We start from the raw sequence: 112,102 nt of genomic DNA, 5'->3' as shown, positions 1-112,102 counted from the left end.
AACACGGCCCGGGTCTACCGTGTGACGTGTGCGGGCGGTGGCGGACTGGTGGGACGCGGTCGAGCTGTGGGTGACCCAGCTGGCCTTCCCGCTGCAGGTCGTGCTGGCCGCGGTCGTCGTGCTGCCGGTGTGCGCGGGCCTGGCGATCCTCGTCGACCGGGTGTCCGGCGTCGTCGAGACGATCTACGACGCGCTGCCGCGCGCGAACCGGCCCGGCCGGGCGCCGGAGCCGCTGCTGGACCCGGTGGCAGGTGCCCCGGCCGACCTGCTGCCGGCGCGGACGGACGAGCCCTGAGGTGACCTCGCCGCGTCGCGGCGGATCGGTGCGCGTCGCGCTGGTCGCCCTCGCCGTGCTCGCCGGGCTGGTCGCCGTCGGACTGGTCACCGGGCGCAGCGGGACGCCCGCGGCGGACCCGGGCTCCGCGTCGACGGGCTGCGTGGTCGTCTCATCGCAGGTCCCGGGCGCGTCGGCGTCGAAACTGCCGGTCCAGCCACTGTGCGCGCTGCCACCCGAGGCCGCCACCGTGTACTCGCAGATCAGGTCGGGCGGTCCCTACCGCTACGACCGCGACGGCGTCGTCTTCGCCAACGCCGAGAGGTTGCTGCCCGCCGAACCGCGCGGCTACTACCACGAGTTCACCGTCCCGACGCCCGGCGAGACCGACCGCGGGGCGCGCCGGCTCGTCACGGGTGCGGGCCAGGAGCTGTACTACACCGGCGACCACTACGGGAGCTTCGTCGTCGTCGACGGGGCGGCGACGGGCGGCTGAGGGACCGGCGCCGAGCAGGACCCGGACCGTCACCGGACGGACACGGCAGGTCCACCCGGGCGATGCTCTGGCGAACCGGGCCCGGCTCAGTGATGATGACCACATGACGGTGCAGTCGTGAGCGTTCTCCAGTGCAGCCCGCGCGAGGCGGGGCAGGTCGCCGACACGGCCCGGCGTTGCGGCGCACGGGTGGTCGAAGTCGACGGGCCCGCCGACCGGAGCGGCTTCTACGCGGCGGTCGCGGCGCAGCTCGACGTGCCCGACTGGTTCGGGCACAACCTCGACGCGCTGCGCGACGTCCTCACCGACCTGTCCTGGCTGCCGCCGGGCGAGGTCGTGCTCGTGTGGGACGACCCGGCGACGCTCGCGGCCACCGACGCCGACGGGCACGAGCGGCTGCTGGACGTGCTGGCCGACGCGGCGGTCGCGACCTCGCACGGCGAGCGCCCGCTGCGGATCGTGCTGACCGGCCGGACCTGACCCGCCCCGGCGGCGGGCTCAGGCCGCGGCCAGCGCGACGAGGGTCTCGGAGCACCCGGCGTCGACCCGCAGCGTCGCGAGCGGGTCGCCGCGCGTCGCGCCGCGGTTGACGATCACGACCGGGACGTCGAGCGCGCGGGCGCGTTTGACGAACCGCAGTCCGGACATCACGGTCAACGACGACCCGGCGACGAGCAGCGCACCCCCGCAGGCGGCAAGTCCTTCGACCAGCCCGTAGGAGCGCTCGACCCGCTCGCGCGGGACGTTCTCGCCGAAGAACACCACGTGCGGCTTGAGCACACCACCGCACGCCGCGCAGTCGGCGACGACGAAGCCGTCGGTGTCGTCGAGCACCGCGTCGCCGTCCGGGGCGGCCTCCGCGGCGACCGCGGCCTCGGCGAAGCCCGGGTTGAGCGCGGCCAGCCTGGCCTGCAGCACGTCGCGGGCGGTGACGGCGCGGCAGTCGAGGCAGACCACCTCGTCGATCCGTCCGTGCAGGTCGACGACGTCGCGGCTGCCGGCGGCACCGTGCAGCCCGTCGACGTTCTGGGTGATCACCGACCGCAGCACCCCGGCGTCCTCCAGGGCGGCCAGCGCGTGGTGTCCGGCGTTGGGCACGGCATGGCGCATCCGCGACCAGCCGACGTGGCTGCGGGCCCAGTAGCGGCGGCGGGCGGCGGGCCCCGAGCGGAACTCGCCGAAGGTCATCGGGGCGCGTGCGGGCGAGTTCGGCCCGCGGTAGTCGGGGATGCCGGAGTCGGTCGACAGACCCGCGCCGGTGAGGGCGACGAGCGGGCGCCCCAGCAGCAGTTCCAGGGCCGCGGTGGGATCGTGCGACACCGCGGGCGCGGCGGGAACGGCGGTCACGACGTCCAGGGTAGGCGCCGCGGCGAGGTGTCGCGTTCCTACAAGACCGCGGGCCGGTGCCCGAGCAGCATGGTCGTCATGGACCACACAGACCACATGCGCCAGAGCATCGACCTCGCGGTCTCGGTCATCGGTGGGACACCCGTCGAGCGATACGGCGACCCGTCGCCGTGCGCCGAGTTCACCGTGCGCGAGGTCGTCAACCACATCGCCTTCGGGCTCGTCCTCGCCCAGCGCTCGGCGACCCGCGAACCGTGGGACGAGAGCTGGAAGATCGAGGACGGCGCGCCGTTCCTCATCGGCGTGCCGGAGTCCGAGTGGGCTGCCCGCTGCGCCGAGGAGGGCGAGGCCACGGCCAGGGCGTGGGCCGAGCCCGGGGTGTGGGACGGCGACTCGCACATGGGTGGATCGCCGATGCCCGCGGCCGTGATCGGCCAGATGATGACCTCCGAGTTCGCCGTCCATGCCTGGGACGTCGCCGCCGCGACCGGGCGCGACCTCGACGTCCCCGCGGCGCTGGGCGAGGCGGTACTGGAGGGGATCCTCGCGGTCGCGCCGATGGGCCGCGAGGGCGGCTGGTTCGGCGCCGAGGTGCCGGTCCGTCCCGACGCGCCCGCGTTCGAGCGGGCGGTCGGTGCCAGCGGCCGCGACCCTGGCTGGACCCGCGGCTAGGTGCTAGGTCAGTCCGGCACGACCCAGGAGGGGCTGCGCTTCTCGGCGAAGGCCCGCATCCCCTCCTGGCCGTCGGGACCGGCGAAGTACGACGCCGACAGCTCCTGCATCTGCGCGAAGTCCTCGCGCATCGACGACGGCCGCTCGGCGCGCAGCATCTCCTTGGTTCCGGCCAGCGCCGCCGGCGCGCCCAGCTTCAGCGCGGCCACGTAACGGTCGACGGCCGCGTCGAGCTCGTCGGCCGGGACGGACGCGTTGATCAACCCGATCGCCGCGGCGCGCGGTGCGTCGAACACCTCCGCGGTGAGGAACAGCTCGTGCGCCGCGCGGGGGAGCAGCCGCGGCAGGACCGTCACCGAGATGACGGCCGGCACCAGCCCGAGCCGGACCTCGGTGAACGCGAACGTCGCCCGGTCGACGGCGACCGCGATGTCGGCGGCGGCGACGAGGCCGACGCCGCCCGCCCGCGCGGCCCCGCCGACCCGGGCGACGACCGGCTTCGGCGAGCTCCACACCGTCTCGAGGATCGCCGGGACCTCGTTGATCCCCTGCTGGTCGGCGCCCGCGCCGCGGGTCTCCTTGAGATCCATGCCCGAGCAGAAGACGGACCCGGTGTGCGACAGCACGATCACCCGCGCGGTCTCGTCGGCGATCGCGCGCTCCAGCCGATCGAGCAGCTCGCGGCGCAGCTGGGCGGACAGCGCGTTGCGGTTGCCGGGGGAGTCGAGCGTGATCGTCGCGACGCCCGCGGTGACGTCGAGGTGGACGAGCTCCGAGGGGGCGGCGTCGGCGTCGGGAGGGGTCATGGCCGGACCGTAGCCGACGCCGTGCGCGCCGGTCCCACGCCCGGACACACGTCACGATCACCCGTGGCAGGCTGCGGGGATGGCCGACGTCACCGAGGACCCTGCCGACGACCCGAACGCGTTCCTCCACTCCGCCATGCCCTTCGCGGCACTGATCGGCGCCACCGCCGTCGCGGCGGGACCGGACGAGGTGCGGCTGCGCCTGGACTGGCATCCCACCCGCACGACCACGGCCGGGGTGCTCCACGGCGGCGCGCTGATGGCGTTGGCCGACACCGCGGGCGGCTGGGTGGCGTTCCTCAACCTGCCGGACGGCGCGACGGGCACGGCGACGATCTCCTCGGCGACGAACTTCCTGCGCCCGGTGGTCGAGGGCTACGTCGAGGCCGTCGCGCGGCCGCTGCACCGCGGACGCACGACGATCGTCGTCGACACCGAGCTGCGCGACCCGCGGGATCGGCTGGTCGCCCGGGTCACCCAGACGCAGGCGGTCCTGCCCTGACCGTGAGGCATCCCGATCGGGCCGACGACCCGATCGGGCCGACGACGACGCGACACAGCCGAGGAGGCGACCGGTGACCAGCACCCCCCGGGACGACACCCGGCACCTCGCAGCGGCCTCCCGTCGGGCCGCTACGCCGTCACGACGTACTACACCTGCGTGTACCCGGGCGTGACGATCGACGGGCAGGGCCCCGGGCCGGCCGCCGGTCCGGGTCTGGCCCTGCGCCCCGAGGACCGAGGACCGAGGACCGAGGAGCGGGCGAGCTGCGGCCGCACCGCGACGACGGCGTGACCCGCGAGGGCCCGACCGTCGACACCGAGTGCTCGACGATCTGGAACCCCATCCACACCGACATCCGGCTCGCCCACGCGTCGGGGCTCCCGGACATCGTGGTGCACGGCACCGAGACCATGGCCCGGGCGGTCACCGCGGTCCTCGACGACCAGGACCTCGGGCGGTGGACCGTCGGCCGTCTCGCGACGCGGTTCACGGGCATGGTCGTGCCCGGCGAGACCGTCACCGTGCACCGCACCGACCCACGGCCGGACCCGGCCGGGCACGTGATCGGCTTCCGCTCGACCCGCTCGGACGGCGCGACCGTCCTGCAGGGCAGCGTCGAGCTGGTCCCGCGCGGCTGACCACGAGGTGCGACGGTCAGCGGGTGAAGAACGCGTCGGCCCGCCGGTTCCACAGCAGGACCAGGATCAGCACCGCGATGGCGATGGTGCCGATCGCGCCGGAACCGGGGCCGGTGCGCCCGTAGGTGAACAGGGTCGCGAGCGCGCCCGCCACCTGCAGCACCTCCAGCACCGACACCAGGATCCGGGCGCCGTTGCCGCCCTTGCCCAGCCGCGAGGCGACCGCCGCGGTGACGATGCCGACGAGCAGCACGAGGATCCCGATCGCGACCACGGTTCCGCGCCCGACGGTGAGGTCGACGTCCGGGGCGACGGCGGCCGCGACGACCAGCAGCATGACGCCGATGAGGATCTGCAGGACCGCCGAGATCCATGTCAGGACGACGACCACGGTGACGCTGCCGGGACGAGTGACGTTGGCGGTGCTCATGACGAGACGCTCCTCCGATCGCGTGCGGAGTCCCGCGGCGGCGGAGCGTGCGTTCTCCCGGCGCCGGGAGTGCTGGCAGCAGTGCACTCGCCGGGAACGACCACACCGTTACGGTTGGTCCGCCCGAGGTCCGGGCCGGTCGCCCGGCCCGGACCCGGCGACGGGCGACGCCCCAGCGACCGCCCGTCGGCTCGTGGAATCGCCCGCGCCCGCCCGGCCGTTACGGCCGCCGCGCGAGCGGCGCCGGGTCAGGCCGCGGCGGCGTCGCGCCGGGCGACCTCGGCGCGGACGAGCGGGATCACCTCGCGGCCGAACTCGCGGGCGTCCTCGAGCAGGTCGTACCCGCGCGCGGAGAGGATCCGGACGCCGAGGTCGTAGTAGTCGAGCAGGGCGGCGGCGACCGTCTCTGGCGTGCCGACGAGCGCCGTCGAGTTGCCCGCGCCGCCCGTGGCCGCGGCGGTGACCGTCCACAGTGCCCGGTCGTGACGTTCGCCCGACCCGGCCGCGGCGAGCAGCCGCTGCGAGCCCGCGTTCTCCGGGGCGGTGAGCGAGTGCCGGCGCGTGAGCGGTGTCGTCCCGCCCGCGGTGCGCTCCCGGATCCGCGCGACCGTGGCGTACGCCTTCTCCCAGGCCTCCTCCTCGGTGCGGCCCAGGATCGGCCGGAACGCCACCTGGAACGTCGGCGCAGGCCGGCCGGCGGCCCGCGCGAGCGCGGTGATCGTCGCGATCTGCTCGGCGGTGCCCGCGAGCGGCTCGCCCCACAGCGCGTAGATGTCGGCCTCCTCCGCGCCCACCCGGTACGCCGCCTGCGACGACCCCCCGAAGCTGATCCGCGGCCGGGGCTTCTGCGCGGGCTCGACGTCGAGGACGAAGTCGGCGATGTCGTAGTGCTCGCCGTGGTAGTCGAACGGCTCTCGCGACGTCCATGCGAGCTTGAGGATCTGGATCGCCTCGCGGGTGCGGTCGTAGCGGCGGTCCTTGGGCAGGGTGTCGCCCTCCCGCTGCTGCTCGTGGTCGTTGCCACCGGTGATCACGTGCAGGGTGAGCCGGCCGTCACTGATCTGGTCGAGGGTCGCGACGGTCTTCGCGGCGAACGTGGGCGCCGAGACGTTGGGCCGGTGGGCGAGCAGCAGCTGCAGCCGCTCGGTGTGGTCGGCGATGTAGGCGGCGGCCTGCGCGGGGTCGGGGCTGCCCGACGAGTACGCCGTGAGGACGCGGTCCCAGCCGCTCTCCTCGTGGGCGCGGGCGAGCGCGAGGGTGAAGTCCTTGTCGAAGGCGGGGCCGGACCGGGCGTGGGTCTCGGTCCCGTCGTTGGTGGCGCCGATGCCGAGGAACTCGACGGGCATGGGTGTGCTCCTGGATGGTCGGGGACGGGCAGGGGGGCTGTCAGCGGGACCGTCGACAGGCCGCCGACCACACGCGACCGAAGTCGACGTGCCGGCGCGTCACCAGTGCCGTCCCCGGGCCGGGAGTCACCCCTCCACTGCAGCATCGCGGCCGCGCCCGGTCAACCGCGTGCCCGGTGTGACGATCTCGCGGTACCGACGACGGTGCGCACCCCGGTCGCGACGCCTACCCTCGAAGACGATGTCCGGTGACCGGAACGACGCGCGCCGGGGCCCCCGCATGCCCGTGACGCTGCTGGCCCGCCGCCGCCACGTCGACTTCTGCCGGACCAGCGCGGCGTTGACGGGCTGACGCGCCCCCCGCCCACCCGTCCCCGGCCGCAAGGACCGTCATGCCCCGTCGTCCCTCCTCGATCGCGATCGTCGGCGCCGGGCCACGCGGCGCCGGCATCCTGGAGCGCCTCGCCGCGAGCCTGCCCGAGCTGTTCGGCGACGGCGAGCTCGACGTCCACCTCGTCGACCCCTTCCCGCCGGGTGCGGGCCGCATCTGGCGGCACGCGCAGTCGCCGCTGCTGGCGATGAACTCGATGGCCGCCGACGTCACGATGTACACCGACGACTCTGTCGTGTGCGCCGGGCCGATCGTGCCCGGGCCGTCGCTGTGGGAGTGGGTGCAGCGGGTCCGCGCCGGTGAGCTGCCGACGGAGACCGCCGACGCCTACGGCCCGGCGCTGTGGGCCGAGCTGGAGTCCGTCGACGCCGCCACGTTCCCGAGCCGTCGGCTGCAGAGCCGCTACCTCGGCTGGGTGCTGCGCGACGTCGTCGCCTCGTTGCCGTCGCGGGTGCGCGTCCACGTCCACACCGGCCGCGCGACGAGGCTGACCGAGACCGGCGACGACCAGTGGCTGACCGTCGAGGGCGAGGACGTCCCGATCCGCGCCGACTCGGTCGTGCTCGCCTCCGGGCACCTCGACGCCGTCCCCACCGACGACGAGCGCGCCCTCCTCGCCCGCGCCGTCGACGCCGGGCTGCGGTACCTGCCGCCGGAACAGACGACCGACACCGACCTGTCGGTCGTCCAACCGGGGGAGACGGTGCTGGTCCGCGGCCTGGGACTGGCGTTCGTCGACCTCGTCGTGCTGCTCTTCGAGGGCCGCGGCGGCCGGTTCGTGGCCGACGACGACGCCGTCGGTGGGCTGCGCTACATCGCGTCGGGGCAAGAGCCCGTGCTCGTGGCGGGAAGCCCCCGCGGCGCGCCCTACCACTCGAAGACGCACTACGCGCTGCGTGCGGGTCGGCCGCCACTGCCGCGCTACTTCGGCCCCGACCAGATCGGCGTGCACACCGCGACCGGGCCCGTCGACCTGCGGGCGACGTTGTGGCCGCTGATCGCCAAGGAGATCGCGTGGGGGTGGTACCACGAGCTCGTCGCCGGGCACCCCGACCGCGTCACCCTCGACCTCGACGCGTTCACCGCCCGGTTCGACGCGCTCGACTGGGCCACCCCGCAGATGGACACCTTCCTCGCCGAGCTCGCCCCCGACCCGCTCGACCGTCTCGACCTCGACGCGCTCGACCGCCCGCTCGACGGCGTCACCGCGCCCGACCTCGACAGCCTGCAGCCGCTGGTCGTCGCACGGATCGCTGAGGACCTGCGCCAGCACGTCGATCCCCGGCACACGCCGCACCTCGGCGCCTTCGTCGCCATGCTGTCGATCTACGGGGAGCTCACCCGGCTGCAGGGCGAGAGCGCCTTGACGCCGGAGTCGCAGGCCCGCGACGTCTCCTGGTGGCAGGGGTTCTTCAACGGCGTCGCCAGCGGCCCGCCCGGCTTCCGGGTGCGCCAGATCCTCGCGCTCGCCGACGCCGGGCTCGTCCGGTTCCTCGGGCCCGGGATGTGGGTCGAGCAGGTCGGCCCCGAGGAGGGTGACGCAGGGCCGGGGAGCGCGGTCTTCCGGGCCGGCAGCGCCGCCACACCCGATACCGTCACCTCGACGATCCTCGTCGACGCCCGGCTCCCCGACCCGAGCGCCTCCCGCAGCACCGACCCGCTGCTGGCGTCGCTGCTGCGGTCCGGCGACGTCGTCGAACACGTCCTGCGCGCCGCCGACGGCACGGTCCTGCGCAACACCGGGCTCATCGAGGTCCGGGCCGCCGACGGTGCGGTCGTCGACGCGACCGGCGCCGCCCACCCGCGCCGGTTCGCCGTCGGGCCGCACACCCAGGTGAAGGTCGCGGGTGCGTTCACCCGGCCAGGGATGAACGCACAGAGCCTGCGCTACAACGACGCCGTCGCCCGCGCGATCCTGCGCAGCCTGCCGGTCGAGGAGGCCGCGGCGGCCTGACGCCACTCGCGATGTCGAGATGCCCGTCGGCCCGGTGCCCGACGACGGGCCGGCCGTCCCGCAGGCACGCCCGAGGTCAGCGGCGGCGGCGCGGCGCCGGCGGGACCTTGGGGAGCTCGCCGGTGAGCAGCGACCGTCGCCGGGGGCGAGGGATCGCGCGGAAGGTCGTCGTCTCCGGGTCGAGATCGGCGTCGTCCTCGGGGACCCGCGGGTCGGGCACGGTGAGCTTCTCGAACGCCTGGGTCAGGTGCACGAGGGGCAGCGCGCGTGTCGGCTCGTCGAGGTCGGGCACCACGTGCCGGCCGGGATCGGGACGACGCGGGCGGTCGGCACCCTCGCCGCGACCCCGGGATCGTCCGCGCCGCGGCCCGTCGTCGGAGTGCCGGGCACGGCGCCCCTCGGACGTGCCGGGGTGGTTCGACGACGGTCGGCGCGCGCCCGTGGCGGGGAACGCCGTCGTCTCCGGGTCCTGCTCGTCGGCCCGCTCGTCGCGGGGGCGCGGGCGGGGCCGCCCGGTCCGCGACGGGGCGTCCGCAGCCCGGCGGCGTCGCGCGGGCGTGCCTGCCCGCTCCGGGTCCGGCCGGGTGTGGCGTGGCGGACGGGCGTGATCGCCGCTCTCCTCGGCATGCCGGCTGCGGGTGAGGTGGTCCGCGGGGTCCGCCGTCGTCCTGGCGCGGTGCCGCGTCGGGCGCGCGTCCCGACCCGTCCCGGCGCCGACCTCGTGGTCGTCCGGGTGCCGGCTGTCGACCGGGCGGTCGGCGGTCCCGCGTCCTCGTGCCTGCAGGCCACCGACCGGACGGCCGTTGACCCGGTCGCCGTGTGCTCGGTCGCCGTGTGCTCGGTCGCCGTGTGCTTGGTCGTCGTGTGCTCGGCCGCCGTCGGCTCGGTCGGCGTCGAGCCGGGTGCCGTTGGTCCGGGTGCCGTTGACGGGGTTGGCGGCGACGGGGTTGGCGGCGACGGGGCCGGCTCCCCGGCCGTCGCCGGCCGGGCGGCCGTCGACGCGGATGGGGTCGATCGGGCGGTCGTCGACGCGACCGGGGTCGATCGGGCGGTCGTGGCTCCGGCCGCCGTCGCGGAGGGCGGCGAACCCGGTGCCGTCGCCCGGGCGGTCGTCGACGCGGGCGGCGTCGTGTCGGCCCCGGTCGGCGTGGGCGACGCCCGGGCGGTCCTGGCCCCCGTCGCGGTCGACGCGTCGGGCAGCGACCGCGGTGCCGCCGCCCGGGCGGTCGTCGGTGCGGCCGGCGTCGAACCGGCCCCGGTCGGGACGGGCGGTGCCAACCGGGCAGTCGCCGGCGCGGTCGTCGCCGGTGGCCGCGGGGCGGTCGGTGCGTGCGGGCGCGTCGTCGGCGGGGCGGCCTGCACGGTCGGCGCGAAGACCGGTGGGTCGCGCCTGGTCCGCGGGGCCACGCCGCGGCTCGCCGAACCCGACGCCGGTGGGGCGCGGCCCCGGCCGGTCGACGTCGTCGGCCCGGTGACCGTCGTGGGCGCGCCGGCTGCGACCGGACCGCTGGTCGCCGGCTCGCCGGTCGGCGCCGGTGCGGTCGTACCGCCGAGCTTCGCCCGGAGTGCGGTCGTCGACGTGCGCGGCGCGGTCGGGTCGGCCGTCGCGACGCGGCGAGGGGCGGTCGGGGCCGGTGCCGTTGTCGCTGCGGAACCCACGGGGGTGGCCGTTGATGCGGCGTGCGGCGCTGTCGTCGTGGGCGGGGTCGCGTCCGTCGCGGCGGTCCGGAGCGGTGCCGTTGTCGCTGCGAACGCCGTGGTCGTGGCCGTTGACGCGGCGTGCGCTGCGGTCGGGCGCCGGGGCGCCGGGGCGGCTCGCGGGACGCCCGTCGGGGACGGGACCGTCGTGGGCGGCGCCGTCGTGCCGGGTGTCGCCCGGACGGCGTGACCCGCCGCGGTGGCCCACCTGCCCACCGGCTCCGAGCGGTCCCCGCGGAGGTGGCGCGGGGCGCCCGTCCGGGGCGAACCCGTTGTGCCCGTTGTTCTCGGCCGACCGGCCGCGGTGGCCGGGCCCGTCGCTGCGGACCGAACGCGGGGCGCCGGGGCGCGTCTCGTTCGGCACGGCGCCGGCGGCGGGCGCGCGGCGGCCGTCGCCCACCGGGAACCCGGGCTCCTCGCCCCGGCGATCGCCGGCGTCGACCCCGGCGGAGCGTGGACCGGGCGTGCGCGACCGTGACGTGACGGCCCGGGTCGCCTCGGCCGGGTTCTCGCCGTTCCCGGCGCCACCGCTGCGGGGCCGGCCGTCGGGCGAGAGCAGCGAGGTGTCCTCGACGTGGGAGGGCCGGGGGCGCGGCGCGCCGGACGCCGCGGCGGCGAACACCGCCGAACGCTCGGCCGGGAGGAGCCGGGGGGCCGACTGTCCGCGGTCGTGGTCGAGCGGCTGCGGCGCGCCCGGCCCTGTCGTACGGGCCGCGAGCGGGAGGGCGACGAACCGCCGCCCCGCGGCCGGTGCCGGCTCGGCCACCGGGCGGGGCCGGACGAAGGGGACCGGCACGGGATCGGTGGGGGTGCCGGGCCGCGCGGCGGGCCGGATCGGGACCAGCACCGTCTCCTCGGCCGCCGCGATCGCCGATACGGACGCGGCGGCCGCGGGGACGGGCGCCCCGATCGCCGGCACGGGCGCCGCGATCGCCGGCAAGGGCGACTCGGGCGCGACCGTCGCGCCCCGCCCCGCGGTGCCCGGTCCTGCAGTGCCCGGTCCTGCAGTGGCCGGTCGCGCGGTGCCCGGTCGCGCGGTGCCCGGTCGCGCGGTGCCCGGTCGCGCAGTGCCCGGTCGCGCAGTGCCCGGTCGCGCAGTGCCCGGTCCCGCGGCGCCCCGCCCCGCGCCCTGTCCCGCTCCGCCCTGTCCCGCTCCGCCCTGTCCCAGTCCGCTCTGCGCCGCCTCGGGATGGTGCAGCTCGTACAGATGGGCGTAGCCCTCGCTGCGGTCCAGCAGTTCCTCGTGCGTACCGCGTGCGGTGATCTCGCCGTGCTCGACGAAGAGGATCTCGTCGGCATCGGTCACGGTGACCAGGTTGTGGGAGATGATCACCGTTGTGCGGCCGGTCATCAACCGGCGCAACGGCTCCAGCACACGGCGGCTGGACTCGGCGTCCAGGCCGGTGGTCGGCTCGTCGAGCAGCAGGACGGGCGCGTCGCGGATCATCGCCCGCGCGATCGCGATGCGCTGGCGCTGCCCGCCCGACAGCATCCGGCCGCGCTGGCCGATGCGGGTGTCGTAGCCGTCGGGCAGCCGGGTGATGAAGTCGTGGGCGTCGGCGGCGGCCGCGGCGGTGGCGACGTCCTCGTCGGTCGCGTCCGGGCGGCCCCACCGGATGTTGTCGGCGATCGAGCCGTCGAAGACGAGCGTCTCCTGCAGCACTACGGTGATGTTGCGGCGCAGGTCGGCCAGCCGTAGCCGGCGGATGTCGACGCCGTCGAGGCTGACCGTGCCCTGGTCCGGGTCGTAGGTGCGCATGAGCAGCTTGGTCAGCGTCGACTTGCCCGCGCCGCTCGCGCCGACGACCGCGACCTTGCGCCCCGGCGCGATGGTCAGGTCGAGGTGGCTGAGCACCTGCCGGTCGGTGCCCGGGTAGGCGAAGCTCACGCCCTGGAGAGCGATCCTGCCGGTCGCCCGGCCGATCCGGACCGGCTCGGCCGGGTCCTCGACGAGCGGCTTCTCGTCGAGGACCTCGATGATGCGCTCGGCGCTGGCGCTCGCGGCGAAGATCGAGTTGGTGAGCCCTGCGAAGCCCTGGACCGGGCCGTAGAGCTGGGTGATGTAGGCGAGGAAGACGAGCAGGCCGCCGAGGGTGATCCGGTTCTGCGAGAGCTCCCAGACGCCGATGCCGATGACGACGAGCGTCCCGATCGACTCGACCAGCGCGCTGATCGGGGAGAACATCCCCTCGATCTTGATGGCGCGCATCTGGGCGCGGAAGTTGCCGAGGTTCTGGTCGCGGAAGCGGCGGCCCTCGTCGGCGGCGCGGTCGTAGGCCTGGACGAGCGCGACGTTGCCGAAGCTCTCCTCGGCCACCGCGCTGATGGAGCCGGCCCGGCGGCGGCTCTCACGCGCGGCCGACTGGATCCGTTTCGCGAACACCCGCGCGACGAGCAGGAAGAAGGGCGCGGCGACGAGTGCCGCGAGCGCGAGCTGCCAGTTCAGGACGAACATGGCGCCCGCGTAGAAGACGATCTGGAAGCTGTAGGTCAGCGCCATGTTGACGCCGGTCAGCATGAGCTGCTCGATCGAGGAGACGTCGCCGGTCAGCCGGGAGAGCAGGTCGCCGAGCTGGCGGGTCTCGAAGTAGCCGGACGAGAGCCGGTGCAGGTGGTCGAACACCCGTTGCCGCACGGCCATCACGAACTTCTCGCCGACCCACGCCGTCATGTACTCGTCGGCGAAGTTGATCAGCCCACCGATGACGGTGATCGCGAGGAAGGCGCCCGCGATGAGCGGGAAGAGCCGGAAGTCGTGGGGGGTGAGGACGTCGTCGACGAGGATCTTGAACAGGTAGATGTTGACGGTGCCCAGCGCGGGCCCGACGCCGACCAGTGCCAGGCTGAGCAGCATCCGCCCGCGGAACGGCTTGGTGTCGGGCCAGAACCGGCGGAAGATGTGCCGGATCGGGACCTTGGCGGCCTCGCGGACGTCCGCGATCGTGCTGCGCTCGTACGGACCGTCGTCCTCGCCGTCGTCGTCCTCGCCGTCGTACGGCTCGCGGTGCGGGTCGTCGTCGCGGTCGCGGTCGCGGGTGTCGGGCCGGTCGCGGGCGCCGTGCGTGTGGTCCCGGTGCTCGTGGTCGTGCTCGTGCTCGTGCTCGTGGTCCGGGATCTCCGAAGCCCGGCGCGGCGGGGACGGGCGTCCCCCGGCGGCGGTGGTGGACATCGACGAACTCCGTTCATGCCGACGGCCCCGCGCCGCTGGGGCTTCGCGCGGGGCCGCCGGAACCGCTACTCAGCCAGGCTGAGTCAGGCGTGCTGGTCTCTGCTGGGGCGAGAGATCAGCGGCCGCAGTGGTCGCGGTGGTGCTGGCGCTTCGACTTGCGGGCGCACGGGTCGTCGTGGTGGTGGTGACGACGGCCGTGGTGGTGTCCGTGGTGGTGGTCGTCGTCGTGGTGCGACGGCGGCTTCGGCAGCCCACAGGTCGGCTTCGGGGGCGCCGGCTTGTGCGAACGACGAACAGACATTGGCACTTCCTTTCGAACTCGTGCAGCGCGCGATTGGCGCCGCTGCACACTCTTTCGTATTCCGCACAGCCACGTTTCAGTCGACACACACATTCACCTGCCCGTCGCAACCCCCCGAACAGGTCACCCGGTCGGTGGCCAACGTCTCCCCGACCCATGGTGTGGTGGCACCGACGGCCCCCGTGGCGCCCTCCGCCGGTGCCGTCCGCGGCGGCGTTCACGCTGCTCCACACCGTCTTCGGCATGCAGTGATCATGGTTCGCCACGGACCGCCGCCTGTTGCGCCGAACGAGTGGACGCCGCACGGGTTGGCGTCCGTTCGGGGACGTGCGGGCGGCGTCGGAATGACGTGGCACCACGAAACTTTTCCGCGCGGGCGCCCTCTCCACCACCGATCCGAGTCGGCCGAATGCGCTCCGTGAGACCGTCCGTTTCGTCCCGCGACTGTTCGTCGGAATCGCGCGCGCAAACGGATCCGTGGAAATGCGCCGAACGGCGCAACGTGATTTGTCAGCCCGCGTCGACGAATGCGGAGGGTGTAACACTTGCGTGGATCGTGACGCCGTGGCGGGCGAGCAGGGTTGCGGCCACGAGAGGGTGGTCGCCCAGCGGCTCGGCGACGACGGCCGTCGGGTCGGCGGCGAGAGCCTGGTCCCGGACGCGGTCGAGCAACCGGCCCGGGGCGAGGAACCACGGCAGGACGGCGATCCGCCGCGCCCCGCCGTCGCGGAGCCGGGAGATCGCCTCGGGGACGGTCGGTCCCGCCGAGGTGGCGAACGCGGCCGACGCCCGCGGCAGCCCGGCGGCGAGGGCGCTGACGGCGTCGTTCGCGGCGGCGTGGCTCGATCCGGCGGCGGCGAGGACGACACCGGTCCGCGGGGCGTCGGCGGCGGTGACGGCGGCGGCCAGGCGCGCCCGCGCGGCGGCGAGCAGTGCGGCGGGCTCGGCGCCCAGCACCGGGGAGACGGCGACGTCGAGGCGTGGCAGCCGCGTCGAGGCGGCCTCCACGGCGGCGGGGACGTCGACCCGGGCGTGGAACGCGGTGCCCAGCAGCAGCGGCACGACCACGGCGCGCCGGTGCCCGTCGGCGGCGACGGCGTGCAGCACGTCGGGCAGCCGGGGGGCGTTGAAATCGAGGAACGACAGCCGGACGTCCAGTCCCGGCGCCTGGGCGGCGGCCTCGCGCACGAGGCGGTGCATCGTCGCCGCCGAGCGGCCGTCGCGGCTGCCGTGTGCGACGGCGACGAGCGCGGGCTCAGACACCGGCCGCGAGCCCGCGCACGCGCAGCACGCGACGCTCGATCGGCCGGAAGATCAGCAGCTCGATCCCGATGCCCACGACGAGGATCAGGAAGATCGCGGCGATGACCTTCGGCATGTCGTTGAAGTCGCTGCCTTCCTTGAGGAAGGCGCCCAGGCCGATGCCCAGCAGCGGTCCGGCCGCGATGATCTCGGCGGCCATCAGCGACCGCCAGGAGAACGCCCAGCCCTGCTTGCAGCCGGCCAGGAAGCCGGGCAGGGCCGCGGGCAGCAGGATGTGCCGCGCGGTGGCCAGCCCGCTCGCGCCGATGACCTTGCCGACACGCGGGAAGATCGGCGGGATCTGGTCGATGCCGGACACCAGGCCGTTGGCGATCGAGGGGATCGACCCGGCGAGCACGACGAAGTAGATCGTGGAGTCGGTCAGCCCGAACCAGAGCACCGCGGCGGGGACCCAGGCGACCGACGGCAGGCTCTGCAGGCCCGACAGCAGCGGGCCGATCGCCGCGCGCACGACGCGGACGCGGGCCACGAGCAGGCCGAGCGGCACGGCGATGACCAGCGCCATGGCGAAGCCCACGAACGCCCGGCTGATCGAGGTCCAGAGGATCGACAGGACCTGCCCGTCGCCGACGACGGTGGCGAACGAGTCCCACACCGCCAGCGGCGCGGGGATCTTGAACTCGGGCACGATCGCCGACGCCCAGATCACCTGCCACACGCCGATGAACAGCGCGAACGCGACGATGGGCGGCACCCCGGTCCTCAGGAACCGGCGCCACCACGGCACCCGGCGGACGGTGGGCGTGTCGAGGGCGTCGAGCCCGGCGAGCTCGGCGGCGGACTCGTCGTCGGCGAGCGGTGCGCCGGCCGGGCGCGGTGCGGTCTCAGGCTGCATGGCTCGCGATGACCTGGCGCAGCCGCCCGGTGATCTCGTCGTGGAGCCGGTCGCGGTCGTCGCCGACCGCCCACTCGCCGACGACGGTGCCGGGCCGCGACGACAGCAGCACGACGCGCTGGGCCAGCCGGACCGCCTCGCGGACGTCGTGGGTGACGAAGACGATCGTGGTGCCGGTGGCCCGCCACACCCGCAGCAGTTCACCCTGCAGGGCGTCGCGGGTGATGGCGTCGAGCGCGGCGAAGGGCTCGTCCATCAGCAGGACCCCGCCCCCGGTGCCGTCGGGCCCCGTCGCGGCGGCGAGCGCACGGGCCAGCGAGACGCGCTGGCGCATGCCGCCGGAGAGCTCGTGCGGACGCTTGTCGGCCAGGCCGTCCAGCCGGACCAGCGTGAGCAGCTCGGCGGCGCGCGCCCGCCGCGCCGACCGGGACAGCCCCGAGAGCTGCAGCGGCAGCTCCACGTTGCGGCCCGCGGTCAGCCACGGCAGGAGCGCGGCCTCCTGGAACATGAACGAGGGGGAGCCGGCCGGCCTGGTCAGCGTGCCCGCTGTGGGCTCGTCGAGCCCGGCGACCAGGTTGAGCAGCGTCGACTTGCCACAGCCCGACGCGCCGAGCAGGCACACGAACTCGCCCGGCGCGACGGCCAGGTCGACGTTCTGCAGCGCGGTCACCGCGTCGGAGCCGCTGCCGAACGTCTTGCCGACACCCTCGAGCCGCACCGCCTCCGGCTGCCCGGGGGCGGCCGGCGTACGGGTCGCGGTGGTCTCGGTCCCGGTCGTGGTGGTGGTCATCGGGCCGTCACCCTTCTCGTCTGGGGTGGGGGCGGCTCCCGGTGGGGAGCCGCCCCCGAGGGTCAGGAGCTCTTCGGCCTGTCGAGGCCCGCGGCGTCGACCGGGGGCTTGCCCGCGGCCTTCAGCACCGCGTTCACCGCCGTGACGTCGAGGAAGCCGTGCAGGTCGGTCTCCTTCTGCGTCGCGCCCGCGGTCACGCTGTCCTTGGACAGCTGTGGGAACGTCGCGGCGAGGGGATCGAGGCCGAAGGACAGCTCCGTGAAGGCCCGGTCGACGATGTTCGGTGCCAGCGCCGAGCCGGAGAGCTGCTTGATCGCGTTGTTCGCCGCGGTCTTCGCGCCGGCCGGATCGCTCGCGATGAAGTCGATGGCCTTCTGCTCACCGCGCAGCAGCGCCTCGACGGCGTCGGGGTGCTGCTGCAGGAAGGCGGTGCGGACGATCACGACGGTCGTCGGGAACTGGCCGTTCGGCCACAGCGTGCGCTCGTCGACGAGCACCGAGGCGCCCGCGTCGACGAGCCGGGAGCTCCAGGGCTCGGGCAGCCAGCCGCCCGCGATCTGGCCGGACTTGAACAGGTCGAGCGTGCGCGGGTTGTCCAGGTTCTGGACGACGACCTTGTTCGGGTCGGGCGCCGTGGCGATCTCGAGGTTGTTGGCCTTGAGCCACTTCTTCAGCGACACGTCCTGGGTGTTGCCCAGCTGCGGCGTCGCGATCGTCTTGCCCTTGAGCTGCTCGGGGCTGGTGATGTCCTTGGAGACGACGAGCTGCGCGCCCCCCGACGCGGCGCCCGCGATCAGCCGGACGGCCTCGCCGTTGGACTTGGCGAACGCGTTGATCGCCGGGCTGGACCCGATGAACGCCACGTCGAGCGAGCCGCCGAGCAGGGCGTTGACCTCGTCGGGACCCGCGTTGAACGTCTGCGTCGTCAGCTTCGTGGAGCCGAGCTCCTGCGCGAAGTAGCCCTTGTCGACGCCGATCAGCGCCGGCGCGTGGGTGATGTTCGGGAAGTATCCGAGGCGCAGCTCCGCGGCCGGCGACGTGGCGGCCGCCGACCCGGAGCCGCTGGACTCGGAGTCCGAGGCCCGCGAACAGGACGCCAGCACCCCCACCGCGGCGAGGGCGGCGAGGACGGCGATGGGAACTCTGGAACGCAGGCGCATCGGACGGGACTTCCTTTCGGGGGATGGGAAGAGCGGGGACTACGGTCCGGGGGTCGACGGCGCCCGGCTGGGCAGGTCGACCAGGACGAGTGGGTCGCCGACGAGCCCGGCGGCGAGGGTGTTGCCCGTGGGTGGGTCGATGAGCAGGAACCCGCCGGTGGCGCGGATGTCGGCGTAGTCGTCGACCGGCAGCGGGTCGGCGGTGCGCAACGCGACCCGGCCGATGTCGTTGATGGCCAGCTCGGCGGGCTGCTCGAGGGCGAACGTGTCGGTGTCGAGCCGGTCACGCAGGTCGCCGACGATCACCTGCGTCGTGCGGGTGCCGTGCTTGAGCAGTAGCCGGGCGCCGGGACGCAGTGGCTTCTCGGCGAGCCAGCACAGCGTCGCGTCCAGTTCGTCGGTGACCCGCGGCGGCGCGTCGGCGGCGGCGATGACGTCGCCGCGCGACAGGTCGATGTCGTCGGTGAGCAGGATGGTGACGCTGCGCCCGGCGGCCGCGGCCGCCAGCGGTCCGTCGGCCGTCTCGACCGATGCGACGGTGGTCCGGTGCCCACCCGGCAGCACGACGACCTCGTCGCCGGGCCGGACCGTGCCGGAGGCGACCTGGCCGGCGTAGCCGCGGTAGTCGTGCAGGTCCCCCCAGCGCGAAGCGTCAGCGGAGCGCGCATCACCAGCGGTACGGGGACGGATCACGTACTGCACGGGGAGCCGGAACGGTGCGTCGGCCTCCGGGCCGGTGACGGGCACCGACTCCAGGTGGCCGAGCAGCGTCGGGCCCTCGTACCAGGGGGTGTGCGGGCTGCGCTCGACGACGTTGTCGCCGACCAGCGCCGACACCGGGATCGTGACGACGGCGTCGTCGGCGAAGCCCAGCGACCGGGCGAGCCCGGCGAAGTCCTTGGCGATGGCCTCCAGGACCGCCTGGTCGTAGTCGACGAGGTCGATCTTGTTGATGGCCAGGACGAGCCGCGGGACCCGCAGCAGGGCGAGCACGGCGGCGTGCCGGCGGGTCTGCTCGACGACGCCGTTGCGCGCGTCGACCAGCAGCACCGCGAGCTCGGCCGTCGACGCGCCGGTCACCGTGTTGCGGGTGTACTGCACGTGGCCCGGGGTGTCGGCGAGGACGAACTCGCGGGTCGGGGTGCCGAAGTAGCGGTAGGCGACGTCGATCGTGATGCCCTGCTCGCGCTCGGCGCGCAGGCCGTCGACCAGCAGGGACAGGTCGGGCGTCGTCAGGCCCTTGTCGACCGAGGCGCGCTGCACGGCCTCGATCTGGTCGGCCAGCACCGACTTGGTGTCGTAGAGCAGCCGGCCCACCAGGGTGGACTTGCCGTCGTCGACGGATCCGGCGGTCGCGAACCGCAGCAGGTCGCGGGTGTTCTCACCCATCAGAAGTACCCCTCACGCTTGCGGTCCTCCATCGCTGCCTCGGACAGCCGGTCGTCGGCACGGGTGGCGCCGCGCTCGGTCAGCCGCGACGCGGTGACCTCGGCGATCACCTCGTCGAGCGTCGTCGCCGTGGACTCGACGGCGCCGGTGCAGGAACCGTCGCCGACCGTCCGGTAGCGGACGGTCCGCCGCTCGAGCGTCTCGTCGCCCCGCGGCCCGCCCCACGGGCCCTCGGCCAGCCACATCCCGTCGCGGCGGAACACCTCGCGCTGGTGCGCGTAGTAGATGGACGGCAGCTCGATCCCCTCGCGCTGGATGTAGCGCCAGACGTCGAGCTCGGTCCAGTTGGAGATCGGGAAGACGCGGACGTGCTCGCCCGGCGCGTGCCGGCCGTTGTAGAGGTTCCACAGCTCCGGACGCTGCTTGCGCGGGTCCCAGCGGCCGAACGCGTCGCGCAGGCTCATGACGCGCTCCTTGGCGCGCGCCCGCTCCTCGTCGCGGCGGCCGCCGCCGAACACGGCGTCGAACTTCTTCTCGACGATCGAGTCCAGCAACGGAACCGTCTGCAGCGGGTTGCGGGTGCCGTCGGCGCGCTCGACGAGGCGCCCGTCGTCGATCCAGTCCTGGACGTGCGCGACCTCGAGCCGCAGCCCGAGCTTCGCGACGAGCGCGTCGCGGAACTCGATGACCTCCGGATAGTTGTGCCCGGTGTCGACGTGCAGCAGCGGGAACGGCACCGGTGCCGGCGCGAACGCCTTCACCGCGAGGTGCACCAGCAGCGTCGAGTCCTTGCCGCCGGAGAAGAGGATCACGGGCCGGTCGAACTCGCCCGCGACCTCGCGGAAGACGTGGATCGACTCGGACTCCAGCGCGTCGAGCGCGTCGACCGTCGGGATGCTCACGGAGGCGCTCACTGGACGTGCAGCCCGCACTCGATCTTGCCGGTGCCCGCCCAGCGCCCCGAGCGCGGGTCGGCACCCGGCAGCGGCCTGGCCGTGCACGGCGCGCAGCCGATGGACGGGTACCCCTCACCGACCAGCGGGTTCACCAGGACTCCGTGCTCGGCGATGTAGGCCTCCATGTCGTCGTCGCTCCAGGCCGCGATCGGGTTGACCTTGACCAGGCCGAACTTCTCGTCGTAGGTGACGAGGGGGGTGGCGGCCCTGGTCGGCGCCTCGACGCGGCGGACACCGGTGACCCAGGCGTCGTAACGGGCGAGGGTGGACTGCAGGGGCGCGACCTTGCGCAGCGCGCAGCACTGGTTGGGGTCGCGCGCGAACAGGTCCTTACCCCACTCGGCGTCCTGCTCGGCGACCGTCTGCGCCGCCGTCGCGTTGACGATCCGCACGTCGTAGACGTGTTCGACGGCGTCGCGGGTGCCGATCGTCTCGGCGAAGTGGTAGCCGGTCTCCAGGAACAGGATCTCCACGCCCGGCCTGGCCCTGGCGGCCAGGTCGACCAGTACCGCGTCCTGCATGTTGGACGCGACGACCAGCCGGTCGCCGAACGTCTCCGCCGCCCAGGCGAGCACCTGCTCGGCGGTGGCGTCGGGACCGAGCTCGTCGGCCCCGCGCTCGGCCAGCGCGCGCAGGTCGGTCTCCGTCGCGACGCTCATCGCTTGGTCACCTCGGGCACTCCGATCCCGATCATCTTCACGGTGAAGGTGCGCAGGCAGTCGGCGCAGTACCACGCGCCGTGCGGCACCTTCTCGGTCTGTTCGGCGGGGCGGAGGTCCTCCTCGCCGCAGTACGGGCAGTAGAACGGCACTGCCCTCGTCGGCGCGCTCACGCGACCTCCTCGCCTGCGTTCGTCCGCCGCGTCCGCGGACCCGCCGTGCCGAGCGCGAGCTCGGTCACGTGAGGGCGTCCTCGTCGGCGCGCAGCACCCACTGTGCGAACCGCTCGCCCTCGGTGCGCTGCGCGACGTAGTTGCGCACGATCCGGTCGACGTAGTCGCCCAGCTCGGCGCTGGTGACCTTGAGGCCGCGCAGCTTGCGGCCGAACCCGGCGTCGAGACCCAGCCCGCCGCCCAGGTGCACCTGGAAGCCCTCGACCTGGTTGCCGTCGGCGTCGGTGACGATCTGGCCCTTGAGCCCGATGTCGGCGACCTGGGTGCGCGCGCAGGAGTTGGGGCAGCCGTTGAGGTGGATCGAGATCGGGACGTCCGGGTGGACGTCGGCGAGGCGCTGCTCCAGCTCGTCGACCAGCCGGATCGCCCGCTCCTTGGTCTCGACGATCGCGAGCTTGCAGAACTCGATGCCCGTGCAGGCCATGGTCGCTCGCCGCCACGGCGACGGATCGGCCTGCAGACCGAGGCCCGCGAGCTCCTCGGTGAGGGCCGCGACGCTCTCGTCGGGCACGTCGAGCACGACGATCTTCTGCTGCGGGGTGAGCCGGACCCGGCGCGAGCCGACCGACTCCGCCGCCTTGGCGAGCGCGACCAGCGTCGTCCCCGAGACCCGGCCGGACGCCGGCGCCACGCCGATGTAGTTGCGGCCGTCGGTCTGCTTGTGGACGCCGATGTGGTCGATCGGGCGCTCCGGGGTCGCGGGTGCCGGGCCGTCGACGAGCGGGCGGCCCAGGTACTCCTCCTCCAGGACCCGGCGGAACTCCGCGGCGCCCCAGTCGGCGATCAGGAACTTGATGCGGGCGCGGTGGCGCAGCCGGCGGTAGCCGTAGTCGCGGAAGACGGAGATGATCCCGGCCCACACGTCGGGGACCTCGTCGAGCGGGACCCAGGCGCCCAGCCGCTGCGCGATCTTCGGGTTCGTCGACAGCCCGCCGCCGACCCAGACGTCGAAGCCCGGCCCGTGCTCGGGGTGCACCGAGCCGATGAACGAGACGTCGTTGACCTCGTGCGCGACGTCCTGCTGCCAGGAGATGGCGGTCTTGAACTTGCGCGGCAGGTTGGAGAACTCGGGGCTGCCGATGTAGCGGTCGAGGATCGTGCGGATCGCGGGCTCGGGGTCGAGCACCTCGTCGGCGGAGATCCCGGCGACGGGGGACCCGAGGATGACGCGCGGGGTGTCGCCGCAGGCCTCGGTGGTGAGCAGGCCGACGCCCTCCAGCCGCTTCCAGATCGCCGGCATGTCCTCGATGGCGATCCAGTGGTACTGGACGTTCTGCCGGTCGGTGACGTCCGCGGTGTCGCGGGCGTACTGCTCGGAGATCTCGCCGACGACGCGCAGCTGCTCGGTGGTCAGGGCGCCGCCGTCGATGCGGACCCGGAGCATGAAGTAGCGGTCGTCGAGCTCCTCGGGCTCGAGCGCCGCGGTCCGGCCGCCGTCGATCCCGGGCTTGCGCTGGGTGTACAGACCCCACCAGCGCATCCGGCCGCGCAGGTCGGACGGGTCGATCGCGTCGAACCCCTGCTTGGAGTAGATGTTCTCGATCCGCGCACGAACGTTGAGCCCGTCGTCGTCGCGCTTGACGCGCTCGTTCGGGTTCAGCGGCTCACGGTGGCCGAGCTTCCACTGGCCCTCACCGCGCTTCGGGCGCGCAGGGGACTTCGCGGGCGGGGTGGTGGGCGGCAATTCGGGGCCTCCGGAGGAGGGCAGGGCTCACCGACCCCCGGGAATCGTGCGGCAGCGAACGACAACCGGAGCGCGGCTCACCCTGCGCCGGTGATCGATCCGTGGTGGGACGGCGGCGCGCGGGCTCAGCTCGCGCGACAGATCGCGCTGGTGACACGCTGCAGATCGACGTGGCGACGGGCCACGAGCCGCAGGGTCAGCGCATTCACGCGTTCAGGGTGCCATGTCCGGACGGCTGAGGCCAAAGACCGTCTGGCCCCTGGGAGTGTCCGGTTAATTGTCCGGACATTTCAGGGTGGGTACTCCGACGTGCTGATCCACGCGAGCGGGGGACCGCGCCGCCCGACCCGGCCGCCGCGGATGTGACGTGATCGGTCGCACCGGCGCCTCGCCGACGCGGTCTCGGCCCGTTCGTACCCCGATGTCCGGCACCGTCCTTTTCGGACGCGCCGGCTCTCAGCGCACTCCCAGACTCGCCTGGTGCCGCTCTCAGGGACCGCGGTTAGCGTCGGCCCGCCGGCCGCGGGGCACCGGCCTGGATTCGGTGTGCGAGCGGTGGGAGTTCGAGTTGGCCGAGTCATCCGTCGAGGAGACGGCGCCCGGTGTCGCCGGTGCGGCGGACACGGCGCCGATCGGGGCCGGGCCGGCAGCGGGCGGGTCGCCACCGGGGGCCGGTGCGGCCCGGCGGCGGGCGCTCGCGCCGCGGTCCTGGTCGCGCCGGGTGCGCTGGATCGTCGTCGCGGCGGTCGTGGTCGTCGTCGTGGGCGTGGTGCTGGCGGTGACGCTGCCGGGCTCGTCGGCGGGCCCGGCACCCACGCTGGTGCGGGCCCAGGTGGGGACGCTGCGCACGACCGTCGGCGCCACGGGCACGATCGCGCCCGCACAGCGCGCCGACCTCGACTTCGGCGTCTCCGGGCAGGTGACGTCGGTGTCGGTGACCGTGGGCCAGCAGGTCGCCGCGGGGGCCACCCTCGCGACGGTCGACTCCGCCGGCCTGCCCGGACAGGTCGCCCAGGCGAACGCGAGCGTCGCGAGCGCGCAGGCGAAGGTCGACGCGGACTCCGGGACGAGCGCCGCCCAGCGCAACGCCGACGCCGCCGCCCTGTCCGCGGCCCAGGCCCAGCTCGCCGTGGCCCGGCGCAACCTGTCCCAGGCGACGCTGACCGCACCCTTCGCCGGGACGGTCGCGGCCGTGAACGTCACGGCCGGGCAGCAGGTCTCCGGCGGCGGGTCGGCGGGCGGGTCTGGGGGCGGGTCGTCGGGCGGGTCGTCCGGTACCGGATCGGCGGTGGGGGGCAGTGGCGGCGCCGGGGCGGGCGGCGGATCGTCCGCGGCCGGGTCCTCGTCCGCGACGGCGGACGTCGTCGTGATCAGCACCGGGACGTTCGTCGTGAACGCGACCGTCGACGACACCGAGGTCGCCTCGCTCAAGGCCGGGCAGAGCACGCAGGTCGTCCCGACGGGCACCACCACGCCCGTGGCGGCCACGGTCTCGACGGTCGGGCTCGTCGCGTCGTCCAGCTCCGGGGTGGCGAGCTACCCCGTGACGCTGACGGTGACCGGCGACGCGTCGAGCCTGCGGGCCGGTGAGACCGCGCAGGTCACGATCACCACGTCGCAGACCGACGGCGCGCTGCTCGTGCCGTCCGCCGCGGTGCGCGGGTCCGGCGCGAACGCGTCGGTGCTCGTCGACTCCGCCGGCTCGGAGAAGACCGTCCCGGTGCAGGTCGGTGCGACCGACGGCGCCCGCACCCAGATCCTCTCCGGGATCACGGCCGGGACCGAGGTCGTCGTGCCCACCGGGACGCCGGGCGCGACGGCCGGCCGCGGGGGCGGGGGCTTCGGCGGGTTCGGCGGCGGCGCCGGGTTCGGCGGCCGCGGTGGCGGTGACGGTGGCGGCGGCGGTGGCGGCGGCGGCCGCTTCGGCGGCGGCGGTGCCGGGGGCGGCGGCGGTGCAGGGGGCGGCGGCCCGCGCCCGGTCGTGGGCGGTGGCTCGTGACCACCGCCGCAGGCTCCCCGCCCGGCCGCGCCGAGGCCCTCATCGAGCTCGTCGGCGTCGGCAAGACCTATCGCAGCGGCCCACTCGAGGTCGACGCCCTGCGCGGGGTGGACCTGCGCATCGACGAGGGCGAGTACGTCGCGATCATGGGACCGTCGGGCTCCGGGAAGTCGACGTTGATGCACGTACTGGGCTGCCTCGACGTCGCCTCGACCGGCAGCTACCGGCTGGCGGGCGCCGACGTCGGGCAGATGGACGAGGAGGAGCTCGCCGCCGTCCGCAACCGGCGCATCGGGTTCGTCTTCCAGCAGTTCAACCTGCTGTCGTCGATGCCGGCGTGGCGCAACGTCGAGCTGCCGCTCAGCTACGCCGGCGTCGCGCGCGCCGAGCGCAGGGACCGGGCCCTCGCGGCACTGGCCCGGGTCGGCCTCGCCGCGCGCGCCGAACACCGTCCCGGTGAGCTCTCCGGCGGCCAGCAGCAACGCGTCGCGATCGCGCGGGCCCTGGTCACCGAACCCGCCCTGCTGCTGGCCGACGAGCCGACGGGCAACCTCGACTCCGCCGCGACCACCGACGTGCTCGCGCTGCTCGCCGAGCTCAACGCGCTCGGCCGCACCGTCGTGCTGATCACGCACGAGGAGGACGTCGCCGCGGCGGCCTCGCGCGTCGTGCGGATCCTGGACGGGGAGATCCACTCCGACACCGGTGCGGGGGTCGCCGCGTGAACTGGCGCGAGACCATCCGGACCGGCTGGGACGCCGTCCGGTCCCACCGGCTCCGGTCGGGACTGACGATGCTGGGCATCCTCATCGGCATCGCGGCCGTGATGCTCACCGTCGGGCTCGGCCAGGGCGCACAGCGGACCGTGACGTCGCAGATCAACGCGCTGGGCAGCAACCTGCTCGTCGTCACCCCCGGGAGCACGACCGGGGCGAACGGGGTGCGCGGCGGTGCCGGGAGCGCCTCCACCTTGACCCTCGCCGACGCCACCGCGCTCGCCTCCCACGACGTCGCGCCCGACGTCGCCGCCGTCGCGCCGACCGTCCAGCGCTCCGAGGCGCTCACCGCCGGCACGGCGAACTGGACGACGACCGTCGTCGGGACGACGCCCGAGTACGCGGGCGTCCGCGCCCGGACCGTCGCCGAGGGCCGCTTCCTCACCACGGACGACGTCACCGCGCACTCGCCCGTCGTCGTGCTCGGGTCGGTGACCGCGTCGGAGCTGTTCGGCGGCGGGCAGGCCGTCGGGCGGACGGTGAACGTCGCCGGGGTGCCGATGACCGTCGTCGGGGTGCTCGCGTCCGCGGGGTCGTCGGCCGCGACGAACCAGGACGACCAGGCGATCCTGCCCTTCACCACGGCCGCCGACCGGATCATCGGCGGCTCGGCGCGCACCGCGGTGCAGGCCATCTACCTGCAGGCGGCGTCGAACGAGGTCCTGCCCGGCGCCTACCAGGAGGCCGACGCCGAGCTGACGGCGCTGCACCGGATCACCGACCCGGCCGACGCCGACTTCACCATCACCAGCCAGCAGTCGATCCTCGACACGGCCAACGCCATCACCGGCGCCCTGACCGCCGTGCTCGGCGGCATCGCCGCGATCTCGCTGCTGGTCGGCGGCATCGGGGTCATGAACATCATGCTGGTGTCGGTCACCGAACGGATCCGCGAGATCGGCCTGCGCAAGGCCCTCGGCGCGACGCCGTCGGTGATCCGCCGGCAGTTCCTCGTCGAGGCCGGGGTGCTGGGGCTCGCGGGCGGCGTCGCCGGCGCGATCCTCGGCGGCCTCGCCGCCTTCCTGCTCTCCCACGCCATCGGACAGCCGATCGTCGTGTCCGTGCCGGTGACGATCGGCGCGATCGTCGTCGCGATCGCGATCGGGCTGGTGTTCGGCGTGTACCCCGCGAGCCGTGCTGCACGGCTCGCCCCCATCGACGCACTGCGGAGCGAGTGATGACCGCTGCCCTGCGCAGGACCGGGGTCCGCCGCCGGGTCTGGATCGCCGCCGCGGCGGTGACCGTCCTGGTCGTCGCGCTCGTGATCACGGGCGTGGCGAACGCGAGCGACTCGGGCGACTACCGGACCGCCGTCGCCCGCACCGGAGACGTCGCCGCCACGCTGGACGCCGCCGGGACCGTCACGCCCACGTCCGAGGCCGATCTCTCCTTCCCGATCTCCGGGCAGGTCACGACGGTCCCGGTGACGGTCGGGCAGCAGGTCGGCGCGGGCGCGGTGCTCGCGACGCTCGACACGACGTCGCTCGACGCGCAGGTCGCGCAGGCCCGCTCGCAGCTCGCGGCGGCGCAGGCGCGGCTCGCCGCGGACCGGTCGGGCCAGGCGTCGGCGGCGGGCGCCGGTGGTGCGGTCCCGGCCTCGTACGTCGTGTCCACCGAGCCGGCCGGCGTCGGGGCCGGAGCCGTGCCGTCGGCGGACCTCGGTCCGGTCGACGGCGTACCTCCCGGTGCCGTCCGGGTGACCGCGGTCGCGGCGGCCGACGTCGTCCCCGCCGCGGCGCCGGGCGGCATCCCCGCCGCGCAGACCGCCGTCCTGGCCGACCAGCGCAAGGCCGATGAGCTGCTCGCGGTCGCCCAGCGGGACCTCACCGTGTCGACCACCGCCTGCGCGCCGGTGCTGGCGCCGGGCCTCACCGCGGTCACCCCGGTGACCGGGACGACCGCCCCGACGACGACCGTCCCGACGACGACCGCCCCGACGACCGCGGCTCCGGCGACGGTGCCGACGACCGCGCCGACGACAGCGCCGACGACTGCGGCCCCGGCGACGACGGCTCGTCCCACCACGGCTCCGAGGACCGCGCCGTCGTCGTCGAGGGGCGCGCACGCGTCGGACGCGGTGTTCACGACGGGCACGTCCGGCGTCGTCGACGCGTCGGCGGCCTCGGGGCCCGCGGCCCTGCTCGTGACCTGCCAGGCCGCGATCAGGACGGTCATGGCCGACCAGCAGGCCGTCGCCGCCGCTCAGAAGACCCTCGCGTCCGACGAGGCCGCGCTCGACGCCGCCCTCGCGGCCGTCGCTCCGGGTTCGGGCTCCGGCACGGGCGGCTCCGGGACGGGCGGCTCCGGGACGGGCGGCCCCGGCACGGGCGGCTCGGGCACGGGCGGCACCGGGACGGGCGGCTCGGGGACGGGCGGCTCGGGGACCGGGGGCTCGGGGCCCGGCGGGCCCGGGACCGGCGGGTCCGGCGGGTCCGCCGGGTCCGGGACCGGTGGCACCGGGACCGGGGGGCCGGGCGCGGGCGGGACCGGCGGACCCGGGGGACCGGGCGCGGGCGGGACGGGCGCGGGTGCCGGGGGTGCAGGTGGAACCGGCGCGGGCTCCGGCGGTGCCCCGGGAGCGGGCGGAGCGGGCGGGGCGGCGGGTGCGGGCGGACCGGGCGGTGCTTCCGGAGCCGGCGCTGCTTCCGGAGCCGGCGCTGCCGGTGCCGGGGGCGGCAACGGTGCGGCCGGTCACGGTGCGGGCGGTGCGGGCGGTGCGGCGGCCGCGAACCGCGGCGTCGCCGGGATCCAGGCCTTCGCCGGTGCGGGTGCCAGGGCCGGGGGCGCGGGCTCGGGCGGTGGCCGGACGACCGTCGTCACCGCGGCCCAGCTCGCCGCCGACCAGGCCCAGGTCGACGCCGACTCGGCCGCGCTGACGACCGCGCAGCAGAACCTCGACCAGGCCCAGCTCGTCGCCCCGATCGCGGGGACGGTCGCGGCGGTGAACCTCACCGTCGGCCAGCAGGTCGGCGGGGGCACGGGCGCGGCGCAGGTCGTCGTGCTCGGCCAGGGCGCCGACGACGTGACCGTCCAGGTCCCGGAGAGCTCGATCGGCAGCGTGCACGTCGGCGACAGGGCGACCGTCGTGTCCGACGGCTCGGCCCAGCCGATCACGGGTTCGGTGGCCTCGGTCGGCCTGCTGCCCCGCGGCACGGGTTCTCCTGTCACCTACCCCGTGACGATCGCGCTCACGGGCACGCCGCCGGCCCTGCCCGCCGGCTCGGGCGCGACGGTGACCCTCACCGTGGCGTCGGCGACCGCGGTGCTCACCGTCCCGACCTCGGCGGTGCACACCGGCCCGGCCGGCAGCACGGTCGAGGTGCTGCGCGGCGGCAAGCCGGTGGCGGTGCCGGTGCGGATCGGCGCGTCCGGCGCGACGTCGACCCAGATCCTCTCGGGCGTCGGTCAGGGCGACCAGGTCGTGCTCGCCGACCTGTCGCAGCCGCTGCCCACCGGCGGCGCCCCCGGTCTGCGGACGCTGGGCGGTGGTGGAGGCGGTGGTGGAGGCGGCGGAGGTGGCGGCCCCCGATCCGGCGGCTAACCTCGACGGAGTGCCCGACCCAGAGGTCCCGACGCCGTTCGGCGTGTACGTCCACGTGCCGTTCTGCGCGTCACGCTGCGGGTACTGCGACTTCAACACCTACACCGCCGACGAGCTCGCCGACTCCGGCGCGTCTCCCGACGGCTGGCTCGAGGCGGTGCGCCGCGAGCTCGCAGGGGCGGCGGCGGTGGTGGGGGACCGGCGGGTCGACACGGTGTTCGTCGGGGGCGGCACCCCGTCGCTGATCGGAGCGCAGCGTCTCGGCGCCGTGCTCGACGCCGTGCGCGCCGAGTTCGGCCTGGCCGAGGGCGCCGAGGTGACGACGGAGTCCAACCCGGAGTCGACGTCACCGGAGTTCTTCGCCGGGCTGGTCGACGCCGGCTACACGCGGGTGTCGCTGGGCATGCAGTCGGCCGCGTCGCACGTGCTGGCGGTCCTCGACCGGCGGCACACCCCGGGCCGCGCCGTCGCCGCCGCCCGGGAGGCCCGCGCCGCGGGGATCGGGCACGTCAACCTCGACCTCATCTACGCCACGCCCGGCGAGACCGACGACGACCTGCGCGCCTCCCTCGACGCCGTGCTCTCCGCCGGGGTCGACCACGTCTCGGCGTATTCGCTGATCGTCGAGGACGGCACGGCGCTGGCGCGACGGGTCCGCCGAGGCGAGCTCCCCGCCCCGGACGACGACGTCGCCGCCGCGCGCTACGAGATCCTCGACGACGCCCTGTCGGAGGCGGGTCTGCGCTGGTACGAGGTGTCCAACTGGGCGCGCGACGACGCCGCCGCGTGCCGGCACAACCTCGGCTACTGGCTCGACGGCGACTGGTGGGGCGCCGGACCCGGAGCCCACTCGCACCTGGCCGGGCGGCGCTGGTGGAACGTCAAGCACCCGGCCCGCTACGCCGCGATGCTGGCCGCCGGTGAGGCACCGGAGGCGGGGCACGAGGTGCTCGGCCCCGAGGAGCGGGCGACCGAGCGGGTCATGCTGCGGCTGCGGCTCGCGACGGGCCTGCCGCTCGACCTGCTCGACGCCCCCGGCCGGGCCGCCGCGGGTCGCGCGGCCGCCGAGGGCCTGCTCGACGGCGCGGCCCTGGAGACCGGACGCGCGGTGCTGACCCGCCGCGGCCGCCTGCTTGCCGACCGCGTCGTCACCGACCTGCTCACCGCGGTCCCGGTATGAACCGGCGGCACGTGCCGGGGACGTCGGGGTGAGCCCGCGGCGCAGGGTGCTGGTCGCGGTGCTGGTGCTCGTGCTGGTCGTGGTGGGCGTCGTCGTCGGCATCAGGGTGGCCGGGGGCCCCGGTGAACCGGCGGCGGGCAGCCGACCCGCGCAGGACCGCCCCGGCACGGTGCTGCTGGTCCCCGGCTACGGCGGCAGCCGCACGTCACTGCTGGCCCTGGCGCGCAGGATCGAGGCGACCGGCCGGCAGGCGCAGGTGCTCACCCTCGTCGGCGACGGCACGGGCGACCTGTCCGCGCAGGTCACCGTGCTGAACGCCGCGGTCGATGCGGCGCTGGCGGCGGGCGCGCCGTCGGTCGACGTCGTGGGCTACTCGGCGGGCGGGGTCGTCACGGGCCTCTGGCTCGCCCGCGACGACGGCGCCAGCAGGGCCCGCCGGGTCGTGACGCTGGGCGCCCCGCTGCACGGCACGACCCTGGCGACGGCCGGCGTCTCGCTCGCCCCCGACGCCTGCCCGACCGCGTGCCGCCAGCTCGTGCCCGGCTCGCCCGAGCTCACCGAGATCGAGAAGGCGGACGTGGGGTCGCAGGTGCCGTGGCTGTCGCTGTGGACGACCGACGACGACACCGTCACCCCGCCGGACTCGGCGCGGCTCGCGGGCGCGCTGGACACCTCGGTCCAGGCGGTCTGCCCGGGCGCGCGGGTCACGCACTCGGGCCTGCCCACCGACCCGGTCGTCACCGGCGCCGTCCTGCGCGCACTGGGCACCGGCCCGTTGACGGTGCCCGGCCCGGCGGACTGCGCGACCCTCCGCGCGGCGGGCTGACCAGCGCCCACGACCTTCTAGCTGGTCACGTCCTTCGTCGTGAAGTTGGCCCACGCCGCCCCGAACGCGACGACGATCCAGCCCAGCTGCACCTCCACACCCGTCCGGACGGCGTCGAGCAGCGGCGGGTCGCGGAAGAGGTCGATCCACGCGAGCCAGTGCTGGGTCGGCAGGAAGGTGCGGACGGCCTCGGCGGCGTCGAGCGGCTGCAACGCCGCGCTCGTCACGACGACCGCGAGCACCCCGAGCGCGGCGGCCAGCGGCGAGTCGGTGAGCGTGGAGAAGAAGATGCCGACGGCGCCCAGGGTCAGCATGCACAGCGCGAGGTAGCCGACCGTGCCCGCCGTGCGGCCGACGAGCTGCAGCGGCGTCAGCGTGGCCCCCGACAGCGACGTGATCGTCCCCGCACCGCCGATCTCCGCGCCCGGTCCGACACCGAACGCCAGCACGCCGACCACGTACGACGTCACCGTCACGAACACGACCGCGAGCAGGGTGAACGCCGCGACCGACACGAGCTTCGCGACGAGGAGCCGCAGCCGCCCGACGGGCCGGACGAGCAGGTAGCGCAGCATCCCCGCGGACGCCTCGCCCGCGACCGCGTCACCCGAGACGATCGCGACGGTGATCGGCAGGAACACCGGCAGCACCAGGGCCAACGCCGCCGCCGGGAAGAGCTGGCCGTCCGAGAGCACGGCCGACAGGAACGCGCCGCCGCTGCCGGGCGGCGGCGCGAGCCGGGTCGTGGCGAGCAGGACGGCGACGACGGTCGGCAGCAGGCACAGCAGCGCCCAGCACAGCCACACCCGGCGGCGGCGCAGCATGAGGGCGAGTTCGGTACCGATCATGCGTGGCGCCCCGTCCCGGGTCCCCGTCCGTCGAACCGGTCGGAGCCGCTGCCGGTGACCTCCAGGACGACCTCCTCGAGCGTGCGCCGTTCCCGGTCGAGCGCGTCGACCGGGACCCCGGCCCCGACGAGCATCGCGTTGAGCTCGGCCGGATCGTCGCCGCGCACGGTGAGCATCCCGCCGTCGTGCGCCTCGACCCGCCCGTCGAGCAGCGCGAGCGCGGCGCCGGGATCGGGGGTGCGGACCCGGATCCGGCCGGTGGGGGCGCGCAGGGCGTCCAGGTCGTCGGCGAGGACGAGACGGCCCGCGTCCATCACCCCGACCCGGGTGCAGAGCACCTCGACCTCGGCGAGCAGGTGGCTCGACAGCACGACGGTGGTGCCCGCCTCGTTGAGGGCGACGAGCAGGTCGCGGATCTCGTGGATCCCGCGCGGGTCGAGGCCGTTGGTCGGCTCGTCGAGCAGGAGCAGCCGCGGCGCGCGCAGCAGGGCCGCGGCGATGCCGAGCCGCTGGCGCATGCCCAGCGAGTACGCGCGGACCGGCCGTCGGTCGATGCCGCCGAGCCCGACCCGCTCCAGCGCGTCGGCCACCCGAGCGCGCCGGGTCCGACGGCGGCCCCCGGGTCCGGCCGCGTCGAGCAGCCGCAGGTTCGCCCGCCCCGAGAGGTGCCCCCACGCCGCCGGGCCCTCGACGAGGGCGCCGACCTGCGGCAGCACCGTCGACGCCCGGCGCGGCATCGGCTCCCCGAGCACGGTCGCGCTGCCGGACGTGGCGTGCACGAGCCCGAGCAGCATCCGCACCAGCGTGGTCTTGCCGGACCCGTTGGGCCCCAGGAGCCCGAACCGCACCCCGGCGGGCACGTCGAGGTCGACGTGGTCGACGGCCACGACGCGGCCGAAACGCTTGGTCAGCCCGGCGGTGCTGATCACGGGACGTCCGCTCACCGGGGCTGTCCTGCCAGCTCGGTGACGGCCCGGGCGAGCACGTCGGGGGAGACGGTGCCGACGAGCAGCGCCCCGCGCCGCCCACCCGCGCGGACCGCGACCGACAGCAGCGGCGTCGACACCCCGACCGCGCGTCCCGTCGGGACCTCGATCGGCACGGCCCCCGCACCCGAGGCACCCTGCACCGCCTGCGCGGCGACGCGCCCGGTCAGCGGGACGAGCACGAACCCGGACAGCCCGGGGCCGTACACGCCGACGCCGGGCAGGTCGGGGTAGCGGGGCCTGCGGTCGCGGTCCGCCAGCCGCGCGGGCGGGGCGGCGGGGCCGAGCACCCGCAGCGCGCCGGTGAGGTCGACGGCCCGCACCTCGGCGGCGGTGCCGCCCGGCGGCAGGACCGGGGTGAGCACGTCGTCGGCGGGCGCGGTGAGGTCGACCGAGGTCAGCTCGCTGATCAGGACCGGCCTGCCGGGGTCGGCACGGCCCGCGACCTCGACGCGCAGCGGCAGCCCGGTGGGCGCGTCGGCCCAGACGTCGACGTGCGCGACGGTCGTGTCCGGATCGACGGGGGTCACGCGGAGGCCCACGGCCGACCGGCCGGCGACGCGGCGCGCCGGCAGCGCGGTGACGGGGTCGGCGGCCGCGGCGGCGAGGATGCGCCGGGCGAGGTCGGGCGGGAGCAGGTCCGCGGCCCGTGGCAGCCGCAGCGACGTGCTGCCGGTGACCCGGGTCAGCCGCCCGGAGCCGAAGTCCCACAACGTCTCGGTGTCGCCGAGGTGGTAGGTGTCGCGCTCGCCCGCGGGCGTGAGCTCGTCGACGCGCCACCGGTCGGGGCCGGCGTGGAACGCGCGGATGCGGGTGGTCCGGGTGAACAGCGCCGTCGCCTGCTCCAGCTGCGGCAGCTCGGGCAGCCCGAGCCGGCCGGACGCCTCGGCGACCCCGGTGTAGGGCCGGCGGGCCGACGCCAGGACCAGGTCCCGCAGGGCCGCGGGGCCGGGGGCGCTCGTCGCACCGGCGGGCCAGGCCACCGACCCGGCCGCGACCAGTGCCGCGGCCCCGGCGCCGACGAGCAGCGCCCGCCGGCTCAGCGCCGGCCGGCCCGGGGTGCGGGAGCTCGCGGGGACCACGACAACCGACGCTGCCACAGCAGGCGTCGGAACGGGGTGAACGTCCGGTGACGTCGGCGGCCCGGCGACGTCAGCGGCCGAGGTAGGCCCGTCCGCGCGGCGAGAGGCGGTAGCCGACGGGCAGGCTCTTGGTCAGCCCCAGCTCCTTGAGCTTGCGGACGTCGCGCTTGAACGGCAGCGTCTCGCGGCCCATCCGCGCGGCCAGGTCGGGCGCCCGGACCTCGGGGTTCTCGGCGATCAACGTCAGGGTCCGGGCGGTCCACGGTCCGTGTGCCGACGCCCGGTCCAGCCGCGCGAGCCGCGCGTCGAGGGCGGCGCGGTCGTCGTCGTCGGTGAGCGTCTCGGAGTCGACGGCCTCGACGCCCGTCACCTCCAGCACCCCGACGGCCGTCCGCAGCCGCGACCCCGGCTTGACCCGGGGTCGGTCCCACCGCCGGTAGGCGCGGGTGACCCGGCCGTCGACGACGGCGTCGAGCACGGGGCGGCGCAGCAGCACGGCGCCCAGTCTGCCGCGGTGCCGTGGGCGGCGTCACTGTCGTGGTGCCGCCCGTCGGGAGAAGCGGCGAACCGCGCGGGAACACCTAGACTGAGAGGAGAGAACGGGCGTGTCGACAGCCGGGGAGGTCGCGGTGAACGCCGAGGAACGGCGGTTCGCGGTGTTGCAGGCCATCGTCGCCGACTACGTCTCCACGCAGGAGCCCGTCGCGTCGCGCACGATCGTCGAGCGGCACAACCTCGGCGTGTCGAGCGCGACCGTCCGCAACGACATGGCCGTCCTCGAGGAGGACGGGCTCATCGCCCAGCCGCACACGAGCGCAGGCCGGATCCCGACCGACAAGGGCTACCGCCTGTTCGTCGACCGCATCGCCGACGTCAAACCGCTGTCCTCGGCCGAGCGCCGCGCGGTGCAGACGTTCCTCGACGGCGCCGTCGACCTCGACGACGTGCTGCGTCGCAGCGTCCGGCTGCTCGCCCAGCTCACCCGGCAGGTCGCCGTCGTGCAGTACCCGACGCTCACCCGCTCGACCGTGCGGCACGTCGAGATCGTCTCGCTGACCCCGGCCCGGGTGATGCTCGTGCTGATCACCGACTCCGGGCGCGTCGACCAGCGTGTCGTCGACCTCGGCGACGTGGTGTCCGACGACGACATCGCCGCCGTGCGCGGCCATCTCAACGCCGCGCTCGTCGGTCATCGGCTGGCCGCGGCGTCGGCCGCCGTCGCCGAGCTGCCCGACAAGGTGCCCGGCGAGCTGCGCGAGGTCGTCATCACGCTGTCGACGGTGCTCATCGAGACACTCGTCGAGCATCCCGAGGAGCGCATCGTCCTGGGCGGCACCGCCAACCTGACGCGCAACGTCGCCGACTTCCCCGGCTCGCTGCGGCAGGTGCTGGAGGCGCTGGAGGAGCAGGTCGTCGTCCTCAAGCTGCTGGCCGCGGCGCAGGACCCCGGGCTGGTCACCGTCCGCATCGGCGAGGAGAACGAGGTCGAGGACCTGCGCGGTGCCTCCGTCGTCTCGATCGGCTACGGAGCGGGGACGGTACTGGGCGGCATGGGTGTGCTGGGTCCGACACGAATGGACTACCCCGGCACGATCGCGGCGGTGCATGCCGTCGCCCGTTACGTGGGTGACATCCTGTCGGGGCGCTGACGTCCCGGGGTTGAGCCCGTCCGGCTCGACTTCCATGACACGTACTCTGTAACCGACTCACATCTGCGACTCGTCGAGCGAAGGACCATGGGGAACGCAAGGGTGGCACGCGACTACTACGGGATCCTCGGCCTCGAGCCGGGCGCCGGTCCCGACGAGATCAAGCGGGCGTACCGCAAGCTCGCTCGGGAGCTGCATCCCGACGTCAACCCCGACGCCGCTGCGCAGGAGCGATTCCGCGAGGTCAGCACCGCCTACGAGGTCCTCACCGACCCGGAGAAGCGACGCATCGTCGATCTCGGGGGCGACCCGCTCGACAACGGCCGCGGCGGTGGCGGCGGCGACCCGTTCGGCGGGGGCTTCGGCTTCGGCGACATCATGGACGCCTTCTTCGGCTCGGCCACGGGCGGGCGGGGCCGCGGCCCGCGCAGCCGCGTCCAGCCGGGTGCCGACGCGCTCATCCGCATGCAGCTGTCGCTGGAGGAGTGCGCGAGCGGCGTCCAGCGCGAGCTGACCGTCGACACGGCCGTGCTCTGCTCCGACTGCAGCGGTTCCGGCTGCGCACCCGGCAGCGAGCCCACCCGGTGCGACATCTGCGGCGGGTCCGGCGAGGTCCAGTCGGTGCAGCGCTCGTTCCTCGGGCAGGTCGTGACGTCGCGGCCCTGCCCCACGTGCCGCGGCTTCGGCGAGGTCATCCCCGAGCCCTGCCGGCAGTGCGCGGGCGACGGTCGGGTCCGCTCCCGGCGCAGCGTGGGCGTCCGGATCCCGGCCGGTGTGGCCGACGGCATGCGCGTGCGGCTGGCCGGGCAGGGCGAGGTCGGCGCGGGCGGTGGCCCGGCGGGCGACCTGTACGTCGAGGTCGAGGAGATCCCGCACGAGGTCTTCACCCGCGACGGGGCCGACCTGCACTGCACGGTCACCCTCCCGATGACCGCGGCGGCGCTGGGCACCACCGTCCCGCTGCCGACGATCGACGGCGTCGAGGAGCTGCACATCGAGCCGGGTACGCAGGCCGGGACCGTCCGCACGCTGCGGGCCAAGGGCATGCCCCGGCTGCGGTCCAACGGCCGCATCGACGGTCAGGGCGACCTGATGGTGCACGTCGACGTCGCCGTCCCCACCAAGCTCGACAAGGAGCAGACCGAGCTGCTGCGCAAGCTGGCCGAGCTGCGCGGCGAGGAGCAGCCGGACCTGGCCGTCGGCGCCCGCAACGGCCACGGCCTGTTCTCCCGGCTGCGCTTCGGCGGCCGCTGACCGCGAAGGAGACGCAGCCGCAGTGGGCACCGCGCCGCTGTTCCTGGTCGACGAGCTGCCCGCCGGACCCGACGCGGTCCTCGACGGCCCCGAGGGCCGGCACGCCGCCACGGTGCGGCGGCTGCGCCCCGGCGAGGAGATCACGCTCGCCGACGGCCGCGGTGGCCTCGCGCGCGCGGTGGTCGACACGGTCGGGCGCGACCGGCTCGACGTGCGTGTCCTCGACCGGGCGGAGCTCGAGCCGCCGACGCCGCGGGTCACGCTCGCGCAGGCGCTGGTCAAGGGCGAGCGCGGGGAGCTGGCCGTCGAGCTCGCGACCGAGGCCGGCGTCGACGCGATCCTGCCGTGGCGGGCGGCGCGCTGCGTCGTCCGTTGGGAGGACGGGGCGCGCGGGGACAGGGCGCTGGCCCGGTGGCGCGCCACCGTCCGGTCCGCGGCCAAGCAGGCCCGCCGGGCGTGGGTGCCGGAGGTCGGCGCGCCGGTGTCGACGCGGGAGCTCGCCGCGCTCTGCCCGACGTTCGACCGGGCGCTGGTGCTCCACGAGTCCGCCACCGAGGGCCTCGCGTCGGGCCTGTCCGGCGCGCCCGCGGAGGTGCTGCTCGTCGTCGGTCCCGAGGGTGGCGTGGCCGACGAGGAGATCGCGATGCTGACCGCCGCGGGGGCCCGCGCGGTGCGGCTGGGCCCCGAGGTGCTGCGCGCGTCCACCGCGGCCGCCGTCGCCCTCGGCGCCATCGGTGCCCTGACCAGCCGCTGGACCCCACACGGCTGACCGTGCGACCTCGGCTGGCATCCGGGTGACGAATGTCCCGCCGTCGCGGACGTGGGGCTATATTTCGCGCATCTTCCGGTCGGTCGCGCGGCCGGGCAGGACGCGGGTGGCGCGCACCCGTCGGGCCCGCCGGAGAGTCCCCTCGTCCGGCGGCGCCACGCCGCGGTGGGTGTCCCCCCACATTCATCGCGGCGTGGCATCCCCGTTCGCCCCACCTCCCGCCGACCGACGATGATCTCCGTGTGAGCACACCCATCCGGTTGGCCTACGGCAGCGACCCGTCCCAGTTCGGCGAGCTCAGCCTGCCGCCCGACGGCGTCGACGTGCGCGGCACGGTCGTCGTCGTCCACGGCGGGTTCTGGCGCGCCCGCTACGACCTCGCGCTCGGCCGTCCGCTCGCGACGACGCTGGCCTCGGCCGGGTTCGCGGCGTGGAACGTCGAGTACCGCAGGGTCGGGCTGGGCGGTGGCTGGCCCGCCACCTTCGAGGACCTCGCCGCGGCCGTGGACCTGCTCGGCGACCTGGCGGGCAGCGACGGCGGCGCCGTGGCGGCGGGGCGGATCGACCTCGACCGCGTCGTCGCGCTCGGCCACTCCGCGGGCGGGCACCTCGCGGCGTGGCTGGCCGCGCGCCCCGGGCTGCCGGCGGGCGCGCCGGGAGCCGGGCCGCGCGTCCGGCTGCGTGGTGCGGTCAGCCAGGCGGGGGTCCTGGACCTCGAGGACGCGGCCCGCCGGGAGGTCGGCGGCGGCGCGGTGGACGACCTGCTCGGCGGCGGCCCCGACGACGTCCCCGACCGTTACGCCCTGGCCTCGCCCGCGGCCCGGCTGCCCGTGGGCGTGCCGGTGGTGTGCGTGCACGGCGACGAGGACGTCAACGTCCCCCTGCGGCAGAGCGAGCGCTACGCCGCCGCGGCGCGGACCGCGGGTGACCCCGTAGAACTCGTGGTGCTGCCCGGCGTCGACCACTTCGCGGTGATCGACCCGTCGACCGCGGCGTGGGGCGCGTGCGCGGCGGCGGTCGAACGGCTCTGTTCCTGACGGTCCGGTGGCGGTCCGGCGAGTTGTCCACAGGCGCCGCGGGCGGGGGTTCCGCGCGACACGATCATCGTCATAGCGTGGGCGGCGCCGCGGCGGCGCCCGACCGCGCGCGGCAGACGGGACAGCTCATGGCCGTGCTGCAGGACCTGCTCGCCGCGCTGCGCGAGAGGCGGATCGAGGTCGTCGACCTCACGGCGCCGCTGCACCCGGGGACGCCGGTGCTGCAGCTGCCGCCCCCGTTCGCGAACACGATCCCGTTCTCGCTGTCGGAGATCAGCCGGTACGACGAGCGCGGCCCGGCCTGGTACTGGAACGACATCCACACCGGTGAGCACACCGGCACGCACTTCGACGCGCCCGTCCACTGGGTCACCGGCCGCGAGGGCGAGGACGTCTCGCAGGTCCCGGCGCACAAGCTGGTCGCGCCGGCGGTCGTGCTCGACTTCTCGGCGCGGGCCGCCGCGGATCCCGACTTCCTGCTCGAGGTCGAGCACGTGCAGGCCTGGACGGCCGAGCACGGCCCGCTGCCCGACGGGGGATGGCTGCTCTACCGCACCGGCTGGGACGCCCGCGCCGAGGACGCCGCCGCGTTCCTCAACGCCGACGAGACGGGTCCGCACACCCCCGGGATGTCGGTGGCCTGCGCGCGCTGGCTGGCCGAGGAGACGGCGCTGCTGGGGGTCGGCGTGGAGACCGTCGGGACCGACGCGGGGGCCGCGCACGGCTTCGAGCCGCCGTTCCCGTGCCACTCGTTCCTGCTCGGCGCGGGCAAGTACGGGCTCACCCAGCTGCAGAACCTGGCCACCCTGCCGCCGACGGGTGCGGTGCTGGTCGCCGGCCCGCTCCCGATCGTCACGGGCTCGGGCAGCCCGGCCAGGGTGCTGGCGCTGGTGGAGAGATGACCGTCACCGTCGCCGAGCTCGTCGGCACGGTGCTGGGCCGGCTCGGGGTCGGGCACGCCTTCGGCGTCATCGGCAGCGGCAACTTCCACGTCACCAACGCGCTGCGCGCCGCGGGCGTGCCGTTCACCGCGACCCGGCACGAGGCGGGCGCGGCCACGGCGGCCGACGCGTACTCGCGCACCACGGGCGTGCCCGCCGCCCTGTCGGTGCACCAGGGCTGCGGTCTCACCAACGCGATGACGGGCATCACCGAGGCCGCGAAGAGCCGCACCCCGATGCTGGTGCTCGCGGCCGACACCGGCGGCGCCGCCGTCCGGTCGAACTTCCGCATCGACCAGGACGCGCTCGTCACGGCCGTCGGGGCCGTCGCGGAGCGGGTGCACAGTCCGGGCAGTGCGCTCGCCGACACCGTCCGGGCGTACCGGTCGGCCGTCGAGCAGCGCCGCACCGTCGTGCTCAACCTGCCGCTCGACGTGCAGGCCGGCACCGTGCCCGACCTGGGCACACTCGCCGACCTGCAGGTTCCCGAGGTCGTCCCGCTCCCGCCGCCGCGCCCGGCCGCGGAGGCGGTGTCCGCGCTCGCGGCGGTCCTCGCCGGCGCCCGGCGCCCGGTCTTCGTCGCCGGCCGCGGGGCGCGGGCGGCCGGCCCGCAGCTCGCCGCGCTCGCCCAGCGCTGCGGGGCGCTGCTCGCCACATCGGCGGTCGCGTCGGGCCTGTTCACCGGCGATCCGTGGGCGCTGGGCATCTCGGGCGGGTTCGCCACCCCGCTCGCGGCCGAGCTGATCTCGGCCGCCGACGTCGTCGTGGGGTGGGGCTGCGCCCTCACCATGTGGACGATGCGGCACGGCGCGCTGATCGGCGCCGACGCCACCGTCGTGCAGGTCGATCTCGACGCCGACGCGCTCGGTGCGCATCGCCCCGTCGACCTGGGGGTCCTGGGCGACGTGGCGGCGACCGCCGCCGACGTCGCCGTCGCGCTCGACGGCGCCGACCGCCCCGGCTACCGCACCACCGAGGTGCGGGCCCGGATCGCGGCCGAGGGCCGCTGGCGCGACGTGCCGCTGGATCCGCCCGACCTCACCGGTCCCGAGGGCATCGACCCGCGCGTGCTCTCCACGCTGCTCGACGACGTGCTGCCCGCCGAGCGCACCGTCACCGTCGACTCGGGCAACTTCATGGGCTACCCCGCCGCCTACCTCGACGTTCCCGACGAGGCGGGGTTCTGCTTCACGCAGGGCTTCCAGTCGATCGGCCTCGGGTTGTTCGCCGGGATCGGCGCGGCGCTCGCGCGACCCGACCGGCTCGTGGTCGCCGCGCTCGGCGACGGCGGCGCGCTGATGGCCGCCGCCGAGCTGGAGACCGTCGCGCGGCTCGGGCTGGCGATGGTGGTCGTGGTCTACGACGACCGCGGTTACGGCGCCGAGGTCCACCACTTCGGCCCGCACGGCGACGACCTGGCCACCGTCGTCTTTCCGGAGACCGACATCGCCGCGATCGGTCGCGGCTACGGCTTCGACGCGGTGACGGTCCGGGCGCCCGGCGACCTCGACGGCGTCCGCGCGTGGGTCGCGGGCCCTCGCGCCAGGCCCCTGCTCGTCGACGCGAAGATCGCCTCGGACGGCGGCTCGTGGTGGCTCGCGGAGGCGTTCCGCGGGCACTGACCCCTCGAGCGCGACCTCACCGCTGTCCCGACGCGGATTCAGGACCGTGAGGGTGCGGCGGGCTCGGGGCCTCGGGCGGCCCCCGCGGCCGGGTCGGCCGTTAGGGTTGCCGGGTGCTGGTCACCGCGTCCCGGTCCATCCTGCTGCTCGTCGACCTGCAGGAGCGGCTGATGCCCGCGATCGACGACGGGCAGGCGGTCGTCGGGCGCGCCGCGCTGCTCGCCGAGGCCGCCGGCCTGCTCGACGTGCCCGTCGCGGCGACCGAGCAGTACCCGCAGGGGCTCGGCCCCACCGTGCCGGAGCTGGCGGCGTTCCCGCAGCTCGTGATGCCCAAGACCGCGTTCTCCGCGGTCGCCGAGCCGGGCTTCGACATGCTGTTGCCCCCCGGCCGCGACGAGGTCGTCGTGGCGGGTGCCGAGGCGCACGTCTGCGTGCTGCAGACGGTGATCGCGCTGCGGGAGCGCGACGTGCGGGTGGTGCTGGTCGCCGACGCGGTCGGGTCGCGGCGGCCGAGCGACCGGGCGGCGGCGCTGGAGCGGGCGCGTGAGCACGGCGCCGAGGTCGTGACCAGCGAGATGGTCCTGTTCGAGTGGATGCGCGACTCCCACCATCCCCGGTTCCGCGAGGTCTCCAAGCTGCTCCGGTAGTGCCCGACCGCTCGCCGCGCGGCCCGTAATCGAACGGCGGACTGTCGGTGCCCGGCGGTAGCATCGCCTCGTCGCCGGGCAGCGGCGGCGTCGCAGGGGCGGCGCCGGGGAGCGTCGTCCGGCGGCCGTGGAGCAGAGGACCCGCCGAGGCGGGGCGAGCAGAGAGCAGGCGGCACGAGACTTGACCGGAACCGAGCCGAACGCAGTCCAGTCCAGGATGGCTCTGCCGGACACCGCGCTGCTGGCCCTGCTGGGCTCGCGCGACGAGAGCCTGCGCGCCGCCGAGGAGCTCCTCGACGCCGACGTCCACGTCCGGGGCAACGAGCTCACGCTGTCCGGCGAGCCGGCCGACGTGGCGTTCGCCGAGCGTGTGTTCACCGAGCTGGTGACGCTGGCCCAGCGCGGCCAGCAGGTCGGCAAGGACACGGTCCGGCGCACCGTCGAGATGTTGTCCGACGAGAACGCGGCCGACCGGGAGCGGATGGGCGAGTCGCCCGCGGAGGTGCTGAGCCTCGACATCCTGTCGCGGCGGGGCAAGACGATCCGGCCGAAGACGCTGAACCAGAAGCGCTACGTCGACGCGATCGACTCGCACACGATCGTCTTCGGCATCGGCCCCGCCGGTACGGGCAAGACGTACCTGGCGATGGCCAAGGCGGTGCAGGCGCTGCAGGCCAAGGTCGTCAACCGGATCATCCTGACCCGGCCGGCCGTCGAGGCGGGGGAGCGGCTCGGGTACCTGCCGGGCACGCTCTACGAGAAGATCGACCCGTACCTGCGCCCGCTGTACGACGCGTTGCACGACATGATCGACCCGGAGTCCATCCCCAAGCTGATGGCCGCCGGGACGATCGAGGTCGCGCCGCTGGCCTACATGCGCGGGCGCACGCTGAACGACGCGTTCATCATCCTCGACGAGGCGCAGAACACCACGCCGGAACAGATGAAGATGTTCCTGACGCGGCTGGGGTTCGGCTCGAAGATCGTCGTGACCGGCGACGTCACGCAGATCGACCTGCCGGGCGGCACCCGCTCCGGGCTGCAGGTCGTGCGCGACATCCTCGACGGCGTCGAGGACGTGCACTTCGCCCAGCTGACCAGCACCGACGTGGTGCGGCACCGGCTGGTGAGCGACATCGTCGACGCCTACGCCCGCTTCGACGCGGCCAACGAGCGGCGTGGCCTCGCCAGCGCCCCTCGCACCGGTCCCGACCAGCGGCGCCGCGGCCGGCGCTGACCGACCGGGGCGCGGTCCCGATCGGCGGATGCGGCGATCGGGACTTCCGCGCACCCGACTACCCTCGGAGTACCGGGACGGTCGGTCCCGGGCACCAGGCGCAGGGGAACCGAGTGAGTATCGAGGTCGCGAACGAGTCCGGCATCGCCGTCGACGAGTCGCTGATCGTGTCCGTGGCCCGCTTCGCGCTCGACGCGATGGGCGTCAGCCCGGCCGTCGAGCTGGCCATCACCGCCGTCACCACGGAGGCGATGAGCGAGCTGCACGAGCGCTGGATGGACGAGCCGGGCCCCACCGACGTCATGGCATTCCCGATGGACGAGCTGGCCGAGGAGACCCGCCGTCCCGACGCGCCCGACATCGGCCCGGCCCTGCTCGGCGACGTCGTGCTCTGCCCGGCGTTCGCCCGCGACCAGGCCCGCAAGGCCGGCCACGGGCTGCCCGACGAGCTGCACCTGCTCACCGTCCACGGCGTGCTGCACCTGCTCGGGTACGACCACGCGGAGCCGGAGCAGGAGCGCGAGATGTTCTCCCTGCAGGACCGGTTGCTGGCGGAGTGGCGGGCGGCGCGCGAGCGGGTCGCCCGCGAGGAGGCCCAGCGCCGCACCGACGCGCGGGTCCTCGGCACCGCCGGGCTCGAGGACGGCTGACGGGGTGAGCAGCACCGTCACGATGATCGTCATCGTCGTGCTGCTGGTGCCGCTGGCCGGTGTCTTCGCCGCCGCCGACGCCGCGCTCGGCTCGGTGTCGCGCGCCCGCGTCGACGCGCTCGTCCGCGCGGGCCGTCCGGGGGCGCGGGCGCTCTCCCGGGTGGTGGCCGACCGCCCCCGCCACGTCAACCTGCTCCTGCTGCTGCGGCTGATCTGCGAGACCGCGGCGACCGTGCTGCTGGCGGTCGCGCTGGCCCGCAGCATCGGCACCCCGTGGCTGGGCCTGCTGCTCGCCGCGGTCATCATGGTCGTCGTCAGCTACGTGCTGATCGGCGTGGGCCCGCGCACGCTGGGCCGTCAGCACCCGTACCGCGTCGGGCTGATCGTCGCGATCCCGATCCGCGCGCTGGCGACCCTGCTGTCGCCGCTCGCGACGCTGCTGATCGTCGTCGGCAACGCGATCACCCCGGGGCCGGGCTTTCGCGAGGGCCCGTTCTCCTCGGAGGTCGAGCTGCGCGAGCTGGTCGACATGGCCAGCACCCGCGGCGTCGTCGACGAGGACGAGCGGCAGATGATCCACTCCGTGTTCGAGCTGGGCGACACGCTGGCCCGCGAGGTCATGGTCCCGCGGCCGGACGTGGTGTGGGCCGACCGCGACACCCCCGTCGACAAGGTGGTGCGGCTCGCGCTCAAGAGCGGCTACTCGCGCATCCCGGTGCTCGGCGACGGGATCGACGACGTCATCGGCGTCGCCTACCTGAAGGACCTGGTCGCCGCACAGCACGGCGTGCGCGGCACCGCCGACGCGCAACTCGTCGACGTCATGCGGCCCGCGACGTTCGTCCCCGACAGCAAGCAGGTCGACGAGCTGCTCAAGGAGATGCAGCGCAGCCGCAACCACATGGCGATCGTCGTCGACGAGTACGGCGGCACCGCGGGCGTCGTCACGATCGAGGACATCCTCGAGGAGATCGTCGGGGAGATCAGCGACGAGTACGACGCCGACGAGATCGCGCCCGTGCAGGAGCTCGACGCCCGCCGCGTCCGGGTGGCGGCGCGGCTGCCGGTGGAGGACTTCGGGGAGCTGTTCGCCGTCGGCGTCGACGACGACGGGAACTCGCCGCTGACGCTGGAGCTGGAGGCGGCCGACGTCGACACCGTCGGCGGCCTGCTCGCGCAGCGGCTGGGCAAGGTCCCGTTGCCCGGGGCGGAGACCGAGATCGCCGGGCTGCACCTGCTCGCCGAGGGCGGCAAGGACGCGCGTGGCCGGGTCCGGATCACGACGGTGCTGGTCAGCCCGGTCGACCCCGACGCCGACCTGCCCCTGCAGCTGCCGCCGTCGCGCGAGGACCGGCGCCGGACCGAGCCGGGCCGGGAGGACCGCGTCGCCGGCGACGGGACGCCACCGGAGCTGCCCGACGGCGTCGCGGACCGCTCCGGCGAGTCCTCGGCGGCCGGCGGCAACGGGCACGACCCGACCCACGACGCACGCACCGGGACGGGCGGAAGTGCCACCCGTCGGGAAGGAACCGATGTCCGACCTCGATCCTGAGGACGCCAAGATCGTCACGTTGGCCCGCTCGTCGCGGGCGCGCACCGGCGCCGCCGAGGGGGCCGCGGTCCGCGACACCGACGGTCGCACCTACGCCGCCGCGACCGTCGGGCTGCCGTCGCTGCAGCTCACCGCGCTGCAGGCCGCCGTGGCCGCAGCGGTGTCCAGCGGCGCGCCGGGCCTCGAGGCCGCGGCCGTCGTCAGCACGTCCGACGCCGTCGACGACGCCTCGGTCGCGGCCGTCCGCGACCTCGCCCCCGCGGCGCCGGTGATCCTGGCCGACGCGTCGGGCGCCGTCGTGCGCGTGCTGGCCCCCGAAGCGGCCGGGACGGCAGAGGCGTCGGAGTGAACGCTCCCGCGGCGCTGCCGCCGACGCCGCGTGCCGACGTGGTCGTCGTCGGCGGCGGCATCGTCGGCCTGGCCACGGCGCACGCGGTCGTCCGCACCGGCCGGTCGGTCGTGGTGCTGGAACGCGAACCGCGGCTGGCCGACCACCAGACCGGCCGCAACTCCAACGTGATCCACTCCGGGCTCTACTACGCCCCGGGCGGGGCGAAGGCCCGGCTGGCGGTCGCGGGCTGCGCGGAGACCGTCGCCTTCTGCCGCGCGCACGACCTGCCGCACCGGGTGAGCGGCAAGCTGGTCGTCGCGACCGAGCCCGACGAACTGCCGCGGATGGCCGAGCTGGCCCGCCGCGGGAAGGCCAACGGCGTCGAGACCCACGAGCTCGACGCGGCGGGCATGCGGACCCACGAGCCGCACGTGCGCGGGCTCGCCGCGCTCCACGTGCCGTCGACGGGCATCTGCGACTTCCGGCTGATCGCGGAGAAGATCGGCGAGCTGGTCGGCAAGGAGGGCGGCGAGGTGCACACCGGCCGCGCCGTCACCGGGATCGCCCGCCGGGCGTCCGACGTCGTGGTGCGCACCGTCGGCGGCGACGTCCTCGGCCGTCAGGTCGTGGTCTGCGCGGGCCTGCGCGGCGACGAGCTGGCCCGGGCCGCGGGTGCCGACCCCGGCGTGCGGATCGTGCCGTTCCGCGGCGAGTACGCAGGCTTTTCCGAGTCGGCCGCCGAGCTGGTCAAGGGCCTGATCTACCCGGTGCCCGACCCGGCGTTCCCGTTCCTGGGCGTGCACGCCACCCGCGGGATCGACGGGCACGTCCACGCCGGCCCCAACGCCGTCCTCGCGATGGCCCGGGAGGGCTACTCGTGGGGTGTGGTGAAGCCCAAGGAGCTGCTGGGCTCGCTGGCCTACTCCGGGACGATCGGTCTCGCCCGCAGGCACTGGCGTTACGGCCTCGGCGAGGTGCGCCGATCCCTCTCGCCGAAGGCGATGGTCCGGCGGCTGCAGCGGATGCTGCCCGAGGTGCGGGCCGAGGACCTGTCCCCGGCCGGTGCCGGCGTCCGCGCGCAGGCCGTCCGGCCCGACGGGTCGCTGGTCGACGACTTCCTGTTCGTCGAGCAGGGCCACGGGGACGGTGCCGTGCTGCACGTGCTCAACGCGCCGTCGCCGGCCGCGACCGCGGCGCTGCCCATCGGTCGCGAGATCCTGCAGCGCCTGACGGGCGAGACCCTCGGGCCGCTGACCGGGCGGGCCGCCGCGTGACCGGCTTCGGCACCTGGCCCGACGACCACCGCTCCGGCTTCGCCTGCTTCGTCGGCCGGCCCAACGCCGGCAAGTCGACGCTGACCAACGCGCTGCTCGGGCAGAAGATCGCGATCACGTCGAGCAAGCCGCAGACGACCCGGCACGCCATCCGCGGCATCGTGCACCGGCCCGACGCGCAGCTCGTCGTGGTCGACACCCCGGGGCTGCACAAGCCACGCACCCTGCTCGGGTCCCGGCTCAACGACCTGGTCCGCGAGACCTGGGCCGAGGTCGACGTCATCGGGTTCTGCGTGCCCGCGGACGTGCCCGTCGGCCGTGGTGACGAGTTCATCGCCGCCGAGATGAAGGCCGTGGCCGGGCGGACCCCGGTGCTCGGCATCGTCACCAAGACCGACCTCGCGAAGCCGGAACAGGTCGCCGAGCGGCTCACCGAGCTGACGGCGCTCGACATCGGGTTCGCCGAGGTCGTGCCGGTCTCGGCGGTCGACGGCTTCCAGGTCGGGCTGCTGGCCGACCTGCTGGTGGCCCGGCTGCCCGAGGGGCCGCCGCTCTACCCCGACGGCGAGCTCACCGACGAGCCCGAGGAGATCCTCGTCGCCGAGCTGGTCCGGGAGGCCGCACTCGAGGGCGTGCGCGACGAGCTGCCGCACTCGATCGCGGTCGTCGTGCAGGAGATGATCGAGCGCGAGGACCGCCCGAAGGACTCCCCGATGCTCGACGTGCACGCCACCATCTACGTCGAGCGGCAGAGCCAGAAGGGCATCGTCATCGGGCGCGGCGGGGAGCGGCTGCGGCACGTGGGCAGCGCCGCCCGTCGGCAGATCGAGGCACTGCTCGGGGTGAAGGTCTACCTGGACCTGCACGTGACCGTCGCGAAGGACTGGCAGCGCGATCCGCGCCAGCTGCGCAAGCTCGGCTTCTGAGGACGCCGCGGGGCCTCGGTCGTCCGGGGCCCCGAGCGCGTCAGTTGTAGGGGACCGACGACGCGGCCGCGCCGATGATCCCGAAGATGAACACGAAGAACAGCACGAACAGCGCGATGAACACGACGCTGATGATGATCCCGGCCATCGCGAGGCCGTCCCCGGACTCGCCGCTGGACCGGATCTGGCTCTTCGCGACGAACCCGAAGACCAGGCCGAGCACCGGGAAGACGAACGCGAAGATCAGCGACAGGATCGCCATGGTGTTCGTCGGCGGCTGGACGGGATACGCCGGCTGCTGGTAGGCGGGGTAGGCGCCGTAGGCGGCCTGCTGGTCGTAGCCGGAGTACTGCTGCGCGTAGCCCGGGGGCGGGTACGCGTTGGGGTCCCAGCCCTGCTGCGGGGCGCCGTAGCCGGGCTGCGCGGACCCGGGGCCGCCGTAGGGGTCCTGGCCGTACGGGTTCTGGCCGTACGGGTTCTGGCCATACGGGTTCTGGTAGGCGTTGGGGTCCCAGCCCGGCGTCGGCCCCGGGCCGGGGATCGAGGTCGTCGCGTCGTCGTGCGACGCCTTCTTCTCGAAGCTCACCGGGTCGCCCGTGGTGCCCCACGGCGTCGCCGTCGGGTCCTGCGCCGGCGAGCCGTGCGCGTCGCGCGACGCCGCCGTCGGGTCGTTTCCGGACTGGTCCTGCGACATCGCGCTCCTCGGGTGGCGTGGACCACCGATCCTATTCCTCGACGGGCCGCGCGTGACGGGCCATCCGGACCAGGGCGTCGCGGACCTCGCCCGGGGTGTCGGCGGTGGCGCCGAACGGGATCCGCGCCGTCGCGCCGGCGCCGCCGGGCCCGGTGACATGCACGTCGAACCCGTAACGGTCGACGCCGGTCATCAGCGCCGACTCCGCGTCCGGCTGCCCACCGAGCACCCGGCTGATGTCGACGAGCGCGTCGGCATGGTCGGAGTTCATGTGGTCGAGGATCCCGTCGCGGTGCGCCAGCAGCGGGTCGGGCCGGGCCGCGGCGTAGGCGGCGGCGTCGACCCAGCTCATCCGGGCGAAGCCCCCGACGAACCGCACCGCCGTGACGTCCAGGCGGTACATCCGGAAGTCGTGGAACCCGGTGAACCCGGCGTGCGGATGCGCGGCGCGGTAGCGCTCCAGCGCGGCGGCCGCCGCGGCCCCGTCGAGCCGGGTGACGACCCCCAGCAGCGTCGCCCGCGCGCGGTCCAGGGGATCGCCGACGCCGACGTCGGTGACCAGCAGCGACGCCCGGCCGTCCGCGGCCAGGTTGCGGCTGTGTTCGGCGAGGTCGGACAGGCACAGCAGGGGGCGGCCGGCGTCGTCGCCCGCGTGCGCGACGACCGACCCGAACGGTGTGCCCGGCGGGTCGAGGGCGATCGTCGACAGCAGCGCCGACGACGTCGCGGCCAGCAGCGTCCGGGCGCGCTCGGCGTCGTCGGGTTCGGTGGGCCGGGACTGCGTGGGTTCGGACACGGGAGGATCGTCGTACACGGGCGCGGCGCGGTGGGCGACGGGCCGCGGCGCGCCACGTACGCTCGCCCGGTGGGGCTGTACCGCGACACCGGGGTGGTGCTGCGCGTGCAGAAGCTGGGCGAGGCCGACCGGATCGTCACGCTGCTGACGCGCCGGCACGGGAAGCTGCGCGCCGTCGCCAAGGGCGTGCGCCGCACCCGGTCGCGCTGGGGGGCCCGGCTCGAGCCGTTCAACCACGTCGACGTGCAGTGCTACACCGGCCGCAGCCTCGACGTCGTCACGCAGGCCGAGACGGTCGACGCGTTCGGTGCCGGCATCGTCGACGACTACGGCCGCTACACGGCGGGCTGCGCGATCCTCGAGACCGCCGACCGGCTCGTCTCCGAGGAGGGCGAGCCGGCGCTGCGGGTCTACCTGCTGCTCGTCGGTGCGATCCGGGCGATGGCGGGCCGCGAGCGCGACCCCTCGCTCGTCCTCGACGCGTTCCTGCTGCGCGCCATGAGCCACGCCGGATGGGCGCCGGCGATCACGGAGTGCGCCAAGTGCGCCGAGCCTGGCCCGCACCGCGCGTTCAGCGTCGCCGGCGGGGGAGCGGTGTGCCCGCGGTGCCGCCCGCCGGGCTCGGTGCTGCCCTCCGCGGAGACGTTCACGCTGCTCGACGCGCTCCTGCACGGCGACTGGGACGCCGCCGACGCCTCGGCGCCCACGACCCGCCGCGACACCTCCGGCCTGGTCGCGGCGCACCTGCAGTGGCACCTGGAACGCCAGCTCCGCTCACTGCCCCTGGTGGAGCGCCGCGCCCCCCTGTGAGCCGCTCACGAGCCGAAGATCGCCGTGACCGGCGTCTCATATCGAGATCGCCGCTGTCCGGTTCCGGGGTTAGCCTGCGGCCTCACGCAGTGCAGTGCACGAACAGCAGGGGGCAATGTGGCCGACACGAACGGGACGACCGGCGCGACCGACACCGAGGAGGCCCCGGCGTCGGTACGGCGCATGGACACCCCGGAGTCGGCGGAGCTGACGAAGATGGCCGCCGTCTTCGAGGACCTGCAGTACGTGCTGCAGTGCTGTGAGCACCTGGTGTCGACGCTCGCGAACAACCCCGAGCCCGTCGTCGTCGAGGCGCTCTGGACGGGCGCGCTCGTCGCCTACGTGCGGTGCTTCTCCGGCCGCACCGAGGTGCTGAAGGACGCGGATCTGGCCGAGCTGAAGATGGACGGCCAGGTCGGCGAGTTCCACGGGCTGATCAAGAAGCTCCGCGACCACTACGCCTCCCGGCACACCAACCCCCGCGAGACGTTCACCGTCGGCGTCGCCCAGAACAACGCGGGCGCCCCGACGGGTGTCGCCGTCGTGTCGGCAACCCAGCCGATCGTCGACGACACCGCCGTCCGCCAGCTCGGCCGGATCGCCTACGGGCTGTCCGGGCTGCTCGACGCGCGGATGCAGGAGGCCCAGCAGAAGGTGCTGGCAGCGGCATCCGCGATGAACCCCGCGCAGCTGAGCTCGCTGCCGCTCGTGCACATCGACGCCTGACCCGCGAACTCGGGTCCGGGGCGGCTCCCTGCGCCGTCCCGGACCCGCACCAACGGCACCGGCGGCGGGCAGGTTCCGCCGCGCGCCGGCACGGGCCACGATGGGCGAGTGGTCGTCGAGGAGCGGGTCGAGGGCAGGCCGACGCTCGTCGTCGCGGCGCTGACCAGCCCGGAGCGCGTCTCCGAGGTGTGGCCGGGGCTGCTCGACGAGGTCTGGGCCCTCCTCCGCTCCGCGGGGGTCGTGAGCGGTTGCCGCAACGTCATGCTCTACCGCGACACCGTCGCCGGGCTGCACATCGAGGTCGGCGTCCTGGCGCCGGGCGGAGTACGACCGTCGGGCCGGGTGGTGGCGTCCGGTCTTCCGGCCGGGCCGGTCGCGACGACGGTCCACCGCGGGCCCTACACCGGGCTCGGCGCCGCCCATCGGGCCCTCGGGACCTGGTGCCGCGCAGCGGGTCGGCAGCCGGCGGGGTCGCGCTGGGAGGTCTACGGCCCGCACCGTGACGACCCCGCCCAGCTGTCCGTCGAGGTGTCCTGGCTGCTCGCGGACGTCCCCGGGTAGGAAGGAGCCGCCGGCGGCTGCTCGTCACGGGTCGCGGCGCTGCCGCGGGCGCGCCCGCTCCGACAGGACCGCGGCTGCGGCTCAGTCCACCAGCTCGGCGCGCAGGGCCGAGGCGTGTCCCGCGACGAGCATCAGCAGCGTCCCCAGCGGCTTCTCCTGCAGGCCCGCGACGGGGAAGGCGTAGCGCAACGTCACGTCCCAGCCGTTGTCCCCGCGCACGACGCGGGGGGTCCCGAACAGGCCCTCGCCCGCGCCCATCGCGACGCGGGTGGGCACGTCGAGCTCCAGCGACAGGTCCCAGGCCACGACGCAGGTGACGTTGAGGACGGGCAGGCCCTCCTCGAGCTCGAGCCCCTGCACGACGCACGGCACGGCCCCGTGCACGAACGTCACCGCCCCGTCGTCGTCGACCTGCACCTCGTGGAAGCGCTCCAGTGCCCGCCGGGCGAGATCGAGCATGTCGGCGATGTCGGTCACGCGCCCGCCCCCTCGGACCTGTCGACCGCCCCGCCGAACCGGCGATCGCGCCGCGCGTAGATCTCGATCGCCTCCCAGATGTGGCGACGGTCGAAGTCCGGGAAGAGCGTGTCGAGGAAGACCATCTCCGCGTAGGCGGACTGCCAGAGCAGGAAGTTCGACGTCCGCTGCTCGCCGGAGCTGCGTACGAACAGGTCGACGTCGGGCATGTCCGGCTCGTCGAGGTACCGGGCGATCGTGCGTTCGTCGATCTTGTCGGGCTTGAGCCTGCCCTCGGCGACGAGCCGGGCGATCTGCCGCACGGCGTCGGCGATCTCGGCCCGCCCGCCGTAGTTGACGCACATCGTCAGGGTGAGGACGTCGTTGTGCCGGGTCTTCTCCTCCGCGACCTCGAGCTCGCGGATCACGCTGCGCCACAGCCGCGGGCGCCGGCCGGCCCAGCGGACGCGCACGCCCATCGCGTGCATCTCGTCGACCCGGCGGCGGATCACGTCGCGGTTGAAGCCCATCAGGAAGCGGACCTCGTCGGGTGAGCGCTTCCAGTTCTCCGTCGAGAACGCGTAGGCGGACAGCCACTTCACGCCGATGTCGATGCACCCGCGGGCGACGTCCATCAGCGACGCCTCGCCCCGGCGGTGGCCCTCGATCCGGGGGAGCCCGCGGGCGTTGGCCCAGCGGCCGTTGCCGTCCATGACCAGCGCGACGTGGTTGGGCACGAGCTCGGGCGGGATGGCAGGCGGCCGGGCGCCCGACGGGTGCGGGGCGGGTGGCTGGAAGGGCACGACGCCACCCTACGGACGTCGCCGCCCGCCGTGGTCAGCGCCGGGCGGCGGTCCCCGCGCAGTCCCGGCAGACGCCGAAGATCTCGACGGTGTGGCTCACCTCGGTGAACCCGTGCTCGGCCGCGAGCTTGTCGGCCCAGCGTTCGACGTCGGGCCCGTCGATCTCCACCGCCGTCCCGCAGTGCCGGCAGACCAGGTGGTGGTGGTGCTCGCCGGTGCCGCACCGACGGTAGACGGCCTCGCCGCCGCCCATCCGCAGCACGTCGACCTCGCCGCTGTCGGCCAGCGCCTGCAGGGTGCGGTAGACCGTCGTCAGGCCGATGCCCTCGCCGGAGCGGCGCAGCGCGTCGTGGATCTCCTGGGCCGAGCGGAAGTCGTCGAGCTCGTCGAGCAGCGCGGACACCGCGGCCCGCTGCCGCGTCGAACGCATCCGCACCACGGGCCGCGGATCGGTCACGCGTCCTCCTCGACGTGGGCGACGGCGTCGACGACGATGTGGGCGAGGTGGTCGTCGGCCAGCGAGTAGACGACCTCGCGGCCGTGCCGGGACCCGCGCACGACCCCTGCCGACTTGAGCACCCGCAGGTGCTGGCTGATCAGCGGCTGGGTGACGGCCAGCGCGTCGACGAGGTCGTGCACGCAGCGCGGGGACTCCAGCAGCTGCAGCACGATCGCGATGCGCACCGGCGCGGCCAGCGCACGCAGGAGGTCACCGGCCGCGGCGAGCGTGTCGGGGGTGCGGACGGGGGCCGGCGCGACGCTCGTCCGCTCGTCGTGGTCGACGTGCTCGTCGGCGCTCGCGGCCGAGCCGGTGGTGATCGACATGTTCCTCGTCCCTGTCAGTACGGGCCGGCCCCCATGGTAGGCGCCCCGACAGGACTAGATTCGCACCTCGTGCTGCTGGTGTGCCGCTTCGACGTCCCTCCGGCCGACGCCGGCGCCTTCCTCGCGCGCGGGCGCACGGCCCTCGAGCTGCTCACGGCCGCGCCCGGCTGCCTCGGGGGCGACCTCGGCCGGGCGATCGAGGAGCCGACGCGCTGGGTGCTGCAGGTGCGGTTCGCCTCCGTCGACGCCTACCGCCGCGCGCTCTCGCCGTTCCCCGTGCGCGAGCACGTCGTCCCGCTGCTCGCCGAGGCCCTCGCCGACGAGCCCGCGACCTTCGAGACCCTGGTGAGCGGCGCCGGCGGCGCGGCCGTCACGCACGAGAGCCTCCTGGCGTGACGGCCCCGTCCCGGGCCGGTCAGCCCTCGGCCGGTGGTTCCGCGCCGGTGTAGAACGCCGTCACGCGCTCGGCGGCCGGGCGGGCCTGAGCCTCCGGCGTGCCGGCGCCGACCGACGCGCGGCACCAGTCGTCGCTCACCGCGGTCAGGAACGCGACGCCCTCCGGCGAGGTCGTCCACGCCTGCGCGGCCTCGGGATCCACGCGCTCGCCCGAGGCGATGTGCAGTCCGAGGCCGTAGAGCCCCAGGTCCCAGCCCAGGCCGACCGCCCCGGGCCCGAACATCGCCCAGCGCTCGTCGTCGACGTGGGCGATGTGGTCGATGGTCAGCCGCGCGTGTCCGTCGCCCTCCGCGGTGACCGCGACCTCGATCCAGCTGACCTCGCCGCCGAACTCCCAGGTCGCGGCGAAGGAGTTCGGCGCGTCGCACCGCTCGACCGTGCCGTTGGCGTTGCCCTCGAGCTGGTAGCTCCCGCCGATCTTCAGCTCGCCGGTGATCGGCAGGAACCAGCGGGGGATGCGCTCGATGTCGGTGCAGGCGTCCCACAGGTCGGCAGGCGTCGTCGGGTAGACGCGGCTGATCGTGAGGACCCGGGCCTCGCCCGCCTCCAACGTCCTGCTGCCGATCGCGCGCCGCACCGCGCTGACCTCGTGTCGGACGTCCGTCGTGTCGTTCACTGCTGTCTCCGTTCGCGTCTGCCGCGGGCGATCTCGGTCGCCAGCGCGTCGAGGTGAGGGGTCCAGAACCGGCGGAAACGTTCGAGCCACACGTCGACCTCCTGCAGCGCTTCGGGCCGCACCGCGTAGAGCCGGCGGGTGCCGACGGGCCGTACGCTCGCGAACCCGTTCTCCCGCAACACCTTCAGGTGCTGCGACACCGCCGGCTGGGAGATGCCGAACTCCTCCCGCACCGTGGCGGTGACCTCCCCGGCGCTGCGCTCGCCGTCGGCGATGAGCTCGAGGATGCGCCGCCGGACCGGGTCGCCGAGGACGTCGAACGCGTGCACGCCCCGACTCTAACAGCCGCACCTTATATAAGCGAATGCCGATACACACGGGTTGTGGGGACGCGGCGCGTCCTGCAGGTGCGGCGGCGAACGAACGAGCCGCGCGGTAGCCGGGAAGGGCGCGCGGGGTTGTCAAGGGGGGCCGGGTGCGGTTGGGGACGGGTGTGGGCTCCGCGCAGTTGTCCACAGGGGACGGTGGTCGGGGTGGCCGGGGAGCTCCGGCGGCGGCACCGTCGAAGGTGTGGACGTTCACGGACTGACCAGCCGGTCCGCCCTGCTGGCCGCAGGCGTGTCGGACGACGAGCTCGCCCGGTGGTGTGCCAAGGGCGAGCTCGTGCGGATCGCGCGGGGCGCCTACCTTCCGGCCGCCGAGGCCGAGGGGATCGACCGGGCGGCGAGACACGCCCTGCAGGTCCGCGCGGCGCTCGCGCGGTTGCGGATTCCCGTCGCCGCGAGCCACGTGTCGGCCGCCGTGCTGCACGGTCTGCCGGTGTGGGACGTGCCCCTCGACAGGGGTGCACCTCACGCGCGCGTCCCCCGGATCGGTTCGCCGGTCCGCCCGCCTGCACCTGCACGGCACCGGCCTCGCCGACGACGAGACGGAGCTGCTCGCCGGCTGCCACGCCACGACCGTCGCCCGGACCGTCGTCGACATCGCCCGGACCGAGCCGTTCGAGCAGGCCGTGGCCGTGGCGGATGCCGCCCTCCGCGCGGGTCTCGTCGCGCCCGCGTCCCTGGCCCACGCGCGTCGACGGGCACGGCATCGGTGCGGTGCGACGGCCGCGGGCCGTGTGGTCGAGTTCGCGGACGGACGGGCCGAGAGCGTGGGCGAGTCGCGCAGCCGGGTGGCGCTGCGCCGCCACGGCCTGCCGAGGCCGGAGTTGCAGTGGGAGGTCCGTGGGGGCGGTCGGCTGATCGGCAGGGTCGACTTCGGGTGGCCCGCCCGTCGTGTCGTCGGCGAGTTCGACGGTCGCGTGAAGTACACGCGCGGCTCGCGGGACGACGCCGCCGCCGTCGTCTGGGTGGAGAAGCGCCGTGAGGACGCCCTGCGTGCGGTCGGGCTGCGGGTCGTGCGGTGGACGTGGGCCGACCTGGCCGACTTCGACGCGGTCGCGGCGCGCCTGCGCGCTGCTCTCGGCATCTCCTGACGCGGGGCTTTGCCGCCCGCCGCGCGAGTTGTGCGGCCGCCGCGCGGGTTGCTGGGCGTGCGCCGACCGCACGATCCGCGCGACGTCGGGACAAGACGCGCGCCGCGCCCGCCGGCGGGGGAAGGGGTGCCGGGAGCGGCGGGCGGCGCCTGGCTAGGCTGTGGACTTCCGTTTCGGGACTCTTCCTGGAGATACCAGCTGTGGCCAGCAAGCCGACCTCCGCCAAGATCGAGACCATCGTCGCGCTCGCGAAGCGCCGCGGATTCGTCTTCGCCTCCGGCGAGATCTACGGCGGTACCCGCTCGGCGTGGGACTACGGGCCGCTGGGTGTCGAGCTCAAGGAGAACATCAAGCGCCAGTGGTGGCGCACGATGGTCACCGGCCGCGAGGACGTCGTCGGCCTCGACAGCTCGGTGATCCTGCCGCGCCAGGTGTGGGTCGCGTCCGGCCACGTCGGGGTGTTCAACGACCCGCTGGTCGAGTGCCTGAGCTGCCACAAGCGCTTCCGGGCCGACCAGCTGGCGGAGGAGTACGTCGAGCGGACGGGCAAGACCGCCTCCGAGGACGACCTGTCCGACGTCCCGTGCCCGAACTGCGGCACCCGCGGCCAGTACACCCCGCCGCAGGACTTCAACATGATGCTCGAGACGCACCTCGGGCCGGTGAAGACCGACGAGGGCCTGCACTACCTGCGCCCGGAGACCGCGCAGGGCATCTTCGTCAACTTCCTCAACGTGCAGACGACCTCGCGCAAGAAGCCGCCCTTCGGCATCGGCCAGATGGGCAAGAGCTTCCGCAACGAGATCACCCCCGGCAACTTCATCTTCCGCACGCGCGAGTTCGAGCAGATGGAGATGGAGTACTTCGTCGAGCCGGGCACCGACGAGGAGCTGCACCAGTACTGGATCGACGAGCGCACCCGCTGGTACACCGACCTGGGCATCGCCCGGGAGAACCTGCGGCACTACGAGCACCCGAAGGAGAAGCTCTCCCACTACTCGAAGCGCACCGTCGACATCGAGTACCGCTTCGAGTTCACCGGCCAGGAGTGGGGCGAGCTCGAGGGCATCGCGAACCGCACGGACTTCGACCTGACGACGCACTCGAACCACTCGGGCGTCGACCTGTCGTTCTACGACCAGGCGTCCGGCACGCGGTACCGCCCGTACGTCATCGAGCCTGCGGCGGGTGTCGGCCGCTCGATGATGGCCTTCCTCATCGAGGCCTACACCGAGGACGAGGCGCCGAACGCGAAGGGCGGCGTCGACAAGCGCGTCGTCCTGCGGCTCGATCGCAGGCTCGCGCCGGTCAAGGCGGCGGTGCTCCCGCTGTCGCGCAATGCCGACCTGTCGCCGAAGGCGCGCGACCTCGCGGCGGCCCTGCGCAGGAACTGGAACGTGGAGTTCGACGACGCGGGCGCCATCGGCCGTCGCTACCGCCGCCAGGACGAGATCGGCACGCCCTTCTGCATCACCGTCGACTTCGACACCCTCACCGACCAGGCGGTGACGATCCGCGAGCGCGACACCATGTCGCAGGAGCGGATCGCGCTCGACCAGGTCGAGTCCTACCTCGCGGCGCGCCTGCTCGGCTGCTGACGCCACCGGCGGCCCGGCACGTGCCGGGCCGCCGGGTCAGCCCGCCGCCTGCTCGGCCGGGAGCAGCCTGTCGACGATGTCGCGCATCGTGACCAGGCCGAACCGGCCGTCGGTGGACACCAGCGCGAGGTGCGCCCGCCGCTCGCGCATCGTGCCCAGGGCGGCGTGCGCCGTGACGTCGCCGGGCAGCGTGAGCACGGGGCGCATCAGGCCGCGCGCGGTCGCGCCGGGGGCGGCGGCCAGCGCGTCGCGGACGTGCACGACGCCGATCGGCACGTCCCCGTCACGGACGACCAGCCGCAGGTGCCCGCTCTCCCGCGACACCGTACGGATGCGGGCGGCGTCGTCGTCCGCGGCGACCCCGGCCGGGTCGAGCCGCACGAGCGCCCGCAGCGGCGTGCGGTGCAGCTCCAGTGCCGTGACGAGCTGGTCGCGACGCTCGGCGTCCAGCGCGCCCGCCCGCGCGGAGTGCGTCACGAGCTCGCGCAGGTCGGCCGGGTCGCGCCCGGCGCCCACCTCGTCGACGGGATCCACGCCGACGGCGCGCAGGCACCGGTTCGCCATGCCGTTGAGCACCACCAGGATCGGCCGGGTCAGCCACATGAACCCGCGCATCGGCAGCGCCAGCAGGGTCGCCGACCGCTCGGGGTGGGCGATGGCCCACGACTTCGGCGCCATCTCCCCGACGACGAGGTGCACGAACGTCACGACGATCAGCGACAGCACGAACGACACCACCCCGGCCGTCGCCCCGGGTAGCCCCCAGCCGGTCAGGACCGGCTCCAGCGCGGCGTCGAGTGCCGGCTTGGTCACCGCGCCGAGGGCCAGCGTGCAGAGCGTGATGCCCAGCTGCGAGCCCGCCAGCAGCAACGACAGGTCGCGTGCGCTGCGCAGCGCGGCCCGCGCGGAGGCCGACGTCTCCGCGGCCTCCTCCAGCCGGTAGCGCCGCGCCGCGACCAGCGCGAACTCGATCGCGACGAAGAACGCCGACAGCGCCACGAGCGCCACCGACACGACGATCACCCACGCGCTCATCGGGCCACCGTCGCGGTCGACGCGTCACGGGGAGCCGCGGCCAGGCGCAGCCGGACCCGCGACGGCACCCGGCGCTCCACCACCAGCACCTCGGCGTGCAGCAGCACCACGGGGTCGTCCTCCTCCGCGCCCGGCCGGTGCGGCAGCACGACGGTGACGGCGTCGCCGACCTCGGGCAGCCGCTGCAGCGCGCTCACGACGAGCCCGCCCACCGTCTGGTGGTCGCCGTCGGGCAGCGGGTGGTCGACCAGCCGCTCGACCTCGTCGACGTGCAGCGACCCGGGGACGGTCCAGCCGTCGTCGGCGGCGACGGAGGCGTCGAGGCCGGCGGGATCGTGCTCGTCGGTGATCTCCCCGACGAGCTCCTCGGCGACGTCCTCGACGGTCACCACACCCGCGAGGCCGCCGTACTCGTCGAGCACGCAGGCGAACTCCTCGTCGGCGTCGCGGAGCTGGGCGAGGACGGCGGGCAGCGGGAGCGACGCGGGGACCAGCAACGGCGGGCGCATGACGTCGGCGACGCGCACCGTCGCGGCGTCGCGGCCGGTGGCCTCCAGCGCGAGGACGTCGCGCAGGCAGACGACGCCGGCGACGTCGTCGGGGTCCCCGCGCAGCACGGGCAGCCGCGAGTGCCCGGACGCCATCGTCGCGACCAGGTCGGCGACGGTCGCGTCCGCCTGGACCGTCGTGACCCGGGGGCGCGGGATCATCGCCGCCCGCGCGGTGCGGTCGCCGAAGTCGAGGACGCGGTCGAGCAGCGCGGACAGCTCGACGGGCAGCGTGCCGCTGTCGCGCGACTCGTCGATGATCGCCTCGAGGTCGCGCGGCGTCGCGGCGTGCTCGACGTCGTGCACCGGCTCGATGCGCAACGCGCGCAGCAGCAGCTCGGCGGCCTTGTCGAACAACGCGATGAGCCGGCCGAAGACGGTCAGGTAGATACGCGTCGACAGCGCGAGGCGGCGGGCGACCGGCTCGGGCCGGGCGATCGCGAGGTTCTTGGGGAACAGCTCGCCGAACACCATCTGCACGACCGTCGCGAACAGCAGCGCGAGGACCGTGCCGACGGCGAAGCCGACAGCCGGCGGGACGCCGGCGCCACCGAGCAGCTCACCGATGCCGTCGCCGATCATCGGCTCGGCGACGTAGCCGACGAGCAGGCCGGTGACGGTGATGCCCAGCTGGGCGCCGGAGAGCACGAACGACGTGCGGCGGGTGATGGCCAGCGCCCGGTCGGCACCGGTGTCGCCGTCGGCGGCCCTGGCGCGCAGCCGGGCCCGGTCGACTGCGGTGTAGGCGAACTCCTGGGCGACGAACCAGCCGGTCGCGGCGGTGATGACGACGACCACGACGACGCCGAGGAGGATCGAGAGGACGGTCATCGAGGACCGCCGGGGGAGCTACGGGGACGACGCCCGACGGCGCCGCCGGTACTTCGGGAGGGGTCCATTGTCCTGTCGGTCGGAGGCAGGCGGGGTGACGTCGACGGCTCGGCCGTCACAGATCGGACGAACGGGGCGCGTGCCGAGTTCCCGGAGCCGATCATGACATCCGTCACCCGGGGTTCGTGACGTCCGCTCCCGGCCCGCGCGGCGGCCACCGGCGAGGGTCGTGTTCATGACGCAGACCACCGACGTCGGCGCCGCCGTCCGGATCACCGACCTCACCAAGAGCTACGGGCAGGTCCGGGCGGTCGACAGCCTCGACCTGACGATCGCGCCCGGGGAGGTCGTCGCGCTGCTGGGGCCGAACGGCGCGGGCAAGTCGACGACGATCGACACCCTGCTCGGGCTCACCCGGCCCGACGCGGGCGAGGTGGCGCTGTTCGGCCGCACGCCGCGCGAGGCGATGAACCGGGGACTGGTCGGGGCGATGCTGCAGTCCGGCGGCTTCCCAGAGGACATCACGCCGGGCGAGCTCGTCCGGCTCTCGACCGCGCTCTTCCCGTCGCCGCTCGACCCGGCCGACGTCATGGCGCGCACCGGGATCACCGACATCGCGGGCAACCGCTTCGGGAAGCTCTCCGGTGGGCAGAAGCAGCGCGTGCGGTTCGCCGTGGCGCTGACCTGCAACCCCGACCTGCTGGTCCTCGATGAGCCGACCGTCGCGATGGACGTCGCCGCCCGCCGCGAGTTCTGGGCGTCGATGCACCGGCTCGCCGCCGACGGGCGCACGGTCCTGTTCGCGACGCACTACCTCGCCGAGGCCGAGGAGTTCGCCGACCGCGTCGTGCTGCTGCGCTCCGGGCGCGTCGTGGCCGACGGGTCGGTCGCGGCGGTGCGGGCACTGGCGGCGGGCCGGGTCGTCAGCGCGGTCGTCCCCGGGGCGGACCCGGCCGGCCTGGCCGCCCTGCCGGGGGTCACCGACGTCGACGCACAGGGCCCGCGCACGCGGCTGGTCTGTGCCGACTCCGACGCCGCGCTGCGGGCGCTGCTCGCCGCGTACCCCGCCGCGCGCGACATCGAGGTCGCCGCCCACGGCCTGGAGGACGCCTTCGTCGCCCTGACCGCCGCCGAGCCCGTCACCCAGGGAGCCTGAACCATGGGAGTCCTGCTCACGTCCGAGGTGCGGCGGGTCCTCCGCTCGCCGCGGTTCCTGATCTTCACGGTCGGCTTCCCAGTCGTGTACTTCCTCCTCTTCTCCGGCCTCTACGCCACCGGGGCCGACGCCGCGGCGGTCACCGTCGTGCTGATGCTGAACATGGCCGCCTTCGGGGCGATCTCGGCGTCGATCAGCACCGGCGGGCGGGTCGCCGTGGAGCGTGCGGTCGGCTGGAACCGCCAGCTGCGGCTCACCCCGTTGCCCGGCTGGGCGTACCTGGCGGTGAAGGCGGCCGTCGCGATGCTCGTGGCGCTGCCCGCGCTGGTGCTGACGTTCCTGGTGGCCGTCGTCGTCAAGCACGTCGACCTGACGGCGGTCGAGTGGGTGCGCGTCGGCGCCGCAGCCTGGCTCGGGGTGCTGCCGTTCGCGGCGATCGGCCTGCTGGTCGGCATGAGCGCGACGCAGGACTCCGCGCAGGGCATGTCGACGGTGACGATGCTGCTGTTCAGCCTGCTCGGCGGCGTCCTCATCCCGGCGAGCATCCTGCCCTCGGCGTTGGCGACCGTCGCCCACGCGCTGCCCAGCTACTGGCTCGCCGAGATCGCGCGGGGCCAGGCGACCGGGGAGGCGGTGCCGCTGCAGGGCATGGCGGTCATGCTCGCGTGGCTGGTCGTCGCGGGCGGGCTGGTGGCCGTCCGGTACCGACGCGACGCACTGCGGGTCTAGCGTGGAGCCCATGACGGCCCGTGCACGGGGACTCGGGCGAGCACGCGACGACGGCGGTCCCGTCGACCCGACGCACCTTTCGCTGCGCAAGTGGCTGCCGATCGCGGCGGGCTGGTCGTTGCTGCTGCTGCCGTGGGTGTACGCAGCGGCGGTCTCGCAGCACCCGACGCTGCTGCGCGTCCTGCTCGTGCTCGATGTCGTCGCCTACATCGCCGGGTACTGCGGCGGCCTCTACTACGCGATGTGGGCCGGGCGCAGGCTCGTGTCGGTGGTGACGGTCGTCGGCATGGCCGCGCTGTGGGTCGGGATGGTCGCGGGGCTGGGTGCGGGCGGAAGCGACGGCGGCGTCCTCTACACGATCAGCTTCCTGGTCGTCGCGGTGATGGCACTGCTGCCGCGGCGGACCTCTGCGGTCGTGGCGCTGGCCGTCGTCGTCGTGGCCATCGGGCTCTACCGCTGGGAGTTCGGCGCGATCGACGTGGGCGCGGTCGTCGGTGTCGTCGCGATGACGCTGGCGATGATCGGCATGTTCGGCCTGATCAGGGCCAACAGCGAGCTGCGCACGGCCCGCGAGGAGCTCGCGCGGCTGGCCGTCGCCGAGGAACGCGACCGGATGGCCCGCGACCTCCACGACGTACTCGGGCACTCGCTCACGACGATCACCGTCAAGGCCGGACTCGCCCGCAGGCTGCTCGAGCGTGGCGACGACGAGCGCGCCGCCGACGAGGTCGCCGACGTCGAACGCCTCGGCCGCCAGGCACTGACCGACGTCCGCGCGACGATCTCGGCGCACCGCGTCGCGTCGCTGGCCGCCGAGCTCGCCGGGGCGCGGGGGGCGTTGCGCGCCGCGGAGATCCGGGCCGACCTGCCGCGCGCGGTCGACGACGTCCCCGCCGAGCGCCAGCAGGTCTTCGCCCACGTACTGCGCGAGGGCGTCACCAACGCGATCCGCCACAGCGGCGCGGAGCGGGTCACGGTGCGGCTGACCCCGGACTCGATCGAGGTCGTCGACGACGGTGTCGGCGCCCCGGACGCCACCCCGGCCGGGAACGGGCTGTCCGGCCTGGCCGAGCGGGTCGCCGCGATCGGCGGCTGGGTCGACGCGGGGCCGGGGGAGCGCGGTGGCTGGCGGCTCGTCGCGACGTGCCCGCCGGTGCGGCACAAGGGCCGTACCGTCCGCACGACGGCCCGGACCCCCGGCGACCCGGCCGGCGCCGTCACCGACACCGCCACCGTCTCCGGGCCCGCCGGGGACCCCGGAGCCGCGCGGTGACCGACCCGATCCGCGTCCTGCTGGCCGACGACCAGGCCCTCGTCCGCGGGGCGCTCGCCGCGATGCTGGGCCTGGAACCCGACATCGAGATCGTCGCCCAGGTCGGCACGGGCGACGAGGTCGGGCCCGCCGCGGCGCGGACGAAGCCCGACGTCGCGCTGCTCGACGTGCAGATGCCCGGCATCGACGGCCTCGCCGCGGCCGCGCTGCTGCACGAGCAGCTCCCGTCCTGCCGGGTGGTGGTGCTCACGACGTTCGGCCGCCCCGGCTACCTCGCGCGGGCGATGCGGGCCGGGGCGGCGGGGTTCGTCGTCAAGGACTCACCGCCCGAGCAGCTCGTCGACGCGGTCCGCCGGGTGCACGCGGGGCTACGCGTCGTCGACCCGGCGCTCGCCGCGGAGTCGCTGAGCCAGGGGACCAGCCCGCTGACCGAGCGCGAGCGCGACGTCCTCGTCGCAGCGGCCGACGGCGCGACCGTCGCCGACATCGCGCGGCGGCTGCACCTGTCGGAGGGCACGGTCCGCAACCACCTCTCGTCGGCGATCGGCAAGACCGACGCGCGCACCCGTGCCGAGGCCGTCCGCATCGCGGACGGCAACGGCTGGCTCTGACGGGTGCCGGCCCCCTTACCGGCCGGTCAGCCCACGCGCGCGGCGCAGGCGTCGCGGTCCCCGGCGTAGCCGGGGTCCTGGGCCGCGGCCAGGCGCAGGTGCGGCAGGGCCTCGGCGTGCCGGCTCTGCCGCTGCAACGTGCGGCCCAGCAGGTAGCGGGCGTAGGCGTCCGCCGGCGCGAGCTCCACGGCCAGGCGCAGCTCCGCCTCGGCCTTGCGCAGCTGCGCGGAGCGGTAGTAGGCGCGCCCGAGCAGCAGCGCGCCGCCGGCGGTCGCCCGCAGCTCCTCGGCCCGCGGCTCCAGCATCTCCAGCGCCTCCAGCGGGAGGCCCTCGTCGACCCACCTCTCGGCCGTCCGGTACGTCAGGGTGTCCATCATGACCGATGCAACCTGATACCCCAGTGGGGTATTCCGGCGGGACGGTGGCCCTCGGGACCGGCCGTCGCGTGCGACCGGGGAGACTGGCGGTCGTGAACCGGCTCCGCGCGATCACCGCTCCGCAGATCCTCCTCGTGCTGCTCGTCGTGTCGGCGGCGGTGCACGCGGTCCACGCGGTCCGGCTCTGGGACGACTCGCGGCTCGCGATCATCGACGCGGTGCTCGTGGTCGTGGACCTGGTGATCGCCGGGATGCTCGCGCGGACGTTGCGAACCCCTGCGGCGCAGCCGGTCCCACTGCTGTCGGCCGCCGTGGCGGGCGCGATCGGCGTCGCGACGTTCCTGCTGCCGAGCGTGCTGGCCCTGGCCGCCGGCCGCCCCCTCGGCGGCCTGTTCGACGGCTGGGCCTTCGCCGCGCTGCTGGTCGACGCGATCGTCGTGCGGATCGCGATCTTCGCCCTCAAACGCACGCTCCCGACCGGTTGACCGCCCGGCGGGACGCGCCCGGCTCGCGTGCGGCCCGCCGTCGGCGCCGGTCGCTACCCTGGTCGGTGTGACCGCCACGACCGCTCCCTCCTCCTCGTCCGCCGCCGATCCGCGCCGCGAGCTCGGTCGCGCGCTGCAGCGCTGGGCGGGCGCCGGGATGCCGGCGGTGGGGGTCGTCCGGGTGCTCGACCGGCACGGATTCGGGACCGTCGAGTCCGGTCAGCTCGTCGCGTCGACGCCCGGCGGGGACGCCGTGGGGGTGCTCTATCGCGGCGCGCTCGACGACACGGTCCGCCCTCTCGCGGCCGAGGCCGCGGCCGGGCCCCGCACCGGCGAGGCGCACGTGTCCGAGGCGGCGGGGCTCGCCGCGGGCCTGGCCTGCGCCGGTGGCGCGACGCTGCTCGGGCATCCGCTGCCCGCCGGGCTCGCCGCGGCGCTGGGCGCCGCGCTCGAGGGCGGCGTCCCGGCGGCGCTGCTCTCGCCCGCCGACGGGACGGCGGCGCTGGTGCTCACCGGCCCCGAACTGGAGCAGGCCCACGGCACGCTCGGGTCGGGGGAGGCCGACGAGGCGGGCATCGCGCACGTCCGCGGGCTGCTGCGCCGCGGCGCCACCACGACCGAGCGGTTCACCGCCGCGGGTGTCGACGTCCTGGCCGACCTGTGGGTCCCGGTGCCGACGATCGTCGTCGTCGGGTCCGGCGCGATCGGGGAGGCCCTGCTCGCACAGGCCGCGCTGCTGGGCTGGGGTGCACGCACCGTCGCCGAGCTCGACGAGGCGCTGGCCGCCGTCGCCGGGTTCTCCGACGCCGACGTCGTCGTCCTGCTCGACCACGCCCCCAGGTTCGACGCCGTCCTGATCGAGGGGGTGCGCGGTGGCCGCGGGTTCATCGGCGCGCTGGGCTCGCGCCGCACGCAGTCCGCCCGCCGCGGCCGGCTCCGGACCAAGGGTCTCTCCGACGCGGAGATCGACTCGATCTACGGCCCCGTCGGGCTCGACCTCGGCGCCCGCACCCCGGCCGAGACGGCCGTGTCGATCGTCGCGCAGGTGATCGCCGCCCGCTCCGGGCGCACCGCGAGCGCGCTCGCCGCCTCCGACGGGCGGATCGGCGGGTGACGGGACCCCGCCCGCCGTGGCGGGCAGGCGGGGGCCGTGCGGCCCCGACCGTTCCCCTGCGTCGCGACGGGCGTGATCCGCGCACGTCGCCCGAGCGTCGTGCGGCCGGCCCCACACGGCGGCACCTCGAAGCCGACCGAGTGCCCCCGACCCGCTCCGGTGCCCGGCCGCGCCACCTGCAGCCCGGGCCGCGGCCGCAGGAGCCCCCGGCCCGCAGCCGGATGCGCTGGCCGTTGCGCATCGTGCTCGGCGGGGTGCTGGTGGCGGTGATCATCGTCGTCGGTACCGCGTTCCGGGTCTGGGAGACCGCGCGCACCGACCACGACACCCCGGCCGACGCCGTCATCGTCCTCGGCGCCGCCCAGTACGACGGCAACCCCAGCCCGATCTTCGCCGCCCGCCTCGACCACGCCGCGGCGCTGTACCGGCAGGGTCTCGCGCCGCGAATCGTGACCGTCGGCGGCAACCGGGCGGGCGACGAGTACACCGAGGCGTCCGCGGGCAGGCGCTACCTGCTCGCCAAGGGCGTGCCGGCGGCGGCCGTGGTCGCGGTGGGGGAGGGGTCGGACACCCTGGCCAGCCTGCAGGCCGTCGCCGCGGTGGCCCGCACCGGCGGCTGGCACACCGCGATCCTGGTCAGCGACCCGTGGCACTCGCTGCGGGCGCGCACGATGGCCGAGGACTCCGGGCTCGACGCCTGGACGTCGCCGACGCGCAGCGGCCCGGTGGTGCAGAGCCGCGAGACGCAGGCCCGCTACATCGTCCGCGAGACGGGGGCGCTGCTGTTCTACCGGATCACCAAGGCGCCCGCCGACACCGAGGACACCGGCCTGGGATGAGCGGCCCCTCCGATCTCGCCGTGCCGACCGACCGGGGCTACGACGAGCATGCCCGCGCCCGGATGCTGCCCGAGGAACCGAAGACCGCGGCCGGCGGCCGGCCCGAGCGGCGCAGCCCGTTCGCCCGCGACCGGGCCCGCGTGCTGCACTCCGCGGCGCTGCGCAGGCTCGCGGGCAAGACGCAGGTCGTCGGACCCGGGGAGGGCGCGGAGATCACCGGCATCCCGCGCACCCGGCTGACGCACTCGCTCGAGGTCGCCCAGATCGGCCGGGGGATCGCCGAGGAGCTGGGCGCCGACCCCGACGTCGTCGACACCGCCGGGCTCGCCCACGACATCGGGCACCCACCCTTCGGGCACAACGGCGAACGCGCGCTCGACGAGATCGCGCGGGCGTGCGGCGGGTTCGAGGGCAACGCCCAGACCCTGCGGATCCTCACCCGGCTCGAGCCCAAGGTCGGCCACGGCGACCACGCGGGCGGGCTCAACCTGACCCGGGCCGCCCTCGACGCCGCGGCGAAGTATCCGTGGGTGGGCGGGCCGGGGGTGCGCAAGTACGGCGCGTACGAGGCCGACCGCGCGGTGCTCGACTGGGTCCGCGACGGCGCACCGCCGCGGCGGCGCTGCATCGAGGCGCAGATCATGGACTGGTCCGACGACGTCGCCTACTCGGTGCACGACGTCGAGGACGGCATCCTCGCCGGCCGCATCGACCTCGCCGCACTGGCCGATACCGACGAGCGCGACGCCCTCGCGGCGCTGGCCGTCGCGAACTTCGGGGCGGATCCCGATGCGCTGCAACGGGCCGCCGACCAGCTGCTGGCGCTGCCCGCGGTCGACGGCGTCCGCGGGTTCCACGGGCCGTCGGCACCGGCGCGCGCGCACGTCGCGCTCAAGGTGCTCACCAGCGAGCTCGTCGGACGGTTCGTCCGCGCGGCCACCGACGCCACGCTCGACGCCCAGCCCGACCCCGACGCGGCGCTCACCCGCTACACGGCCGACCTCGTCGTGCCCGCCGGGGCCGCCGCCGAGGTCGCGCTGCTCAAGGCGGTCGCCGTCCGCTACGTCATGAAGGACCCGGCGCGGTTGGCGATGCAGGCCCGCCAGCGCGAGCTGCTCGCCGAGCTCGCCGCGTCGCTGCTGGCGGGCGCACCGGGGAGCCTCGACCCGGTCCGCGCCGAGGACTGGGCGGCCGCGTCCGACGACCCGGCGCGGCTGCGCGTCGTCGTCGACCAGATCGCGATGCTCACCGACCAGCAGGCGCTGTCCTGGCACGCGCGGCTGCGCCGGCTCTGAGGCGCGCTGTCACGAACCGCGGTCCCGTCCCGTCCAGAAGGCGTCCCCTCGACGGACGAGACGACGGAGGCGAACGATGGCACGAATCCCCGCGGTGGCCGAGCAGGACGCCGGCCCGGTCGGACGGCTGGTCTACCGGATGGCGCGGCGCCGCTTCGGCGAGGTTCCCGAACCGTTCGCCGTGGCCCGCCACCACCCGAAGCTGTTCTGGGCCGGGCTGGTGTCGGAGCTGGCCTACGAGAAGGCGGCGACGGTGCTGCCCGCTCCGGTGCGCGAGCTCGCCGTCTACCGGACGGCGACGCAGGTCGGCTGCTCGTGGTGCGTCGACTTCGGGACGATGCTGCAGCGGCTGCAGGGCCTGGACACCAACCGGTTGCGCCACATCGACTCCTACGCCACCGATCCGCTCTACTCCGCGGCCGAGCGGCTCGCGATCGGCTACGCCGACGCCATGACCGCCACGCCGACGACCGTCACCGACGACCAGGTCGCCGAGCTGGAGCGGGCCTTCGGCCGCGCGGGTGTCGTCGAGCTGACGCACGCGATCGCCCTGGAGAACATGCGCGCCCGCAGCAACCATGCCCTGGGGATCACCGACCAGGGCTTCGCCGCGGCCTGCGAGCTCCGTGAGCGGCGATAGTCGCCATCGCCACCATCGCCGCTCACGAGCCGGGCGGGCGGGCCGGGCCGGACCGTTGCGGGCCGGGCGGCGGCGGCGAGCCGGGCCGGGGAGTCCCGGGCCGCCGCTCGCGGCGGGACGCGACGGCGGGATCAGCGGCGGATCGTGCTGTCCGGCGGGAGCGGCTCGCCGGGACAGCCGGCCAGGACGCCGGCGATCGCGTCCCGCTCGGCCGCGGTGACCCACAGCCCGTACTTCTGCTTCACCGCGACCTGCCGGGCGACGTAGTCGCAGCGGTAGGACTTCGTCGGCGGCAGCCAGGTGGCGGCGTCGCCGTCGCCCTTGGACTGGTTCGTCGGCCCGTCGACGGCGAGGAGGTTGAGCGGGTCGTTGCCCAGCAGGGTGCGGGTCGCGGGATCGAGCTGCTGGGCGCCCTTCTGCCAGGCGTCCGACAGCGCGACGACGTGGTCGATCTACGGCCTCGCTGGTGCCCTGGCCGCGCACGAAGGAGATGTTCTTGCCGGTGTAGGGGTCGTGCAGCGACCCGGTCAGCACGACGCAGTCGTGGGTGCCCGGCTTGAAGGTCTCGCCCGTCATGTCCCGGGCGAGGACGTCGTTGCGTTGGTCGCAGCCGTTGTGGTCGACGTCGGTCCAGGCGGCGCCGAACTTGTCGCGGGTGTAGCCGGTCTTGGGCGCGCGGCCCTTGACGGGCAGGGCGGCGAGCGCCGTGGCGGCGTCACCGGTGGCGGCGGGCGCGACGGGCGCACCCGGTGCGGCAGGAGCACCGGGCGCGGCAGCGCCGGGCAGTTCGAACGGGGTGGTCCGCAACGCGGCACACCCCGAGACCGTTGTCGAGAGGGCGGCCACTGCCGCCAGAACCGGGACCCACCGTCGCCACGCACGTACCGTTCGCACCCGCGAATCCTGGGGTGCGGGCGGCCCCGGATCCGGGACCGACACGGCGGTGTCCGCCGGGCCGCGACGGTGCTCAGAGTTTGTCCGGGTTGACCACCTGATACATCGCGCGGATCCGGCCGTCTGTGACGGAGAGCACTGCGACCGACGCCGGTGCCGTGCCGACCGCCGGGGTCCGCACGCCCGGCTCGCCGTTGACGAGGATCGGCTCCCAGTCCGCCAACAGACCGTCGCCGTACTTGCGCAGCAGGCCCAGGAACAGCCGGGCGACGTCGGCGGGTCCGACGATGGGCCGGCGCGCCGCGGACACCCGGCCGTCGCTGTCGGCCAGCAGCACGACGTCCGGATGCAGCAACGCGACGATGCCGTCGGTGTCGGCCCTGGCCAGCGCATCGGCGAAGGCCTGGAGGACCGCCAGCTGTTCGGCGCTCGACGCGGGCGGCGGGACGTCGGCCTCGGCGACGACGCGCCGTGCCCGGCTCGCGTGCTGGCGCGCGGTGGCCTCCGAGCAGTCGAGGACCTCGGCGATGCGGGCGAACGGCAGGTCCAGCGCCTCGTGCAGGACGAGCGCGACCCGCTGCGGCGGCGTGAGCCGTTCGAGGACGACCATCGCCGCCATGCGCACCCCCTCGTCCCGCACGACCTCCGCGAGCGGGTCGTCGTCGGCGGGCGTGGTGACCAGCGGCTCGGGCAGCCAGGGTCCGACGTAGCGCTCCCGGCGCGCCGCGGCCGACCGCAGCCTGTCCAGGCACAGCCGACCGACGACGGTCGTCAGCCAGGCGCGCGGCTCGTCGATCGTGGCGGGGTCCTGGGCCGCGAAGCGCAGCCACGCCTCCTGGACGGCGTCCTCGGCGTCGGAGCGGCTGCCGGTGATGCGGTAACCGACGCGGAGCAGGTGGGCGCGGTGCGACTCGAAGGTGTCGACGTCGACGGTCACCACCCCGACGCTACGGGAGCGACGAGCGTCACACCGCCCTGCCGTCACGACCGCGGGCGCCACCCCGTCCCCACGGTGACCGACCGAGAGAAGGGAACCACGATGGACCTCCTCGTCACCGGAGGCACCGGAACACTGGGCCGCGCCCTCGTCGAGCGGCTGCGCGCCGAGGGCCTCGCGCCACGGGTGCTCAGCCGCACCGCGGGGCCCGGCCGCGTCGTCGGCGACCTGCGCACCGGCGCCGGGATCGACGACGCCGTGCGCGGCGCCGACGTCGTCGTGCACTGTGCGACCGCGCCGAAGGGCGACGCGGACACGACCCGCACCCTCGTCGACGCCGCCACCCGCGCGGGCCGGCCGCACCTGGTGTACGTGTCGATCGTCGGGATCGAGGACGTGCCGCTGCCCTACTACAAGGCGAAGCTGGCGGCGGAGCGCGTGATCACCGGCAGCGCCCTGCCCTGGACGATCCTGCGGGCCACGCAGTTCCACGACCTGCTCGCGACGATCTTCGCGGCCGGGTCGAGGACGGGCGTCCTGCCGGTGCTCGCGCACACGCCGTTCCAGCCGATCGCCGTCGACGACGTCGCCGCCCGCCTGGCCGAGCTCGCGACCGCGCCGCCCGCGGGCCGGGCCACCGACCTCGGCGGCCCCCAGGTGCGCGAGATGGCCGACCTCGCGAGGGCCTGGCTCACGGCGACCGGGACGCGGCGGCGCGTCGTCGGGCTGCGGCTGCCGGGCGGCATCGGGCGCGGTTTCCGCAGCGGTGCGCACACCACCCCGCAGCACGCCGACGGCGTCGGCACCTTCGAGGAGTTCCTGCGCGCGCAGGGGCGGCCGCACACTCACTCGACCGAATGACGCACCGACGACACGCCGAGGATTGCGCCGATCGGCGTAACGGCGGCAGGTCGGCGGGGGATGACCGGGTATGAGCATCGTGTCGGACGTCCTGACCGTCCTCGCCGGTGGCGCCGGCATCCTCGTGCTGCTGGCGATGGCCGCGCTGCCGCTCTACGCCGACCGCGGGGCCGTCCCGGCCGACGCCCTCGACGCGGCGGGGCCGATGACCCCGCAGCCGATGATCCCGCAGCCGCGCAGGTCACCCGAGGTCGTCGAGCAGGTGACGCGGCCCCTCGCAGTCTGAGAGCCGGCTTCTGCGATCCCTCGCGGTTTCTCAGCCCCCTCCCAGCCCGCCCGCAGCCGCGCCACGGTCTCCCGGCGCACGGTGGAGTCATGGTGCACACCGTCCTCGACTCGGTCGCCGTCTCCGCCGCGATCCTGCTGTTCGTCGTCATGACCTGCGTCCCGTGGTTCCTCGACCAGGACGAACCGGCGCCCGCCCGACTACCGTCGAGACGGTGACCGCCCCGCACCCGCGCCCACGTCTGTCCGTCGTCGCGCTCGACTGCCCCGATGCCGACGCCCTCATCGGCTTCTACTCCGCGCTCACCGGCTGGCCCGTGAGCGAGGGCGACTCCGACGAGGACTGGCGCGAGCTCGTCGCCGACGGTCCCGTCACGATCGCCTGCCAGCGGGTCGACGGCTACCGCCCGCCCCGCTGGCCCTCCCAGGAGCATCCCCAGCAGGTGCACGTCGACTTCGACGTCCCCGACCTCGACGCCGGTGAGGATTTCGTCCTCGGCATCGGCGCCGTCAAGGCCGACGTGCAGCCCGGTACGTCCTTCCGTGTCTACCTCGACCCGGTCGGCCATCCGTTCTGCCTGGTCCTCGCGACCTGAGCCGTGCGGCCACGTCCCACACGGTCGGCCTAGACTCGTGCCCGTGGCAGGGCGGATCCGGGACAGCGACATCGCCGAGGTCCGCGACCGCGCCCGGATCGACGAGGTCATCGGCGAGTACGTCGCACTGCGCCGCGCCGGCGCCGGGTCGCTGAAGGGTCTGTGCCCCTTCCACGACGAGAAGACCCCGTCGTTCAACGTCCGGCCCACCCACGGCACGTTCCACTGCTTCGGGTGCGGCGAGGGCGGCAGCGTCATCGACTTCGTCATGAAGATCGAGGTCGTCGGGTTCGTCGAGGCCGTCGAGCGGCTCGCCGAGAAGGTCGGCGTGCGGCTGAACTACGAGGGCGGCGGCAGCTCCGTCCAGCGCGACCGCGGCACCCGTACCCGGCTGCTCGAGGCCAACCGCAGGGCCGCCGAGTTCTACGCCGAGCAGCTGCGGACTCCCGAGGCCGCGCCCGCGCTGCAGTTCCTCACCGCCCGCGGGTTCGACTCGGCCGCGGCGGCCACCTTCGGCTGCGGCTACGCCCCGGCGGGCTGGGACCTGCTCACCAAGCACCTGCTCGCCGCTGGGTTCGGCCTCGACGAGCTGATGAAGGCGGGGCTGTCCAAGGAGGGCAGGCGGGGCCCGATCGACCGGTTCCACCGCAGGCTGCTGTGGCCGATCCGCGACCTCGGGGGCGACGTCGTCGGCTTCGGCGCGCGGCGGCTCTTCGACGACGACGGCATCGAGGCCAAGTACCTCAACACGACCGAGACGCCCGTCTACCGCAAGACCCACGTCCTGTTCGGGCTCGACCTGGCCAAACGCGAGATCGCGAGGCGCCGGCAGGTCGTCGTCGTCGAGGGCTACACCGACGTGATGGCCATGCACCTCGCCGGTGTCCCGACGGCCGTCGCGTCCTGTGGGACGGCCTTCGGCGCCGAGCACGTGTCGGTGATCCGCAGGCTGATCGGCGACGACAGCTTCGACCTCGGCGAGGTGATCTACACCTTCGACGGCGACGCCGCGGGCCAGGCCGCCGCGCTCAAGGCGTTCGAGGGCGACCAGAGCTTCGCCGCGCAGACGTTCGTCTCCATCGCACCCGACGGGCAGGACCCCTGCGAGCTGCGGCAGTCCGGCGGCGACACCGCCGTGCGCGACCTCGTCGCGCGCCGGGAGCCGCTGTTCGAGTTCGCGATCCGCTCGATGCTGCGCGAGCACGACCTTGACACCGCCGAGGGCCGCGTCGCGGCGCTGCAGCGCTGTGTCCCGCTCGTCGCCCGGATCCGTCGGGAGGACCTGCGCGACGAGTACGCGCGCCGCCTCGCGGGGTGGACCAGCTGGGACGACATCGCGATGGTGGTCCGCCGGGTCCGCGAGACGGCGGGGGCGCCTGCCGAGCCGGTCCGCGGCCGGCGGTCCGCGCCGCCCGTCGGGGCCCCGCCCAAGGACGACCCGCGGCTGCACCTGCAGCGCGAGGCCGTCAAGGCCGCGCTGCAGGAGCCCGCGATCGCGGGACCCGCCTACGACGAGCTGCCCGAGGCCGCCTTCAGCCATCCCGCGTTCGCGGGCGTGCACCGCGCGATCGCCGCCGCGGGCGGCGTCTGCGCCGGGTTGTCCGGGCCCGCCTGGATCGAGGCCGTCGGCGCCGAGTGCGCCCCCGAGTTCCGCGGCCTCGTCCACGAGCTGGCCGTCGAGCCGATGCAGCTGCCGCGCAAGACCGCCCGCGCGAGCAGCAACGGCAACGGGCTCACCGACGAGGCGCGCTACGTCGCCAGCGTCGTGGCCGGGGTGCGGCTGGCGCTGGTCGAGGCGCAGATCGCCGAGCTCAAGGCGCGGCTGCAGCGCACCAACCCGGTCGAGGAGGCCGACGCCTACCACCAGCTCTTCGGCGATCTCGTCCCGCTCGAGCAGTACCGGATAGCGTTGCGCGACAAGGCGATGGGAGCCGCTGTCTGATGGGTCTGGTGAGCCGCATCACCCAGATCGTCACCGGCCGGGGTGAGTTGCCCGCGGGCTTCGACGCCACCCTCGAACCCGAGGAGCGGGTCCTCGCGGTCGCCCCGATCGTCGGCGGCAGCCATGTCGTCGTGACGTCGTGGGGGCTCTGGCTGCCCGGCGACGCCCCTCGCCGCATCGGCTGGCACCTGGTCAGCAAGGCGGTCTGGGGCGGGGGAGCGCTCGTCGTCACCGAGGCGACCGAGACGGTCGAGGACGGCGTCGTGCTGCTCACCGACCTGCCGCCGCGCAGGCTGCGGCTCGAGGACCCCGGCAAGGTCCCGCAGCTGGTGCACGAGCGTGTCACGGGTTCGATCACGTCGCGACATCACCGCGACCTGCCCGGTGGCGGCGCGTGGTTCCTGCAGCGCAAGGTCCCCGGTGCCGACGGCACCGTCCTCCAGGTCCGTGCCGACCCGGGTACGGACCCCGATCTCGTGCGTCGACTCGCCCTCGAGGTGGCGCGGAAGGCGCGGCAGGGATGACCGGCACGACCTGGGACCCGACGCTCTACCTGACGTTCGACGACGCGCGCTCGCGCCCGTTCTTCGACCTCGTCGCGCGGGTGCGCGCCGAGTCGCCGCGCCGGGTCGTCGATCTGGGGTGCGGGCCCGGGCACCTGACCGAGGTGCTGGTCCGGCGGTGGCCCGACGCCGTCGTGGAGGCCCTCGACTCCTCACCCGACATGGTCGCCGCGGCCCGCGAGCGCGGGATCGACGCCTCGTTGACCGCCGTCGAGTCCTGGTCGCCCGGGCCGGATGTCGACGTCGTCGTCACCAACGCCGTCCTGCAGTGGGTGCCGACGCACCGCGAGCTGCTCCCGCGCTGGATCGACGCGCTCGCGCCCGGCGCATGGTTCGCGATGCAGGTCCCGGGCAACTTCGGCGCGCCGTCGCACGTGTTGGTCCGCGAGCTCGCCGCCGCCCGCGGCATCACCGTCCGCGACACGCTCGCCGTGGGGGAGCCCGCCGAGTACGCCGAGCTGATCGGCCGCCCCGGTGTCGACGTGGACGTCTGGGAGACCACCTACCTGCAGCGGCTCACCGGCGAGGACCCCGTCCTCACCTGGATCACCGCGACCGCGCTGCGCCCCGTCCGCGACGCGCTCGACCCTGCGGGCTACGACGACTTCCGCGCCGAGCTCGCCCCGCGGCTGCGCGAGGCGTACCCCGCCAATGCCGACGGCTCGACCTGGTTCCCGTTCCGCAGGCTGTTCGCGGTGGCGCACAAGCGATCCTGACGACGACCGGGCCGCGGGAGCTGTCCCGGGCCGGCCGCCGTCGCGATCGTCGGCGCAGAATCAGTGACCGCGGCCGTTGCTCGACGCGTCGGCGTGCCTGCGCCCGTTGACCGCCTCGTCGACGCGCGCCCGCACCACCCCCGCCGCGCCCTGCACCGCAGGATGGTCGGTGACGCGCTGGTACGCGCGCACCAACTGCTCGTACCGCTCGTGGCCGGCCCGCGCGCCCAACACGTAACCGACGGCCGCACCCAACAACAACTTCAGCATGTCGCCTCCGCAGGTCGCCCGTGATGACCCCATCCTGCCCCAGTGCAGGTCGTCAGGCGTGCTGGCGGGGGCAGCCCCCCGGGACGGTGCGTCCGAACGGGTGCGCTAGAGTTCTGCACGTCGGTGAGGCACGGCCTCGGCGACACAAGCGGTCCTCCGTAGCTCAATTGGCAGAGCATGCGACTGTTAATCGCAGGGTTACTGGTTCGAGTCCAGTCGGAGGAGCTTCTCCCCTGCTCAGAGGCCTGGTCCCCGCTGGTTCCATGATCACGCCCCGCGTCGGTCCTCTCGGCGACCAATGGCATCGAGGTCGGATGGCGGGGCACCTGCGGGAGGACGCCGTGGCACATCTCGTCGACAGCGAGGCCGGCCGGGGGGACGACGCATGACCGATCGGCCGGCCAGGCGGACGCAGGAGCAACGGCGGGCCGAGACCGAACGGCGCGTGCTGGACGCGGCGATGGCGCTCATCGCGCGCAGCGGGTCCCGAGCCGTCACGCTCGCCGAGGTCGGGGAAGCCGCCGGGTACAGCCGCGGCATCGTCTACCACCATTTCGGCAGCCGGGAACGGCTGTTGGAAGCCGTGGTCGACCAGGCGCAGCGGTTCGACATCCCCGGCTACCAGGGAGACGGCCTGGACCACCTGGTGCGGATCATCGAGGCGTACCTGCGCAACGTCGTGCGGCGGACACCCTCGGCGCGCGCGTTCCTGCAACTGTGGGGCGAGGCGATCGCGGCCGACCCCGTGCTGGCTCCGCTGTTCGCCCGCCGGGACGCCGACTTCCGGCAGCTGCTGGCGGACGTGGTCCGCCAGGGCGTCGCCGACGGGTCCGTCCGACCCGACGCGAACCCGGCCGCCGCCGCCGTGCTGATCGTCGGCCTGGTCCGGGGGACAGGGCTGCAACTCATCGCCGAACCTCCGGTCCGCGACGTCCCTGCCCTCATCCAGGAGGCGGCGCGCTCGGTCCGCGGGGCGTTCGCGGTCACGCCGTAGCTTCCGGCGGTGGTCTCCGGCGTCTACCACTGCTACATTTACTTGCATACATACACGCAAGTAAGGAGTGGTCATGTCCGTTCCTCTGGTACTCGTGCACGGCAATCCCGAGAGCGCCGGCGTGTGGGGACCGCTGATCGCCGCGCTCGGTCGGGACGACGCGGTGGCGCTGTCCCCGCCCGGATTCGGGGTGCCTGCGTCGGACGACTTCTCCGCCACGGTCGAGGGGTACCGTGACTGGCTCGCCGCGCGGCTGGAGCAGTTCCGGGAGCCCGTCGATCTCGTCGGTCACGACTGGGGTGGCGCGCACGTCGTCCAGATCGCGATGACGCGCCCCGATCTGATCCGCAGTTGGGCGTCGGATGCACTCGGCCTCTTCGACCCGGACTACGTCTGGCACGCGCGGGCCCAGGTGTGGCAACAGGAAGGGGCGGGCGAGGCCTCGGTGAAGGAGCTCTTCGGCGGCACGCTCGCGCAGCGGCTGGAGGTCGTCCGCGCGCTCGGGATGACCGGCGCGGCCGCGGAACGCGTGGCCGCCGGCATGGACGACGGCATGGGACGGGCGGTGCTCTCGCTCCTGCGATCAGCGGTCCAGCCCGTCATGGCCGACGCGGGCCGCGACCTCGCCGAGGCGCGGCAGCGGCCCGGTCTGGCCCTGGTCGCTCGCGCGGACGTCGGGCACGCCAGCGGCACGCCTGCGCAGCACCGGTCCGCGGCCGCGGCGGCCGGTGCCGAGATCGCGGAGCTCGCCGAGGTCGGGCGCTGGTGGCCGGTGACGCACCCGGACCCGGCGGCTCGCGCCCTGACGGCGTTCTGGTCCCGGGTGGACGGTCAGGCGGTTCGTCCGCCGTCGGTCGGGCCGTGATCGAGACCGGTGGTGGCCGACCCCAAAGGCCTGATTCTGCATCGTGGGTGTGACGGTGCCGAGGTCGCCCGGGTGTCGGCACGGCGCGGAGGGACGTCAGACCGGAGCGGCGGTCACCGTGCTCTCGCGGCGGGCGACGGTCAGTCGTGCCCGGCCGGATCGCACGGCACCCACGGCGAAGAGGACCAGTCCGAGGCCGAACCAGGCCAGCAGTACCAGCACCGGTTGCGTGGCGCCCGCGCCGTCGAAGAAGGCCGTCGACCGGAGCAGGCTCGCGCCTGCGCCCGGCGGCAGCAGCCGGCCGAGGGTGCCGGACCAGCCGGGGAGCATCTCCGGGGCCGAGGCGCTGCCGGAGAGCGGGTTGCCGACCAGCAGCAGCACAGCCGCGCCCAGGCCGATCCCGGGCAGGCCCATTACTGCTTCCAGGCCGAGCAGGATCAGTGCGGTCGCGGCGACCGAGAGTGCCACCGCACCGGCGTTGGTCCAGTAGTCCCCGCCGAGCGAGCCGAACCAGAACTGCAGGATCGCGACCAGTGCCAACCCACCGGTCATCGCGAACGCCAGCGCGCCGACCAGGCGGCGGGCGGCCCCCCGGACCCGCAGGGTGAGCACCACGGCGGCGAGCACACCGCCGATGACCAGTGGCAACGATCCCGCGGCGAGCCCGATCCCGCGTGGGTCGGCGGCCGGCAGCGGGACGAGCTCGCGAACCGTCGCCGACGGCGCGGTCGCCTCACCGGGTGCCGCGAGGCCGGCCGCCAGCGCCTGCAACGTCTGCGCGACCGCCGGGCTCGCCGCGGTCGCGACGACGACCTCGGGTCGGCCGCCGCTCACGTCGATCGCGCCGTAGACCTCACGGTCGACGATCGCGGCCTCGGCGGCAGCGGTGTCGGGAACGGCGAGGGTCTCGAACGCGCCGGGCCGGCGCTCCTCCAGCGCGGCGGCGATCCGATCGGTCGCCACACTCGGTCCGGCGAGGGCGATCGGGACCGCGTGCACGGAGGACCGGACCGCGGGTAGTCCGAACGCGGTCAGCAGGACGCCGACGGCCACCGTCAACAGCACGACGACCGCCGCAACCTGCGCCCACGGGGTGGGTGCGCCTTTCGTCGCGGGTACGGGATCGACGTCCAACACGCTCATGTGTCGCTCCTCGGTGCGGCGGCCGCGCCCCGGCGGCCGCTCGGCTCGGTGAACCGGCCCGTCGCGCCGGCACCCCCGACCGCCGGAGGGGTCGGCCGGCCTCGCCCGTCCGCCTCGCCACCGGTGTCGGATCGCCAGGTTAGAACTCAACAGGCGTTGAAGTCAACGCACGTTGAATTTATCGAGGATGCGATCTCGGGGGCAGGGGTGCGGAGTCGCCCGGACGCGCATTACGGCGCTGGGGACGGTCGCCCCGACACGGCGGCTGGTGCGGTCCGTGTTCGGCCGAAGCGCGGGCGGTCGCGACCCGGCGCGCGGCTGGACGCGGACATCGATCGGATCGCAGCGGCGCCGCGCTCGCCCGCCCATGCGGCTCGGCTGTGACGTGTCCCTGCCACGCCGTGCTGCGGCAACGCAGGTACGTGGTGCGCGGACGGCGTCGCGCGTTGTCCCCGCGGCGGCCCACCCGTCGGTCGCCGGTCGCCGGGATTCAGCGCGCAACCTCACTGCTGCTGGTCGCGCCGAAACGAGCAGTGAGGTTGCGGCCGGGTTCGTGCACGGGCAGCGGCGGGTGGGCCGTCGCAGCTGCGGTGTCCGGGTCCGTTCCCGCGGCGGGTCACGTGCTCTCGTCGGTCGCGCCCGACGGTGCGGGCTGGTCGGTGGGTGTGGGGGAGGCGTTCCGGATCCGGGCCCAGAGGTCGATCAGCCGGTCGAGGTCGGCGTCGTCGAGGTGCCGCACGAACACCCGTCGGACCCCGTCGAAGTGCACGTCCATCGCGGCGCCCAGCTCACGTTCCCCGCGCGGGGTCAGCCGCGTGACGACGGCCTGGCGGCCGGCCGAGGAGACCCGGCGGACCAGGCCACGCTCCTCGAGGCGGGCGACGATCCGGGTCACCCCGCCCGGGGTGACGAGCACGGCCCGGGCCAGGTCGACCATCCGGCGTTGCTTGTCCGGCATCCGCCACAGCTGGTACAGCACGTCGAACTCGCTCAGGGTGAGCCCGGTGCGCTCACGCAGCTCCGTCTCCAGGATCGGCAGGATCGCCGTCTGCACCTCCAGGACACCGCGCCAGGCCAGCAGCTCCCGGCGCTCCAGGTGCGGGACGTCCTTCTCGACGATCTCCGGCGCCGGGACGGGCCGTCGGACCCGGCGGTTCTGTTCGCTCTTCCTGACCGGCTGTCGGCGCCGGGCGCGGTAGGCCTTCTGCCGGCAGGCCGCGGAGCAGTACTGCGGCGGACGGCCCTGCTCGCCGACCGACAGCGGGCGGCCGCAGACGCGGCACGTCGGCGTCGACACCGGACCTCCCCTCGTGACGAAAATGCGTCCTCTCACCTTACGTCACGCTCTCGCTCCTTCGGTCGCCGTCCGGCGAACACGATCATGCCTGTCGGCGGCCCGTGGACCGGGCGGCCGCGACGGATCCGAGAAAGTCATTGACGTGGAAACAAGATCACGTTAACGTGAGCGCCGTCATACGACGGCCGTCTGGCTCGTCGGGGCGACGAACAGGAGAGATGACATGGGCGTCCGAACGACTGGTTGTCACCACATGGCTTTCGTCACAAACAACATGGAGGAGACCGTCAAGTTCTATAACGGTCTCCTCGGCTTTCCGGTGGTCGTGACGTTGCAGCTCCCGAACCCGGACCCGTTCCCGGGTGCGGTGCCGGGCAACCTCGGCGGCAGCCGGCACTACTTCTTCCGGATCAGCGAGCAGGACACGATCGCGTTCTTCGAGTTCGCCGACGTCGAGGTGCCGGCCGACAACTCGCTGCTCGGGGCGGGCAACCACCTCGCCATCACGGTCCCCTCCGAGGCCGAGCTGCAGAAGGCCAAGCGGCTCCTGGAGGAGAACGGCGTCAAGATCAAGAGCGAGCTCGACCACGGCTTCTGCCACTCGATCTACTTCGAGGACCCGGTCAACCACATCGCGCTCGAGTTCGCCACCTGGCAGCACGCGTGCGACGAGGAGGAGCCCTTCCTCCAGGACCCGGCCCCGGTCCCGGCGGCGCTGGCCGCGATCGGCGCGGAGCGCTACGAGCGTTACCAGCTGCACTACAACCCGGACGGCCACGGCGGCGAGGGCCCGCGCGCCTGATTCCGCACCGGTCGAGCGACCGGCTCGAACCGGACCGACTACACCGGCGCCCTCGGGGGCCGCGGACGCGAAGGACTCCCATGCCCGGAGACGACGACCGGTGCCGCTCCGCCCCGCCGCTCGCCTCGGGGCCCGGCTCGCTGGGGCAGCTGCCCGACCTCGTCGATCGTCTCGGCGTGCGCACCTCGCTCCTGGTGGTCGGTCCGGGGATGGCCCCGGTGGCCGAGCGGGTGCGGAGGTTGCTCGGCCGCCGCTGCGTCGGCACCTTCAGCGATGCCGTGGCGCACGTGCCCGCGTGGGAGGCGAACCTCGCGGTGGCGTCCGCTCAGGAGGTGCACGCCGACTCGGTCGTCGGGATCGGGGGCGGGTCGGCGGCCGGGTACGCGAAGATCGTGGCGCTGGCGCTGCGGCTTCCCCGCATCGCCGTGCCCGCGACGCTCTCCGGTGCCGAGCTCACGTCGCGCTACCTCGTGACCACCGCTGCGGGCAAGGAGGGCGGGAGTTCCCCGACGGCAGCCGCGCGAGCCGTCGTGCGTGACCCGGACCTGCTCGCGGGCGTACCGGCGCGGGTGCTCGCGTCGAGCGGCATGAGTGCCGTCGGCGCCTGCGTCGAGGTGCTGGCCGGGCCGAGCCTGGCGGGGCGCGCGGAGGCGGCCGCGGGGCTGCGGTTGCTCTGGGAGACCCTTCCGCGGCTGGTCCGCGACCCGGCCGAGCTCGATCTGCGCGTCGGGGCAAAGGAGGGCGCGGCGCTCGCGGGGAGGGCCCTGGAGGCGGCCGGTCCCGGCCCGGCCCAGTTGGTCGCGGAGGACCTCGGGGCCGCACACCGGCTCGATCACGGCGCCTTGATGGCCTGCCTGGTCCCGCAGCGCGGCGCGGAGGCCGACCTCGCCGGGCTCCCCGGCGCGGCCGCGCTCCACGACTTCGCCGAGGCGCTGGGGCTGCCGGTCGACCTCGGCGCACTGTGCCCGACCGTCGACGCGGACGCGTTGGTCGACCGCCTCGCCCGGCGGCGGGACCTGGCCGGCCAGGCCGATCCCGAATCGATGCTGATGCTGCTGAAGGAGGCGCTGCGATGACCACGACGCCGATGACCACGACGCCGATGACCACGACGCCGGGGATCACGACGCCGATGATCACGACGCCGCCCACGGCCGCCGGTGCGAGCGGCGTGCGCATCGATCCCTTCGACTACGAGGCGCGGCCGGTCCGCGTGGTGTTCGGACCGGGCCGGATCACCGAGGTGGGCGCCGAGGTGGATCGGCTGGGCCTGCGCCGGGTCATGCTGATCGCGGACCCGCGGGCCCCCGGTGGCGAGGTGCTGGCCGCCGCGGTGGCCGGCAGGCTCGCGTTGCACTGGGACGAGGTCGCCCAGCACGTGCCGATCGCCCTGGCCGAACGGGCACACGCCGCCGCCGTGGCCGCGGGCGTCGACGGTCTGGTCAGCCTGGGTGGCGGCGCGGCCACGGGGCTGGCCAAGGCCATCGCGCTCGACACCGGGCTCCCGATCCTCGCCGTGCCGACGACCTACGCGGGCTCGGAGCTCACCCCGGTCTACGGAATGACCGGCGGCCGGCGCAAACGCACCGGCAGCGACGAACGGGTCCGGCCCGCCGTCGTCGTCTACGACCCGGAGCTGACCCTCGGCCTCCCACCCGAGGTGACCGGTCCCAGCGCCTTCAACGCGATGGCGCACTGCTTCGCCGCCCTCTGGGCGCCGCACCGGGACCCGCTCACCTCCGCGCTGGCGGTCGACGCGCTGCGCACGGCCGCCGCGAGCCTGCCGGCACTGGTCGACGATCCCGCGGACGTGCAGGCCCGCTCCGGACTGCAGTACGCGGCGTTCCTGGCAGGGACGGCACTCGGCCGTGCCGGTACCGGTCTGCAGCACCGGATCTGTCACGAGCTGGGCGGGCGGCTGAACCTGCCGCACGCCGACACGCACGCCGTGGTGCTCCCGCACGTCGTGGCCCTCAACGGTCCCGCCGGGCCCGACTGGACCGCGCGGGTCGCACCGTTCCTCGGACCGGACCCGGCGGTCGGTCTGTGGGAGCTGGCCCGTCGCTCGGGCGTGCCGACGGATCTGGCGCGGCTCGGCGCGGACGACCGGGTGGTGCGCGACGTGGCCGGGTCGGTGGCGCACACGCCGAACCCGGTGCCGGTCGACGCCGTGGTGCTGGCGACCCTGCTCGAGCGCGCGCGGCAGGGGGACGTGCCCGCATGACGGGGATCGTCGTTCACACCCTGGTCCTCGGTGCCGGCGGACCGGTCGGGGCCGCCTGGCTCAGCGGGGCGGTCTCCGGCCTCACGGCCGGGATGTCCCTCCGGGACGTGACGCAGATCGTCGGCACCTCGGCCGGATCGGTCGTCGGCGCCTGGCTCGGCGCCGGGGCGGACCTCGACGAGGCGACGGCGGCGATCGCCGACCGCGCGGCGTGGCACGCCGGACGCCGCGGACCGGCCGCCGGCACCGTCGACACGGACACCGACACGGGCACGGGCACGGCCACGGGCACGGACACGGCCATCGATGCCGACGCCGCGGCCGCGCTGTGGGCCCGGTGGCTCCCGTCCGGTGAGTGGCCGAAGACGCTGCGGGTCACGGCCGTCGCGTTGCCGGACAAGCGGATCAGCGTCTGGTCGGCCGACGACGGGATTCCGCTGGGTGCCGCCGTCGCCGCGTCGACCGCGGCCCCCGGCCTCGCCCCGCCGGTGCGCATCGGGGGCCGGCCTCACGTCGACGGCGGTGTCCGTTCGACGACGAACGCGGACGTCGCCGCCAGCCGGATCGACGCCCCCGGAGCAGAGGTCCTCGTGCTGGCGCCGCTCTTCACGGACGCGCTGACCAGGGAGGTCCGGATCCTGCGCGGCCTGGGCTGCACGGTCCGGATCCTGACACCGGAGCGCGGCGACCTGGGTGGTGCGTTGGACGGCGGTGGCGTCGCGCTGCTCGGAGCGGACCTCGTCGGGCCCGCTGAACGTGCCGGCCGGCGCCAGGCAGAACGAGCACTGGCCGCGTTCCCGCAGGCCTCGACGGTCGGGAGGTTCGCGGGGTGACGACGGAGTCTCCGCTGCGCGTGGTGGTGGTCGGGGCTGGCATCGGGGGGCTGGCCACCGCCGTCGCTCTCCGCGGCATCGGTGCGCAGGTGCAGGTGCACGAGCAGGCGCGGGCCCTGACCAGGGTGGGGGCCGGCCTGCAGCTGGCGCCCAACGCGACCGGGGCACTGCGCGGTCTGGGGTTGGCGGAGCGGGTGGCGGCGATCGCGTGCCGGCCCGAGGCCTGGTGCAGCGTCGACGCCGCCGACGCCGTGCTGTCGCTGCGCGTCCCCCTGGGCGGCGAGGTCGAGCACGAGTTCGGGGCGCCGTACCTGCATGTACACCGCGGTGACCTGCACGAGGTGTTGCTCGACGCCGTCGGGGACGTCCACATCGGGCACCGCGCCGTCGGCGTCGAGCAGACCGAGAACGACGTGGCCGTCCGGTTCGCCGGCGGCGACGCCGTCACCGCGGACGTCGTGATGGGTGCCGACGGCATCCACTCGCAGATCCGCGAGAGCCTCTTCGGCCGGACGAACCCGCGCTCCTCGGGCCTCGTCGCCTACCGCGGGATCGTCCCGCGCGACCGCGTGCCCGACGTCCCACCGGTGTCGGCGAAGTGGTGGGGCGAGGACCGCCACCTCGTCCACTACTGGGTCTCCGGCGGCCGTGAGCTGAACTTCGTCGCTCCGGTCCCGAACGAGACCTGGACCGAGGAGTCCTGGACCGCCGAAGGCCGGGTCACCGACCTGCTCGACGCGCTGTCCGGATTCGCCGAACCCGCCCGGCGGGTGGTCGCGGCCGCCTCCTCGCTCATGCGCACCGCGCTCTACGACCGGGATCCGCTGCAGGCGTGGGGCGAGGGCCGGGTGGCCCTGCTGGGCGACGCCTGCCACCCGATGTTGTCGTTCATGGCGCAGGGGGTGGGCATGGCCGTCGAGGACGCCGTGGTGCTCGCCCGGTGCCTCGACGGCGCGTCCCGCGCGGAGGTGGGGCCCGCGCTGCGCCGGTACGCCGAGGTCCGCCGCCCCCGCACGAGCGCGGTGCAGGGCGGCTCCCGCGGCAACGAGTTCCTCCGCGGTTCGGCCTCGGGTCCGAACAGCGACGAGATCTACGGCTACGACGCCTGGCAGGTCCCGCTGCCGGCCTGACCCCACCGACATCACCACAGCGACGGAAGGAACTCCCATGCCCGACCACAACGACGTGGCCATCGTCGGAGCCGGCCCCGTCGGGCTGATCGCCGCCCACGAGCTCGCTCGGCGGGGCGTGTCGCTCCGCCTGTTCGACAAGCGGCCCGGCCCGTCGCACACCACACGGGCCTTCACCCTGCATGCGCGCACGATGGAGATGTTCGAGCACATCGGCGTCGCCCATCGCATCGAGGAGGTCGCGCTGCCCTGTCCCGGGAACGTCTACCACTTCCAGGGAATGAGCGAGGAGGACAAGCCGCGGACCGACTTCCGCGGCCTCCCGACGCGCTACCCCTTCTACTACAAGATCAACCAGAACGACTTCGAGCAGGTGCTGCGTGAGCACCTGTGCGCGCACTACGGGATCCGCCCCGAGTACGGCCAGGAGTTCATCGACCTCGAACAGGACGCTGACGGCGTCACGCTGTCGGTGGTGGACAGGGCCTCCGGCGAGGTGCGGACGCACCGCAGCGCCTGGGTGATCGGCAGCGATGGTGCGCACAGCCGGGTGCGGGACCGGGTCGGTATCGACTTCGTCGGTGACCGGGTCGGGGTCATGGCGATGATGGACGTCGAGATCTCGGACTTCGCCCACGACGACGCGTGGGTGAACTACTTCATCGGCGAGTCGCTGTTCATGCTGGTCACGAAGCTGCCCGGCCGCCTGTGGCGGGTCTATCTGTCGGACGCCGGGGCCATGACCCGGGCCGACGACCCGCGCGGCTCCTTCCAGGCGGTCGCGGACGAGATCGGCATCGGGATGCGGATCGGCGACCCGCAGTGGGCGACCCAGTGGGAGATCCTCAACAGCGCCGCCACCAGCTACCGCGCGGGCCGGGTCTTCCTCTGCGGCGACGCCTCCCACGTGCACTCCCCGGCCGGCGGCCAGGGCATGAACGGCTGCATGCAGGACGCGTTCAACCTCGGGTGGAAGCTCGCCGCGGTCGTCGACGGCGCCGCGCCGGAGTCCCTGCTGGACACCTACGAGGCCGAGCGCCGGCCGATCGGTGCCCAGATCACCGCGGGCGCCAGGTCGACCCACGACATCGTGATGGCGTTCGGCCAGGGGCTCGCGGACCGGATCGCGCTGACCCGGGAGCCGGGTTGGCAGCAGCGCACCGTCGAGCTGATCTCCGGGCTGTCCCACAACTACCGCGACACCGTCAGCGGCCCACCCGTCGAACCGGTGCCGGGTCCGGCGGCGGGCGACCGCGCACCCGACGCCCAGCTGGTGGTCCAGCCGCGCAAACGGCTCTTCGACCTGTTCCGGCACTGCGGGTTCACCCTGCTGCTCGTGCCCCGGCCGGGGGACGCGGGCGACGCGCAGCGGGCCGCCCGCGTGGCCGCGCTGATGCGGGAGGCGTTCGGCGACGGGGTCTCGTCGGTCCTGGTCTCGGCCGACCGCAGCGCGGACTTCGACGAGGACCACCTGATCCCGGACCAACTGGGGGAGCTCGCCCAGCGCTACGCGATCGCCGAGGGGGAGGCCCGGGCCATCCTGGTCCGCCCGGACATGTACGTCGGGGGACACTGCCGGCTCGAGGACGCAGACGCGCTCGTCGAGCAGGTGGCCCGGTGGCTGGTTCCTCGCGTGGCGGTGCCCGCGGCGGCGGGCTGACCACGTGCCGCGGCCGGGCGGCGCCCCGGCCCGCGGCGTCCTCCGGTCGGGGAGCCACCCGGCGCGGTGGACTATCGTCATCCCGCCGATCGTTGTCGTGGCACCGGACAAAACACGCCGGTCGCAACCTGCGCGCCGCCCGGTCGCCGCGGCCGGGCCGGCCGGGGCGGCGGGTCGGCGCGGCCTCAGCCCTGCCGCGCCGGTTCGGCGAGCTCGCCGAGATGGCGGAGAGAGTTGGCGAGATGGTCGGGGGCGAACGGCGGGAACGCGATGTACTCCCGGATGTGCTGCGGGACGGCCGACCAGTCGTAGGTCAGCGTCACCCGGGTCTCGGACGGACCGGCCGGCGTGAGGTCGTAGCGCCACGTCCAGCCACCGAACTCCAGCTCGCCGCGCTGGTTCTCCTGCCCCGGCCGCCAGCCGATCGCGCGGTCCTGGGTGAACACCTCGACCCGGTTGGCCATCTGGTAGTGCCCGTCCGGGTGGTTCGGGTGGTACATCCTGATTCGGAAGACCTGTCCGGCCCCGGTCAGCGGCGCCGGGTCGATCGCGGCCTCGACCCAGCCGGTGCCGTCGATGGCGCAGTGCGCGGCCGGATCGGCCAGCACGGCGAACACCCTCGCCGCGGGGACCGGGATGGTCAGTTCGACGCGTACGTTCTCCTCGGCCATGTCGGCATGCTCCTCGTCGTCTCGTCCGGACCGCATCCGGTGTGGGGTCGTCCAGGAGCAGACCCCCGGGATCGACGGAACTCATCGGTCCGCGCCGGGTCCGTCGCGCGGCGGATCGTCACGGCGCGAACGCGTTCAGCACCTGGTCCGCGTAGGCCACGGCCGCGGCGGGGTCGACGGCGGGGGAGCCCACGCGCGGGGAGAGGTTGAGGTCGAGGAACACCTCGGTCGCACCCTGCGCCCGCAGGGCTGAGAGGTCGTCGAGGACCTGCGCCCGCGTGCCCTGCAGCGGTCGGCGCCCGGGGCCGGCGGGCCCGTCGAGAAGATCGACGACACCGCGCACGACGATCCGCACCGCCTCCGGGTCGCGCCCCGCCTCGCGGGCGCCCGCTCGCACCGTCGCGGCGCAGGCACCGATCCGGGAGAGGTCGTGGTGGCTGCTGCCGATCCACCCCTGCGCGAGCCGTCCGGCGCGCCGCAGCGCCGCCTCGGCGGTGCCCCCGAGCAGCAGCGGCGGATGCGGCCGCTGCACCGGCCGCGGGCTCACGTGCGAGCGCGGAACCGTGTAGAACTCGCCGGCGAACTCGACCGGGTCCTGCGTCCACAGCGCGCGCAGGCAGCGCAGGTACTCGTCCATCCGGGCCCCGCGCCGCGCGAACGGGACGCCCGCGGCGGCGTACTCCTGCGGCATCCACCCGATCCCGAGCCCGACCGACAGGCGTCCGCCCGACAGCACGTCCAGCGTCGCCATCGCCTTCGCCGTCACGACGGGCGGGGTGAAGGGCGCGCACAGCGTCGCGGTGCCGATCCCGATCCGGGTGGTGTGCCCCGCGACGTAGGCCAGCGCGACGACCGAGTCCTGCACCTCGCGATGCGACTCTCCCTGGTCGGCGTCGACAGGGTTCAGCAGGCGCTGGAACGTCCACAGTGACGCGTAGCCGAGGTCCTCGGCGCGCCGGGCGATCCGGCGCATGGTCCCGGGTGTGGCCCAGCTGCCCGATATCGGCAGGCCGAACCCGAGCAGCGGCAGCTCACCGGTCACGGGCGGGACTCTGCCAGTCGGCGGCGTGGCGCGCGAGCATGATCCGCCCAGGACGCGGACCGGGCGGATCAACCGAGCTGCGGGGCGACGGCCGAGGCGATGAGCTCGAGCTGGTCGAGGTCGGAGGCGTCGTCGAGCTGCAGGTACACCCGGGTGGCGCCGGCCTCCGCGTAGCGGCCGAGGGCGTCGACGGCCTCGGCCGGGGAGCCGACGACACCCGAGGACCTCAGCTCGGCCAGGTCCCGGCCGGCGGCCGCCGCGCGCCGGGCCACCTCGTCGTCGCTGCGCCCGACGTACGTCGCGACGGTCACCGAGTACACGAGGTCGGGTCGGTAGTCCGCGAACGAGCGGACCTCGTCGAGCTGCGCCCGGGCCTCGGCCACCGAGACGAGCGGGGCGTTGAACTCGTGCGCGAAGTCGGCCGCGAGCACGGTCGCGCGGGGGGCCTCGAGTCCGCTGACGATGACCGGGACCTGTTCCTGCGCCGTCGGCGGGACCGGGCTGTCGACCAGCTCGTAGTAGGTACCGCGGAGCGTGTGGGTCGATCCGGCCGGCCGCTGCCACAGCGCGTGCAGGATGTTCAGCTGCTCCTCGAAGCGGGCGTTGCGGTCCGCCGGCAAGGGGATGCCGTGGGCGCGGTGCTCGGCGGCGTCGCCACCCGCGCCGATGCCGAGCTCGACCCGGCCGCCCGACATGCGGTCGACCTGGGCCACCTGCAGGGCGAGCACCGTCGGGAGCCGGAACGTCGCCTGGCTGACCAGCGTCCCCAGCCGGATGACCGTCGTCTCGCGGGCCAGGCAGGCGAGCGTGAGCCACGCGTCGGTCGGGACGGCCGCGCCGTCGGGGACCGGGACGTAGTGGTCGGACCGGAGGTAGCCGCTGAACCCGAGTGCCTCCGCCGCCCGCACCAGCGCGAGCTCGGTGTCGTAGTCGGCGCCTCGCCGGGCGTCGGTCGTGATCCGCAGGTCCATGATCGTCATTGTGCCGAACGGACGAGCGGGGGCCCTGCCGTCGGCGTCACCGGGACGGCCGACCGGCCGCGCGTCAGGACGGGTGGAGCACGCGGTCCGACGGACCGCGCCGGTCCGCGCCCATCGCGGCCTGGTGCCAGTGCGGGTAGATCAGCGGGGGAGCGCTGACGGCGTCGAGTTCGGTCAGCTCGTCGTCGGTGAGGGTGAGGTCCGGCGCGGCGAGGATCTCGGCGAGCTGCGCGTCGGTCCGGGCGCCGACCACCAGCGTCGTCACCGCCGGCCGGGTCAGCAGGTAGGCCAGCGCGACCTGCGCCGGGGCGACACCGCGCCGTTCGCCGATCCGGACGAGGACGTCGACGGTGTCGTAGAGCCTGCCGGGGTCGCGGACGGGCGGCTCGTTCCAGTCCGCGAGATGCCGGCCGCTCTCCGGTGAGCGGTCGCGGCGGTACTTGCCCGTCAGCAGGCCGCCCGCCAGCGGGCTCCACACCATCACGCCCAGACCCTGGTCGAGTGAGAGCGGCAGCAGCTCGTACTCGGCGTCGCGGCTCTCCAGCGAGTAGTAGATCTGGTTGCTGACGAACCGGTGCCGGTGGTGGGCGTCGGCGACCGCGAGCGCCTTCATCAGCTGCCAGCCCGCGTAGTTCGACACCCCGAGGTAGCGCACCTTGCCCGCGCGCACGAGCGAGTCCAGCGCCTCGATGGTCTCCTCGAGCGGCACCGTCCCGTCCCACTCGTGCACGTGGTAGATGTCGATGTGGTCGGTGCGCAGCCGGCGCAGGCTCGCCTCGGCCTGGGCCAGGATGTGGTGGCGCGACAGCCCCGAGTCGTTGGGGCCCGCGCCCATCGGGAAGCGCACCTTCGTCGAGATCAGCATCGACTCCCGCCGGCCCTCGAGCACCTCGCCGACGATCTCCTCCGACCGTCCCGCCGAGTAGCTGTTCGCGGTGTCGACGAGGTTCACCCCGGCGTCGCGGCACATGTCGAGCTGGCGGCGGGCACCGGCGACGTCGGTGTCGCCCCAGGCGGCCAGGCCGCCACCCCCGGCGCCGAACGTCGCGGCGCCCATCGTCAGGGTCGAGACCCGCAGTCCCGAGCGGCCCAGCTGTCGGTACTCCACGTTCTCCCCATCGCTCGACGACGTCGCCCGCCGAGCATCGCAGGCCGGGCAGCACGACCGGGCGCCGGCCCGGCTCACCAGGTGACGTGCAGCGACTCCAGACCGCGGAAGAAGTAGCTGGCGATGTAGATCGGCTCGAAGCCGTCGGCGAGCCGGACGTTGGGCAGCCGGCGGAACAGCGTCTCCAGGGCGACGCGGATCTCGGCGCGGGCCATCGGGGCTCCGGGGCAGACGTGCAGGCCGCGCCCGAACGCCAGGTGCTCGCGGACGTTGGGCCGGTCGAGATCGACGGCGTCCGGGTCGGGGAACCTGGTCTCGTCGCGGTTGCCCGACCCGAAGAGCAGCAGCAACGGGGTCCCGGCCGGCAGGTGTGTGCCGCCGAGGTCGACCTCGCGGGTCGTGATGCGGAACAGCCCGCGATGCGGGGCGTCGCGACGCAGCGCCTCCTCGGTCGCGCGCGGGATGGCCCGGGCGGGATCGGCGAGCACCCGGTCGCGGACGTCGGGGTGCTGCAGGATCACCAGGACGGTGGCCGTGATCGCGTCGCGCGTCGTGTCGAACCCGGCCACCCGTGCGGCGCCCCGCACGATGTTGTGGGTGTACTCGTCGGGGACGCCGGGGAAGCCGTTGGCGCCGTGGACGAGGTCGGAGAGCAGGTCCTCGCGCGGACGGGCGCGCCGGTCGTCGATCAGTGCCTGCAGGTAGCGGGTGTACTCGGCCATCCGGTGCGCGGCGGCGACCCGGTCATCGACGGGGGACAGCGGGTTCCAGAGCGTGGTGACGTCGTCGGTCCAGGCCTGGATGCGCGCGGTGTCCTCGGCCGGGAAGCCGATGATCGCGCTGATCACCGTCTGGACGAAGGGAACGGCGTAGTCGGCGACGAGGTCGGCTGCACCGCCGGCGAAGGCGTCGACCAGCTCGTCGGCGCGGGCGCGCATCGTCGGCAGCATGGCCCGGACCCGCGCGCCGGTGAACCCGGCGTCGAAGACCCGGCGGAACGCCCGGTGCTCGGGCTCGTCCTCGTTGACGACCATTGTCGTCTCCGGCACCCCGCCCGCCTCCAGGACCGACGTGACCTCGGGCGGGTTCGCGTAGATGAACGGGAGGGCCGCCTCGGAGGAGAAGGTCTGCGGATCGTCGACGACGGTGACGAGGTCGTCGTAGCGGGTGACGAGGTACGCGCCGAGCGTGGGGCTCAGGGCCGGCGGCCGGGAGCGCGCGGTGCGGTAGAACAGGTGCGGGTCCTCCCGGTGGGGGCTCACCATCGGGTTGAAGTCGGCGGCGGCGTCCTCGGTCGACGACGTGGTGGCGGTCATGTCGCGGTCCCTCCTGCGCTGGTCGCAGCGAGGCTAGGGGCGACGATCCCGGTCCACGATCCGCGATGCGCAGCCGGGGAGGCCGGAACGCGCAGTTCCCGGAACCCGCGTTCAGCGGGTCAGCGTCCGCGACGGCGCGCAGCCGTAGCGGCGTCGGTACGCCGCGGCGAACCGGCCCAGGTGGGTGAACCCCCAGCGCAGCGCGACGTCGGTGACCGACGTCCGCCGCGGGTCGGCGGCGAGCAGGTCGGCGTGCACCCGGGCGAGGCGCACCTGGCGCAGGTATGCCGTCGGCGAGGTCCCGACGTGGCGGGCGAACCCGTCCTGCAGCGCCCGGCTGCCGACGCCGACCCGGCCGGCCAGGTCGGGGACCGTCCACGCGACCTCGGGATGGGCGTCGAGCAGGTCGACGGCCTCGCGGACCGTCGCCGGGCGCGGCGCTGCCGGCCGGGTGGCGAGCGCGTCGCGGTAGGGGTGCTCGACGACGTGCAGCAGCGCGGCGACGACGCTCTGCGCCAGTGGCCGGACGACGACCGGGGCGGCCAGCGGCCCGTCGGGATCCTCGACGAGCGCGACGAGGGACCGCGCGAGACCCCACCACTGCCGTCCGGGCGTCGACGCCAGGTCGAGGCTCGGGCCGAGCGGCACGACGCCGCGGACGGGCCGGTCGATCAGCTCGGCGAGCGTCGACTCCAGCGCCGCGCGTTCGATCTTGAGCCCGAACAGGCGCCCGCCGCCCGCCCAGCCGTGCAGGGTCGCGCGGCCGTCGGGCCGGTAGACCGCAGCCCGCGCCGGCGACGCGCACACGTCGGCGTGCCCGGTCCACGTGCGCAGGCGCCCGTCGAGCGGGACGTTGACCTCGTAGCCGGTGGCGAGCTCACCGGTCTCGATCCGGACCTCGCCCGCGTATCCGAGCAGCCCCGCGGACCCGGTCGGCAGCCCGACCGCGGACAGCGACATCCGGAACCGGTCGGTGTCGGCCATGACCGCGAGCCGGTGCGGGAAGTAGACGCGGGCGCACTCGTCACGCGCCTCGTCAGGGGCGCTGGTCGTGACGGAGATGCCGGGCATCGTCGCCTCCACTCCGCGCCCAGCATCGGTCGTGCCGCCCGCTGCGACAACGCCGGCGTTCCCCGGCCGCGAACCGCCGGCCTCAGCCCGCCGTGGCCCGTCGCGCGCCCGCCGTGGCGACGATGACCGGCAGGACCAGCAGCGCGAGCACCCCGCCGGCGAGGGCCAGCGTCGGGAAGCCGGCCGTCGCGACGACGAGCCCCGACGCCAGCCCGCCGCCCGCGCCCGAGAGCGCGATGCAGACGTCGACGGCGCCCTGCGTCGTCGCGCGGGACGCGAGCGGCACGGCGTCGGTGATGATCGCGGTGCCGCTGATCAGGCCGAAGTTCCAGCCGAGTCCGAGCAGGGCGAGCGCGACCGTCAGCAGCGCGACCGAGTCGTCCGGCGCGACCGCGGCGAGGACCCCGGCGAGCAGCAGCGTCCCACCCGACAGGGCGGCGACCGCGATCCGGCCGATCCTGTCCACGAGCCACCCGGTGACGGGCGAGGGCAGGTACATCGCGGCGACGTGCACGGCGATCACGACCCCCGCCGCCCCGACGCCGTGCCCGTGCGCGGCCATGTGCACCGGCGTCATCGTCATGATCGCGACCATCACGATCTGCGTGAGGATCATGACCGTGGCGCCGAGCACCACCCCGGCACGCGAGCCCGCGACGTCGGGCGCGGTCGTCCCGCCGGGCCCCGGGGCCGTCGCGAGCTCGCGGGCCAGCAGCAGCGGATCGGGCCGCAGCAGCACCCCGAGCACGGCGGCCGCCACCGCGTAGGCGACTCCCGCCAGCAGGAACGGGCCCGCCAGCGCGGGGATGCCCCACGCCGTCGCCACACCGCCGGTGACCGAGACGAGGTTCGGGCCGACGACACCGCCCAGTGTCGTCGCGACGAGAACGACGCTGACCGCGCGCCCGCGTCGGGCGGGCGAGGCCAGATCGGCACCGGCGTAGCGGGCCTGCAGGTTCGTGGCCGTGCCCGCGCCGTAGACGAGCAGCGCGGCGAACAGCAGCGGGACGTTGCCCAGCACCGCCGCGACCACGACGGCGCCGCTGCCGACGGCACCCGCCGCGTAGCCGAGCGTGAGCCCGGCGCGGCGGCCGGAACGTTGCGAGATGCGCCCGACGGCGGCGGCGGTGGCCGCCGACCCGATCGTGAACAGCGCCGTCGGGACGCCCGCGAGGCCCGTGCTGCCCAGCATCTGTTCGGCGAGCAGCGCTCCGACCGTGATGCCCGCGGCGAGGCCCGCGCCGCTGAGGACCTGCGCCCCGACCAGCACGGTCAGGATGCGCCGCTGGACGTCGGGTTCGCCGCTGGTCATGAGACAGGACGGTAGCCCGTGCGTCGCCAGGGTGATCAAGGGTGAGCCGACGCCGGCCCTCGGTCCTTCGGCCGCGCCTCGTCGACTCCGATCGGGGCCATGCGGCCGTCCGCGCGCTACCCGCCGTCGAGGAAAGTCGATCATGCGACGGCCGTCGCTGATGGTGGTCCCGAAAGGCGGGCCGAGCGGCCGGATGTCGACCTTCTCGCCGTGCGCTGTGCCCCGTTCAGGGCCGTCGGGTAACTCCGCCCTGGGAGCCCCGGCCCCTCACCAGGTCACGGGCAGCTCCGTCACGCCGCCGGTGATGTGCCCGACGCGCACCCCGATCTCGTCGAGGTCCCGCGCCAGGCGCAGGTCCGGGAGCCGGCGGGCGAGCGTCGCGAAGACGGTCCGCAGCTCGACCCTGGCCAGGCTCGCGCCGATGCAGAAGTGCGCACCGTGACCGAAGCCCAGGTGTGCGTGCTCGGGGCGGCCGGGGTCGAACGTCTCGGCGTCGGAGAAGGCGGCGGGGTCCCGGTTCGCCGCGTTGATCGAGAGGATGACGGCGTCGCCGCGCCGGATCGTGACGCCGGCGACGTCGACGTCGGTGTGCGCGTAGCGCAGCAGGCCGAGATCTCCCGGTGCGCCGAGCCGCATGATCTCCTCGACGGTCGGTCCGACGAGTGTGTCCGGGTCGGCGACCAGCGCCTCCCAGTGCGCGCGCCGCGTCATCAGGAACAGCGTGCCGAGGCCGATCCGGTTGACCGTGGTCTCGTGCCCCGCGAAGAGCAGGCCGACGGCGAGCCGCACCATCTCGGCGTAGCCGAAGCCGCCGTCCTCGGCCTGCGCGCGGACGAGGTCGGAGATGACGTCCTCGCCGGGCCGGGCCCGCTTGGCCTCGGCGAGCCCGGCCATGTAGTGCCCGAACTCGGTGCGGGCGCGGTGTGCGTCGCCGTCCGCCGACGCCGTGGCCATCCGGTCCGACAGCGACCGGAAACGCGCGCCGTCGTCCTCCGGGACTCCCAGTAGCCGGCAGATCACCGCGACCGGTAGCGGGAACGCGAGCCCGGCGTGCAGGTCGACCACGCCGTCGGCGGCCCGGTGGTGTGCGGCGACCAGCGCGTCGAGGTAGCCGTCGACGAGTTCCTGCACGTGGCCGGACAGGGCGAGCATGCGCCTGGCGGAGAAGGCGGGCGTGAGGAGCCGGCGCATCCGGGTGTGGTCGGCCTCCTCGGTCTCGTGGTCGCCGGTCGGCCCGTCCTGGATCGCGGCGTGGGTGATCCTCGCGGCGTTCTCCGGTTCGGGATGGGATCGACCGAACCGCTTGTCGCCCAACAACTCTCGCACCTCCTCGAACCGGGTGACGAGCCAGGCGGGATCGCCTGCCGGAGTCGTGACGGGTGCGACGGGTGCCTCGCGGCGGAGCACGTCGTAGAGCGGCGCGAGGTCGAGTACGTTCGGCCGGTCGAACGGCAGTCGGCGGCGGTCGGTGGCGGTGGTCATGGGACTCCTTCCCGAGTACGCGGCGTCCCGAGCGTACGAATTCATGACAGATGCTGCCAATTAAAACCGGGACTAGGCTTGTTCTTCGCGAAACGGGCGAGGGGGTGGCATGCCGCAGGACGTCGGGGCCAGGCGGGGCCGCCCGCCGATCAGTGACGAGCAGCGCCGCGAGCAGCGGCTCGTGATCTCCCGGCAGGCCGTGCGGCTGTTCCGCGAGCAGGGTGTCGCGGCGACGTCGGGGGAGCAGATCGCGCGGGCCGCGGGGGTCTCCGAGCGCACCCTCTGGCGCTGGTTCCGCACCAAGGAGGCGTGCGTCGAGCCGCTGCTGTCCCGGGCGACCGAGGACTTCCAGGCCGTCCTGCGATCGTGGCCGCCCGGCGCCGACCTCGGCGAGCACCTGCGCGCTGAGTACGCCTTCCTCGGTGCGCCGTCGGCCGCCGACGTCGCCGACGTCCTCGCGGTGATTCGGATGACGCGTGACGAGCCCGTCCTGCGCGCGGTGTGGCTCGTGCTGCACGAGCGGGCCGAGACCACGCTGGCCGAGGTGCTCGGCGAGCGGCTGGGGCTGCCGGCCGACGATCTCCGCGTCCGGCTGCGGGCCGCGGCCGTCAACGCGGCGTTGCGCGTCGCCACCGAGGACCTCGCGCGGACGGCCGCCGACGATCCCGGCGCGGCCCGCCGGCATCATGCCGAGTTCGACGCCGCGATGCGGGCGGCCCTGCGTGCCTTCGACGGTCCCGACGTGCACCGCGCGAGCGCCCGTTCCGGCGACCTGGCCCACGACGGCGTCTGACCGCCGACCCCCTGCCCGGCCGCAACCTGACTGTCGTCCGGCGGGTTCGGGGGAGCGCTCAGGTTGCGCTCGTGTGCGTCGACGACTCCGCGGGCGATGCCCTCAGCCCGCGCGGCCGGCCCTGCGCCACGCCGCGGGCGGGACGCCGTGCTCCGCGCGGAAGCGCCGGACGAAGTACCCGCCGTCCCGGTAGCCGACCCGATGGGCGATGTCGGCGACCGTGAGATCGGTGTCGGCCAGCAACCGTCGCGCCTCGCGCATGCGCCGCTCGGTGAGCCACTGCTGGACCGTCCGGCCGGTGCGGCGGCCGACCACGGTGGTCACGTGCCCGGGCGTCAGCCCGACCGCGGCCGCGATGTCGCGCAACGAGATCGGCTCGCGGAACCGGTTCTCGACGACGTCGAGCACCGCGGCGAGCAGGGGCTCCACACCCGGGTCGTCCGGGGGGCCGGGCCGGAGCCGGCCCAGCCGGACCAGCAGCAGCGTGAGGTGGGCGCGGACGGCGTCGGCGTACCCGTCCCGGCGCCCGCGCAGCTCGGCGTCGAGCTCGTGCAGCTGGGCGAGCCACTGCGGTCGGTCCTCGTCGGGGACGCGCAGCCGTTGCGCGCCGCCGCGCCGGTGCCCGCCGAACGCCGTCGACCCGAACGCGGCGAGCAGCGGATGACCGTGCCACGATGCCAACGGGGCGGCCGCACCCGGGTCGACGGCGTCGGCGGGGAAGAAGACGGCCCACACGCGGGCGGGGGAGTGTCCGTCGGGCGGCCCGACGACGGCTCCGGGCGCGATGACGAACGCGTCCCCGGCGCCGAGCGTCCAGTCGTGTCCGTCGACCCGCAGCGCGTCCTCGCCGTCCTCGACGAAGAGCAGGACGAGGAAGTCGTGCGCGTGCGCTCCCGGTACGACGGCGCCGCGGCGCTCGCCCGCGGCCCAGCTCTGGACGGTGACCGGCGGAACCCCGGCCCGCCGGTCGTAACCGACCAGGTGCACACCGGTGTCGGCGAGCGCGTCCGCACCCGAAGAAAGTCCCATCATGCCCGCACTTCGTTGCTTGTCCGCAGATCGAAGCGCAGTGAGAGTGGATGTCACCACCGAACTTCGTTATCTGGAGTGAAGCATGACTGCCGCGACCACCGCCCGCGAGTATCTGCCGGCCATGGCCGACCCGCGGCTGCTGCCGTTCTACGACAGGTACTCCCGTTTCCTCGGCGCTCGCGACGCGCACTGGCGGCTGCTGGTGCAGGCGGGCATCGAGCCCGGGACCCGGGTGCTGGAGGTCGGCTGCGGCACCGGCAACCTGACGATCCTCGCGGCGCAGGCCGAGCCGGCCGCCGTCGTCACCGGGATCGACCCGGACCCCGGCGCGATCGCGCGGGCGAACCGCAAGGCGAGGGCGGCGGGCGTGCAGGTCACCCACCGGCACGGGTTCGCCGAGGACCTCCCGCTCGGCGACGGCAGCGTCGACCGCGTCCTGTCGTCGTTCATGCTGCACCACGTCGCGGCCGCCGACCGCGTCACCGCGCTGCGCGAGGCCCGACGGGTGCTCGCCCCGGGCGGGCGGCTGCACGTGGTCGACATCGACCGCGGCGAGGTGGTGCCGCTGGCGCGCGTGCTCTCGCGGATCGCCGCCGGCCACCTGCGTGGCCATGGCGGAGAGGGCCACGGCCACGGGCACGGTCACGGCCAGGCGGAGGGGCGGGGAGAGGGCCCGGACGTCGCGGCGCTGCTCGCCGAGGCGGGCTTCGGCCGGGTGGTCCGGCTGGGAGCGGGCGACAGCCGTCTCGGCGGGTTCACGTTCTGGCGCGCCGAGCGCGACGCCTGACACCCCCGTGTCCGTGAGTGGCGATGGTCGCGATAGCGACCATCGCCACTCACGACCCTTGGCGGCGACCGGCTCGGCGCTCGGCGGGGCAGCGGAGCGTCCGGCGCCGCGAACCGGGGCGGACGGGTCGCGCCGTCGGCGTCAGGCGGTGCCGGTGAAGACGATCGGCGAGCCGAGCGCCGTCGGGGACAGCTCGACCTGCACGTCACCCTTCTGCTTCGGCACCGAGAAGGCGACGGTGTAGGTGAGGCTCTTGCCGGGCAGGATCGTCGACGACGGGGTCGCCCCGATGTTCTTCGCGACGTCCGTGATCTCCGGGGCGTCGGCGCCTGCGGCGGTGGCCTTGGCGCCCACGACGAAGGGGTTGAAGGCGAACGGCGTGGTCCCGTTGTTCGTGATCTTCACGTCGAACCGGATCGCGCGCGCGATGTCACCGCCCATCGACGCGGCGCTCGACGACGGGGTGTACGCGGCAGGCGTCGAGACCGAATAGGCGATGTCGGACACGGTGACCACCCGGCCGAAGGCGACGGGCGCGGACGACCCGCCGGTGCTCGCGGCGTATCCGCCTGCCCTGGCGGCGTCGTTCGCGGCCGTGCTCGCGGCGCCCGCCGCAGCCGTGAACACCGCGGCGTAGAGCACGCACACGACCAGGCCGACGACGGACAGGACGATTCCGGCGATCGTCAGCCCGCGGTTGTCGGCGCGACCCGACCGAGTGCGGACGAAGCCGACGATGCTCAGCACCAGGCCGATGATCACCAGCGGCCAGGCGATGATGCCGATCACCGGGATGAACGAGAACAGCAGGCCGACCAGTCCCAGGACGAAGCCGGCGGTGCCGAGCCCGTTCTGGCGGGGCTGCGGCGGCGCGTAGCCATGGTGCGGTGGGTACGGGGCGTTGGCAGGAGGCTGGGGGTTCATCCGGGATCCGATCACGAGAGTGGGTACGTGATCGGTTCGTCCCGAACGAGCGCGTCATTAGCAGAGCGCGCTCGTTCGGTACCGTTTCGTTATCGTGCGGTCCCGCCGGGGCGGCCCGAACCGCTGGGCCCCGGAGGCGACCCGCGCTCGGCTAACACCCACTAGCCACGTGCAGAACTGGACATCGAGGACCTGGCGGACAAGGCTAGGGGTTGTTAGCCGCATGCCCGACGGGAAGGGACGGTGTCGCCGTGGACGCCACTGCCGAGCAGGAGTTGATCGCCGAGCTCGAGGACCTGCTCGAGCGTGGGACCACCGCGATGGCGCCTGCGGTGCGCCACGAGCCGGCGGCGTCCTACACCGATCCCGCCCGGAACGCGGCCGAGCGCGCGCTGTTCTTCCGTGACTACCCGCTGGCCGTCGCGACGTCGGCCGAGCTGCCGAACCCGGGCGACTTCACGACGTCGCAGATCGCCGACCTGCCCGTGCTCACGGTCCGCGGGGACGACGGCGAGGTCCGCTGTCTGGTCAACGTGTGCCGGCACCGCGGGAACCTCGTGTGCGCGCAGGCGTCGGGCAACCGGCGCACGTTCACCTGCGAGTACCACGCCTGGTCCTACGACCGCGCCGGCGGGCTGCGCTCGACCGTCGACCGCGAGGGGTTCCGCGGGCTCGACTCCGAGGGCCACGGGCTCGTCGCGCTGCCCGCGGAGGAACGGCACGGCCTCGTCTGGGTGCTGCCCCGCCCCGGCGGCTCCCTCGACCTCTCGGGGCACCTCGGCGCGGCCTTCGAGCAGGAGATCGCGGACCTCGACGTCGGGTCGTTCACCCTGTGGGAGCGCAGCGTGATGACGCAGCCCTTCGACTGGAAGTGCGGCGTCGACACGTTCCTCGAGGTGTTCCACCTGGCCTTCCTGCACAAGAAGACCGTCGGCCCGTTCTTCGTCGGCAACGTCGGGGCCTACACCGAGTACGGCCTGCACCATCGCTACTCGGCCGTCCGCAACAGCTTCGTCGAGATGGCCGCCGGCCCGCCCGAGTCGCGGACGATCTACCCGCACAGCTCGCTGGTGCACCTGGTGTTCCCCAACGTGATCCTCACCTGGCAGATGGACCACATCGAGATGTGGCGCTTCTACCCCGGGCAGTCGGTCGGCACCTGCACCGTCGAGGCGGCGATGCTGATCCCCGAGCCGGCCGAGACCGACGGCGCCCGGCGGCACTGGGACAAGAACTGGCGGATCCTGCTCGACACGGTCCTCGTCGAGGACTTCGCGACGATGGAGCGCGTCCAGCGCAACCTCACCACCGGGTCCGTGCCGGAGCTGGCGTTCGGGCGCAACGAGATCGCCCTGCAGCACTTCCACGAGGGCATCCACGCCGAGCTCGAGCGCCGCGGCCCGCAGGCCGACCGATGAGCACGCCCACGCGCGTCCCGCCGCGGGGGGACCGGCGTGCCGGCATCGTCGCCGCCGCGCTGGAGCTGTTCGCGGACAAGGGCTATCTCGCGACCACGATGGACGACATCGGCCGCGCCGTCGCCATGCGCGGCCCGAGCCTCTACAAGCACGTCGCGTCCAAGCAGGACCTGCTCGTCGAGATCATGGAGCGCTCCATCGCGACGGTGCTGCGCGACCACCGGATCGCCGTCGAGTCGACCGACGACGTCCGCGAGCAGCTGCGCCGGGCGGTCGAGGCGCACGTGCGGTTCCATGCGCGGCACCGGCTCGAGGCGTTCGTCGGCACCCGCGAGCTGCGGCACCTCGACGAGGCCAACCGGGCGGTGATGCTGTCGCTGCGCAAGGACTACGAGAGCGGTTTCCGCGAGCTCGTCGAGCGTGGCGTCGCCCAGGGCCGGTTCCGCGTCGGCTCGGTGAAGCTCGCGGTCTACTCGATCCTCGACATGGGTGTCGGCGTCGCGGTGTGGTTCCGCGAGGGCGGGGAGTTCTCGGTCGACGAGGTCGCCTACCACTACGGCGACCAGGCGCTGCGGCTGCTGGGGGCGGACTGACGCGGCCCACGGGTCGTCATGGCGACCATCCCCACCTGATCGGCGGGGCGGGCTCAGCGCGCGCAGACCCCGTCGAGCCACGACACCAGGTCCGCGACGACCTCGTCGCGGTTGGTCTCGTTGAAGACCTCGTGCCGGGCCTCCTCGTAGTACCGGGTCGTGACCTCGGCGCCCGCGTCGCGGTAGCGCTGCACGACCGGTTCCAGGACGGTCAGGCCCGCGTTGACGGGGTCGGCGGTGCCGGCGAGCACCAGCAGCGGGAACCCCGCGGGCACCGAGGGCGTGGCGAGCCGCGGCGCGGCGGCCCACATCCCGGCGGCGCTCTTGACATCGAGCCCGAAGCCGCACAACGGTTCCGCGACGTACGCGTCGACCTCGGCCTCGTCGCGGGAGAGCCAGTCGTAGTCGGTGCGGGCCGGGGCGAACGGCGCGTTGAACGCGCTCAGGTCGACCTCGGCGTCCGGGTCGATCGCGGCGGCGAGCAGGTCGAGGGCGCCGGAGCCCGACAGCACCGCGCCGGCGACGTCGGCCGCGTGCTCGAGCAGGTACTGCTGCACGATCCACGACCCCATCGAGTGGCCCAGCGCGATCACCGGCAGCTCGGGCCGCTCACCGATGGTGCTCCGGACGGTCAGCGCGTAGTCGGCGACGACCCCGTCCCACCCGGCGTCACCGAAGTCGCCGAGCGCGGTGCCCGCGATGCCGGCCGTCCGGCCGTGCCCGCGGTGGTCGACGGCCAGCAGGTCGTACCCCGCGGCGGCGAGGTCCTTGCCGAGGGCGTCGTAGCGCAGGGAGTGCTCACCCATGCCGTGGGCGAGGACGACCGCGCCCTTGGCCTCGGCGTCGGTGGTCCATCGCTGACCGACGAGCCGGGTGCCGTCCGAGGTGCCGACCATGAGTGCGGAGCGCGCCATCGTCGCACCCTATTGGCTCGCCGGACCCGGCGTCGTCTCACGACGAGACATTCGCCGCGAGCCGGTCGAGGAACGGCAGCTGGGTCTTGACGATCTTCTCCCGCGCCTCGGCGAGGGAGAACCACGCCGCCCGGTCGATCTCGGGGAACTCCTGCACCCGGCCCGAGCGCGGGGGCCACTCCAGCTCGAAGGTGTTGCTGACGATCGCGTCCGCGTCGAGGTCGCCCGCCACGGCGAAGGCGGCGACGACCTTGCCCGAGCCGCGGACCGTCCCGAGGTCGACGAGCTCACCTTCGGGCGGGGGTGAGCCCAGCTCCTCGGCGAACTCGCGCAGGGCCGCGGCCCGCGGCTCCTCGTCGTCGCCGTGCTCGCCCTTGGGGATCGACCACGCGTGCGAGTCCTTGCGCGCCCAGAACGGCCCGCCCATGTGTCCCAACAGGACCTGCGGGCCGTCGGGGCCCGTCCGGTGCACCAGGATCCCCGCGCTGCGCCGCATGGGCGTCGATGCTCCCAGCTCAGTCGCCGAGAATGCGCCGCAGGTACGGGTTGGTGAACGTCCGGCCGGGGTCGAGCCGGTCGCGGAGGGCGCGGAAGTCGTCGAACCGCGGGTAGAGGGCGGCGAGGTCGTCGGCGCCGAGCGAGTGCATCTTGCCCCAGTGCGGACGGCCACCCGCGTCGCGCAGGATCGACTCCGCCGCGTCGAAGTAGCGCGTGTGGTCGCAGCCCGCGTACTGGTGGACGGCGACGTACCCGCTGTCGCGGCCGAACGCGGTGGACAGCCACACGTCGTCGGCCGCGGCGACGCGGACCTCGATCGGGAAGGCGACATTCTCACCGCTGCGCCGCAACCAGTCCTCGATCTCACCGATCACCGCAGGGACGGCGTCGCGGGGGACGGCGTACTCCGTCTCACGGAACACGACCCGCCGCGGCGTCGCGAACACCCGGTACGAGCGGTCGGTGAACTCGCGGGCGCCCAGCGCCCTGGCGGCGACCGCGTTGACCCGCGGGATCCACGACGGCCGGGCCGCGCAGACCTGGTTCGTCCAGCCGAAGACGGTGTTGGACAGGAACTCGTCGTCGAACCTGCGACGCCAGCCCGGCAGCGGCCGGACCGGTCCGTCGGCGCGGTCGTTGCGCTTGGTGAGCAGCCGCCGGGTGTGCGGGAACCAGTAGAGCTCGGCGTGGTCGTGGGCGGCGGTGAACCGGTCGAAGGTCGCGGGGTCGCGCAGGACCTCGTCGAACCCGGCCGATCGTTCCCTGGCGCGCAGCAGGAACGCCGGTACGCACCGCAGCGTGACGGTCGCGACGACGCCGAGCGCGCCGAGCCCGATCGCGGCGGCCGGGACGACGTCGGCCGGGCAGTCGTAGAGCGTCCCGTCGGCGAGGACCAGCTGCATCCCGGCCACCTGGGTGCCGAGGCCGCCGAGCCGTCGGCCGGTGCCGTGGGTGCCGGTGGCGAGCGCCCCGGCGAGGGTCTGGACGTCGATGTCGCCGAGGTTGGGCATCGCGAGCCCGTGCTCCCACAGGGCGGGCCCGAGCTCGTGCAGCGGCGTCCCCGCCAGCACGGTCGCCGTGCCCGTCGCCGGGTCCGCGGACACGATGCCGCGCAGGCGGTCCGGCCTGATCGCGAGGCCGTCGGTGACCGCGATCGGGGTGAACGAGTGCCCCGAGCCGAGTGCCTTGACGCGCAGGCCCGCCGCGGCCGCCCGGGCGACGTCGCGCTGCAGTTCCTCGACCGACGCGGGCGCGACGACGTCGGCGGGGCTCGCCGTGGCGGTGCCCGCCCAGTTGCTCCAGGTCCGACGGCGGGCTGTCGCCCCGGTGGTGGCCATGCTAGAAGAGTGCACTGGACGGGCGTCCAGTTCAAGCTTGACCTGAACGGTCGTCCAGGACGACGATGCGGGGCATGCCCCAGCCACGGATCGCGAGGTCCCAACGACGCGACCAGCTCGTCGCCGCCGCGTTGGACGTCGCCGAACGCGAAGGCGTCCCCGCGATGAGCGTCCGCCGCGTCGCCGAGGCCGCGAACGTCTCGCTCGGCCTCGTGCACTACTGCTTCACCGACAAGGACGACCTGGTCGCGGCGGTCGCCTCACGGATCGTCGAGGAGCTGGAGGCGGCCGGTGTGGGAGCGCTCGTCGACGTCGGCGCCGGCTCGCTGGGCGACGCGTTGCGCGCCGGGGTCCGGGGGCTGTGGGCGAGCCTGTCGGCCAACCGGAGCCGGCAGCTCGTCACCTACGAGATCACCACCCACGCGTTGCGCCAGGAGGGCCTGCACGACGTGGCCGTCGCGCAGTACCGGGTCTCGGAGGGCGCGGTGTCGGCGTTCCTGCTGCACGCGGCGATGACCACCGGGCACCACTGGACGCGCCCCGTCGAGGACCTGGCGGGCACGACGCTCGCGCTGATCGACGGCGTGACCCTGCGCTGGCTCGTCGACGGTGACGACGAGGGCGCCCTCGCCCGGCTCGACGCGTTCGCCGACGCCCTGCTGTGCGACGCGTGCGAGGACCCCCTCGCGAGACCTGCCGCCGGGGACGCGTGATGACCCTCGTGACGGGATCCGGGATCGTCACCTCGCGGCTGCGCAGGGCCCGGCTCGGGGTCGCCGCCGCGTTCGCCGCCCAGGGCTTCCTGTTCGCCGTCCTGCTCACGCACCTGCCGCAGTTCGAGGAGCGCCACCACATCGACGACGCCACCGTCACGCTCGTCGTGCTCGGGGTGTCCCTGCTGGCGGGGGTGGGCAGCGTCGTCGCGGAGGCCGTCGCGCGCCGCCACGGCAGCGCCGTCGCCCTGACCGTCGGCCTAGTGACGATCGTGGGCGCGACCGCGGCCGTCGCGCTCGCGCCGGATCTCGCCGTGCTGTTCGCCGGGTTCGGCTGCTACGGGCTGGGCGTCGGCGCGGTCGACGCCGGCAGCAACATGCAGGCCGTCGCGGTGCAGCGCGGGTACGGGCGCAGCATCCTCACGTCGTTCCACGCGGTCTGGTCGGGTGCGGGGATCCTCGGCGCCCTGTGGGTCGCGCTGGGGGAGCGGCTCGGGATGTCGCCGGCGGCCGGGCTGCTGATCGCGGCGGCAGCGGCGGCGGTGCTCGCCGTGGTCGCCCGGCACGGGATCCTCCCGGGCCGCGAGCTGCCCGTCGCCGGTCCCGATCCGGCCGCCGCCGCCGTCCCGTGGCGTCCGGTCCTGCTGCTCGGGTCGGCGATGGCGTGCTTCTACGTCGCCGACGCGGGCGTCTCCAACTGGTCGGCGCTCTACCTGCACGACCTGCTCGGCGCCGCGGCCGGCACCGCCGCACTCGGCTTCGCCGCCTACCAGGGAGCCGCGCTCGCGTCCCGCGCCGCGGGGGACCACCTCGTCCGCCGGATCGGCGCGGTCGCGACGGTGCGGCTCGGCGCGTTCGTCGGCATCGGTGGCTTCCTGCTCGCCGTGCTGGCGCCGAACGCCGGGCTCGCGATCGCCGGGTTCGCGCTGGTCGGGCTCGGCTTGCCGGTCGTCGCGCCGCTGTGCTTCTCGGCGGCGGGGGCGCTCGCGCCCGGCGCGACCGACGCCGTCGTCGCGCGGGTCAACGTCTTCAACTACCTCGGGGCCGTCATCGGCGGCGTGGCGGTCGGGGCCGTCGGGACGATCGTGGACCTCCGGGTCGGCTTCGTCGTCCCGCTGGTCCTGGCCGTCGCGCTCGTCGTGCTGGCCCGCGGGTTCGTCCCGGCACCGAAGGAGGCGCGATGACCATCGCCCCGTCGCGCACGCCCGCCACGGCGTCGTCGGTCGCCGTCGCGGCCGCCCGGCTCGACTCCGCCACCGCACACCTCGACGCGCCGCTGCTCGCCCTCGACCTCGACGCGCTGCGGGCCAACGCCGCCGATCTCGTCGTCCGCGCCGGGGGCACCCCGGTGCGGGTCGCGTCGAAGTCGGTGCGCTGCCGCGCCGTGCTCGACGAGGCCCTCGCGACACCGGGGTTCCGCGGCGTCATGGCCTACTCCGTGCGGGAGGCCGTGTGGCTGGCGCGTGCGGGTGTCGACGACGTCCTGCTCGGCTACCCGAGCGTCGACCGGGCGGCGCTGGCCGCCCTCGCCGACGACCCGGTGGCCCGCGACCGCGTGACGCTCATGGCCGACGATCCCGCCCAGCTGCGGATCGCCCGCGACGCCGGGGGCCGCGCTGGGCTGCGGGTCTGCCTCGACGTCGACGCGTCGCTGCGGATCGGTCCGCTGCACCTGGGCGTGCGGCGCTCGCCCGTGCGCACCCCGGAGCAGGCGGCCGCGCTGGCGACGTCGGCCCGCCGGTTCGGGTTCGAGGTCGTCGGGGTGATGTTCTACGAGGCCCAGGTCGCGGGGCTGCCCGACTCGTCGGCCGCGGTCCGGCTGGTCAAGCGCGCGTCGATCGCCGAGCTCACCCGTCGCCGCGCGGCCGTCGTCGACGCCGTGACCGCCGTCGCCGGCGCGCTGCGGATCGTCAACAGCGGCGGCACCGGAAGCCTGGAGTCCAGCGCCGCCGACGCCGTCGTCACCGAGGTCACAGCGGGCTCGGGCCTCTACGGCCCCACCCTGTTCGACGGCTACCGCGCCTTCACCCCGCGACCCGCGCTGATGTTCGCGCTGCCCGTCGTGCGCCGCCCGACCGCGCGGATCGCGACGGTGTTCGGCGGCGGGTACATCGCGTCCGGTCCGGCGGGCGCGTCGCGGGTCCCGACGCCGGTGCTCCCCGTGGGCCTGCGGCTGCTGCGGACCGAGGGAGCCGGCGAGGTGCAGACCCCGGTCGGCGGCCGGACCGCGCCCCCGATCGGCGACCGCGTCTGGTGGCGGCACACCAAGGCGGGCGAGGTCTGCGAACGCTTCGCGGAGATGCACCTCGTCGAGGACGGGCGCGTCGTCACGGCGGTCCCGACGTACCGCGGGGAGTCCCGGACGTTCGGCTGAGAGAGTGTTGTAGAACCTCGGTGGTCAGTCTTTGAGGTCTTCTGCTAGTCGGCGGGCGGCTTCCTTCTCAATGTCACTGCGGGGAGCGGGGAGTTCCTCACCGGCGAGGCGGGCGGCCATCAGCCGGATCATCGCGAACTTGATCATCGCCTCGGCGTGGGCAGTCTTGCGTTCGTAGTCCCGGGCCAACCGTCTACACCTCGTCAACCAGCCGAAGGTTCTCTCGACCACCCACCGGCGGGGCAGCACCTGGAACCCTTTCACGTCGGCGTTACGCGGCACCGCGACCACCTCCAGCCCCTCACTGCGCCGGGCCCAACCGACCAGGCCCGCGTCCACCGAGTTGACATAACCGCCGTCGACCCACACCAACCCGAGCAGCGGGAACCGGGCCCGGGCACCGGACAGCATCAACCGGGCCCCGGCCCGGTCCTGCACCGACGCCGAGTGCACCACCACGTGCAGCACCAGGCCCAGGGTGTCGACCAGCAGGTGGCGCTTGCGGCCCCGGACGCGTTTACCGGCGTCGTAGCCGATCTGTTCACCGCCCTCGCTGGACCTCGCCGACTGGGAGTCCAGCACCGCCGCCGAGGGCTGCGGGTCACGCCCGTCGGCGATGCGGACCCGCTCACGCAGCACCTCGTGGACCCGGTCCCAGGTGCCGTCGCGGGTCCAGGCCCGAAACCACTGGTAGGCGATGCTCCACGGGGCCAGATCGTGCGGGACCAGCCGCCAAGCGCACCCGCTGACCAGCACATAAGAGATCGTGTCGATGATCAACCGGCGGGAGTGCACGTACGGGCGCCCGCCCAACACCGCCGCCGGGCGGGGCAGCAACGGCTCGATCAACACCCACTGGGCGTCGGTCACCGAGGAGTCATACGCCGGTTTGCAGGTACAGACACACACCCGACCGGATGATCAACAGGTCCGGGCGACTACTACGGCCGCCACGCCGAGTGATCACCAGGTTTCACAACACTCTCTCAGGCGGGTGCCGGGCCGGCTCGGGGCGCTCCCGGCGCGGCGGGTACCGCGCTACCCGAACGTCAGCGGCGGGTCGTCGGGGTGGGCGAGGGACAGGAAACGGTGCTCGGTCTCGCCCGTCACGGCCTCGAAGGTCGCCGGGTCCCAGCGCGGCGCGCCGTCGCGGTCGACCAGCACCGCGCGCACCCCCTCGGTGAAGTCCGGCCAGCGCACGCAGCAGCGCGTCAGCAGGTACTCCACGCGCAGGGCGTCCTCGAGGTCCGGCAGTCCGCGGGCGTCGCGGACGGCGCGCACAGTCAGCGTCGCCGCCAGCGGGGCCGCCCTGTCGAGTGCCTTCGCGGCCGCGACGGCGTCGGGATGCGGGTCGCGGGCCAATGCCTCGCGGATGCCGGGCAGGTCGGGCGCGGCGTAGCAGCGGTCGATCCAGTCGCGGCCCGCGTAGAGCGCGCTCTCGCCCGGGTCGACCGCCAGCTCCTCCGCGGCGGCCATCGCGTCGGCGCCGTCGCGCAGCGCGGTGAGCAGCGCCGGCAGGTCCTCGACCTGCAGATCGGCGAGGCCGCAGGCGACGGCGTCGGCGGGGCCGAGGCGGGCGGCGGTGAGCGCGGCGTGCACCCCGAGCTCGCCGGGCGCGTGCCCGAGCAGCCAGGTCCCGCCGACGTCGGGGACGTAGCCGATCGTCACCTCCGGCATCGCGACGACGCTGCGCGAGGTCACGACCCGCACGCTGCCGTGTGCCGACACCCCGACGCCGCCACCCATCACGACGCCGTCCATCAACGCGACGTACGGCTTGGGGTAGCGCGCGATCCGGGCGTCGAGGCGGTACTCGTCGGCGAGCAGCGCGGCGCCGGCGTGGCCGCCCTCGGCGGCGTCGGCGACGAGGAAGCGCACGTCGCCACCCGCGGACAGGCCGCGCTCGCCCGCGCCGTCGATCGCCACCGCGCGGACGCCGTCGTCGTGCTCGAAGTCGTCGAGCGCGTCCGCGAGCAGCCGGACCATCTCGTGGTCGATCGCGTTGAGGGAGCGGGGCCGGTTGAGAGTGAGCCTGCCGAGGGCGCCTTCGCGGCGGACGAGGACGGGCGGTTCACTCATGCGACCCCCCGTGGGTGGCGATGGTCGCCACCCACGACCAGCGCCGTCACCGGACGTCCAACGCGCGCGGGAGGACGGCGGCGGCTTCGACGAGGCTGGGCCCGTACCACGTCAGCAACCGGCCGCTGACCAGCGCGGACGGCGCAGCGAACGCCTCGGGCCCGTCGTCGGCGGTGAAGAGGTAGGGCTCGTCGGGCAGGACGACGAGATCGTGCTCGGGCAGCGTCGCGGGATCGAACCGCGGATAGCGCTCGGGATCGTCGGCGAGGACGTTGTCGACGCCGAGCCGGGCCAGGACCGCGCCGGTGAAGGTGTCGCGCCCGCACGCCATCCACGGCTTGCGCCAGATGGGGACGACCGCCCGCCGCCTGCGTGCGGGCGTCGGGACCTCGGCCCACGCCGCGCGGGCCGCGACGAGCCACGGCGGCTCGTCGAGCCCGCACGCGGCGAGCATCCGCCCGAGCGAGTCGAACGCGCCGTGCTCGCCGTCCAGGGTGCGGATGTCGGTGACGTAGACGGGCACGCCCGCGGCGCGCAGCGCGTCGAGGTCCGGGGGCCGGTTCTCCTCCTGGTTGGCGAGGACGAGATCGGGCCGCAGCGCCACGATCGCGTCGACATCCGGGTTCTTCGTGCCGCGCAGCCGCGGGACGTCGAGGTCGGCGGGGTGGGTACACCAGTCGGTCGCGCCGACGAGCATGCCGGGCGCCGACTCCGCGAGCGCCTCGGTGAGCGACGGCACGATCGACACCACCCGCTGCACCGGCAGCGGGACGTCGACGTCGCGGCCCTCGTCGTCGGTGACCATGAACGTCTGTCGCACCCCGCGACGGTAGCCGGGCGCGGCCCGGCGCGCCGCTGCGAGCGGGCGTGGGCCGTCCCACGTGGACGGGCCGCGCGCCGCGACCTACCGTCGTTCGCAATGGCAACCATCGCGTCGACGGCGACCGGGCACGAGCGGGGGACGCCCGGGTTCCGCCGCTCGGCGCCGCGATGTGGTGCGCGGGCCTCGCGACGTTCGTGCTGGTCTACAGCCCGCAGGTACTCCTGCCGACGTTCGCCGCCGAGTTCGCCGTCTCCTCCTCGACGGCGAGCCTCGCGCTGTCGGCGACGACCCTGGCGCTGGCCGTCGCCGTCGTCCCGCTGTCGGCCGTGTGCGAGTCGTGGGGCCGCACCCGGATGATGACCGCCGCCCTCGCGGTGTCCGCCGCACTGGGGCTGATCGAGCCGTTCGCGCCGTCCTTCGGGGTGCTGGTGGTCCTGCGGGCGTTGCAGGGCGTCGCGCTCGCCGCGCTGCCCGCGCTGGCCATGGCGCACACGACGCGCGAGGTCGCGGCGCGCTGGCTCGGCGGCGCGGTGGGCCTGCTCATCGCCGGCAACGCGCTCGGCGGTCTCACCGGGCGCCTGGTCACCGGTTTCGTGGCCGATGTCGCGGGCTGGCGCGTCGCCCTCGGTGTGGTCGGCGGGGTGTCACTGCTCTGCATGGTCGCGTTCCGGCTCCTGCTGCCCGCACCGCGGACGCCCGATCCGCCGCGAGTGCGGCTGCGCGAGCTCGGCCGCCCCATCGGGGGCCACCTCGCCGACCCCGTGCTGCGCGGGTTGTTCGCCGTGTCATTCCTGGTCATGGGCGCGTTCGTGACCGTCTACAACTACTCGGGGTTCCGGCTGGAAGCCGCGCCGTTCGGGGTGCCCGTCGGGCTGGCCGGACTGGTGTTCCTCGGCTACCTGGCGGGGCCGGTGGTGTCGCCGTGGGCGGGCCGGGTGGCCGACCGCCACGGCCGGGCGCCGGTCGTGGCGGCGGGCCTCGCCGTCGCGGCGGCGGGCGCGTGGGTGACGCTGCCGGCGAACCTCGTCGTCATCTGTATCGGCGTGCTGCTGGTGACGGTCGGGTTCTTCACCGCGCACGCCGTGGCCAGCGGATGGGCCGGGCGGCGCGCGGCGGACCTGCCCGACGGCTCGCCCGCGCTCGCGTCGTCGCTCTACCTGCTGGCCTACTACGCGGGCAGCAGCGTCGGCGGGTCGCTCGGCGGGGTGGCCTACGACCACCTCGGGTGGCTCGGCGTCTCCTGCTTCCTGACGCTGCTGCTCGCGGCCGGGTTCCTCGTCGCGCTGCGGCTCAGAACGTCTTCCCGAGGTCGCGCGCCCGTGCGTGGGCGGCCTCGCGTCCGGCGCGGGCGTCGGCCGTGACCAGGTTCGGCCGGAACGCGATCTCCTCGACGTCCTCCACGCCTGCCCACGCGAGCCAGTCGCGCAGGTAGGGCGCCTGGAAGTCGCTGCCGAACGCCGGGCTGCGGCCAGGCCCGTACACCGCGCTGGTGTAGACCACGACGGCCCGCTTGCCCTGCAGCAGGCCGGTGTAACCGCGCTCGGGGTCGAAGCCGAAGAGCATCCCGGGCTGGCTCACGACGTCGACGAACTGCTTGAGGATGTAGGGGACGCCCGCGTTCCACATCGGGACGCTGAACAGGTAACGGTCGGCGGCGTCGAGCCGCTCGAACGTGGCCCGGGCCGCCGCCCAGGCCGCGGCGCCCTCGCCGCTCGGGGTCTCGCCGGCGAAGACGGCCATCTTGGCCGCGGCGGCCGGGGGGCCGAACTCGGGGAGGGTGCCGTCCCACAGGTCGAACTCGTCGATCTCGGCGTCGGGGTGGGTGGCGGCGAAGGCGTCGACGAAGGTGCGCGCGATCGCCAGCGACTCGGAGGCGGCACCGCGGGGCG

116 protein-coding genes, 1 tRNA gene and 2 pseudogenes (1 of these 119 cut by a window edge) are annotated in these 112,102 nt (G+C 74.6%); 66 read left to right on the top strand and 53 right to left on the bottom strand.

Annotated elements, in window-relative coordinates; all coding sequences use genetic code 11:
- The first annotated feature begins 28 nt into the window (after positions 1–28).
- The 3 genes from PSED_RS22760 to PSED_RS22750 all read left to right on the top strand — a co-directional run bounded on the left by PSED_RS22760 (position 29) and on the right by PSED_RS22750 (position 1,250).
- The gene (locus tag PSED_RS22760; RefSeq protein ID WP_041759966.1) at positions 29–295 is read left to right on the top strand and encodes a hypothetical protein; all 267 of its coding nucleotides are present in this window, start codon (positions 29–31) and stop codon (positions 293–295) included.
- A gap of 1 nt (position 296) precedes the next feature.
- Positions 297–770, top strand: coding sequence for a guanyl-specific ribonuclease (locus tag PSED_RS22755; RefSeq protein WP_041759965.1), 474 nt, complete (start codon positions 297–299; stop codon positions 768–770).
- A 117-nt stretch (positions 771–887) separates the two neighbouring features.
- The gene (locus PSED_RS22750) at positions 888–1,250 is read left to right on the top strand and encodes a barstar family protein (RefSeq protein ID WP_013676591.1); all 363 of its coding nucleotides are present in this window, start codon (positions 888–890) and stop codon (positions 1,248–1,250) included.
- Between the two features lie 18 nt (positions 1,251–1,268).
- Here PSED_RS22750 and PSED_RS22745 read toward each other — a convergent pair whose 3' ends face one another.
- Positions 1,269–2,117, bottom strand: a complete 849-nt coding sequence (locus tag PSED_RS22745) for an NAD-dependent protein deacetylase (RefSeq protein ID WP_013676590.1) — start codon at positions 2,115–2,117, stop codon at positions 1,269–1,271.
- A gap of 78 nt (positions 2,118–2,195) precedes the next feature.
- Here PSED_RS22745 and PSED_RS22740 point away from each other — a divergent pair, with 78 nt between their 5' ends.
- Positions 2,196–2,789 carry a TIGR03086 family metal-binding protein gene (locus PSED_RS22740; RefSeq protein WP_013676589.1) on the top strand — a complete coding sequence of 198 codons (594 nt, stop codon included), beginning with the start codon at positions 2,196–2,198 and terminating at the stop codon, positions 2,787–2,789.
- A gap of 8 nt (positions 2,790–2,797) precedes the next feature.
- Here PSED_RS22740 and PSED_RS22735 read toward each other — a convergent pair whose 3' ends face one another.
- Complete coding sequence (locus PSED_RS22735) at positions 2,798–3,595, bottom strand: enoyl-CoA hydratase-related protein (protein WP_013676588.1); 798 nt, start codon at positions 3,593–3,595, stop codon at positions 2,798–2,800.
- Positions 3,596–3,674: 79 nt separating this feature from the next.
- Here PSED_RS22735 and PSED_RS22730 point away from each other — a divergent pair, with 79 nt between their 5' ends.
- Positions 3,675–4,097, top strand: a complete 423-nt coding sequence (locus PSED_RS22730) for a PaaI family thioesterase (protein ID WP_013676587.1) — start codon at positions 3,675–3,677, stop codon at positions 4,095–4,097.
- A gap of 290 nt (positions 4,098–4,387) precedes the next feature.
- Positions 4,388–4,738, top strand: coding sequence for a MaoC/PaaZ C-terminal domain-containing protein (locus PSED_RS22725; protein WP_049803481.1), 351 nt, complete (start codon positions 4,388–4,390; stop codon positions 4,736–4,738).
- A gap of 16 nt (positions 4,739–4,754) precedes the next feature.
- Here PSED_RS22725 and PSED_RS22720 read toward each other — a convergent pair whose 3' ends face one another.
- Positions 4,755–5,168, bottom strand: coding sequence for a hypothetical protein (locus tag PSED_RS22720; protein ID WP_013676586.1), 414 nt, complete (start codon positions 5,166–5,168; stop codon positions 4,755–4,757).
- A gap of 248 nt (positions 5,169–5,416) precedes the next feature.
- Complete coding sequence (locus PSED_RS22715) at positions 5,417–6,514, bottom strand: LLM class flavin-dependent oxidoreductase (RefSeq protein WP_013676585.1); 1,098 nt, start codon at positions 6,512–6,514, stop codon at positions 5,417–5,419.
- A 392-nt stretch (positions 6,515–6,906) separates the two neighbouring features.
- On the opposite strand from PSED_RS22715, the gene PSED_RS22710 reads away from it, so the two are divergent.
- Positions 6,907–8,859: an FAD/NAD(P)-binding protein gene (locus PSED_RS22710; RefSeq protein ID WP_013676584.1), complete on the top strand. Its 1,953-nt coding sequence runs from the start codon at positions 6,907–6,909 to the stop codon at positions 8,857–8,859.
- A gap of 76 nt (positions 8,860–8,935) precedes the next feature.
- Here the strand turns inward: PSED_RS22710 and PSED_RS22705 are convergent, their stop codons facing one another.
- The 12 genes from PSED_RS22705 to PSED_RS35725 form a co-directional block, all read right to left on the bottom strand.
- Positions 8,936–13,726: an ABC transporter transmembrane domain-containing protein gene (locus tag PSED_RS22705; protein WP_013676583.1), complete on the bottom strand. Its 4,791-nt coding sequence runs from the start codon at positions 13,724–13,726 to the stop codon at positions 8,936–8,938.
- Between the two features lie 115 nt (positions 13,727–13,841).
- Positions 13,842–14,027, bottom strand: coding sequence for a hypothetical protein (locus PSED_RS22700; RefSeq protein ID WP_013676582.1), 186 nt, complete (start codon positions 14,025–14,027; stop codon positions 13,842–13,844).
- A 510-nt stretch (positions 14,028–14,537) separates the two neighbouring features.
- On the bottom strand, positions 14,538–15,290 hold the full coding sequence (locus PSED_RS22695; protein WP_013676581.1) for a sirohydrochlorin chelatase: 753 nt from the start codon (positions 15,288–15,290) through the stop codon (positions 14,538–14,540).
- Complete coding sequence (locus PSED_RS22690) at positions 15,283–16,185, bottom strand: ABC transporter permease (protein WP_013676580.1); 903 nt, start codon at positions 16,183–16,185, stop codon at positions 15,283–15,285. The genes PSED_RS22695 and PSED_RS22690 overlap by 8 nt, the downstream gene beginning before the upstream one ends.
- Positions 16,175–16,975 (bottom strand): ABC transporter ATP-binding protein, encoded by an 801-nt coding sequence (locus PSED_RS22685; RefSeq protein ID WP_013676579.1) that lies wholly within the window; start codon positions 16,973–16,975, stop codon positions 16,175–16,177. Before PSED_RS22685 ends, PSED_RS22690 begins: the two co-directional genes overlap by 11 nt.
- A gap of 62 nt (positions 16,976–17,037) precedes the next feature.
- Positions 17,038–18,135, bottom strand: coding sequence for an ABC transporter substrate-binding protein (locus tag PSED_RS22680; RefSeq protein ID WP_013676578.1), 1,098 nt, complete (start codon positions 18,133–18,135; stop codon positions 17,038–17,040).
- A gap of 39 nt (positions 18,136–18,174) precedes the next feature.
- Positions 18,175–19,524, bottom strand: coding sequence for a sulfate adenylyltransferase subunit 1 (locus tag PSED_RS22675; RefSeq protein ID WP_013676577.1), 1,350 nt, complete (start codon positions 19,522–19,524; stop codon positions 18,175–18,177).
- The gene (cysD, locus tag PSED_RS22670) at positions 19,524–20,426 is read right to left on the bottom strand and encodes a sulfate adenylyltransferase subunit CysD (protein ID WP_013676576.1); all 903 of its coding nucleotides are present in this window, start codon (positions 20,424–20,426) and stop codon (positions 19,524–19,526) included. Before cysD ends, PSED_RS22675 begins: the two co-directional genes overlap by 1 nt.
- 8 nt (positions 20,427–20,434) lie before the next feature.
- Positions 20,435–21,139, bottom strand: coding sequence for a phosphoadenylyl-sulfate reductase (locus PSED_RS22665; RefSeq protein WP_013676575.1), 705 nt, complete (start codon positions 21,137–21,139; stop codon positions 20,435–20,437).
- Positions 21,136–21,312: a hypothetical protein gene (locus tag PSED_RS22660; protein ID WP_013676574.1), complete on the bottom strand. Its 177-nt coding sequence runs from the start codon at positions 21,310–21,312 to the stop codon at positions 21,136–21,138. Before PSED_RS22660 ends, PSED_RS22665 begins: the two co-directional genes overlap by 4 nt.
- Before the next feature lie 64 nt (positions 21,313–21,376).
- Positions 21,377–23,056, bottom strand: a complete 1,680-nt coding sequence (locus PSED_RS22655) for a nitrite/sulfite reductase (RefSeq protein ID WP_013676573.1) — start codon at positions 23,054–23,056, stop codon at positions 21,377–21,379.
- Positions 23,057–23,181: 125 nt separating this feature from the next.
- Entirely contained in the window at positions 23,182–23,265 is an 84-nt protein-coding gene (locus PSED_RS35725) for a putative leader peptide (RefSeq protein WP_379653349.1), read from the bottom strand.
- A 359-nt stretch (positions 23,266–23,624) separates the two neighbouring features.
- Between PSED_RS35725 and PSED_RS22650 the strand changes: the two genes are divergently transcribed.
- The 6 genes from PSED_RS22650 to PSED_RS22625 are packed head-to-tail and all read left to right on the top strand — an operon-like array spanning position 23,625 to position 31,378.
- Positions 23,625–25,055 carry an efflux RND transporter periplasmic adaptor subunit gene (locus PSED_RS22650; protein WP_193788426.1) on the top strand — a complete coding sequence of 477 codons (1,431 nt, stop codon included), beginning with the start codon at positions 23,625–23,627 and terminating at the stop codon, positions 25,053–25,055.
- On the top strand, positions 25,052–25,780 hold the full coding sequence (locus tag PSED_RS22645; RefSeq protein WP_013676571.1) for an ABC transporter ATP-binding protein: 729 nt from the start codon (positions 25,052–25,054) through the stop codon (positions 25,778–25,780). The genes PSED_RS22650 and PSED_RS22645 overlap by 4 nt, the downstream gene beginning before the upstream one ends.
- Positions 25,777–27,009: an ABC transporter permease gene (locus PSED_RS22640; protein WP_013676570.1), complete on the top strand. Its 1,233-nt coding sequence runs from the start codon at positions 25,777–25,779 to the stop codon at positions 27,007–27,009. The genes PSED_RS22645 and PSED_RS22640 overlap by 4 nt, the downstream gene beginning before the upstream one ends.
- Positions 27,009–29,372, top strand: a complete 2,364-nt coding sequence (locus PSED_RS22635) for an efflux RND transporter periplasmic adaptor subunit (RefSeq protein ID WP_013676569.1) — start codon at positions 27,009–27,011, stop codon at positions 29,370–29,372. Before PSED_RS22640 ends, PSED_RS22635 begins: the two co-directional genes overlap by 1 nt.
- Positions 29,373–29,382: 10 nt before the next feature.
- A complete protein-coding gene (hemW, locus tag PSED_RS22630; RefSeq protein WP_233899116.1) occupies positions 29,383–30,552 on the top strand; it encodes a radical SAM family heme chaperone HemW in 1,170 nt (389 codons plus the stop codon).
- A 28-nt stretch (positions 30,553–30,580) separates the two neighbouring features.
- Positions 30,581–31,378 carry an esterase/lipase family protein gene (locus PSED_RS22625; protein ID WP_013676567.1) on the top strand — a complete coding sequence of 266 codons (798 nt, stop codon included), beginning with the start codon at positions 30,581–30,583 and terminating at the stop codon, positions 31,376–31,378.
- A 17-nt stretch (positions 31,379–31,395) separates the two neighbouring features.
- On the opposite strand, the gene PSED_RS22620 is transcribed toward PSED_RS22625, so the two are convergent.
- The 4 genes from PSED_RS22620 to PSED_RS22605 all read right to left on the bottom strand — a co-directional run bounded on the left by PSED_RS22620 (position 31,396) and on the right by PSED_RS22605 (position 34,790).
- The gene (locus PSED_RS22620; protein WP_013676566.1) at positions 31,396–32,226 is read right to left on the bottom strand and encodes an ABC transporter permease; all 831 of its coding nucleotides are present in this window, start codon (positions 32,224–32,226) and stop codon (positions 31,396–31,398) included.
- Positions 32,223–33,155: an ABC transporter ATP-binding protein gene (locus PSED_RS22615; protein ID WP_041759962.1), complete on the bottom strand. Its 933-nt coding sequence runs from the start codon at positions 33,153–33,155 to the stop codon at positions 32,223–32,225. The genes PSED_RS22620 and PSED_RS22615 overlap by 4 nt, the downstream gene beginning before the upstream one ends.
- Positions 33,156–33,166: 11 nt before the next feature.
- Complete coding sequence (locus PSED_RS22610) at positions 33,167–34,294, bottom strand: hypothetical protein (RefSeq protein ID WP_013676564.1); 1,128 nt, start codon at positions 34,292–34,294, stop codon at positions 33,167–33,169.
- Positions 34,295–34,364: 70 nt separating this feature from the next.
- Positions 34,365–34,790: a hypothetical protein gene (locus PSED_RS22605; protein WP_013676563.1), complete on the bottom strand. Its 426-nt coding sequence runs from the start codon at positions 34,788–34,790 to the stop codon at positions 34,365–34,367.
- Between the two features lie 109 nt (positions 34,791–34,899).
- On the opposite strand from PSED_RS22605, the gene hrcA reads away from it, so the two are divergent.
- The 13 genes from hrcA (at position 34,900) to era (ending at position 48,183) form a co-directional block, all read left to right on the top strand.
- Positions 34,900–35,943, top strand: a complete 1,044-nt coding sequence (gene hrcA / locus PSED_RS22600; RefSeq protein ID WP_013676562.1) for a heat-inducible transcriptional repressor HrcA — start codon at positions 34,900–34,902, stop codon at positions 35,941–35,943.
- A gap of 102 nt (positions 35,944–36,045) precedes the next feature.
- A complete protein-coding gene (dnaJ, locus tag PSED_RS22595) occupies positions 36,046–37,197 on the top strand; it encodes a molecular chaperone DnaJ (protein ID WP_041759961.1) in 1,152 nt (383 codons plus the stop codon).
- Between the two features lie 22 nt (positions 37,198–37,219).
- Positions 37,220–37,966 carry a 16S rRNA (uracil(1498)-N(3))-methyltransferase gene (locus PSED_RS22590; RefSeq protein ID WP_013676560.1) on the top strand — a complete coding sequence of 249 codons (747 nt, stop codon included), beginning with the start codon at positions 37,220–37,222 and terminating at the stop codon, positions 37,964–37,966.
- A gap of 242 nt (positions 37,967–38,208) precedes the next feature.
- Positions 38,209–39,003, top strand: coding sequence for an alpha/beta hydrolase family protein (locus PSED_RS22585; protein WP_013676559.1), 795 nt, complete (start codon positions 38,209–38,211; stop codon positions 39,001–39,003).
- 128 nt (positions 39,004–39,131) lie between these two features.
- Positions 39,132–39,905: a cyclase family protein gene (locus PSED_RS22580; RefSeq protein ID WP_013676558.1), complete on the top strand. Its 774-nt coding sequence runs from the start codon at positions 39,132–39,134 to the stop codon at positions 39,903–39,905.
- Positions 39,902–41,566, top strand: coding sequence for a thiamine pyrophosphate-binding protein (locus tag PSED_RS22575; RefSeq protein WP_013676557.1), 1,665 nt, complete (start codon positions 39,902–39,904; stop codon positions 41,564–41,566). Before PSED_RS22580 ends, PSED_RS22575 begins: the two co-directional genes overlap by 4 nt.
- A 113-nt stretch (positions 41,567–41,679) precedes the next feature.
- Positions 41,680–42,213, top strand: a complete 534-nt coding sequence (locus PSED_RS22570; RefSeq protein WP_013676556.1) for an isochorismatase family protein — start codon at positions 41,680–41,682, stop codon at positions 42,211–42,213.
- A gap of 217 nt (positions 42,214–42,430) precedes the next feature.
- On the top strand, positions 42,431–43,450 hold the full coding sequence (locus tag PSED_RS22565; protein ID WP_103382380.1) for a PhoH family protein: 1,020 nt from the start codon (positions 42,431–42,433) through the stop codon (positions 43,448–43,450).
- A 113-nt stretch (positions 43,451–43,563) separates the two neighbouring features.
- Complete coding sequence (gene ybeY, locus PSED_RS22560; protein ID WP_013676554.1) at positions 43,564–44,100, top strand: rRNA maturation RNase YbeY; 537 nt, start codon at positions 43,564–43,566, stop codon at positions 44,098–44,100.
- A gap of 4 nt (positions 44,101–44,104) precedes the next feature.
- Positions 44,105–45,652: a hemolysin family protein gene (locus tag PSED_RS22555; protein WP_013676553.1), complete on the top strand. Its 1,548-nt coding sequence runs from the start codon at positions 44,105–44,107 to the stop codon at positions 45,650–45,652.
- Complete coding sequence (locus PSED_RS22550) at positions 45,633–46,001, top strand: hypothetical protein (protein ID WP_013676552.1); 369 nt, start codon at positions 45,633–45,635, stop codon at positions 45,999–46,001. The genes PSED_RS22555 and PSED_RS22550 overlap by 20 nt, the downstream gene beginning before the upstream one ends.
- Positions 45,998–47,257, top strand: a complete 1,260-nt coding sequence (lhgO, locus tag PSED_RS22545) for an L-2-hydroxyglutarate oxidase (RefSeq protein ID WP_013676551.1) — start codon at positions 45,998–46,000, stop codon at positions 47,255–47,257. The genes PSED_RS22550 and lhgO overlap by 4 nt, the downstream gene beginning before the upstream one ends.
- Positions 47,254–48,183, top strand: a complete 930-nt coding sequence (gene era, locus PSED_RS22540) for a GTPase Era (RefSeq protein WP_013676550.1) — start codon at positions 47,254–47,256, stop codon at positions 48,181–48,183. The genes lhgO and era overlap by 4 nt, the downstream gene beginning before the upstream one ends.
- A gap of 40 nt (positions 48,184–48,223) precedes the next feature.
- Here the strand turns inward: era and PSED_RS22535 are convergent, their stop codons facing one another.
- Complete coding sequence (locus tag PSED_RS22535; RefSeq protein ID WP_013676549.1) at positions 48,224–48,877, bottom strand: DUF4190 domain-containing protein; 654 nt, start codon at positions 48,875–48,877, stop codon at positions 48,224–48,226.
- A 31-nt stretch (positions 48,878–48,908) separates the two neighbouring features.
- Positions 48,909–49,673: a HugZ family pyridoxamine 5'-phosphate oxidase gene (locus PSED_RS22530; protein WP_013676548.1), complete on the bottom strand. Its 765-nt coding sequence runs from the start codon at positions 49,671–49,673 to the stop codon at positions 48,909–48,911.
- Between the two features lie 69 nt (positions 49,674–49,742).
- Between PSED_RS22530 and recO the strand changes: the two genes are divergently transcribed.
- The 3 genes from recO (at position 49,743) to PSED_RS22515 (ending at position 51,770) form a co-directional block, all read left to right on the top strand.
- The gene (gene recO, locus PSED_RS22525) at positions 49,743–50,483 is read left to right on the top strand and encodes a DNA repair protein RecO (protein ID WP_013676547.1); all 741 of its coding nucleotides are present in this window, start codon (positions 49,743–49,745) and stop codon (positions 50,481–50,483) included.
- 117 nt (positions 50,484–50,600) lie between these two features.
- Complete coding sequence (locus tag PSED_RS22520) at positions 50,601–51,209, top strand: hypothetical protein (protein ID WP_013676546.1); 609 nt, start codon at positions 50,601–50,603, stop codon at positions 51,207–51,209.
- A gap of 108 nt (positions 51,210–51,317) precedes the next feature.
- On the top strand, positions 51,318–51,770 hold the full coding sequence (locus PSED_RS22515; protein ID WP_013676545.1) for a GyrI-like domain-containing protein: 453 nt from the start codon (positions 51,318–51,320) through the stop codon (positions 51,768–51,770).
- Positions 51,771–51,851: 81 nt separating this feature from the next.
- Here the strand turns inward: PSED_RS22515 and PSED_RS22510 are convergent, their stop codons facing one another.
- From PSED_RS22510 to PSED_RS22495, 4 genes are read right to left on the bottom strand one after another with little or no spacing between them, the layout of a single operon-like run.
- Positions 51,852–52,247, bottom strand: coding sequence for a hypothetical protein (locus PSED_RS22510; protein WP_013676544.1), 396 nt, complete (start codon positions 52,245–52,247; stop codon positions 51,852–51,854).
- Complete coding sequence (locus PSED_RS22505) at positions 52,244–53,029, bottom strand: isoprenyl transferase (protein WP_013676543.1); 786 nt, start codon at positions 53,027–53,029, stop codon at positions 52,244–52,246. Before PSED_RS22505 ends, PSED_RS22510 begins: the two co-directional genes overlap by 4 nt.
- A 34-nt stretch (positions 53,030–53,063) precedes the next feature.
- Complete coding sequence (locus tag PSED_RS22500) at positions 53,064–53,459, bottom strand: Fur family transcriptional regulator (RefSeq protein WP_173400110.1); 396 nt, start codon at positions 53,457–53,459, stop codon at positions 53,064–53,066.
- Positions 53,460–53,482: 23 nt separating this feature from the next.
- The gene (locus PSED_RS22495) at positions 53,483–53,854 is read right to left on the bottom strand and encodes an ArsR/SmtB family transcription factor (RefSeq protein WP_013676541.1); all 372 of its coding nucleotides are present in this window, start codon (positions 53,852–53,854) and stop codon (positions 53,483–53,485) included.
- Positions 53,855–53,923: 69 nt separating this feature from the next.
- Here PSED_RS22495 and PSED_RS22490 point away from each other — a divergent pair, with 69 nt between their 5' ends.
- Positions 53,924–54,250: an antibiotic biosynthesis monooxygenase family protein gene (locus PSED_RS22490; protein ID WP_041759959.1), complete on the top strand. Its 327-nt coding sequence runs from the start codon at positions 53,924–53,926 to the stop codon at positions 54,248–54,250.
- Positions 54,251–54,269: 19 nt separating this feature from the next.
- On the opposite strand, the gene PSED_RS22485 is transcribed toward PSED_RS22490, so the two are convergent.
- Positions 54,270–54,926, bottom strand: coding sequence for an SRPBCC family protein (locus PSED_RS22485; protein ID WP_013676539.1), 657 nt, complete (start codon positions 54,924–54,926; stop codon positions 54,270–54,272).
- Positions 54,923–55,255, bottom strand: a complete 333-nt coding sequence (locus tag PSED_RS22480) for an ArsR/SmtB family transcription factor (protein WP_013676538.1) — start codon at positions 55,253–55,255, stop codon at positions 54,923–54,925. The genes PSED_RS22485 and PSED_RS22480 overlap by 4 nt, the downstream gene beginning before the upstream one ends.
- 241 nt (positions 55,256–55,496) lie before the next feature.
- Here PSED_RS22480 and PSED_RS35720 point away from each other — a divergent pair.
- The 3 genes and pseudogenes from PSED_RS35720 to PSED_RS22470 form a co-directional block, all read left to right on the top strand.
- Positions 55,497–55,607 (top strand): annotated as a pseudogene (locus tag PSED_RS35720) (type IV toxin-antitoxin system AbiEi family antitoxin domain-containing protein); the annotation flags it as partial.
- A 163-nt stretch (positions 55,608–55,770) separates the two neighbouring features.
- Positions 55,771–56,403 (top strand): hypothetical protein, encoded by a 633-nt coding sequence (locus PSED_RS22475; RefSeq protein ID WP_233899112.1) that lies wholly within the window; start codon positions 55,771–55,773, stop codon positions 56,401–56,403.
- Positions 56,404–56,603: 200 nt separating this feature from the next.
- Positions 56,604–58,001: a glycine--tRNA ligase gene (locus tag PSED_RS22470; protein ID WP_013676537.1), complete on the top strand. Its 1,398-nt coding sequence runs from the start codon at positions 56,604–56,606 to the stop codon at positions 57,999–58,001.
- A gap of 36 nt (positions 58,002–58,037) precedes the next feature.
- On the opposite strand, the gene PSED_RS22465 is transcribed toward PSED_RS22470, so the two are convergent.
- Positions 58,038–59,036 carry a hemolysin family protein gene (locus PSED_RS22465; RefSeq protein WP_013676536.1) on the bottom strand — a complete coding sequence of 333 codons (999 nt, stop codon included), beginning with the start codon at positions 59,034–59,036 and terminating at the stop codon, positions 58,038–58,040.
- Positions 59,033–60,415, bottom strand: coding sequence for a hemolysin family protein (locus PSED_RS22460; protein WP_013676535.1), 1,383 nt, complete (start codon positions 60,413–60,415; stop codon positions 59,033–59,035). Before PSED_RS22460 ends, PSED_RS22465 begins: the two co-directional genes overlap by 4 nt.
- Before the next feature lie 235 nt (positions 60,416–60,650).
- On the opposite strand from PSED_RS22460, the gene PSED_RS22455 reads away from it, so the two are divergent.
- The 4 genes from PSED_RS22455 to PSED_RS22440 are packed head-to-tail and all read left to right on the top strand — an operon-like array spanning position 60,651 to position 64,184.
- Positions 60,651–61,571 (top strand): ABC transporter ATP-binding protein, encoded by a 921-nt coding sequence (locus tag PSED_RS22455; RefSeq protein ID WP_013676534.1) that lies wholly within the window; start codon positions 60,651–60,653, stop codon positions 61,569–61,571.
- A gap of 3 nt (positions 61,572–61,574) precedes the next feature.
- Entirely contained in the window at positions 61,575–62,300 is a 726-nt protein-coding gene (locus PSED_RS22450) for an ABC transporter permease (RefSeq protein WP_013676533.1), read from the top strand.
- 10 nt (positions 62,301–62,310) lie between these two features.
- Entirely contained in the window at positions 62,311–63,573 is a 1,263-nt protein-coding gene (locus PSED_RS22445) for a sensor histidine kinase (protein WP_013676532.1), read from the top strand.
- Positions 63,570–64,184, top strand: a complete 615-nt coding sequence (locus PSED_RS22440; protein WP_013676531.1) for a response regulator transcription factor — start codon at positions 63,570–63,572, stop codon at positions 64,182–64,184. The genes PSED_RS22445 and PSED_RS22440 overlap by 4 nt, the downstream gene beginning before the upstream one ends.
- Before the next feature lie 26 nt (positions 64,185–64,210).
- Here the strand turns inward: PSED_RS22440 and PSED_RS22435 are convergent, their stop codons facing one another.
- A complete protein-coding gene (locus PSED_RS22435; protein ID WP_013676530.1) occupies positions 64,211–64,561 on the bottom strand; it encodes a hypothetical protein in 351 nt (116 codons plus the stop codon).
- Positions 64,562–64,653: 92 nt separating this feature from the next.
- On the opposite strand from PSED_RS22435, the gene PSED_RS22430 reads away from it, so the two are divergent.
- The 5 genes from PSED_RS22430 to PSED_RS22410 all read left to right on the top strand — a co-directional run bounded on the left by PSED_RS22430 (position 64,654) and on the right by PSED_RS22410 (position 68,934).
- Positions 64,654–65,046, top strand: a complete 393-nt coding sequence (locus tag PSED_RS22430; RefSeq protein ID WP_013676529.1) for a hypothetical protein — start codon at positions 64,654–64,656, stop codon at positions 65,044–65,046.
- A gap of 67 nt (positions 65,047–65,113) precedes the next feature.
- Positions 65,114–66,160, top strand: coding sequence for an XdhC family protein (locus tag PSED_RS22425; protein ID WP_233899110.1), 1,047 nt, complete (start codon positions 65,114–65,116; stop codon positions 66,158–66,160).
- A 221-nt stretch (positions 66,161–66,381) separates the two neighbouring features.
- Positions 66,382–66,999: a YdcF family protein gene (locus PSED_RS22420; RefSeq protein ID WP_013676527.1), complete on the top strand. Its 618-nt coding sequence runs from the start codon at positions 66,382–66,384 to the stop codon at positions 66,997–66,999.
- Complete coding sequence (locus PSED_RS22415) at positions 66,996–68,294, top strand: deoxyguanosinetriphosphate triphosphohydrolase (protein ID WP_013676526.1); 1,299 nt, start codon at positions 66,996–66,998, stop codon at positions 68,292–68,294. Before PSED_RS22420 ends, PSED_RS22415 begins: the two co-directional genes overlap by 4 nt.
- Positions 68,295–68,370: 76 nt before the next feature.
- Positions 68,371–68,934 (top strand): carboxymuconolactone decarboxylase family protein, encoded by a 564-nt coding sequence (locus PSED_RS22410; RefSeq protein WP_013676525.1) that lies wholly within the window; start codon positions 68,371–68,373, stop codon positions 68,932–68,934.
- Positions 68,935–69,182: 248 nt separating this feature from the next.
- Here the strand turns inward: PSED_RS22410 and PSED_RS35715 are convergent.
- Together PSED_RS35715 and sigJ are read right to left on the bottom strand one after the other, a co-directional pair.
- A pseudogene (locus tag PSED_RS35715) lies at positions 69,183–69,368 on the bottom strand (HNH endonuclease family protein); the annotation flags it as partial.
- Positions 69,369–69,901: 533 nt separating this feature from the next.
- Positions 69,902–70,765, bottom strand: a complete 864-nt coding sequence (sigJ, locus tag PSED_RS22405; protein WP_013676524.1) for an RNA polymerase sigma factor SigJ — start codon at positions 70,763–70,765, stop codon at positions 69,902–69,904.
- A 102-nt stretch (positions 70,766–70,867) separates the two neighbouring features.
- Between sigJ and PSED_RS22400 the strand changes: the two genes are divergently transcribed.
- From PSED_RS22400 to PSED_RS22375, 7 genes are all read left to right on the top strand, one after another.
- Complete coding sequence (locus tag PSED_RS22400) at positions 70,868–71,626, top strand: SDR family oxidoreductase (protein WP_013676523.1); 759 nt, start codon at positions 70,868–70,870, stop codon at positions 71,624–71,626.
- 70 nt (positions 71,627–71,696) lie between these two features.
- Positions 71,697–71,912, top strand: a complete 216-nt coding sequence (locus tag PSED_RS22395; protein ID WP_013676522.1) for a hypothetical protein — start codon at positions 71,697–71,699, stop codon at positions 71,910–71,912.
- An 89-nt stretch (positions 71,913–72,001) separates the two neighbouring features.
- Positions 72,002–72,130: a hypothetical protein gene (locus PSED_RS35360; RefSeq protein ID WP_013676521.1), complete on the top strand. Its 129-nt coding sequence runs from the start codon at positions 72,002–72,004 to the stop codon at positions 72,128–72,130.
- Positions 72,127–72,507, top strand: coding sequence for a VOC family protein (locus tag PSED_RS22390; protein WP_013676520.1), 381 nt, complete (start codon positions 72,127–72,129; stop codon positions 72,505–72,507). The genes PSED_RS35360 and PSED_RS22390 overlap by 4 nt, the downstream gene beginning before the upstream one ends.
- Before the next feature lie 43 nt (positions 72,508–72,550).
- Entirely contained in the window at positions 72,551–74,449 is a 1,899-nt protein-coding gene (gene dnaG / locus PSED_RS22385; protein WP_041759958.1) for a DNA primase, read from the top strand.
- Positions 74,449–74,973: a hypothetical protein gene (locus PSED_RS22380; protein ID WP_013676518.1), complete on the top strand. Its 525-nt coding sequence runs from the start codon at positions 74,449–74,451 to the stop codon at positions 74,971–74,973. The genes dnaG and PSED_RS22380 overlap by 1 nt, the downstream gene beginning before the upstream one ends.
- Entirely contained in the window at positions 74,970–75,728 is a 759-nt protein-coding gene (locus PSED_RS22375) for a trans-aconitate 2-methyltransferase (RefSeq protein WP_013676517.1), read from the top strand. Before PSED_RS22380 ends, PSED_RS22375 begins: the two co-directional genes overlap by 4 nt.
- A 60-nt stretch (positions 75,729–75,788) precedes the next feature.
- Here PSED_RS22375 and PSED_RS22370 read toward each other — a convergent pair whose 3' ends face one another.
- On the bottom strand, positions 75,789–75,998 hold the full coding sequence (locus PSED_RS22370; RefSeq protein ID WP_013676516.1) for a hypothetical protein: 210 nt from the start codon (positions 75,996–75,998) through the stop codon (positions 75,789–75,791).
- 152 nt (positions 75,999–76,150) lie between these two features.
- Between PSED_RS22370 and PSED_RS22365 the strand changes: the two genes are divergently transcribed.
- From PSED_RS22365 to PSED_RS22355, 3 genes are all read left to right on the top strand, one after another.
- Positions 76,151–76,223, top strand: a tRNA-Asn gene (locus tag PSED_RS22365).
- 160 nt (positions 76,224–76,383) lie between these two features.
- A complete protein-coding gene (locus PSED_RS22360; RefSeq protein WP_013676515.1) occupies positions 76,384–76,992 on the top strand; it encodes a TetR/AcrR family transcriptional regulator in 609 nt (202 codons plus the stop codon).
- Positions 76,993–77,065: 73 nt separating this feature from the next.
- Entirely contained in the window at positions 77,066–77,857 is a 792-nt protein-coding gene (locus PSED_RS22355) for an alpha/beta hydrolase (protein ID WP_013676514.1), read from the top strand.
- Positions 77,858–77,953: 96 nt separating this feature from the next.
- Here PSED_RS22355 and PSED_RS22350 read toward each other — a convergent pair whose 3' ends face one another.
- Positions 77,954–79,000, bottom strand: a complete 1,047-nt coding sequence (locus tag PSED_RS22350) for a ribonuclease E domain-containing protein (protein ID WP_013676513.1) — start codon at positions 78,998–79,000, stop codon at positions 77,954–77,956.
- Between the two features lie 616 nt (positions 79,001–79,616).
- A complete protein-coding gene (locus PSED_RS22345) occupies positions 79,617–80,297 on the bottom strand; it encodes a MarR family winged helix-turn-helix transcriptional regulator (protein WP_013676512.1) in 681 nt (226 codons plus the stop codon).
- A 253-nt stretch (positions 80,298–80,550) separates the two neighbouring features.
- Here PSED_RS22345 and PSED_RS22340 point away from each other — a divergent pair, with 253 nt between their 5' ends.
- The 6 genes from PSED_RS22340 to PSED_RS22315 all read left to right on the top strand — a co-directional run bounded on the left by PSED_RS22340 (position 80,551) and on the right by PSED_RS22315 (position 86,946).
- A complete protein-coding gene (locus PSED_RS22340) occupies positions 80,551–81,099 on the top strand; it encodes a VOC family protein (RefSeq protein ID WP_158511338.1) in 549 nt (182 codons plus the stop codon).
- Positions 81,100–81,179: 80 nt separating this feature from the next.
- Positions 81,180–82,175: an iron-containing alcohol dehydrogenase gene (locus PSED_RS22335; protein WP_013676510.1), complete on the top strand. Its 996-nt coding sequence runs from the start codon at positions 81,180–81,182 to the stop codon at positions 82,173–82,175.
- Positions 82,172–83,323 (top strand): maleylacetate reductase, encoded by a 1,152-nt coding sequence (locus PSED_RS22330; protein ID WP_013676509.1) that lies wholly within the window; start codon positions 82,172–82,174, stop codon positions 83,321–83,323. The genes PSED_RS22335 and PSED_RS22330 overlap by 4 nt, the downstream gene beginning before the upstream one ends.
- Complete coding sequence (locus PSED_RS22325) at positions 83,320–84,156, top strand: patatin-like phospholipase family protein (protein WP_013676508.1); 837 nt, start codon at positions 83,320–83,322, stop codon at positions 84,154–84,156. The genes PSED_RS22330 and PSED_RS22325 overlap by 4 nt, the downstream gene beginning before the upstream one ends.
- Positions 84,153–85,286, top strand: a complete 1,134-nt coding sequence (locus PSED_RS22320; RefSeq protein WP_013676507.1) for an FAD-dependent monooxygenase — start codon at positions 84,153–84,155, stop codon at positions 85,284–85,286. Before PSED_RS22325 ends, PSED_RS22320 begins: the two co-directional genes overlap by 4 nt.
- A gap of 37 nt (positions 85,287–85,323) precedes the next feature.
- Positions 85,324–86,946, top strand: coding sequence for an FAD-dependent oxidoreductase (locus PSED_RS22315; RefSeq protein ID WP_013676506.1), 1,623 nt, complete (start codon positions 85,324–85,326; stop codon positions 86,944–86,946).
- A gap of 185 nt (positions 86,947–87,131) precedes the next feature.
- Here PSED_RS22315 and PSED_RS22310 read toward each other — a convergent pair whose 3' ends face one another.
- From PSED_RS22310 to PSED_RS22275, 8 genes are all read right to left on the bottom strand, one after another.
- Positions 87,132–87,617, bottom strand: a complete 486-nt coding sequence (locus tag PSED_RS22310; RefSeq protein ID WP_013676505.1) for an SRPBCC family protein — start codon at positions 87,615–87,617, stop codon at positions 87,132–87,134.
- Between the two features lie 118 nt (positions 87,618–87,735).
- Positions 87,736–88,659, bottom strand: a complete 924-nt coding sequence (locus PSED_RS22305) for an LLM class F420-dependent oxidoreductase (protein ID WP_013676504.1) — start codon at positions 88,657–88,659, stop codon at positions 87,736–87,738.
- Positions 88,660–88,727: 68 nt separating this feature from the next.
- Positions 88,728–89,630: an LLM class flavin-dependent oxidoreductase gene (locus PSED_RS22300; protein WP_041762040.1), complete on the bottom strand. Its 903-nt coding sequence runs from the start codon at positions 89,628–89,630 to the stop codon at positions 88,728–88,730.
- Positions 89,631–89,703: 73 nt separating this feature from the next.
- Positions 89,704–90,747, bottom strand: a complete 1,044-nt coding sequence (locus tag PSED_RS22295) for an aldo/keto reductase (RefSeq protein WP_013676502.1) — start codon at positions 90,745–90,747, stop codon at positions 89,704–89,706.
- Between the two features lie 74 nt (positions 90,748–90,821).
- Entirely contained in the window at positions 90,822–92,063 is a 1,242-nt protein-coding gene (locus PSED_RS22290; RefSeq protein WP_013676501.1) for a cytochrome P450, read from the bottom strand.
- A gap of 111 nt (positions 92,064–92,174) precedes the next feature.
- Positions 92,175–93,134 carry an AraC family transcriptional regulator gene (locus PSED_RS22285; protein ID WP_013676500.1) on the bottom strand — a complete coding sequence of 320 codons (960 nt, stop codon included), beginning with the start codon at positions 93,132–93,134 and terminating at the stop codon, positions 92,175–92,177.
- An 82-nt stretch (positions 93,135–93,216) separates the two neighbouring features.
- Positions 93,217–94,446, bottom strand: coding sequence for an MFS transporter (locus PSED_RS22280; RefSeq protein ID WP_013676499.1), 1,230 nt, complete (start codon positions 94,444–94,446; stop codon positions 93,217–93,219).
- Between the two features lie 267 nt (positions 94,447–94,713).
- Entirely contained in the window at positions 94,714–95,928 is a 1,215-nt protein-coding gene (locus PSED_RS22275) for a cytochrome P450 (RefSeq protein WP_013676498.1), read from the bottom strand.
- A 109-nt stretch (positions 95,929–96,037) separates the two neighbouring features.
- Here PSED_RS22275 and PSED_RS22270 point away from each other — a divergent pair, with 109 nt between their 5' ends.
- A complete protein-coding gene (locus PSED_RS22270) occupies positions 96,038–96,721 on the top strand; it encodes a TetR/AcrR family transcriptional regulator (protein WP_013676497.1) in 684 nt (227 codons plus the stop codon).
- Positions 96,722–96,823: 102 nt separating this feature from the next.
- Here the strand turns inward: PSED_RS22270 and PSED_RS22265 are convergent, their stop codons facing one another.
- The gene (locus tag PSED_RS22265) at positions 96,824–97,753 is read right to left on the bottom strand and encodes an AraC family transcriptional regulator (RefSeq protein ID WP_013676496.1); all 930 of its coding nucleotides are present in this window, start codon (positions 97,751–97,753) and stop codon (positions 96,824–96,826) included.
- An 82-nt stretch (positions 97,754–97,835) separates the two neighbouring features.
- On the opposite strand from PSED_RS22265, the gene PSED_RS22260 reads away from it, so the two are divergent.
- A complete protein-coding gene (locus PSED_RS22260) occupies positions 97,836–98,540 on the top strand; it encodes a class I SAM-dependent methyltransferase (protein WP_013676495.1) in 705 nt (234 codons plus the stop codon).
- Positions 98,541–98,681: 141 nt separating this feature from the next.
- Here the strand turns inward: PSED_RS22260 and PSED_RS22255 are convergent, their stop codons facing one another.
- Entirely contained in the window at positions 98,682–99,464 is a 783-nt protein-coding gene (locus PSED_RS22255) for a DUF4190 domain-containing protein (protein WP_013676494.1), read from the bottom strand.
- A 251-nt stretch (positions 99,465–99,715) separates the two neighbouring features.
- On the opposite strand from PSED_RS22255, the gene PSED_RS22250 reads away from it, so the two are divergent.
- Positions 99,716–100,882: an aromatic ring-hydroxylating oxygenase subunit alpha gene (locus PSED_RS22250; protein ID WP_013676493.1), complete on the top strand. Its 1,167-nt coding sequence runs from the start codon at positions 99,716–99,718 to the stop codon at positions 100,880–100,882.
- The gene (locus PSED_RS22245; RefSeq protein WP_013676492.1) at positions 100,879–101,475 is read left to right on the top strand and encodes a TetR/AcrR family transcriptional regulator; all 597 of its coding nucleotides are present in this window, start codon (positions 100,879–100,881) and stop codon (positions 101,473–101,475) included. Before PSED_RS22250 ends, PSED_RS22245 begins: the two co-directional genes overlap by 4 nt.
- A 53-nt stretch (positions 101,476–101,528) precedes the next feature.
- Here PSED_RS22245 and PSED_RS22240 read toward each other — a convergent pair whose 3' ends face one another.
- Genes PSED_RS22240 through PSED_RS22230 form a run of 3 tightly spaced genes read right to left on the bottom strand, consistent with a single transcriptional unit; the run spans position 101,529 to position 104,224 of the window.
- Positions 101,529–102,389 carry an alpha/beta fold hydrolase gene (locus PSED_RS22240; protein WP_013676491.1) on the bottom strand — a complete coding sequence of 287 codons (861 nt, stop codon included), beginning with the start codon at positions 102,387–102,389 and terminating at the stop codon, positions 101,529–101,531.
- A gap of 37 nt (positions 102,390–102,426) precedes the next feature.
- A complete protein-coding gene (locus PSED_RS22235) occupies positions 102,427–102,885 on the bottom strand; it encodes an NUDIX hydrolase (protein ID WP_013676490.1) in 459 nt (152 codons plus the stop codon).
- Positions 102,886–102,904: 19 nt separating this feature from the next.
- Positions 102,905–104,224 carry a D-arabinono-1,4-lactone oxidase gene (locus PSED_RS22230; protein WP_013676489.1) on the bottom strand — a complete coding sequence of 440 codons (1,320 nt, stop codon included), beginning with the start codon at positions 104,222–104,224 and terminating at the stop codon, positions 102,905–102,907.
- Between the two features lie 74 nt (positions 104,225–104,298).
- Here PSED_RS22230 and PSED_RS22225 point away from each other — a divergent pair, with 74 nt between their 5' ends.
- The 3 genes from PSED_RS22225 to PSED_RS22215 are packed head-to-tail and all read left to right on the top strand — an operon-like array spanning position 104,299 to position 107,311.
- On the top strand, positions 104,299–104,937 hold the full coding sequence (locus tag PSED_RS22225; protein WP_158511337.1) for a TetR/AcrR family transcriptional regulator: 639 nt from the start codon (positions 104,299–104,301) through the stop codon (positions 104,935–104,937).
- Positions 104,937–106,121: an MFS transporter gene (locus PSED_RS22220; protein WP_013676487.1), complete on the top strand. Its 1,185-nt coding sequence runs from the start codon at positions 104,937–104,939 to the stop codon at positions 106,119–106,121. Before PSED_RS22225 ends, PSED_RS22220 begins: the two co-directional genes overlap by 1 nt.
- On the top strand, positions 106,118–107,311 hold the full coding sequence (locus tag PSED_RS22215) for an alanine racemase (RefSeq protein WP_013676486.1): 1,194 nt from the start codon (positions 106,118–106,120) through the stop codon (positions 107,309–107,311). The genes PSED_RS22220 and PSED_RS22215 overlap by 4 nt, the downstream gene beginning before the upstream one ends.
- Before the next feature lie 24 nt (positions 107,312–107,335).
- Here the strand turns inward: PSED_RS22215 and PSED_RS22210 are convergent, their stop codons facing one another.
- From PSED_RS22210 to PSED_RS22200, 3 genes are all read right to left on the bottom strand, one after another.
- Positions 107,336–108,220: an IS5 family transposase gene (locus tag PSED_RS22210; RefSeq protein WP_013673184.1), complete on the bottom strand. Its 885-nt coding sequence runs from the start codon at positions 108,218–108,220 to the stop codon at positions 107,336–107,338.
- 129 nt (positions 108,221–108,349) lie between these two features.
- A complete protein-coding gene (locus PSED_RS22205; RefSeq protein ID WP_013676485.1) occupies positions 108,350–109,390 on the bottom strand; it encodes an enoyl-CoA hydratase/isomerase family protein in 1,041 nt (346 codons plus the stop codon).
- Between the two features lie 46 nt (positions 109,391–109,436).
- Positions 109,437–110,195 (bottom strand): helical backbone metal receptor, encoded by a 759-nt coding sequence (locus PSED_RS22200; protein WP_013676484.1) that lies wholly within the window; start codon positions 110,193–110,195, stop codon positions 109,437–109,439.
- A gap of 62 nt (positions 110,196–110,257) precedes the next feature.
- Between PSED_RS22200 and PSED_RS22195 the strand changes: the two genes are divergently transcribed.
- Positions 110,258–111,574, top strand: a complete 1,317-nt coding sequence (locus PSED_RS22195) for an MFS transporter (RefSeq protein ID WP_143770569.1) — start codon at positions 110,258–110,260, stop codon at positions 111,572–111,574.
- On the opposite strand, the gene PSED_RS22190 is transcribed toward PSED_RS22195, so the two are convergent.
- On the bottom strand, positions 111,504–112,102 hold the 3' portion of the coding sequence (locus PSED_RS22190; protein WP_013676482.1) for an FMN-dependent NADH-azoreductase. 28 nt of this gene lie beyond the right edge of the window; only the last 599 of its 627 coding nucleotides appear in the window; its start codon lies beyond the right edge, outside the window; its stop codon occupies positions 111,504–111,506. The two genes, PSED_RS22195 and PSED_RS22190, sit on opposite strands and share 71 nt — an antisense overlap.

Source organism: Pseudonocardia benzenivorans CB1190, assembly GCF_000196675.2.
Taxonomy (GTDB): Bacteria; Actinomycetota; Actinomycetes; order Mycobacteriales; family Pseudonocardiaceae; genus Pseudonocardia; species Pseudonocardia benzenivorans.
This window is presented reverse-complemented; position numbering and strand designations above follow the sequence as displayed.

Bases quoted from the DNA above. Each gene is read 5' to 3' on its own strand.
- PSED_RS22740 (WP_013676589.1), top strand. From the start codon at position 2,196: ATGGACCACACAGACCACATGCGCCAGAGCATCGACCTCGCGGTCTCG.
- PSED_RS22735 (WP_013676588.1), bottom strand. From the start codon at position 3,595: ATGACCCCTCCCGACGCCGACGCCGCCCCCTCGGAGCTCGTCCACCTC.
- PSED_RS22730 (WP_013676587.1), top strand. From the start codon at position 3,675: ATGGCCGACGTCACCGAGGACCCTGCCGACGACCCGAACGCGTTCCTC.
- PSED_RS22720 (WP_013676586.1), bottom strand. From the start codon at position 5,168: ATGAGCACCGCCAACGTCACTCGTCCCGGCAGCGTCACCGTGGTCGTC.
- PSED_RS22715 (WP_013676585.1), bottom strand. From the start codon at position 6,514: ATGCCCGTCGAGTTCCTCGGCATCGGCGCCACCAACGACGGGACCGAG.
- PSED_RS22710 (WP_013676584.1), top strand. From the start codon at position 6,907: ATGCCCCGTCGTCCCTCCTCGATCGCGATCGTCGGCGCCGGGCCACGC.
- PSED_RS22705 (WP_013676583.1), bottom strand. From the start codon at position 13,726: ATGTCCACCACCGCCGCCGGGGGACGCCCGTCCCCGCCGCGCCGGGCT.
- PSED_RS22700 (WP_013676582.1), bottom strand. From the start codon at position 14,027: ATGTCTGTTCGTCGTTCGCACAAGCCGGCGCCCCCGAAGCCGACCTGT.
- PSED_RS22690 (WP_013676580.1), bottom strand. From the start codon at position 16,185: ATGCAGCCTGAGACCGCACCGCGCCCGGCCGGCGCACCGCTCGCCGAC.
- PSED_RS22685 (WP_013676579.1), bottom strand. From the start codon at position 16,975: ATGACCACCACCACGACCGGGACCGAGACCACCGCGACCCGTACGCCG.
- PSED_RS22680 (WP_013676578.1), bottom strand. From the start codon at position 18,135: ATGCGCCTGCGTTCCAGAGTTCCCATCGCCGTCCTCGCCGCCCTCGCC.
- PSED_RS22675 (WP_013676577.1), bottom strand. From the start codon at position 19,524: ATGGGTGAGAACACCCGCGACCTGCTGCGGTTCGCGACCGCCGGATCC.
- PSED_RS22665 (WP_013676575.1), bottom strand. From the start codon at position 21,139: ATGAGCGTCGCGACGGAGACCGACCTGCGCGCGCTGGCCGAGCGCGGG.
- PSED_RS22635 (WP_013676569.1), top strand. From the start codon at position 27,009: ATGACCGCTGCCCTGCGCAGGACCGGGGTCCGCCGCCGGGTCTGGATC.
- PSED_RS22620 (WP_013676566.1), bottom strand. From the start codon at position 32,226: ATGATCGGTACCGAACTCGCCCTCATGCTGCGCCGCCGCCGGGTGTGG.
- PSED_RS22580 (WP_013676558.1), top strand. From the start codon at position 39,132: ATGGCCGTGCTGCAGGACCTGCTCGCCGCGCTGCGCGAGAGGCGGATC.
- PSED_RS22575 (WP_013676557.1), top strand. From the start codon at position 39,902: ATGACCGTCACCGTCGCCGAGCTCGTCGGCACGGTGCTGGGCCGGCTC.
- PSED_RS22565 (WP_103382380.1), top strand. From the start codon at position 42,431: ATGGCTCTGCCGGACACCGCGCTGCTGGCCCTGCTGGGCTCGCGCGAC.
- PSED_RS22550 (WP_013676552.1), top strand. From the start codon at position 45,633: ATGTCCGACCTCGATCCTGAGGACGCCAAGATCGTCACGTTGGCCCGC.
- PSED_RS22535 (WP_013676549.1), bottom strand. From the start codon at position 48,877: ATGTCGCAGGACCAGTCCGGAAACGACCCGACGGCGGCGTCGCGCGAC.
- PSED_RS22500 (WP_173400110.1), bottom strand. From the start codon at position 53,459: ATGCGTTCGACGCGGCAGCGGGCCGCGGTGTCCGCGCTGCTCGACGAG.
- PSED_RS22495 (WP_013676541.1), bottom strand. From the start codon at position 53,854: ATGTCGATCACCACCGGCTCGGCCGCGAGCGCCGACGAGCACGTCGAC.
- PSED_RS22465 (WP_013676536.1), bottom strand. From the start codon at position 59,036: ATGAGCGCGTGGGTGATCGTCGTGTCGGTGGCGCTCGTGGCGCTGTCG.
- PSED_RS22460 (WP_013676535.1), bottom strand. From the start codon at position 60,415: ATGACCGTCCTCTCGATCCTCCTCGGCGTCGTCGTGGTCGTCGTCATC.
- PSED_RS22455 (WP_013676534.1), top strand. From the start codon at position 60,651: ATGACGCAGACCACCGACGTCGGCGCCGCCGTCCGGATCACCGACCTC.
- PSED_RS22450 (WP_013676533.1), top strand. From the start codon at position 61,575: ATGGGAGTCCTGCTCACGTCCGAGGTGCGGCGGGTCCTCCGCTCGCCG.
- PSED_RS22445 (WP_013676532.1), top strand. From the start codon at position 62,311: ATGACGGCCCGTGCACGGGGACTCGGGCGAGCACGCGACGACGGCGGT.
- PSED_RS22435 (WP_013676530.1), bottom strand. From the start codon at position 64,561: ATGATGGACACCCTGACGTACCGGACGGCCGAGAGGTGGGTCGACGAG.
- PSED_RS22420 (WP_013676527.1), top strand. From the start codon at position 66,382: ATGCGCTGGCCGTTGCGCATCGTGCTCGGCGGGGTGCTGGTGGCGGTG.
- PSED_RS22415 (WP_013676526.1), top strand. From the start codon at position 66,996: ATGAGCGGCCCCTCCGATCTCGCCGTGCCGACCGACCGGGGCTACGAC.
- PSED_RS22410 (WP_013676525.1), top strand. From the start codon at position 68,371: ATGGCACGAATCCCCGCGGTGGCCGAGCAGGACGCCGGCCCGGTCGGA.
- PSED_RS22400 (WP_013676523.1), top strand. From the start codon at position 70,868: ATGGACCTCCTCGTCACCGGAGGCACCGGAACACTGGGCCGCGCCCTC.
- PSED_RS22395 (WP_013676522.1), top strand. From the start codon at position 71,697: ATGAGCATCGTGTCGGACGTCCTGACCGTCCTCGCCGGTGGCGCCGGC.
- PSED_RS35360 (WP_013676521.1), top strand. From the start codon at position 72,002: ATGGTGCACACCGTCCTCGACTCGGTCGCCGTCTCCGCCGCGATCCTG.
- PSED_RS22380 (WP_013676518.1), top strand. From the start codon at position 74,449: ATGGGTCTGGTGAGCCGCATCACCCAGATCGTCACCGGCCGGGGTGAG.
- PSED_RS22375 (WP_013676517.1), top strand. From the start codon at position 74,970: ATGACCGGCACGACCTGGGACCCGACGCTCTACCTGACGTTCGACGAC.
- PSED_RS22370 (WP_013676516.1), bottom strand. From the start codon at position 75,998: ATGCTGAAGTTGTTGTTGGGTGCGGCCGTCGGTTACGTGTTGGGCGCG.
- PSED_RS22360 (WP_013676515.1), top strand. From the start codon at position 76,384: ATGACCGATCGGCCGGCCAGGCGGACGCAGGAGCAACGGCGGGCCGAG.
- PSED_RS22355 (WP_013676514.1), top strand. From the start codon at position 77,066: ATGTCCGTTCCTCTGGTACTCGTGCACGGCAATCCCGAGAGCGCCGGC.
- PSED_RS22350 (WP_013676513.1), bottom strand. From the start codon at position 79,000: ATGAGCGTGTTGGACGTCGATCCCGTACCCGCGACGAAAGGCGCACCC.
- PSED_RS22340 (WP_158511338.1), top strand. From the start codon at position 80,551: ATGGCTTTCGTCACAAACAACATGGAGGAGACCGTCAAGTTCTATAAC.
- PSED_RS22335 (WP_013676510.1), top strand. From the start codon at position 81,180: ATGCCCGGAGACGACGACCGGTGCCGCTCCGCCCCGCCGCTCGCCTCG.
- PSED_RS22330 (WP_013676509.1), top strand. From the start codon at position 82,172: ATGACCACGACGCCGATGACCACGACGCCGATGACCACGACGCCGGGG.
- PSED_RS22325 (WP_013676508.1), top strand. From the start codon at position 83,320: ATGACGGGGATCGTCGTTCACACCCTGGTCCTCGGTGCCGGCGGACCG.
- PSED_RS22315 (WP_013676506.1), top strand. From the start codon at position 85,324: ATGCCCGACCACAACGACGTGGCCATCGTCGGAGCCGGCCCCGTCGGG.
- PSED_RS22310 (WP_013676505.1), bottom strand. From the start codon at position 87,617: ATGGCCGAGGAGAACGTACGCGTCGAACTGACCATCCCGGTCCCCGCG.
- PSED_RS22300 (WP_041762040.1), bottom strand. From the start codon at position 89,630: ATGGACCTGCGGATCACGACCGACGCCCGGCGAGGCGCCGACTACGAC.
- PSED_RS22290 (WP_013676501.1), bottom strand. From the start codon at position 92,063: ATGACCGCCACCACGTCGTCGACCGAGGACGCCGCCGCCGACTTCAAC.
- PSED_RS22285 (WP_013676500.1), bottom strand. From the start codon at position 93,134: ATGCCCGGCATCTCCGTCACGACCAGCGCCCCTGACGAGGCGCGTGAC.
- PSED_RS22280 (WP_013676499.1), bottom strand. From the start codon at position 94,446: ATGACCAGCGGCGAACCCGACGTCCAGCGGCGCATCCTGACCGTGCTG.
- PSED_RS22275 (WP_013676498.1), bottom strand. From the start codon at position 95,928: ATGACCACCGCCACCGACCGCCGCCGACTGCCGTTCGACCGGCCGAAC.
- PSED_RS22270 (WP_013676497.1), top strand. From the start codon at position 96,038: ATGCCGCAGGACGTCGGGGCCAGGCGGGGCCGCCCGCCGATCAGTGAC.
- PSED_RS22265 (WP_013676496.1), bottom strand. From the start codon at position 97,753: ATGATGGGACTTTCTTCGGGTGCGGACGCGCTCGCCGACACCGGTGTG.
- PSED_RS22260 (WP_013676495.1), top strand. From the start codon at position 97,836: ATGACTGCCGCGACCACCGCCCGCGAGTATCTGCCGGCCATGGCCGAC.
- PSED_RS22255 (WP_013676494.1), bottom strand. From the start codon at position 99,464: ATGAACCCCCAGCCTCCTGCCAACGCCCCGTACCCACCGCACCATGGC.
- PSED_RS22245 (WP_013676492.1), top strand. From the start codon at position 100,879: ATGAGCACGCCCACGCGCGTCCCGCCGCGGGGGGACCGGCGTGCCGGC.
- PSED_RS22240 (WP_013676491.1), bottom strand. From the start codon at position 102,389: ATGGCGCGCTCCGCACTCATGGTCGGCACCTCGGACGGCACCCGGCTC.
- PSED_RS22235 (WP_013676490.1), bottom strand. From the start codon at position 102,885: ATGCGGCGCAGCGCGGGGATCCTGGTGCACCGGACGGGCCCCGACGGC.
- PSED_RS22230 (WP_013676489.1), bottom strand. From the start codon at position 104,224: ATGGCCACCACCGGGGCGACAGCCCGCCGTCGGACCTGGAGCAACTGG.
- PSED_RS22225 (WP_158511337.1), top strand. From the start codon at position 104,299: ATGCCCCAGCCACGGATCGCGAGGTCCCAACGACGCGACCAGCTCGTC.
- PSED_RS22220 (WP_013676487.1), top strand. From the start codon at position 104,937: ATGACCCTCGTGACGGGATCCGGGATCGTCACCTCGCGGCTGCGCAGG.
- PSED_RS22215 (WP_013676486.1), top strand. From the start codon at position 106,118: ATGACCATCGCCCCGTCGCGCACGCCCGCCACGGCGTCGTCGGTCGCC.
- PSED_RS22205 (WP_013676485.1), bottom strand. From the start codon at position 109,390: ATGAGTGAACCGCCCGTCCTCGTCCGCCGCGAAGGCGCCCTCGGCAGG.
- PSED_RS22200 (WP_013676484.1), bottom strand. From the start codon at position 110,195: ATGGTCACCGACGACGAGGGCCGCGACGTCGACGTCCCGCTGCCGGTG.